Source organism: Streptomyces sp. NPDC058650, assembly GCF_042717315.1.
Classification (GTDB): Bacteria; Actinomycetota; Actinomycetes; order Streptomycetales; family Streptomycetaceae; genus Streptomyces.
On record NZ_JBHXRL010000006.1, the window covers coordinates 1 to 111,629 of the forward strand.

Consider the following 111,629-nt stretch of genomic DNA (forward strand, 5'->3'; position numbering starts at 1 on the left):
CCTCCGGGCTTCCCTTCGGTACTTCGTGTTCTTGCGTTTCCGACTCTATCAGATCTTTCCGATCCGATTTCCTCGGTGCTTTCCGGTCCCTTTTGCTTTCGCTCCGGGCCCTTCCGGCGTGTTCACTACTTTAGCTGATTTCCCTGGTGACTCATAATCGAGTCATTCGAAACAAATTTCGGGAATGCCGAAATGCGCCCCTGCTGGGGAATCATCGTGTGTAGTGGATGGCCGCTGCGGGGTGCTTGAACAAGCAGGTCCGTTTCCAGCGGCTCGGGCTACGTTAGGCGATCGGGCGGCCGGAGTCAAGGTTGCGCTTCCGGGGCGTGTGGGCGCGGTAGGGGCTCACCGTCGGGTCGTCGGTGAGCCAGAAGCGCCAGGGGTGGGGGGCGCCGTCGCCGCCCACGCCCGTGCGGGGGCCGCTGCTGAGGGCCTCCGGGGCGGGTGGCGTGCCGGTCAGCAGGGAGAGCGGGGCTTCGGGGCCGGCGCAGGTGTCCGTGCCGTTCAGGGAGAGGGCGACGTCCAGGGCCGTGGCCAGGCGGGCGGGGCCCTTGGCCAGCTCCGTGTCGTGGCGGGCCGAGCGGCGGCGGGCGCGGGCCTGCTCGGCGCCCGTCAGGATCTCGCCTGCGCGCAGGAGGACTCCGCTCGCCTCGCCCTCGGGGCCGCAGACCAGGTTGAGGCAGTGCCACATGCCGTAGGTGAAGTAGACGTACGCGTGTCCGGGCGGGCCGAACATGACGGCGTTGCGTGCGGTGCGGCCGCGGAAGGCGTGCGAGCCGGGGTCGATCGCGCCGGCGTACGCCTCCACCTCCGTGAGGCGTAGCTCGATCCTTCCTTCGGCCGAGTTCCGGACGAGGGTGCGGCCGAGCAGGTCGGGGGCGACCTCGAGGACGGGGCGGTCGAAGAAGGCCCGCGGGAGCGGCGTACGGGAGGGGGTGTCGCTCATGGCGGCCGAGCGTAGTGGCAGGCGGCGGGGAACCGGCTACGGTCGTCGCGCGTATGTAGAGGTCAGTACCGAGAAGGAGTGGAAGTCATGGGATTCAAGAAGCTGCTCGCGAGCCTGGGTGCCGGTGGGGCCACCGTGGAGACCGTGCTCTCCGAGGCGAACGTGGTTCCCGGCGGTGTCGTCCAGGGTGAGGTGCGGATCCAGGGCGGCAGTGTCGACCAGCAGATCGAGGCGCTCTCCGTCGGGCTGCAGGCGCGGGTCGAGGTCGAGGGTGGCGACCAGGAGCACAAGCAGGACGTCGAGTTCCTCAAGGTGCGTCTGGGTGGTGCCTTCGAGGTGAAGGCGGGGGCGGTGCACGTGGTGCCGTTCGGTCTCGAGGTGCCGTGGGAGACGCCGGTGACCTCGATCGCAGGTCAGCAGCTGCACGGCATGAACATCGGCGTGGTCACCGAGCTGGAGATCGCCCGGGCCGTGGACTCCGGCGACCTGGACCCGATCAACGTGCACCCGCTGCCGGCGCAGCAGGCGATCCTGGACGCCTTCATCGGTCTGGGCTTCCGCTTCAAGAGTGCGGACATGGAGCGTGGGCACATCCGGGGGACGCGGCAGAAGCTGCCCTTCTACCAGGAGATCGAGTTCTTCGCGCCGCAGCAGTACCGCGGGCTGAACCAGGTCGAGGTCAGCTTCGTCGCCGACGACCGTGAGATGGACGTCGTCCTGGAGATGGACAAGAAGCCGGGTCTGTTCGGCGAGGGCAGCGACTCGTTCCGTGCGTTCAAGGTGGGGCTGCACGACTTCCACACGACCGACTGGGCCGCCTACCTGAACCAGTGGCTCGCCGAGGTCGGCGGCCGCCGCAACTGGCTCTAGGGTCGGCCGAAAAAAGCCGGAAAAGCAACGACAGGCGATACGGAGGTTCCACGTGTCCGAGGGCAAGAGGGCGCCGCTCCCTCACGATTTCCATCCGCCGGTGGCGGCGTTCACGGTGGTGAGCGACGACGTCACGCCGGGCGGGGTCCTGAAGGACGCTCAGGTGTACGCGGCGGGGAACACCTCTCCGCACCTGCGCTGGACAGGCTTCCCGGCGGGGACGAAGAGCTTCGCCGTCACGTGCTTCGACCCGGACGCCCCGACGGGCAGCGGGTTCTGGCACTGGGTGCTGTTCGACATCCCGGTGTCGGTGACGGAGCTGCCCGTGGGTGCCGGGTCGGGGTCGTTCGAGGGGCTGCCGGCCGGCGCCGTGCACGTCCGGAACGACTACGGCGCGAAGGAGTTCGGCGGCGCCGCTCCCCCGGCCGGGGACCCCGCGCACCGGTACGTCTTCACCGTGTACGCCGTGGACAGCGAGAAGCTCGGGCCGGACGCCGGTGCCTCGCCGGCGGCCATCGGTTTCAACCTGCGCTTCCACACGCTGGGACGTGCCCAGTTGGTCGGTGAGTACGCGGCTCGCGCGGCGGTCTGATCGTTCGTTTGTTGTTTGCCCGCTTCTGGTCTTGGAGAGATCAGAAGCGGGCATCTTTCGTTACGCGGGAAATTGCGTTGTCCGACCCCGGCCGGCCCGGCCATCGTTGATCCAGGCCCCGCGCCCCGCTCCGGGGTGGGGCCGGCACACGGGAGGTGGGCACAATGCGGGACACACTGGTACTCAACGCAAGCTTCGAGCCGCTTTCGACGGTCACACTCAACCGTGCGGTGGTGCTTGTCCTGCAGGACAAGGCCGTCGTCGAGCAGGCCCATCCCGAGCTGCGGGTGCGTGGTGCCGCCGTCGATCTTCCGGTGCCGCGGGTGATCAGGCTCTGCCGGTACGTACGGGTGCCGTTCCGAAGACACGCCCCGTGGTCGAGGCGGGGGGTGTTGGTCAGGGACCAACACCGGTGCGCGTACTGCGGGAGGCGGGCGACGACCGTCGACCACGTCGTGCCGCGTGCCCAGGGGGGCGGGGACAGCTGGCTGAACACCGTCGCGTCCTGCGCCGAGGACAACCACCGCAAGGCCGACCGGACGCCGGAGCAGGCGGGGATGCCGCTGCTGCACGAGCCGTTCGTGCCGTCGCCCGCGGACGCGATGCTGCTCGCCATGCGGGCGGGTGAGCGGTCCGAGCTTCCGGAGTGGCTGGCGAACTCGGCCGCGTAGACCGTCTCGTACGGTGTGGGCCGTCTCGTACGGTGTGAGCCCGCCTTCCCCGATGTGGGAGGCGGGCTCTTCCGTGGACCGGGCTACTTCAGCGTCAGCTGGAGGATCGCGACGACGCCGACCGCGATGATCACTCCGCGCAGGACGGACGGCGACAGCTTGCGTCCGACCTTGGCGCCGATCTGGCCGCCGACGGTGGAGCCGACGGCGATGAGGAGAACGGCCGTCCAGTCGAACTCGGCGACGAAGAGGAAGAAGACGGCGGCGACGCCGTTGACGAGGGCACCGAGGACGTTCTTGACGGCGTTGATGCGCTGCAGGGTGTCGTGGAGCAGCAGGCCCATCAGGGAGAGGTAGAGCACTCCCTGGGCGGCGCCGAAGTATCCGCCGTACATGCTGGCCAGGCAGAGGCCGACGAGGAGGACGGGGCCGCCGTCGGGGTGGGCCACGGTGCCGGTCTGTTCGCGGCGTCGCCGCACGGCGGCGGCGATGCGGGGCTGGAGCAGGACCAGGACGAGCGCGATGCCGATGAGGACGGGGACGATCGCGTCGAAGGCCTCGGACGGCAGGGCGAGGAGCAGGATCGCGCCGATGAGGCCGCCGAGGAGGGCCACGCCGCCGAGGCGGAGGATACGGGCCTTCTGGCCCTTCAGTTCGTGGCGGTAGCCGATGACTCCGCTGATGGCACCGGGGACGAGGCCGAGGGTGTTGGAGACGTTCGCGGTGATCGGGGGGAGCCCGGTCGCGAGGAGGACCGGGAACGTGATGAGCGTTCCCGATCCCACGATGGTGTTGATGGTGCCGGCGCCGATACCGGCCGCGAAGATCGCCAGCGCTTCCCAGATGGACAACGCCATCTCCTTACATGGTCAGTGAGTCGCCTCCCCGCTCCGACGTCGTCGGGGTCGAGGGGCTCGCACCGATCATGCACGAGATTTAGGTGTACGTGTCAGTCAACCGGGGGTTCTTCTCGCCGGTCGGACCGGGCGCCGTCCTTGGTGTTGAATCCGGGGACGCCGCCGCCGACGTTGCCGAAGGCGCCGGAGAGGCCCTTGAGGGCGTCGCCGATCTCGCTGGGCACGATCCAGAGCTTGTTGGCGTCGCCCTCGGCGATCTTCGGGAGCATCTGGAGGTACTGGTACGAGAGGAGCTTCTGGTCCGGGTCGCCCGCGTGGATGGCCTCGAAGACCGTACGGACGGCCTGGGCCTCGCCCTCGGCGCGCAGGGCGGCAGCCCTGGACTCGCCCTCGGCACGGAGGATCGCGGACTGCTTCTCGCCCTCGGCGGTGAGGATCGCGGACTGGCGGGTGCCCTCCGCGGTGAGGATCGCGGCGCGCTTGTCGCGCTCGGCGCGCATCTGCTTCTCCATCGAGTCCTGGATGGAGGTCGGCGGCTCGATCGCCTTGAGCTCGACGCGGTTGACGCGGATGCCCCACTTGCCGGTGGCCTCGTCGAGGACGCCGCGCAGTGCCGCGTTGATGTCCTCGCGGGAGGTAAGGGTCCGCTCCAGGTCCATGCCGCCGATGACGTTGCGCAGGGTGGTGACGGTGAGCTGCTCGATCGCCTGGATGTAGCTGGCGACCTCGTAGGTCGCGGCCCGGGCGTCGGTCACCTGGTAGTAGATGACCGTGTCGATGTTGACGACGAGGTTGTCCAGGGTGATCACCGGCTGCGGCGGGAACGGGACGACCTGCTCGCGCAGGTCGATCCGGTTCCGGATCGAGTCGATGAACGGGACGACGATGTTCAGTCCGGCGTTGAGCGTGCGGGTGTAGCGGCCGAAGCGCTCCACGATCGCCGCGCTCGCCTGCGGGATGACCTGGATCGTCTTGACCAGGGCGATGAAGACGAGCACCACCAGAATGATCAGGACGATGATGACTGCTGACATCGTGTTCCCCGTGCCCTTCGATACCGGTTGAGTGCCGGATGGCTTTCGATGATCCAGATCGAGTTTCCCAGACGGCGGAACGTCATGGGCGAGGTTCGGTCATATGACGTGTGGTCACATGACCACGGCCGTCGCGCCGTCGATCTCCACGACGTCGACCTGGTCACCCGGTTCGAAGGTCTGCCCGCTGTCGAGCGCGCGGGCGGACCAGATCTCGCCCGCGAGCTTGATACGGCCGCCACCACTGTTGTCGACCCTTTCCAGGACGACGGCCTGACGCCCCTTCAGGGCGTCGACGCCGCTGGCCAGTCGGGGCCGGTCGTCGCGGTGACGGGCGGCGATCGGGCGGACCACCGCGATCAGTGCCACGGAGACGACGGCGAAGACGATCACCTGAGGGGTGATGCCGAAGCCGAGCGCGGCGGTCACCGCCCCCGCGACCGCGCCGACGGACAGCATGCCGAACTCCGGCATCGCGGTCAGGACCAGCGGAATGCCGAGCCCCACCGCGCCGATCAACCACCAGACCCACGCGTCGATGTCCACGTGGTCATGGTAGGGCGGTGGGGACCTTCCGGGACAGGGCGCGGGCGGCTGTGCGGGACGCCGGCGCTCCGGTCCGCTACTTCAACGGCAGGCCCTGGGCGGTCCAGCGGTCGCCGACGCGCTCGACGACGAGCGGCAGGCCGAAGCAGTGCGAGAGGTTGCGCGAGCTGAGCTCGGTCTCCACGGGGCCGGCGGCGAGGACCTTGCCCTGACGGATCATCAGGACGTGGGTGAACCCGGGGGCGATCTCCTCGACGTGGTGCGTGACCATGATCATGGAGGGGGCGTACGGGTCGCGGGCGAGGCGGCCGAGACGGCGGACGAGGTCCTCGCGGCCGCCGAGGTCGAGGCCGGCGGCGGGCTCGTCGAGGAGGAGGAGCTCGGGGTCGGTCATCATCGCGCGGGCGATCAGGGTGCGCTTGCGCTCGCCCTCGGAGAGGGTGCCGAACTTGCGGTCCAGGTAGTCGTTCATGCCGAGGCGGTCGAGGAAGGCCTTGGCGCGCTCCTCGTCGACCGGGTCGTAGTCCTCGTGCCAGGTGGCCGTCATGCCGTACGCGGCGGTGAGGACGGTCTGGAGGACGGTCTGGTCCTTGGGCAGCTTCTCCGCCATGGCGATGCCGGCCATGCCGACGCGGGGGCGGAGTTCGAAGACGTCGGTGCCGACGCCGCCGAGCCGCTCGCCGAGGATCGTGGCGGTGCCCTTGGTGGGGAAGAGGTAGCTGGAGGCGATGTTCAGGAGGGTGGTCTTGCCGGCGCCGTTGGGCCCGAGGATCACCCAGCGCTCGCCCTCCTTGACCGACCAGGAGACCTCGTCCACCAGAGCCCGTCCGCCGCGGACCACGGATACGTCCACCAGCTCCAGTACATCGCTCATGAGCGCGTTGTCTCCCCTTGCGGTCGAGTCGTGTCGTCGCCTTGCACCGATGGGCGCGGCGTCCAGGGGAAAACCTACGTTATCGACGGAGCGGGCCGGTCCCTAGGGCTTCCTTTGAGTCCTTAGTCTGGGGGGATGCTTTCGGAACCACGCTCAGGACGCCTGGCCGCCTGGGGCAATGCCCTGCTTGCCGGGGCGGTGTCGCCGGACGACGCGGCGCTGGCCATTGTCGGGGAGGACGCGGTGCACCGCGTGGAGGGGCTGCCGGGTGAGGCGGCGCCGGTGGGGCTGACGCTGGCGCTGGGCCGGCTGCGGCGGCTCGGGGTGACCGGGTGGCGGGTGGCGCTGCCGGCGCCGGGGCATCCGCTGGGGCTGAGCGGGCCGCCGGAGTTCAACGCGCGCGCCCTGGAATCGGAGGAGGCCGTGGTGGGCTTCGGCGCGCCGTACGGTCTCGTGCCGGAGGTCTCGGAGGCGGGGCCGGTGGGCGACGTGCATGTGGAGGTCGTCTGGCGCTGTCTCGCGGTGCGGGAGGCTCCGCCGGCGGACGTGCCGACGCTCGGTGAGGCGGAGCGGGAGCTCGCGGAGGCGCTGCGGGACGCGACGGCGGTGCTGACGCGGCTGGACGTGGCGGCCTCGGGCCCTGCGGCGGACGTGGCGCGCGCGGCGTACCGGGCGCGGGCGGAGGTGGGGCGCGAGGTGCTGGCCCCGGGGTACCCGCCGCGGGCGGTGCGCGTGCTCGAGCTGGCCCAGCGGATCGGCCTGCTTGTGGACCTGGCGTACGACCACGGGCACGGGGGCGCGGTGAGCGCTTCGGAAATGGCGGCGCGGGGGGAGGCGCTGCGGCCGGTGGAGCGGGTCGCCCGGCGGGCGCAGGTGGCCGCGTACAACGCGTACGTGGAGGAGCGGGAACGGGAGAAGGAACGCGAGCGGGGGGTCTGAACCCCGGTCCACACCTCGGCGGTCGGAGACCGCCGCAGCGGCCCGAAGCCCGGGAGGCCCGCCAGGGCCGAGCGGTGCGAGGGGTGCGTCGGAAAAGGGGCCGGCCCCCGGGGGGATCGTCCGGGGGCCGGTGGTTCTGGGGTGGCTCAGCCGTTGAGGGCGTGGTTGCCGAAGGCCGGGTTGAGCAGGCCGATCACGTTGACCGTGTTGCCGGAGACGTTCACGGGGACGTGGACCGGGACCTGCACCAGGTTGCCGGACGCGACGCCCGGCGAGTTGAGGGCCTTGCCGTCGGCCTCGGCGCCGTGGGCGGAGGCGGCACCCGCACCGGCGGCGATGATGCCACCGGCGATCATGGTGACGGCAGCGGCCTTCTTGAGGTTCTTCACTTGGTACATCCTCCTGGTCATCGCTGCGGCAGGTCCGCCGCAGCACGCCATGGAGAACGCCGCCGCCCCCGCCGGGTTGCGCCGAACGGGGGATATACACCCGACGGTATGAAGGACTGAACGGTCGTGCGCCCGGAGTGTCAGGGGGCGCACACGGAGCGCGGGTCAGTCGGTGAGGCCGTGTCTGACCGCCCAGAGCGCGGCTTGGGTGCGGTCCGCGAGGTCGAGTTTCATCAGGATGTTCGAGACGTGTGTCTTGACCGTCTTCTCGGAGAGGACGAGCGCGCGGGCGATCTCGCGATTGGACCGGCCGTCGGCGATCAGGCCGAGGACCTCGCGCTCGCGCTCCGTGAGGGTGGTGCCCCGTCCCGTACCGCTCGGGGAGTCCTCCTGGCTGAGGAGCGCTTCGGCGACCTCAGGCTGGAGCAGGACGTGGCCCGCGTGGACGGAGCGGATGGCGCCGGCCAGGGCGTCGGGGTCGATGTCCTTGTAGACGTATCCGGAGGCTCCGGCGCGGAGGGCGGGGACGACCGTGCGCTGCTCGGTGAAGCTGGTGACGATCAGGACCCTGGCCGGGTTGGCGAGCTCGCGGAGCCGCTTCAGCGCCTCGATGCCGTCGGTGCCGGGCATCTTCACGTCCATGAGGACGACGTCGGGGCGGAGCTCCTCGGCGCGGGCGACTCCTTCGGCGCCGTCGGAGGCCTCCCCCACCACCTCTATGTCGTCCTGCACCTCAAGGAAGGTGCGCAGGCCTCGGCGGACGACCTGGTGGTCGTCGACCAGCAGGACACGGATCGGCTTGTCAGCCACCGGGAACCTCCATCTCGATCGTGGTGCCCTCACCGGGGGCCGAGGTCACGGTGAGTCCGCCGCCGACGCCGCCCGCCCGGTCCCGCATGGAGACGAGACCGAGGTGGCGACCGGCGCTGCGGACCGTGCGGGGGTCGAAGCCCTTGCCGTCGTCGGCGACCGTGAGCCGCGCGCCCTGGCCGCTGCGGGCGAGGATGACGGTGACGAGCTCGGCCTCCGCGTGGCGCAGGGCGTTGTGCAGGGCTTCCTGGGCGACGCGGAGCACGGCCTCCTCCTGGGCCGCGGGCAGGGCGCGGATCCCCGGGCTCTCGAAGGTGACCCTGGCGGTGTGGGCTCGGTCCATGACCTGGATCTGGGTGCGCAGGGTGTGGACGAGGCCGTCCTCGTCGAGCGCCGCGGGGCGCAGCTCGACGACCGCCGCACGCAGCTCGTCGGCCGCCTCGGCCGCGAGGAGCGCGACCTGCTGGAGCTCGTCCTTGGCCCGGGCGGGGTCTCGGTCGACGAGGGCGGCCGCGGCCTGGGCCGTGAGCCGGAGCGAGAAGAGCTTCTGGCTGACGGCGTCGTGGAGCTCGTGGGCGAGGCGGGAGCGCTCCTCGGCGATGGTGAGCTCGCGGCTGCGCTCGTACAGCCGGGCGTTGGTGAGGGCGATGGCCGCGTGCTGGGCGAGGATGCCGAGCAGTTCCTCGTCCTCGGCGGTGAAGCCGCAGCCGGCCGTCTCCTTCGGGCAGCGCTTGTTCGCGAGGAAGAGCGCGCCGAGGATCTCGTCGCCGTCCCTGACGGGGAGGCCGAGGAAGTCGGACATCTCGGGGTGGGCGGCCGGCCAGCCCTCGAAGCGGGGGTCCTCGCGGACGTCGGCGAGGCGCTCGGGCTCGGCCTTGTGCAGCATCGCGGCGAGGATGCCGTGCTGCCGGGGCAGCGGGCCGATCTCCTTCCACTGCTCGTCGCTGACGCCGTCGACCACGAACTGGGCGAAGCCGCCGTGGTCGTCGGGGACGCCCAGGGCCGCGTACTCGGCGTCGAGGAGCTCGCGGGCGGAGGCCACGATCGTCTTGAGGACGTCGCGGACCTCCAGATGGCGGCTCATCGCGAGGAGGGCGGTGCTCACGGCGGAGAGGCCGGAGCTCGGTCGATGGCTCATGTGTTCACCGTACCGGCGGGGTGTGACCGTGCGTATCCGCCTGGGGACGGCGCGGGAGGGGGACTCGGGACCTAGGTCCAATGCCCTCGGCGGGCCGGACCCGGGGGCCGAGGCGGCGGGACGGGGCCCGGCGCGAGGGTGGTGCCCGTCGGCGTCGGCAGGTGGTGCCGGACGCCAGGGACACGCACAACGGATGCGGTACGGATACATAGGGGGACGGGTCATGGCTGTCGCGATCGTCACGGGGGCGTCGAAGGGGCTCGGCAGGGCGCTGGCGCACGCGCTGGCCGGGCGGGGCTGGGACCTCGTCCTGAACGCCCGGACGGCGGGGGCGCTGGAGGAGAGCGCGGCGGCGGTGCGCGCCGCGCACGGCACACGGGTGGTCGCGCTGCCCGGCGACGTCGGGGACGCGGCGCACCGGCGGGAGCTGGTGGCCGCGGCCCGGGGGCTCGGCGGGCTCGATCTGCTGGTGAACAACGCGGGCGTGCTGGGCGCCGCGCCGCTCCCCCGCCTTGAGGACCAGCCGCTGGACGGTCTGCGGGCCGCCCTGGAGACGAACGTGGTGGCGGTGCTCGGCCTCGTACAGGAGAGCCTCCCGCTGCTGCGGGCGAGCGCCGCGGGGACGGTGATCGCGCTCAGTTCGGAGGCCGCGGCGGTGCCGTACGCGACGTGGGGCGGGTACGGGGCGTCGAAGGCCGCGGTCGACCTGCTGGTGGCGGTGCTGGCCGTGGAGGAGCCGGAGCTGCGGGTGTGGGCGGTGGACCCGGGTGACATGGAGACGGATCTGTACGCGGCGGCGGTGCCGGAGGGGATCGGTACGCGGCCGGGTCCGGAGTCCGTGGTGCCGGGCTTCCTCCACCTGCTCGACCGGCGGCCGGCCAGCGGGCGGTACGTGGCGCCGGAGCTCGCGGGGGCGGTGGGGTGAGGGCCGGGAAGGGTGAGGGGCGCCTCTGGTACGAGTCCGGCGGCGCCCTTCTCCTCCTTCCGGAGGACCTGCCTCACCGTCTGCATTGCTGCCGCAACGCCTGGTGAGTTTGTTACGTGCCCGATGTGAGCCCGCGCATAGGACCCACATCACTTACGAAGACCCCTAGTGGACGCCAGGAGGCCAGATAGACGCGGAGGAACCTGGCCACAAGGGGCATTCCATGGCCTGTGCACAAGGCCCTGATCCACTACCCGGGATCGTACGTCACACCTTTGCCACACGATTTTGCTGCCGCTAAGAATTGCCCTCGTCGCCGCCGAGCAGGCGCAGCGCCGCCCCCGGCGAGCGACCCCCCAGCGATTCGAAGAGGTAGTCCTGATGTCTGCGAACACCCCCGGCCACAGTCGTGGTCTGAAGAAGACCCACAAGGCCACGATCGCCGGCGTCGCCGCTCTGGGCGCCGCAGCACTCACCCTCTCCCTCGTGCCGGGCAACGGTGGCTCCACCGAGACCGAGCCCCAGGCCCTCTCCGGTACGCAGCAGGTCGCCTGGTCGTACGACGCCGCCAGCCCGCAGGCGAAGGCGCTGGCCGCCAGCGTCACCGAGCAGCAGACCACCATCGGCCTGAAGGCCAAGCAGGAGGCCGACGCCAAGGCGGCGGCGAAGGCGAAGGCCGACGCGAAGGCCAAGGCCGACGCCAAGGCGAAGGCGGACGCGAAGGCGAAGGCGGACGCGAAGGCCAAGGCCGACGCCCGGGCCAAGGCCGCCGCGAAGGCGAACGCCGAGGCCAAGGCCAAGGCGGACGCGAAGAAGCGCGCCGCGGAGAAGGCGGCCGCGAGCCGTTCCGTCGCCCGTACGCCGGTCTTCGCGAACAACCTCGACGGCTGGATCCGCGAGGCGCTGTTCATCATGGACAAGCACGACATCCCGGGCAGCTACAACGGCCTGCACAAGAACATCATGCGCGAGTCCAGCGGCAACCCGCGGGCCATCAACAACTGGGACATCAACGCCATCAACGGCGTCCCGTCCAAGGGCCTGCTCCAGGTCATCTACCCGACCTTCAAGGCCTACCACATCCCCGGCACCAAGTTCGACCAGTACGACCCGGTCGCCAACCTCGTCGCCGCCGCCAACTACGCGGCCGACCGCTACGGCTCGATCGACAACGTCAACAGCGCCTACTGATCCTCCGGTCCTCGCTGTCCGCGGATCCTCCCGGCGTACGCCGAAGGGCGGCACCCCCTGTGCGGGGTGCCGCCCTTCGGCGTGTCGCCTGAGTCGTTACTTGCGCATGACCTCGGGCTCGTGGCGGCGCAGCAGCCGCGCCACGACGACGCAGCAGACGGCCGCCATGAGCAGCTGGACGCCGAGGTCGAAGCCCCACTGGCCGGCCGTGTGCTCCCACAGGGAGTCGGTGTCCGTGGGGTTCTTCGGGTCCCACGGCGGCATGAGGCGGGCCAGGTCGAGGGTGGTGCCGGCGCCGGCGATGCCCCAGCGGGAGGGCATCAGCCAGGCGAACTGCTCCAGGCCGGGCGAGCCGTACACCTGGAAGAGGATGCCGGTGAACACGACCTGGATGATCGCGAACATGACGAGGAGCGGCATGGTCTTCTCGGCGGTCTTCACGAGCGCGGAGATGACCAGGCCGAACATCATCGAGGTGAGGCCGAGGGCGATCACCTGGATGCACAGCTCGACGGCCGGGGGCATGAGGAGGCCCTCGGCGGGCAGAGCGCGGGTGGAGAAGCCGATGCCGCAGATGATGACGCCCTGGAAGGCCGTGATCAGGCCGAGGACGATCACCTTGGACATCAGGTACGCGGAGCGGGAGAGGCCGGTGGCGCGCTCCCGCTCGTAGATGACCCGCTCCTTGATCAGTTCGCGGACCGAGTTGGCCGCGCCGCTGAAGCACATGCCGACCATGAGGATCAGCATGATCGTTCCGGCGTCGCCGTTGAAGCGTGACGGCGCCGTCGGCGAGCCGAGGCCGAAGTCCGCCGGGATGACGACCGAGACCGCGCCGAGGACGGCGGGCAGGATCACCATCAGGCCCAGGAAGCCCTTGTCGGAGGCGATCACGGAGACGTAGCGGCGGATCAGCGTCCACAGCTGCGAGCCCCAGCCCTGCGGCTTCGGCTGGCGGGCCATCGCCTGCTGCGGCATCTGGACCGGCTGCGCGGCGACGGCGTCGATGTCCGCGGCGTACATCTGGTAGTGCTGCGAGCCCTTCCAGCGGCCCGCCCAGTCGTAGTCGCGGTAGTTCTCGAAGGCGGAGAAGACATCGGCCCAGGTGGAGTAGCCGAAGAAGTTCAGCGCCTCCTCCGGCGGGCCGAAGTACGCCACCGAGCCGCCGGGCGCCATGACGAGGAGCTTGTCGCACAGGCCCAGCTCGGCCACCGAGTGGGTGACGACGAGGACCGTGCGGCCGTCGTCGGCGAGGCCGCGCAGCAGCTGCATCACGTCGCGGTCCATGCCCGGGTCGAGGCCGGAGGTCGGCTCGTCCAGGAAGATCAGCGACGGCTTGGTGAGGAGCTCCAGGGCTACGGAGACGCGCTTGCGCTGGCCACCGGAGAGGGAGGTGACCTTCTTCTCCCGGTGGATGTCGAGCTTGAGCTCGCGCAGCACCTCGTCGATGCGGGCCTCGCGCTCGGCCGCGGCGGTGTCGCCGGGGAAGCGGAGCTTGGCCGCGTAGCGGAGCGCCTTCTGGACGGTCAGCTCCTTGTGCAGGATGTCGTCCTGCGGGACCAGACCGATGCGCTGGCGCAGCTCGGCGAACTGCTTGTAGAGGCTCCGGTTGTCGTAGAGGACGTCGCCCTCGTTGGCCGGGCGGTAGCCGGTCAGCGCCTTGAGCAGCGTGGACTTTCCGGAGCCGGACGGGCCGATGACACCGATCAGCGACTTCTCCGGGACGCCGAAGGAGACGTCGCGGAGGATCTGCTTGCCGCCGTCGACCGTCACCGTGAGGTGGCGGGCCGAGAAGGAGACGGAGCCGGTGTCGACGAACTCCTCGAGCTGGCCGCCGACGAGGCGGAACGTCGAGTGGCCGACGCCGACGATGTCCTGCGGGCCGAGGACGGCCGAGCCGCCCTTGGGGATCGGCTGGCCGTTGACGTACGTGCCGTTGTGCGAGCCGAGGTCGCGGATCTCGAAGCGGCCGTCGGGCGTCGCGTGGAAGTCGGCGTGGTGCCGCGAGACCTGCAGGTCGGAGACGACCAGCTCGTTCTCGAGGGCACGGCCGATGCGCATGACGTGGCCGAGGTTCAGCTGGTGGAACGTGGTGGGGCTGCGGTCGGCGTAGGCCGACGACGCCCCCGCGGCGGCGCCGGGGTGGCCGGGCCCCTGGTGACCGTGCGGGCCCTGCGGGCCGCCCTGCTGGTGCGGGACCTGCGGCTGCGCGGGCTGCGGGGCCTGCTCCTGCCAGCCCTGCTGCGGCCCGGCCTGGTGCTGCGGCGGGGCCTGGTGGGTCGCCCAGTCGGCCTGGGCGGCGGCCTGCGCCCCCGCGGCCTGGTGGGCGGCGGCGGGCTGGGCCGCCTGTGCCTGGGCCGGCGGCTGGTGCGCCTGGTGCGCGGGCTGGGCTCCGGCAGCGAGATTCAGCCGGGGGCCGTCGGTCGCGTTGCCCAGGTGGACGGCCGATCCGGGGCCGATCTCCATCTGGTGGATCCGCTGCCCCTGGACGAACGTGCCGTTCGTGGAGCCGTGGTCCTCGATGACCCAACTCCGACCGCCCCAGCTGACCGTGGCGTGTCGCCACGAGACCCTGGCATCGTCGATGACCAGGTCACCCTGCGGATCGCGGCCGAGGGTGTACGACCTGGACGCATCGAGCGTCCAGGTCCTTCCATTCAATTCCAGTACGAGTTCTGGCACTCCATGCCCCACTACTTGTCCCCCGATGTGCTCCCGTCGTCGGGAGTCTAGGGATGGCGAACATCGTGGGGAACTATTTCAGGCCCGGTCCCCACTCCGAAAGTCGGGCCGTGCTCGCGCCGTGGTCGGGTCGTGTGAAGAGCCGGCCGAGGCGAGCCCGCGACCACCCGGGTGTCCGCTGGGCGGGACGGGGGGTCAGGTGTCACGCGGTGCCCGATACGGTGGAACCACCATGAGCGCATCGCAGACCTCAGACGTTCCCACCCTTCTCGTCAAGATCTTCGGCAAGGACCGTCCCGGGATCACCGCCGGACTCTTCGACACCCTCGCCGCCTACTCCGTCGACGTCGTGGACATCGAGCAGGTCGTCTCCCGCGGCCGTCTCGTCCTGTGCGCGCTCGTCACCGAGCCGACCGTCGCCTCGCAGGGCGAGCTGCGGGCCACCGTCCACAGCTGGGCCGAGTCCCTGAAGCTCCAGGCCGAGATCATCTCCGGTACGGGTGACAACCGGCCCCGGGGCGAGGGGCGCTCGCACGTCACCGTGCTCGGCAACCCGCTCACCGCGGAGCGGACGGCGGCCATAGCGGCCAGGATCGCGGAGACGGGCGGCAACATCGACCGCATCTTCCGCCTCGCGAAGTATCCGGTGACGGCCGTGGAGTTCGCCGTCTCGGGCTGCGAGACCGAGCCGCTGCGGACCGCGCTCGCGACCGAGGCCCACACCATCGGGGTGGACGTGGCCGTGGTCTCCGCCGGGCTGCACCGGCGGGCCCAGCGGCTCGTCGTCATGGACGTCGACTCGACCCTGATCCAGGACGAGGTCATCGAGCTCTTCGCGGCGCACGCGGGGTGCGAGGACAAGGTCGCCGAGGTGACGGCGGCGGCGATGCGCGGTGAGCTGGACTTCGAGCAGTCCCTGCACGCCCGGGTGGAGCTGCTCGCCGGTCTCGACGCCTCGGTGGTCGACAAGGTCCGCGCCGAGGTACGGCTGACGCCGGGGGCCCGGACCCTGATCCGTACGCTCAAGCGGCTCGGCTACCAGGTGGGTGTCGTCTCCGGCGGGTTCACCCAGGTCACCGACGATCTGAAGGAGCGGCTCGGGCTCGACTTCGCCTCGGCCAACACCCTGGAGATCGTGGACGGCAAGCTCACCGGGCGGGTGACCGGCGAGATCGTGGACCGTGCGGGCAAGGCGCGGCTGCTGCGCCGGTTCGCCACGGAGGCGGGTGTGCCGCTGGCGCAGACCGTGGCCATCGGCGACGGGGCCAACGACCTGGACATGCTGAACGCGGCCGGGCTCGGGGTGGCGTTCAACGCCAAGCCGGTGGTGCGCCGGGCGGCGGACACGGCGGTGAACGTGCCGTTCCTGGACACCGTGCTCTATCTGCTGGGGATCACGCGCGAAGAGGTCGAGGCCGCCGACGGCGGCGAGGACCTGCTGCACTGAGCCATCGGTGCGCCCGTGCGGAGAGGGCCCGGTCGTCGTCGGACGGCCGGGCCCTTCCGCGTACGGACAGGGTGCCGGTCGTCAGTCGTGCGGCGTCCAGAAGTCCACGAGGCGTCCGGCGCCGTGCTCCAACGACTTCCAGGAGCCCTGGAAGCTGAGGACGGCGTAGGCGGAGGTCGGGAAGCCGCTGCGGTTCATGCGGGCCAGGAGGTCTCCGTCCGACTCGCCCGCGAGGGCGTCGGCCAGCGCGTGCATGCCGGGGTTGTGGCCGATGACGAGGAGGTCGTCGACTTCCTCCGAGGTCTCGTTGAGCAGGGCGATGAGCTCGCCGAGCGAGGCCTCGTACAGCCGGTCCTCGTAGACGGTCTTCGGGCGCTCCGGCAGTGCGTGCACGGCCAGCTTCCAGGTCTCCCGGGTTCTGACGGCGGTCGAACAGAGAGCCAGGTCGAAGCCGATGCCGGTCCCGGCGAGCCTGCGGCCCGCGACGGGGGCGTCCGCGCGGCCTCGCTCGGCGAGGGGCCTCTCGTGGTCGGACTCGTCGCTCCAGTCTGCCTTCGCATGCCGGAGCAGCACGATCCTGCGGGGTGTATCGACGCTCATGGTCAACAGCTTCGCACGGAACGGCTTTCGGCGACTCAGAGAGCGAGCGTTTGCTGGAGCCGTTCCAGGACCCGGCCGACCCCGGTGTCACCAGCGGTCGTCTGGGCCCCACCCGGCCCCGCTATGAGCATCAGCAGGACGCCGAAGGCGGCCACGGGAAGGGCGAGAGCCCACCAGGGCAGCCGGGTGTCGACGCCGGTCGGCAGGGGCCGGGTGCTGGTGTCCGTACGGGCCGACATGGCCGCCTCCGAGGGGTGGGAGAAGCGTTTCCCGTCGTCTCCGACGGATGTCTCCAACGTACGGACCCGCGGCCCGGCGGCCCATCAGGTGATCCACCCAGTTCACCCTGACACTCGCCCCCTAGGGGATGCGGGGGTTGTCCCCACCCCCGGGGGTCACGGTGAGGCGAGGGTGGCGATCACGGCGATGATCGCCCCGATGCCGAGCATCGCGCCGAGCACGATGAGCAGCTTCTTCTGGCCGTTCTGGGGATTGGGTTCGAGGACTGGCATGGGGCCAGTCTCGCATCTCAGCATTCGTCCTCGACCGTCCGGTCCCGCCCGGCGAGGGTTCCGACGATCATCTGCGGGACCATCAGGCCGCCCATGAGCGCGATGGGCAGTCCCCAGCCGCCGCTGTGCTGGTAGAGGACGCCGACGAGGAGGGGGCCGGGGATGGAGATGAGGTAGCCGACGCTCTGCGCGAAGGCGGAGAGGCGGACGACGCCTGCGCCGGTCCGCGAGCGCATCCCGATCATGGTGAGGGCGAGCGGGAAGGCGCAGTTGGAGACGCCCAGGAGCACCGCCCAGACCCAGGCTCCGGCGGCCGGGGCGAAGAAGAGGCCGGTGTAGCCGCCGAGCCCGCACAGGCCGAGCGCGACGACGATCGGCCCCTGGTTCTTCATCCGGGTCGCGAGGCGGGGGATGACGAAGGCGAGCGGGACGCCCATGACCATGGTGACGGCGAGGAGCACGCCCGCGGTGGAGGCGGGGACGCCGGCGTCGCGGAAGATCTGCGGCATCCAGCCCATGGTGATGTAGGCGCCGGTGGCCTGGAGGCCGAAGAAGCAGCCGAGGGCCCAGGCGGTGCGGCTGCGGGTGACGCGCGGGGCGGCCGTGGTGTCCGCCGGGGCGGTGGTCGCGGTCGCGTTCCCCGCACGGCGCGTGGGGCGGTCGCGGTCGCGGTCCCGCACGAGCGGGATCCAGGGCAGGACGGCGAGCGCGGCGACGGCGGCCCAGACGCCGAGGCCGACGCGCCAGTCGCCGCCGAGGGCCTCGGTCATCGGGACGGTCGCCGCCGCGGCGACGGAGGTGCCGAGGGCGAGCGCCATGGAGTACAGGCCGGTCATGGTGCCGACGCGGTCGGGGAAGTAGCGCTTGACGATCACGGGCATCAGGACGTTGCTGAGGGCGATGCCCATGAGGGCGAGGGCGCTGGCGGCGAGGAAGCCGGCCGTGCCGGAGGCGAAGGGGCGGACGGCGAGGCCCACGAAGATCGCCGCCATGCCCGCGCAGACGACGGCGGCGGGGCCGAAGCGGCGGGCCAGGCGCGGGGCGGTGATGCCGAAGACCGCGAAGCAGAGCGGGGGGACGGAGGTGAGGACGCCGGCGACGGTGCCGCTCATGTGGAGGCCTGCGCTGACCTCTTCGAGGAGCGCTCCGAGGCTGGTGATGGCCGGGCGCAGGTTCAGCGCGGCGATGACGAGGCCGACGGTGACGAGCCCGAGGGTCCAGCGGGACGCGGAGCCGCTCGGGGCCGCGGGCGCGGGCGCCGGTGCGGAAGAATTCCGCACGGTGGCGGTCGCCGTCGCCGTCGCGGTGGCGGTGGCGGTCGGTGCGGCGGGGTCGAGGGTCTTCGGCTCGTCAGGCATGAGGCCATCATAGAATCATGGGATGATTGGTTGTCCAATCTCGAACGGTTCGATCTCGAACGTCTCGTAGGAATGGGAAGGTGCTCCATGGCCCTCGGTCACCCGCGGCGCGCAGGACTCTCCGATCAGGTGATCGCCGAGCTGCGGAACCAGATCACCTCCGGCGAGTGGCCGGTGGGTTCACGCATCCCGACCGAGCCCGAGCTGGTCGAGCAGCTGGGCGTGGCCCGCAACACCGTGCGCGAGGCCGTCCGGGCGCTCGCGCACAACGGGCTGCTCGACATCCGCCAGGGCTCGGGGACGTACGTCGTCGCCACCAGCGAGCTGGCGGGCGTCATGCACCGGCGCTTCGCCGGCTCCGACCCGCGGCACGTCGCGGAGCTGCGCTCGACCCTGGAGTCCGCCGCCGCCCGCTTCGCGGCGGAGCGGCGCACGGAGCGGGACCTGAAGCAGCTCGACGCGCTGCTCGCACGGCGCGAGGAGGCGTGGGAGTCGGGTGACGCGGAGCGGTTCGTGACGGTCGACGCGGCCTTCCACCACGCGGTCGTCGCCGCCTCGGGCAACGACGTCCTCACGGAGCTCTACGCGGACCTGGGCGATCTCCTGCGGGACTGGCTGCGCGACGACGTGGGGCGGGAGCTGCGGCCGGAGAACCACATGGACCACGCGCGCCTGGTGGACGCGATCCGCGAGGGCGACGCCGAGCGGGCCGGGACGGAGGCGGCCGGCTACCCGTTCATGTGCCTCAAGAGCCCCGTACCGGAGAACGCTCAGGGCGCTCCGGCTCCGGTTCCGCCGGCTCGTGCGTGATCCAGGCGGACCGGACCTCCTTCCAGCAGCGGCCGGTGACCTGGGCGTAGTCCGCGGGGCCGACGTCGACGGGGGCGCTGTCGGTGTCGACGTCCCACCAGCGCTCGCACTCGACGTGGAGCCGGACGCGGTCGATGCCGGGGTACGGGTTCTGGCAGTAGGCGGTGACGCGGGAGCCCTGGACGACGGTGCGGCAGGACGCCCCGAATGTCTCCGGCTCCTCGGCCGCCGGGGCGGCGGCGGGGAGCTCCTCGGCGGGGGCGGGAGCGGCGCGCACCTCGGCGGCCACGGCTATCCCGGTGAGCAGAACGGCGACCGAGGCGAACGCGCCGAACCCGTTGCGTATCGCGAGCATGCCCGTACCTCCTCCCCGTCAGCAGCAGACCATCACGCTCTGCACCAGTCTGGGGTGATTCGCGCGACTTTTCGAGTCGGGGAACGAAGAGGGCCCGCGCGTCCGCCCCACCAGGGGAAACGCGCGGGCCCTCGGCCGTACGGCGAGCGCTTACGCGCCGATCGCGTGCAGACCGCCGTCGACGTGGACGATCTCGCCCGTCGTCTTCGGGAACCAGTCGGAGAGCAGCGCCACGATGGCGCGGCCCGCCGGCTCCGGGTCGGAGAGGTCCCACTCCAGCGGGGCGCGGCTGTCCCACACGGAGGCCAGCTCGCCGAAGCCCGGGATGGACTTGGCGGCCATCGAACCGAGCGGGCCGGCCGAGACCAGGTTGCAGCGGATGTTCTGCTTGCCCAGGTCACGGGCCATGTAGCGGCTGGTGGCCTCCAGGGCGGCCTTGGTCGGGCCCATCCAGTCGTACTGCGGCCAGGCGAACTTCGCGTCGAAGGTGAGGCCGACGACCGAGCCGCCCTCGCTCATCAGCGGCAGCAGCGCCATCGTCAGCGACTTCAGGGAGAAGGCGGAGACGTGCATGGCGGTGGCCACGGACTCGAACGGCGTGTTCAGGAAGTTGCCGCCGAGGGCGTCCTGGGGGGCGAAGCCGATCGAGTGGACGATGCCGTCGAGGCGGTCGCCCAGGTGCTCACGGACCTGGCCCTCCAGGCGGGCGAGGTGCTCGTCGTTCGAGACGTCGAGCTCCAGGACCTTGACCTTGTCGGGGTGGGGCAGCTTCTTGGCGATGCGCTCGGTCAGCGTCGGCCGGGGCCATGCGGTGAGGATGATCTCCGCACCCTGCTCCTGGGCCAGCTTCGCGGCGTGGAAGGCGATGGAGGACTCCATCAGCACACCCGTGATCAGGATGCGCTTGCCCTCGAGAATTCCGCTCATGTGATCAGTGACCCATGCCCAATCCGCCGTCAACCGGGATGACGGCTCCAGTGATGTACGAGGCGTCGTCGGAGGCGAGGAACTTCACCGCGGCGGCGATCTCCTCCGGCTGCGCGTAACGGCCCAGCGGCACCTGGGACACGATGCCCGCGCGCTGCTCGTCGGTGAGGACCGCGGTCATGTCGGTGTCGACGAAACCAGGGGCGACGACGTTGAACGTGATGTTGCGCGAGCCGAGCTCACGCGCGAGGGAGCGGGCGAACCCGACCAGGCCGGCCTTGGAGGCGGCGTAGTTGGCCTGGCCCGCGGAGCCCAGCAGACCGACGACCGACGAGATCAGGACGACGCGGCCCTTCTTGGCCCGCAGCATGCCGCGGTTGGCGCGCTTGACGACCCGGAAGGTGCCCGTCAGGTTGGTGTCGACGACGGACGTGAAGTCCTCCTCCGACATGCGCATGAGGAGCTGGTCCTTCGTCACGCCGGCGTTGGCCACGAGGACCTCGACCGGACCGTGCTTCTCCTCGATCTCCTTGTACGCCTGCTCCACCTGCTCGGTGTCGGTGATGTCGCACCTGACGGGCAGGCAGCCCAGTTCGATCAGGGCGGCCGGCGGCTCGCCGGAGCGGTACGTGATCGCGACCTTGTCGCCGGCCTCGGCGAACGCGCGGGCGATGGCGAGGCCGATGCCCCGGTTTCCTCCGGTGACGAGAACCGAGCGGCTCAACGGATCACCCTTTCGATAGCGGTCTGGTAGCCGAAAACCTATCGGTATCGCTCCCGACATGAGGAATCGACCTCCGACAGTGGCGTAGGGGCGTCACTGTCGGATCCCTACAGCTCGGGGCCGGTACGAGCCCGGACGGGAGAGCCCGGTGCGCGGCCCACGAGGGCCCTCGAATGGGCCTACCCGTCCGCCCTTCCCATGATTGACTTCCGGGACAGCTCAACCGCCTTCGTCCGATCACTGAGAGCGAGGCCGCTCGTGGTCCATCAGATCGACCCTTCGTTCGTCGCGCTGCCGCTCCGGGCGCTCGCCGACGCGGCGCTCGCCCGGGCGCGCGCGCTCGGCGCCGAGCACGCGGACTTCCGCCTGGAGCGGGTACGCAGCGCCTCGTGGCGGCTACGGGACGCCAAACCCTCCGGCTCCTCGGACACCACCGACCTCGGCTACGCGGTGCGGGTGGTGCACGGAGGGGCCTGGGGGTTCGCCTCCGGGGTCGACCTGACCATGGACGGGGCGGCGCGGGTCGCCTCGCAGGCCGTGGCCATGGCCAAGCTGTCGGCGAAGGTGATCGCCGCGGCCGGCTCCGAGGAGCGCGTGGAGCTGGCGGAGGAGCCGGTGCACGCCGAGCGCACCTGGGTCTCCTCGTACGAGATCGACCCCTTCTCCATCCCCGGCGAGGAGAAGAGCGCGCTGCTCGCCGACTGGAGCACGCGGCTGCTGCGGGCGGAGGGCGTGGCGCACGTGGACGCCTCGCTGCTCACCGTCCACGAGAACAAGTTCTACGCGGACACCGCGGGCACCGTCACGACCCAGCAGCGCGTCCGGCTGCATCCGCAGCTCACGGCGGTCGCCGTGGACGGGACGACCGGCGAGTTCGACTCGATGCGGACGATCGCGCCGCCGGTCGGGCGGGGCTGGGAGTACCTGACGGGCACCGGCTGGGACTGGGACAAGGAGCTGGACGAGATCCCGGGGCTCCTGGCCGAGAAGATGCGGGCGCCGAGCGTCGAGGCCGGGCGGTACGACCTGGTCGTGGACCCGTCGAACCTCTGGCTGACGATCCACGAGTCGATCGGGCACGCCACCGAGCTGGACCGGGCCCTCGGCTACGAGGCGGCCTATGCCGGCACCTCCTTCGCCACCTTCGACCAGCTCGGCAAGCTGGCGTACGGCTCGTCGATCATGAACGTGACGGGTGACAGGACCGCCGAGCACGGGCTCGCGACCATCGGGTACGACGACGAGGGCGTCGAGGGGCAGAGCTGGGACCTGGTGAAGGACGGCACGCTCGTCGGCTACCAGCTGGACCGGCGGATCGCGAAGCTCACGGGCCTCGGCCGCTCGAACGGCTGCGCGTTCGCGGACTCCCCCGCGCATGTGCCGGTGCAGCGGATGGCGAACGTCTCGCTCCAGCCGGACCCGGGCGGTCTGTCGACCGAGGACCTGATCGGGGGTGTGGAGCGCGGGATCTACGTGGTCGGCGACCGTTCGTGGTCGATCGACATGCAGCGCTACAACTTCCAGTTCACCGGGCAGCGTTTCTTCCGCATCGAGAACGGCCGGCTCGCCGGGCAGCTGCGGGACGTGGCGTACCAGGCGACGACGACCGACTTCTGGGGCTCGATGGAGCAGGTCGGCGGCCCGCAGACGTACGTCCTCGGCGGCGCGTTCAACTGCGGAAAGGCCCAGCCGGGCCAGGTCGCCGCGGTCTCCCACGGCTGCCCCTCCGCCCTCTTCCGGGGTGTCAACATCCTCAACACGACGCAGGAGGCCGGACGATGAGCGCGAGCCACGGAATCTGCCGGGGGTCCGGGGGTCGCACCCCGGGCAAGCACAGTCTCAACACGACGCAGGAGGCCGGTCGATGAGCCGCGTCAGCAAGCCGTACGAGATCGTCGAGCGGGCCCTTGAGCTGTCCCGTGCCGACGGGTGTGTCGTCATCGCCGACGAGGAGTCCTCCGCGAATCTGCGGTGGGCCGGGAACGCGCTGACCACCAACGGTGTCACGCGCGGACGCACCCTCACCGTCATCGCCACCGTCGACGGCGCCCAGGGCGCCGCCTCCGGTGTCGTCTCCCGGTCGGCCGTCACCGCCGACGACCTGGAGCCGCTGGTCCGGGCCGCGGAGGCCGCCGCGCGCGCCGCCGGGCCCGCCGAGGACGCCCAGCCGCTGGTCGAGGGCGTGCCCTCGTCCCCCGACTTCACGGACGCCCCGGCCGAGACCTCCTCCGCCGTCTTCGCCGACTTCGCCCCGGCGCTCGGCGAGGCCTTCGCCCGGGCCCGGGCCGGTGGCCGTGAGCTCTACGGCTTCGCCAACCACGAGCTGACCTCCACCTACCTGGGTACGTCGACGGGGCTGCGGCTCCGCCACGACCAGCCCAACGGGACCCTGGAGCTGAACGCCAAGTCCCCCGACCGTTCGCGCTCCGCCTGGGCCGGGCGCTCGACGCGGGACTTCAAGGACGTCGACCCGGCCGCGCTCGACGCGGAGCTGGCGACCCGCCTCGGCTGGGCGGAGCGGCGCATCGAGCTGCCCGCCGGGCGGTACGAGACGCTGCTGCCGCCGACGGCCGTGGCCGACCTGATGATCTACCAGCTGTGGTCGTCCACGGCCCGGGACGCGGTGGAGGGCCGTACGGTCTTCTCCAAGCCCGGCGGCGGCACCCGGCTCGGCGAGGCCCTCTCCCCGCTGCCGCTGACCCTGCGCAGCGACCCGAACGAGCCGGGCCTGGAGTCCGCGCCGTTCGTGATCGCGCACTCCTCCGGCGACGACTCCTCCGTCTTCGACAACGGTCTGCCGGTCGGGCCGATCGACTGGGTGAAGGCCGGGAGCCTGGCCCACCTGATCACCACCCGGCACACCGCGGGGCTTACTCGGTTGCCCGTGGCGCCCGTGGCGGGGAACCTGATCCTGGACGGCGGCGGCGAGCGCTCCCTGGAGGAGATGGTGGCCTCCACCGAGCGCGGTCTGCTGCTGACCTGCCTCTGGTACATCCGCGAGGTCGACCCGGCGACGCTGCTGCTGACCGGGCTGACCCGGGACGGCGTCTACCTCGTCGAGAACGGCGAGGTCGTCGGCGAGGTGAACAACTTCCGGTTCAACGAGTCGCCGGTGGACCTGCTGTCGCGGGCCTCGGAGGCGGGCCGGACGGAGAAGACGCTGCCGCGCGAGTGGAGCGACTGGTTCACCCGGGCCGCGATGCCCGCCCTGCGGGTGCCGGACTTCAACATGAGCTCGGTCAGCCAGGGGGTCTGACCCACCTAGACTGAGTCGTCGTACCACCAACAACCTGAGGAGACTGACGGTCGTGACGGACATCGTCGACGAGCTGAAGTGGCGTGGGCTCTTCGCCCAGTCCACTGATGAGGACGCACTGCGCAAGGCTCTCGCGGACGGTCCCGTCACGTTCTATTGCGGTTTCGACCCGACCGCGGCCAGTCTCCACGTCGGTCACCTGGTGCAGGTGCTCACCGTCCGCCGGCTCCAGCGGGCCGGGCACCGGCCGCTGGCGCTGGTCGGCGGGGCCACCGGCCAGATCGGTGACCCGCGGCCGACGGCCGAGCGCACCCTGAACGACCCCGAGACGGTCGCGAACTGGGTGAACCGGCTGCGCTCGCAGATCGAGCCCTTCCTCTCCTTCGAGGGGGAGAACGCGGCGGTCATGGTGAACAACCTGGACTGGACCGCCGGTCTCTCGGCGATCGAGTTCCTGCGGGACATCGGCAAGCACTTCCGGGTCAACAAGATGCTGACCAAGGACTCCGTCGCCCGGCGGCTGGAGTCCGAGCAGGGCATCAGCTACACGGAGTTCAGCTACCAGCTGCTCCAGGCCATGGACTTCCTGGAGCTGTACCGCCGCTACGGCTGCGTGCTCCAGCAGGGCGGCTCGGACCAGTGGGGCAACCTGGTGGCCGGTCTCGACCTGATCCACCGCCTGGAGCCGGGTGCGGACGTGCACGCGCTCGCGACGCCGCTGATGGTCAAGGCGGACGGCACCAAGTTCGGCAAGACCGAGGGCGGGGCCGTCTGGCTGGACCCGGAGATGACCACGCCGTACGCGTTCTACCAGTTCTGGCTGAACGTCGACGACCGGGACATCTCGACGTACATGCGGATCCTCTCCTTCATGTCCCGTGAGGAGCTGGAGGAGCTGGAGCAGCAGACCGCCGAGCGGCCGCAGGCGCGGGCCGCCCAGCGGGCGCTCGCCGAGGAGCTCACCACGCTCGTGCACGGCGCCGAGCAGTGCGCGGCCGTCATCAACGCCTCGAAGGCGCTGTTCGGGCAGGGCGACCTGGCCGAGCTGGACGGGGCGACGCTCGCCGCCGCGCTGTCCGAGCTGCCGCACGCGCGCGTCACCGAGCTCGGCCAGGTCGTGGACCTGTTCACCGAGGTCGGGCTCGCGCCGAGCAAGTCGGGCGCGCGCCGCACGGTGAAGGAGGGCGGGGCGTACGTGAACAACGTGAAGGTCACCGCCGAGGACGCCGAGGTGTCGGCGGAGGACCTGCTGCACGGCCGCTGGCTGGTGCTGCGGCGCGGCAAGAAGAACCTGGCGGCGATCGAGTTCGCCGGCGCGGAGGGCTGACCGGGTCTGTCCGGTGGACCACCGCCGGACAGACCCACAGGGCGCGCCCGCCCCGCACGCCGGGAGGCCCCGGTACGGCACGTCGTGTGCCGTACCGGGGCCTCCCGGATTTCACGGGTGCGTCACGCCCGTTGTCTGTTGCCCCTGATCGAGGCCCAGACCATGTCGCCCACGCCGACCACGACGACAGCGCCGATCAGCTGGAGCAGGTGGCGGGTCCAGTCGATGCCCTTGGTGTCCTCGACACCGATCCAGGTCGCGACCGCGTTGCCGAGCACGCTGCCGAGAATGCCGAACACGGTCGTCAGCCAGAGCGGGATCTGCTGCTTCCCCGGCAGGATCGCCTTCGCGATCAGACCGAGGACGAATCCCACGATGATCGCCCACAACCAACTCATCGTCGCCTCCTTTGCGCACGTGGGCCCAGTCTCGGCCCGTCCGCCGAACGACGCATGTCGGGCGGCGCCATCCGTGCCCCGGTCTCGTCGGCGCGGAAGGCCGGGCGTACGGTGGAGCGAGGTCCGGACCGGGGAAAGTCCGGCACGACCGGTGGGTGGTGGACGACGATGCCGAAGCGTGGCGGAAGCGAGGTCTTCCGGATCACGGGGGCCCGGCAAGGGCTCGCCGACGACGTCCGGGGGCGGCAGCGGCGGTACATCATCTCGATGACCGTCCGAACGCTCTCCGTGATCGCCGCGGCGGTGCTGTGGAACGTCGAACGGCACGTGGCGATCGTGGGGCTCGTCCTGGGGATCCTGCTCCCCTATATCGCCGTGGTCATCGCCAACGCGGGCCGGGAGTCGGCTCCGTCCCTTCCCTCCACCTTCGTACCGGCTCCGACACGCCCCGAGCTCGGCGCTGCGGAGGCGGCGGAGGGCACCGGAGCGGAGACTCCGTACGGCCGGAACTGATCACGGGCAGTGGCCAAAAACCTCAAGAAAAGCTCAGATCAATCATGAAGTTCCAGTGCACCGCACCGCATGTGCCGTGACATACTGCCTACGCGCTCCGCATCCCCCGTCGGAGCGACGGACCGATGCCGGGCAGCTCCCCCCGTGGCTGCCCGGCATCGCCTTTGCTGGACAATGATCAGGTGAGCGAAGAGAAGCCGATCTGTTCTGCCAAGGGCTGCCGCGCCGACGCCGTCTGGGTCCTCGCGTGGAACAACCCCAAGCTGCACACGCCCGAGCGGCGGAAGACCTGGCTCGCGTGCGACGAGCACCGCGAGCACCTCTCCCAGTTCCTGGGTGTACGGGGCTTCCTCAAGGACGTCGTCCCGCTGAGCGAGTGGGAGCCCGCCGAGAGCTGACGCCGACCGGGAGCCGATGCCCGCCGATGTCCGCCGAGGGCCGACGCCTCGCGGGCTCAGCCGCCGATCGCCGACATCGGGCGCTCGGGCTGGAGGAAGCTCGGGTCGTCGAGCCCCGAGCCGGCCTTCTTGCCCCACATGGCCTGCTTCCAGATCCGCGCGACCTCGTCGTCCGGGGCGTCCGAGCGGAGCGTGGCCCGCAGGTCCGTCTCCTCGGTCGCGAAGAGGCAGGTGCGCACCTGTCCGTCGGCGGTGAGCCGGGTGCGGTCGCAGGCCCGGCAGAACGGGCGGGTGACGGAGGCGATGACACCGACCGTGTGCGATCCGCCGTCGACGACCCAGCGCTCGGCGGGGGCGGAGCCACGCTCGTCGGCGCCCTCGGCGGTCAGGGTGAAGCGGGTGCGCAGGGACTCCAGGATGTCGCCTGCGGTGATCATGCCGTCGCGCTTCCAGCCGTGCTGGGCGTCGAGCGGCATCTGCTCGATGAAGCGGAGCTCGTACCCCTCCTCCATCGCCCAGGCGAGCAGGTCGGGTGCCTCGTCGTCGTTGAGCCCGGGCATCAGGACCGCGTTGACCTTCACCGGGGTGAGGCCGGCGTCCCGCGCGGCGGCCATGCCGTCGAGGACGTCGTGGTGGCGGTCGCGCCGGGTGAGGGTCTTGAAGACCTCGGGGCGCAGGGTGTCCAGGGAGACGTTGACCCGGTCCAGACCGGCGGCCTTGAGGGCGGTCGCGGTGCGCTTGAGCCCGATGCCGTTGGTGGTGAGGGACATGCGGGGGCGGGGTTCGAGCGCGGCGCAGCGCTCGACGATCCCGACGAGGCCGGGGCGGAGCAGCGGCTCGCCGCCGGTGAAGCGGACCTCGGTGACGCCGAGGTCGGTGACGGCGATGCGGATCAGCCGGACGATCTCGTCGTCGGTGAGGAGATCCGGCTTCGCGAGCCACTGGAGGCCCTCTTCCGGCATGCAGTACGTGCAGCGCAGGTTGCACCGGTCGGTGAGCGAGACGCGCAGGTCGGTGGCGACCCTGCCGTAGGTGTCGATGAGCACTGTGGGCCCCCTCCCCGTCTTGCGGATGCGTGTGGTTCGAGACTACGTGAGACCGCTGACAACGAGCAGGGCAGATTGTCACGGGACCTGCGCGGCCGCGTCGTAGAACCCTACGACGCGGCCGGTGGATTACTGCGGAACGTATACGGCCCGCTGCGCTCCGGTCAGTGCTTGATCGCGGCGGCCACCCCGACGCCGGTGAGCGACTTGACCTCCAGCTCCGCGTACTTGCCGGCGTCCGGCTCCTCCTTGGAGAGGAGCGAGCCGAGCCAGCCGAGGAGGAAGCCGAGGGGGATCGAGACGAGGCCGGGGTTCTCCAGCGGGAACCAGTGGAAGTCCACGCCCTTGAACATCGAGGCCGGTCCGCCGGAGACGACGGGCGAGAAGAGGACGAGGACCACGGAGGAGATCAGCCCGCCGTAGATCGACCAGAGCGCGCCCTGGGTGGTGAAGCGCTTCCAGAAGAGCGAGTAGAGGATCGTCGGCAGGTTGGCCGAGGCGGCGACGGCGAAGGCGAGGGCGACCAGACCGGCGACGTTGAGGTCGCGGGCGAGGGCGCCGAGCGCGATCGACACGATGCCGATGAGGACGGTCGACCAGCGGGCTGCCCGCATCTCCTCCTTCTCGGTGGCCTTGCCGCGCTTGATCACGTTCGCGTAGATGTCGTGCGCGAACGACGAGGACGAGGCGAGGGTCAGACCGGCGACCACGGCGAGGATGGTGGCGAAGGCGACGGCGGAGATGACGGCGAGCAGGATCGCGCCGCCGGTGGAGCCGGCACCGCCGCCGACCTCCAGAGCGGTGAGCGGGGCCGCCGTGTTGCCCGCCTTGTTGGACGCCTTGATGGTGTCGCCGCTGAGCAGGGCGGCGGCGCCGAAGCCGAGGACGATCGTCATCAGGTAGAAGGCGCCGATGATGCCGATGGCCCAGTTCACCGACTTACGGGCGGCCTTGGCGGTCGGCACGGTGTAGAAGCGGATCAGGATGTGCGGCAGGCCGGCGGTGCCGAGGACGAGGGCGATGCCGAGCGAGAGGAAGTCGAGCTTCGACAGGGCGCTGGTGCCGTACTTGAGGCCGGGCTCCAGGAACGCGTCGCCCTTGCCGCTGTTGGTGGCGGCGGCGCCGAGCAGCTGCGAGAGGTTGAAGTCGAACTTCAGCAGGATGAGGAAGGTGATGAGGAGCGTGCCCGCGATGAGCAGGACGGCCTTCACCATCTGCACCCAGGTGGTGCCCTTCATGCCGCCGATCGTCACGTACACGATCATCAGGAGGCCGACGAGGGCGACGATCGCGATCTTGCCGCCGTCGCTGGTGATGCCGAGCAGCAGCGAGACGAGGACGCCGGCGCCCGCCATCTGGGCGAGCAGGTAGAAGATCGAGACGACGATGGTCGAGGTGCCGGCGGCGGTCCTGACGGGCCGCTGGCGCATCCGGTAGGCGAGGACGTCGCCCATCGTGAAGCGGCCGGAGTTGCGCAGCGGTTCGGCGACCAGGAGGAGGGCGACGAGCCAGGCGACCAGGAAGCCGATCGAGTAGAGGAAGCCGTCGTAGCCGTAGAGGGCGATGGCGCCGCTGATGCCGAGGAACGACGCGGCGGACATGTAGTCGCCGGAGATCGCGAGGCCGTTCTGGAAGCCGGTGAACTGGCCGCCGCCGGCGTAGAAGTCGGCGGCGCTGCGGGTCTGGCGGCCGGCCCAGACGGTGATGACCAGGGTGGCGATGACGAAGGCCCCGAAGAGCGCGATGATCAGCGGCCGGTGCTCGCTGGTGGCGTTGCCCGCCGCGAGCAGGACGGTGGTTCTCATGCGTCGCCCTCCATACGGTTCCGGATGGCCTCGGCGCGGGGGTCGAGGCGGGTCGCGGCGTGCCGCGAGTAGAGCCAGGCGATGAGGAAGGTGGTCAGGAACTGACCGAGGCCCAGGACCAGCGCCATGTTGATGTTGCCGAAGAGCTTGGTGCCCATGAAGTCGCCCGCGTAGTTGGAGAGCAGCACGTAGAGCAGGTACCAGGCGATGAAGGCGAGGGTGAGGGGGAAGGCGAAGGAGCGGTAGGTACGGCGCAGTTCGCCGAACTCCGCGCCTTCCTGCACCTCGACGAACTGCTCCGTCGTGGGCGGCACGGGACCGCGGTCGGTCTCCGCTCCGTTTCTGGGCGGCGGCGGTGCTTCGGTAGCCACGGAATCTCCTCGTGACGCGGGGACGGACGGCATGGTCAAGGGGGCCTCACCAGGGGGCGGGAACGGGGGCGCCGGGCGGAGCCCCTCCCCTGTCCAACGGCACGGAGCCGGAAGCGAAGTGGTTCACGCGGGGAATTTATTCGCACAGATCTTCATGAAGTCTTCTCAACTCATTGAAGGACCGGGAAGATCAGCGATAGCTTCACTCGTCATGCACCTGTCCGCGCGCAAACCCGCGCGTGGGCAGTACATACGGATGATGTGGAGAACCCATGGCTCATCTGGGATCGAGGCGCGGCCGAGCTCTTGCTCTGCCGGTTGGTCTCGCGCTCACGGCCTCGCTCGGCTTCCTTCCCTCCGGCGCTGCCTCCGCCGCGGAACTGAGTGACGCCCCGGCCGCAGCCGTAGCGGCGACGAACGGGCCGAAGCTCTCGTACGTCGTCAACGTCGCGGGGGGCCGCTGGACCGCTGCCTCGGTGAAGAAGGCGATCGCCGCCGCGGGCGGCGAGGTGGTCATCTCGTACGACCAGATAGGCGTGATAGTCGTCCACTCGCAGAACCCCGAGTTCGCGAAGACGATTCGTCAGGCGCGTGGCGTGGTGTCGGCCGGTTCGACCCGGACCGCCCCTCTCTCCGTCCAGACCGACACCTCCGTCGACGAGGGCGCGCAGACGCTGACCGCGGCCGAGGCCAAGGCCGCCGCGGCCAACGCCACCGACGCTCAGGACCCGCTGGAGCCCCTGCAGTGGGACCTGCCCGCCATCAAGGCGGACAAGGCCCACCAGAAGACGCTGGGCAGCAAGCGCGTGACCGTCGCCGTCATCGACACGGGCGTCGACGACACGCACCCGGACCTGGCGCCGAACTTCGACGTCAAGGCCTCCGCCAACTGTGTGACCGGCAAGCCGGACACCACCGCCGGCTCGTGGCGCCCGAACCCGGGCGAGAGCGACCACGGCACGCACGTCGCCGGCACGATCGCCGCCGCCAAGAACGGCGTCGGCATCACCGGTGTCGCCCCGGGCGTCAAGGTCTCCGGCATCAAGGTGTCGACCCCGGACGGCTTCTTCTACACCGAGGCCGTGGTCTGCGGCTTCATGTGGGCGGCCGAGCAGGGTGTCGAGATCACGAACAACAGCTACTACACCGACCCGTGGATGTTCGCCTGCAAGAACGACGAGGACCAGAAGGCCCTCATCGAGGCGGTCACCCGTGCGACCCGCTACGCGGAGCGCAAGGGCACGGTCAACGTGGCGGCGGCCGGCAACTCGAAGTTCGACCTCGCGGCCGACTCGATCGTCGACAACAGCAGCCCGAACGACACCACGCCGGGCGATCGGGTCATCGACCCGAAGGAGTGCCTGGACTACCCGGCCATGCTGCCGGGCGTCGTCACGGTCTCCGCGACCGGAGCCAAGGACCTCAAGGCGTCCTACTCCAACTACGGTCTCGGCGTGATCGACATCGCCGCCCCCGGCGGTGACCGCACCGAGTACCAGACGCCGGACGCCCCGGCGGTCAACGGCCGCATCCTGTCGACCACGGTCAACGGCGGCTACAACTACAAGGCCGGCACGTCGATGGCCTCGCCGCACGCGGCGGGGGTCCTCGCGCTGATCAAGTCGACGCACCCCTACGCGTCCCCGGCGGCCCTCAAGGCGCTGCTGTACGCGCAGGCCGACGACCGCGCCTGCACCAACCCGTACGACATCGAGGGCGACGGCAAGATCGACGCCGTCTGCGAGGGTGGCAAGAACAAGAACGGCTTCTACGGAGCCGGTCTGATCGACGCGCTGGACGCCGTCCGCCGGTAGTCACCGCGTGTGCTTGACGGAGGGCCCTGGTGTGGTGTGCCACACCGGGGCCCTTTCGCGTGGCACTGAGTGCCATAGTGCGGCCATGGACATGGACAACACGGTGCGCACGGGTACGGAGTTGTTGTGGTCGGCCCTCGGCGGCGATCCCGCCCTGGTGGACCGCGTGGAGTACGGCGGGACGTCCGGGCTGCTGCCCGCGCGGCTGCCCGTGATGGATCTGGCCCGGGCCGCGGTCGCGGTCGCCGGGCTCGCGGCCGTCGAGCGGGCGGGGCTGCCCGGGTCCGTGCGGGTGGACGACGGGGCCGTCGCCACCGCCTTCGTGAGCGAGCGCCATCTGCGGATCGACGGGCGGGCGCCGGTGAGCTTCGCGCCGCTGTCGCGGTTCTGGCGGACGTCGGACGGCTGGGTCCGTACGCACGCCAACTACCCGCACCACCGTGCGGCGTTGCTCGCCGCGCTCGGCACCCCCGACTCCGTCGAGGCGGTCGCGGCGGCGATCGGCGAGCGGAGGTCCGTCGAGGTCGAGAGCGCGGTGTACGCGGCCGGGGGCCTGGCCGTCGCCCTGCGCACGCCCGGGGAGTGGGCGGAGCACGCGCAGGGCCGGGAGGTGGCGGCACGGCCGCCGCTGACCCGGGAGCGGCTCGACGACGCCCCGCCGCGGCGCCGCTCGGGTCCCCTGCGGGTGCTCGATCTGACCCGGGTGATCGCCGGTCCCGTCGCGACCCGGACGCTGGCGCTGCTCGGCGCGGACGTGCTGCGGATCGATCCGCCGGGCAACCCCGAACTGCCGGACCAGCACGCGGACACGGACGTCGGGAAGCGGTCCGCCGCCCTCGACCTGGACAGCCCGTCGGACCGCCGTACCTTCGACGAGCTGCTGGAAGCGGCCGACGTCCTGGTCACCGGCTACCGGCCGGGCGCGCTCGACCGCTTCGGCCTCGACCGGCCCGGCCTCGTGACCGCGCGGCTGTCGGCCTGGGGCGACTACGGCCCCTGGGGCGGGCGGCGCGGCTTCGACAGTCTGGTGCAGGTGGCGTCCGGGATCGCCGTGACCGAGGGCTCGGCGGAGGAGCCGGGGGCGCTCCCGGCGCAGGCCCTGGACCACGGCACGGGCTATCTGCTCGCGGCGGCGGTGCTGCGCTCGCTGACCGAGCAGGACCGGGACGGCGGCACCCGGCTCGTACGCCTGGCGCTCGCGCAGACGGGGCACTGGCTGACGCACGGGCTGCCGAGGTACGAGCCCGGGCGGTACGTCACCGAGGCGGACGGCCCGCTGGGCCGACTGCGGTACGCGCTGTCGCCGGTCTCGTACGAGGGCGGCCCGACGGGCTGGTCGCGCCCGCCGGGCGTGGCGGGGGCGGACGCTCCTGAGTGGCTGGGGGCCTGAGCGGCGGGACGGGCGCCCGGCAACGGGGTGTGCCCGCCCCTCCCCCAGAGGGGGACCCCCAACCCTGCGGGACGCATGCCCACGCGCTCCCAAGCCGGGGCTACGGCTTGACGAGGACCTTCAGGGCGGTGCGCTCGTCCATGGCCTTGTAGCCGCCGGGGACGCCGTCGAGGCCGACGGTCAGGTCGAAGACCGGGGACGGGTCGATGGTGCCGTCGAGGACGTCCGGGAGCAGTTCCGGGATGTACGCGCGGACGGGCGCGACGCCGCCGCGCAGCGCGATGTTCCGGTCGAACATGACGGAGAGGTCGAGGCCGGTGCCGCTGCCGTGCGGGACGCCGACGTAGCCGATGGAGCCGCCGTCGCGGGCGATGGCGACGGCGGTGCGCATGGACTGCTCGGTGCCGACGGCCTCGATGACGGCGTGGGCGCCCTGGCCGCCGGTGAGTTCGCGGACGGCGGCCTCGGCGGCCTCGCCACGCTCGGCGACGACGTCGGTGGCGCCGAAGGCGCGGGCGATGTCGGTACGGGCGGTGTGGCGGCCGAGGGCGATGATCCGCTCGGCGCCGAGGCGCTTGGCGGCGAGGACCCCGCAGAGGCCGACGGCGCCGTCGCCGACGACCGCGACGGTGGAGCCCCGCGTCACGCCCGCGCCGAGGGCGGCGTGGTGGCCGGTGCCCATGACGTCGGAGAGGGCGAGCAGCGCGGTCAGCAAGTGGTCGTCGGAGGCGGCGTCGGCGGGGAGCTTGACGAGGGTGCCGTCGGCGAAGGGGACGCGGACGGCCTCGCCCTGGCCGCCGTCGGAGCCGACCGAGCCCCAGAAGCCGCCGCGCGGGCAGGAGGTCTGGAGCCCCTCGGCGCAGTACTCGCAGGTGCCGTCGGACCAGACGAACGGGGCGACGACGAGGTCGCCGGCGGCGAAGCCGGTGACGTCGGAGCCCGCCGCCTCGACGATGCCGAGGAACTCGTGGCCGATGCGCTGGCCGGGCTGCCGGGCCGACTCGCCTCGGTAGGCCCACAGGTCGCTGCCGCAGATGCAGGCGCGCAGCACGCGTAGGACGACGTCGGTGGAGTCCTTGATCACCGGGTCGGGCACGTCCTCCACGCGCATGTCGAACGGGGCGTGGATGGTGGTGGCGCGCATGGGGGGCGGTCCTTGCTGTCAGACGGTTGTACGACGTTCACCGTACATCGCGGAGAGCACTCCCACGGTCAGCAGGTACTGCGCCGCGATGTAGGTCAGCATGACCCAGAAGTCGGGCGCGGGCAGCTGGGGCCACTCGGCGACGCCGGTGGCGATGAGGGTGTCGGACAGCAGGAACAGGGCGCCGCCGAGGCCTGCCGCGCGGCCGAGGGCGCTCGCGCGGTAGGCCATCGCGGTGAGGAGCAGCGAGTACCCGGCGACGGGGATCCGCAGGTCGGCGGGGAGGTCGGGCCAGAGGAGCGCGACGGTGCCGACGAGGGCGGCCGCGTATCCGGCGCCGAGGAGCGTCGACGTACGCCGTCGGCCGAAGAGGACCAGGTAGCAGACGTGTCCGGCCGCGAAGGAGCCCATGCCGACGAGGAAGGCCCAGTCGGCGTCGGAGAGCAGGAAGACGTCGCCGCCCCAGCCGAAGAGGAGCGCGGCGATCAGGAGCTTGGGGGCGCCTCTCGTGACGGCGTACGCGGCAAGCAGGGGCATCAGGAGCGGCTTGGCGAGCTGGTGGCCGAGCTCGGCGCCGGCGAGGAGCGAGCCCAGGTCGACGACGACGGCGAGTCCGAAGGCGGCGAGCAGCGCGCGGGAGACGGTCGAGGGCGGCGGGGCGGGCGAGTCGGCGCGGACGGCCGTCGGGTCGGCGCTCACGCGGCGGCCTCCGGCGCGGCACCGGCCTGCTGGGCCCGCTCCGGCGCGACACCGGCCTGCGGGGCCCGTTCCGGCGGGGGTCCCGGCTGCCAGCCCGGGCCGCGGAAGACCCGGCCGGCCCGCTCGCGCCAGTCGTTCGCGGACCGGAGGTCGCGGGCGATGGCGGCGTACTCGTGGGTGGCGACGCGCAGGGGGTTGTACGTCTCGATGTTCTTGGTGAGCCCGTAGACGGGCCGGTCCGTCTCGCCGACCCAGGAGCCGAACATCCGGTCCCAGACGATGAGGATGCCGCCGAAGTTCCGGTCCAGGTAGCCGCCCTGGGAGGCGTGGTGGACGCGGTGGTGCGAGGGCGTGTTGAGGACGTACTCGAAGGGCCGGGGCAGCTTGCCGACGCGCTCGGTGTGGATCCAGAACTGGTAGACGAGGTTGACCGAGTAGCAGAAGGCGACGGCCGCCGGGTGCACGCCGAGGGCGATCATCGGCAGGTAGAACGGCCAGGAGGTCACGCTGGTCCACGGCTGGCGCAGGGCGGTGGTGAGGTTGAACCTGCGGCTGCTGTGGTGGACGACGTGGCAGGCCCAGAGGATGCGGATGACGTGGTGTCCGCGGTGCTGCCAGTAGTAGAGGAAGTCCTGCGCGAGCAGCATCAGCGGGATCGTCCACCACAGGACGGGGACGCGGAGCGGGGTGAGCTCGTAGACGGCGGTGTAGATCGCGACCACGGGGATCTTCCACAGCGCGTCGAAGGCGAGGCTTCCCAGGCCCATGCCGATGCTGGTGGCGGCGTCCTTGGTCTCGTATCCGGCGGCGTCCTCGTCGGGGTGGATCCGGTGGCTGACCATCTCCAGGACGGTGAGCAGGACGAACGCCGGTATGGACCAGAGCACGACATCGGGCAGGTTCGGCATGCCGTCGACGGTAGGCGGGGTGGGCGGGGGCCCGCTAGACGTTGTTACCAACAAGTATGCGAGACGACGTGTCAGCAGGCTTTGGCACCTTCTGACAAGTGGACTCGGAAGCCCTACACGCCCGCCGCGCCGAGGAGCGAGCCCGCGCCGTAGGTGACCGCCATCGCGAGCGCGCCGCCGCCCATGTTGCGGAAGATCGCGCGCCCCGCGGGGGCGTTGCCGAGGCGGGCGCTCCACCAGCCCGTGCAGGCGAGGGCCGCGAGGACGGAGCCGACCGTGACCCAGAGGCGGGCCGAGGCCGGCGGCAGGACGATCGCGAGGAGCGGGAGCAGGGCGCCGACGGTGAAGGCGAGGAAGCTGGCGCCCGCCGCGTGCCAGGGGTTGGTGAGGTCGTCGGGGTCGATGCCCAGCTCCACGCGCGCGTGGGCGCGCAGGGCGTCGCGCTCGGTGAGCTGTTCGGCGGCCTCGCGGGCCACCTCGGCGGAGAGCCCTCGGGCGGCGAGGAGGCCGGTCAGTTCGGCGAGTTCCGCCTCGGGCTCCTCCCGCAGTTCGCGTCGCTCCTGGGCGAGCGCCGCCTTCTCCGAGTCGCGCTGGCTGGAGACGGAGACGTACTCCCCCGCAGCCATCGACATCGACCCGGCGAGCAGCCCCGAGAGGCCCGCGGTGAGCAGGGCCGCCCGGGACTCGGTGGCGCCCGCGACGCCCACGACGAGGCCCGCGGTGGAGACGACTCCGTCGTTGGCTCCGAGCACGGCGGCCCGGAGCCAGTTGAGACGGGAGCCGAGGCCACCGCCGTGGGCCTCGTCGTGGGCCTCGTCGCGGGCCTCGTCGTGGGCGGGAGGTTCGGGCACGGGTGCGGTCACGTCAGGAGGTTCGCACCCGGCCGGTCACCAGACGCGGACCGACCCGCCCGTGGCGAAGGCGGGGCTGGTGGCGCCCTCGGGGATCTTCTCCAGGGGCGTGGCGACCTCCGCGACCTCCGGGCCGTGGACGGCGGCGAGGGGGTCGAGGAGGGCGAGGTCGAAGCCGTAGACCCGGGCGGCGTTGCCCCCGACCATGGCGGCGACCTCCTCCCTCGGCACGCCCGCGTAGGCGATGCGGAGGCCTTCGCGGGAGTACGGCGCGGTGCCCTCGTCGTGCGGGTAGTCGCTGCCCCACATGATCTTGTCGAGGCCGATCCGCTCGCGCAGCGGCACCTCGTGCGGACGCATGAAGCTCGCGCCCACGAAGCAGTTGTCGCGCCAGACCTCGCTGGGACCCTTGCCCATCGACTCCGCGAGCCCCGCGCCGAACTTGGACTCGGCGGTGGAGGCCTTCGAGGCCGCCGCGACCAGGCGTCCGTGGTAGTAGTCCAGCATCTCCATGACCCCGGGGATCCAGCCGGAGCCCTGCTCCGTCAGGACGAGCCTGAGGGCCGGATGCCGGCGGAACGCACCGCCGAAGACGAGGTGCCACAAAGCCCGGTGGGAGAACCAGGTCGTCTCCACCATGAAGACGGCCCGGGCCGCCGGTTCGTCGCCCAGCGGTGGCGAGGCCGAGCCGCCGTGATGGTTGACCGGCACGTCCAGCTCCGCGCAGACGGCCCAGATCGGGTCGTACGCCTCCGAGTACAGCTCGGGCACGCCCGAGCCGGGCGGGGCGCCCGGCAGCAGGATCCCGCCGGTCAGCCCGGCCTCCTTGGAGCGGCGGATCTCGCGTACGGCCTCGTCGACGTCGTTGAGGAGGATCTGCGCCACGCCCGCCCTGCGTCCCGGCGCGTCGGCGCAGAAGTCGGCGAGCCAGCGGTTGTGCGCGCGCAGGCCCGCCCAGCGGAGCTCGTACTCCTCGCGGGTCGGCGCCGGGGCCATCAGCGAGGCGGACGGGAAGAACGGCGGGATGGTGTTCGGGAAGACGACCTCGGCGACGATCCCGTCCGCCTCCAGTTCCCGCAGCCGGCGCCGCGAGTTCCAATTGCGGTCGGCGGTGTCGGCGAGCAGGTCCTCGTACGGGTTGACGTAGCCGGCCGCCCAGGCGTCGAAGGCCTCGTGGTGCTTCCGCTCCAGGTACGGCCGGTAGTCGAGGAGGTCGGCGCCCGCGTGGCAGTCGGCGGAGATGACGGTGTACCTGTCCATCAGTTCACCCCCAGCACCGGGAAGTCGTGCTCCGTCAGCCAGTGGCGGCCGACCTCGCGGGAACGGGCCCAGGAGGCCTCCACCGCAGCCTGGTCGGCCGACTGTCCGAGGTCGGCGGGGGTGGGGCCGATCCGGCGGGCGATCGGCTCCAGGGCGGGGAGGTCGAAGCCGAAGACCTCCGCCGCCGCCAGACCGAGCATCCGCCGGGTCTCCTCCACCGGGATGTCGTGGAAGGTGTTCCGCAGCCACGCGCGCGTGGCGGGCCAGGTCCCCTCCGGGTGCGGGAAGTCCGAGCCCCACAGGATGTTGTCGACGCCGATCTCGTACCGCTGGGCGAGCTCGCGCCGCTTGGTGTTGGTCGCGCAGATGAAGACCTGCCGGTCCAGGTACTCGCTCGGCGGCCGCTTCAGCTCCGCGAACGGGGACAGCTTCTTGCCGCCGTGCGCGCCGAGGTAGAGCCGGTCCATGAACCAGAGCAGGTTGGGCAGCCACCAGCAGCCGGACTCGGCGACGCCGAACCGCAGGCCCGGGTGACGCTCGAAGACCCCGGACCAGAGCAGGAACCAGAGCGGCCTGGCCGGCCAGAAGGTGACCTCGGAGACGTAGATCCCGAGGTGGTCGCCGTACTCCTCGCGGGGCGCGGCGCCGGAGTGGGTGACGACCGGCATGCCGGTCTCGGCGGCGGCCGCCCACACCGGGTCGTAACGCCGGTCGTGGTAGGGGGCCTTGTCCACCCACATCGAGGGGATCATGAGCGCGCCGAGCCCGGACTCCTTGGCCCGGTGGATCTCTGCGACGACCTCGACCGGGTCGGCGGTGACGGGGAGCAGCGCGACCCCGCAGTGCCGCTCGGGATTCTGGCCGACGAACTCGGCCAACCAGCGGTTGTGCGCCTTCGCGCCCGCCATGCCGAGCTCCGGGTCCTGGTCACCGGAGAGGCCGAGGCCGACGCCGAAGGGAGCGGCGGTCTGGCTGTCGACGGCGTCCGCGTCGGGGAAGACGACCTCGGCGGCGACCCCGTCGCCGTCGAGCTCCTTGAGCCGCTGCGCGGCGTCCCAGCCGCCGCGCAGGCCCTCCTCGTTGTCGTGGAACCACTTGTCGGCGAAGGCCTCGTTGCGTACCCCGAGGCGGGTCATGGCCTCGCGGCGCGCGTCGCGCCCGGCGAGGAACTCGTCGAAGGCGCGGTGGAAGCGGGACTCCAGATAGGGCCGGTACTGCTCGGTGGGCAGCCCGGCGTGACAGTCGGAGGAGATGATCAGATACGGATCCTCGTACGTCGTCATGTCAGTGCGTCCTCAGTCTCGGTCGCTGTCCCGGTCGCTGTCCCGGTCGTCTTCGCGGTCGTCTTCGCGGTCGTCCTCGCGGTCGTCTCGGTCCCGGTCGAGGATGAAGCTCTCCAGGTACGACGGGTTGGCGCGGTCGAGCATCGACCGCGAGCGCGCCCGGATCTGGCCGTCGCTGTGCTCGCTCTCCGGCAGCATCCAGAACCGGTCGGCGCGGATGCCCTCGACGACCAGCTCGGCGACCTCCTCCACCGGGGTGAAGGCGATCTCCTGTCCGGCCTCCTTCATCGCGGCCTCCCACTGGTCGAGGCTGCGGTACGGGGTCCTGCGCGGGCGCTCCTTCGCGAACCGCTCGGGCCGGTTGCGGTGCGACTCCCACAGGCCGGTGCGGAGCATGTGCGGGCCGGGGAAGAGCACGGAGGCGCCCACGGCCGCGTGCTCGGCCCGGAGATGGGCGTAGAGCGACTCGGTCATGGTGACGACGGCCGCCTTGGTGACCGCGTACACGGAGGCGGTGGGCAACGGGGCGATGCCGCCGTCGGCGGAGGAGGTGTTGACGACGTGGCCGGGCTCGCCGCTCGCGATCATGCGCGGGACGAAGGCCTGGATGCCGTGGAAGACGCCCCAGACGTTGACGGAGAAGGCCCACTTCCAGTCGTTCGGCTCGTGCTCCCACATCCGGCCCTCGGCGCCGGACCCCACGCCCGCGTTGTTGCAGAGGACGTGGACGGCGCCGAAGGTGTCGTACGCCGCGTCCGCGAACGCCCGGACCTCGTCGGGGTCGGAGACGTCGACCGTCCGGGCGAGGATCTGCGCCCCGCCCTCCATCAGCTCGTCGGCGGCCTCCGCGAGCGCGCCCGGCTCGACGTCCCCGAGGACGACGGCCATGCCCTCGGCGGCGAAGCGGCGGGCCATGGCGCGCCCGATGCCGCTCGCCGCGCCGGTGACGACGGCGACCTGTCCCGCGCGCAGTTCCATCAGACACTTCCTTCCGGGGGTCCGTCGAGGATCTGGAGCGGGTCGTCGTACCGCTGGTGGATGTAGGGCAGCAGCGCCTGCGCGGAGACGCGTTCGGCGACCGTGCCCTTCTGGTCGGTGGTCTTCTCGCCGATCGTGATCTCGACGAGACGGCGTACGGGGAGGTCGGCCACCGGGTCGTACATGGACTCGCGCAGGATCACGTCACCGGTGATCCGCTCCAGCTTCCGCACCTTCTCGTTGCGGACGCAGTGGACGAGGACGGGGTCGCCGTCGAAACCGGTGCCGTCGACGGCGGGCAGGAACTTGAAGTAGAAGTCGATCTTCCGGGCGGGCTCCGGCAGCGGCAGCGGACCGGAGACGGCGCCGCGCACCTCGACGAAGGCGATGCCGTGCCGGGCGAGCGCCGCGCGGACGACGAGCCCTTCGCGGTCGACCGTGACCTCGCCCAGTTTCTTCGGTTCGCCGAAGACCTCACGCCCGCCGATCAGGGCGCGCTCGTGGGTCATCGGCATGACCAGCGGGTACCAGCCCTCCTGGTCGCCGTGGGCGGCGGCCACGGCCACGGAGCCGGCGCCGAGGGGATAGCCGGACAGGTCGACCCGGCTGATGTTGGCGCGGACGAGCGGGCGCGCGGTGGGTTTCAGCGGGGGCGGCAGGATCGCCGCGACGACGTCGGGGTCGGTCTCCCAGACGGCGACCACTCCGGTGGACCAGATGTCGGGGAGCTTGGCGCTCCGCTCGCGCGCCGCCGCCGCCTCGGCCTCGCCGCGCGCCCCGTACCGTACTCGTGCCATGACGTACCACCCTTCGGGATAGTCGGCTGGACAGTCGGCCTGTAACACAGTTACACCGTCGTCGATGAAGGGTAAAGACCCGTGCACGCAGAGGAGTTGGGGGAGACCGATGGCACGCTCGGCGCTGAGCCGCGACGAAGTCCTGGACACCGCGGCCGCTCTGGTGAGGGAGCACGGCCCGGGCGCCCTCACCATGCGCAGGCTCGCCGCCGAGCTGGGCACGGCGGTCACCTCGATCTACTGGCACGTCGGCAACCGCGAGTCGCTCCTCGACGCGCTCGTCACCCGCACGGTCACCGACCTCGGCACGATCCGCCCGCGCGGGACGACCCCCGCCGAGCGGATCGTCTCGGTCGCCCGCGCGCTGCGCCGCGCCCTGCGCGAGCGGCCGCACCTGGTGGCGATGGTCCACGAACGGGGCCTGACGGAACGGATGTTCCTGCCCGCCCAGCGCGCCCTGGTCCACGAGGCCCACGCGGCGGGGCTGCGCGGCGCGCACGCGGCGCGGGCCGTCCGCGCGCTGCAGTTCCAGGTCGTCGGCTACGTCCTGGTGGAGCGCAACCGTGAGCGGTCCCCCACCCAGTCCCCCGCCGAGGAGGAGCTGTGGCGCGAGGAGACCGCCGAGGCCGAGGCCGACCCCGATCTGACACGCGCCCTGGCCGCGCCGATCGACACCGAGGCCCTGTTCGTCGACTCCGTACGGGCCCTGGTGGAGGGTCTGCTCACCGGGGTCGGCGGGAGCGCCGCGGACACCGGGGACGGCACTGTCGGTCGCGGGCCGTATTCTCATTGACCATGCTCGACGACCGTACGACAGCAGCGACGTGGCCGGCCGCCTACCCACAGGGGTACGCGGTCGTCGACGTGGAGACCACCGGCCTCGCCCGCGACGACCGGATAGTGTCGGCTGCCGTCTACCGGCTGGACGCCCAGGGGAACGTCGAGGACCACTGGTACACGCTCGTCAACCCCGAGCGCGACCCCGGTCCCGTCTGGATCCACGGGCTGACCAGCGACGTCCTGGAGGGCGCGCCGCTCTTCCCGGAGATCGCGGCGGAGTTCGCGACCCGGCTCGACGGACGGGTCCTGGTCGCGCACAACGCGATGTTCGACTGGCAGATGATCGCCAGGGAGTACGCGCGCGCCGAGTCCGCCGCACCCGTGCGCCAGCGGCTGTGCACGATCGCGCTCGCCAAGGAGCTGTCGCTGCCGCTGCCCAACCACAAGCTGGAGTCGCTCGCCGCGCACTTCGGCGTCGTCCAGCAGCGCGCGCACAACGCGCTCGACGACGCGCGGGTCCTCGCCGAGGCGTTCCGGCCGAGCCTGCACGCGGCGGCCGAGCGGAACGTCCGGCTGCCGCTCCTGGAGTGCCGGCCGCTGACGGAGTGGGCCGGAGCGCCGGCCCAGCCCCGGATCGGGCACCAGGGCGGGTACGCGTCCTCGTCGTCCTCCGGCGCGTACCGCATGAACAGCTGGCGGCCCTCCCGGAAGCGCCCCGCCTGCCCGTACCCCAACCCCGGCCGGTACGAGGTCGACCGGCCGCTCAAGCAGGGCATGCGGGTGGCCTTCTCCGGTGACACCTCCGTCGACCGCGAGCTCCTGGAGGACCGCACGGTCGAAGCCGGGCTCCATGTCGCCACCAGCGTCTCCCGGCTGACGAGCCTGCTCGTCACGAACGACCCCGACGCGCACACCTCCAAGACGCTGAAGGCGAAGTCCTTCGGTACGCCGGTCGTCGACGAGGCGGCCTACACGCAGCTGCTGCGGGACGTGGCCCCGGCAGACGGGTGACGCGCGGGGCCGGGTGGGCGTGCCTCGCTGCGCCCACCCGCCGGGAGCTCCACCCTGTGGCGCATGGCACGTTGTGAGGTCTGCGGAAACGATTACGGCATGTCCTTCGAGGTTCATGCGCAGGGTGCGGTGCACGTCTTCGACTGCTTCTCGTGCGCCATCCACCGCATGGCGCCCATCTGCGAGCACTGCCGCGTCCAGATCATCGGACAGGGCGTCGAGAGCGAGGGCAGCTGGTACTGCGGCGCCCACTGCGCCCGCGCGGAGGGAAAGGTGGGAATCGTCGACAGGGTGTGACCCCGGGGCCGGCCCAGTCGTCGAGCCGACGCCCGGGCCTGGCACGTCCCCGCACGCGCGGGGGTGGTCCGCGGTGCACCCCGTGACCGTACGAACGGGTTCACGGCTCCCCGCTCCCGCGGGGGGCTCGGCCCCCTTCGGCACCCGCCGCAAGGGGGCCGTTCCGTTCGTTGTAACGTCGACGACGTGTACCGCTTCCTGTTGTCCCGGCAGTGGGTGATCCTCACCCTCATCGTCCTCGCCCTCATCCCCACGATGATCGAGCTGGGCTTCTGGCAGTTCCACCGGCACGAACGCCGCGTGGCCCAGAACGCCCTGATCGCGGACAACCTCAAGGCGAAGCCGGTCCCGGTCGAGGAGCTCACCTCCCCCGGCCACACCGTCCCGCGCGCCGACTACTGGCGGCAGGCCACCGCCACCGGCACCTTCGACACCGCCCATGAGGTGGTCGTCCGCCGTCGCACCAACGCCGACGACCGGCAGGGGGTGCTCGTCCTGACGCCGCTGGTCCTCCGGGACGGCAGCGTCGTCCTGGTCAATCGTGGCTGGGTGCCGGCCGCCGCCGACCAGCGCGCGTACCCGACGGTGCCGCCCGCCCCGAAGGGCGAGATCACCGTCACCGGCCGGCTCAAGGCGGACGAGACGACCGGCGCCAGCGGCATCAAGGACCTGAAGGGTCTGCCGGACCGCCAGGTGATGCTGATCAACAGCGAGCAGCAGGCCGCGCTCATCGGCCGCGAGGTCCTCGGCGGTTACCTCGAACAGATCGCGCCCGAGCCGGCCGGCGACACCCCCGAACTGATCCCCGAGCCCGACCACGACTCGATCGGCGCGCACATGGCGTACGCCGTGCAGTGGTGGCTCTTCACCGCCGGAGTGCCCGTCGGCTGGGTGATCCTCGTCCGCCGGGAGAAGCGCGACCAGGAGGCCGCCGCCCGCGCCGAAGCCGCCGGGAGCGGGGACGGCGACGGAAGCGGGGACGGAAGCGGCGACGGCGACGGGGACGGCGGACCTTCCGACGCCTCCGGGGCCCCTGCCGGGGACACCCACGCGATCCAGGCCACTCCGTCCCTCTGATTGACGGCCGCCGCTTGCGGGAACAGCCCAAAGCGTGACGCAACGTATCGACGACTACGCCCTCATCGGCGATCTCCAGACCGCCGCGCTCGTCGGCCGTGACGGGTCGATCGACTGGCTGTGTCTGCCCCGCTTCGACTCGGCCGCCTGTTTCGCCGCACTGCTCGGCGACGAGAACAACGGCCACTGGCGGATCGCGCCCAAGGGCGCCACGACCTGCACGACCCGCCGCTACGTCGAGGACTCGCTCGTCCTGGAGACCTTCTGGACGACCCGCACGGGCACCGTCAAGGTCGTCGACTTCATGCCCCAGCGGGACAGGGCCCCCGACGTCATGCGGATCGTGGAGGGGGTCAGCGGCACCGTCGAGATGAGCGCCGTCCTGCGACTGCGCTTCGACTACGGCTCGGTCGTGCCCTGGATGCGCCGATCCGACGGCCACCGGGTCGCGGTCGCCGGACCCGACGCCGTCTGGCTGCGCAGCGAGCCGCCCGTGAAGACCTGGGGCCAGCAGTTCGCCACCTGCTCCTCCTTCACCGTCGCCGCCGGCGAGAAGGTCGCCTTCGTCCTGACCTGGCACCCCTCCCACGAGCCGCGCCCCGACCTCGTCGACCCCTTCGAGGCCCTGGAGCAGTCCCTGGAGGACTGGCGGGAGTGGTCGGCCCGCTGCACCTACCGGGGTCCCCACCGGGAGGCGGTGCTGCGCTCGCTGATCACCCTGAAGGCGCTCACGTACGCCCCGACCGGCGGGATCGTCGCCGCCCCCACCACCTCCCTGCCGGAGGAGCTCGGCGGCGTACGGAACTGGGACTACCGCGCGTGCTGGCTGCGCGACTCCTCCCTCACCCTCGGCGCACTGCTCGCCGCCGGGTACGTCGAGGAAGCGGCCGCCTGGCGGGACTGGCTGCTGCGCTCGGTCGCGGGCGACCCGGCCGATCTCCAGATCATGTACGGCCCCGCCGGGGAGCGCCGACTGCCCGAGACGACCCTGCCGTGGCTGCGCGGCTACGCCGACTCGGCGCCGGTGCGGACCGGGAACGCGGCCGTGGAGCAGTTCCAGCTCGATGTGTACGGCGAGGTCATGGACTCGCTCTACCGCGCGCGCGAAGCGGGGATCCCGCCGAAGCGGCACGCCTGGAACCTCCAGCTCAGCCTGCTCGGCTTCCTGGAGTCGACCTGGCGGAACCCCGACGAGGGCCTGTGGGAAGTCCGCGGGCCGCGCCGCCACTTCACCCACTCGAAGGTGATGGCCTGGGTGGCCGCCGACCGGGCGGTGCGCACCCTGGAGGCGGACCCCTCGCTGCCGGGGGACCAGGCGCGTTGGCGGGCGCTGCGGGACGAGATCCACACCGAGGTGTGCGCGAAGGCGTACGACCCCGACCGGAACACCTTCACGCAGTCGTACGGCTCCCTGGAGCTGGACGCCGCCACCCTGCTCATCCCGCAGGTCGGCTTCCTGCCGCCGGACGACCCCCGGGTGGTCGGAACGGTGGACGCGGTGCAGGCGGAGCTGCTGCACGGCGGCTTCCTGCGCCGGTACAGCGTGGATTCGGGGGCGGTGGACGGGCTGCCGGGACGGGAGGGGACGTTCCTCGTCTGTTCGTTCTGGCTGGCGGACGCGCTGCGGCTGACCGGCAGGACCGAGGAGGCGCGCCGGCTCTTCGACCGGCTCGTCGCCCTCCGCAACGACGTGGGGCTCCTCGCGGAGGAGTACGACCCGGTGGCCCTGCGCCAGCTGGGGAACTTCCCGCAGGCCTTCAGCCACATCGGGCTGGTGGGCACCGCCCTCGCGCTGGCTCTGGAGGATCGGGACCCGGCAGGATAGGTCCATGGATCTTGGACTGAAGGACCGTGTGTACGTGGTGACCGGCGCGACGCGGGGGCTCGGCAGGGCCTCGGCCGAGGCGCTGCTCGCCGACGGCGCGAAGGTGCTGATCACCGGGCGCGAGGAGAAGACCGTCGCCGACGCCGTGGCCGAGCTGAGCGCCGGTACGGGTACGGGTGAGGGCGCGAGTGCCGGTGCGGGTGTGGGCGCGGGCCGGGTCGCCGGTGTCGCCTCCGACAACGCCGACCCGGGGACCCCCGCCCGGCTCATCGCCGAGGCGCGGGCACGCTTCGGCGGCTTCGACGGCATCCTGATCAGCGTCGGCGGCCCGGCGCCCGGCTTCGCCGCCGACAACACCGACGAGCAGTGGGCGGCGGCCTTCGACACCGTCTTCCTCGGGGCCGTACGGCTGGCCCGCGCGGCGGCGGAGACGCTCACCGAGGGCGGTGTGATCGGCTTCGTCCTGTCCGGTTCGGTCCACGAGCCGATCCCGGGCCTGACCATCTCGAACGGGCTGCGGCCGGGGCTCGCCGGCTTCGCCAAGTCCCTCGCCAACGACCTGGGCCCGCGCGGGGTCCGGGTCGTCGGGCTGCTCCCGAGCCGGATCGACACGGACCGGGTCCGCTCCCTCGACGCGCTCTCCGGCGACGCGGACGCGGCCCGCGCGGCGAACGAGGCCGCGATCCCGCTGCGCCGCTACGGCACCCCGGAGGAGTTCGGGCGCACGGCGGCCTTCCTGCTGTCGCCGGCCGCTTCGTACCTGACGGGGCTGATGCTCCCGGTGGACGGCGGGGCACGCGGCGGCTTCTGAGCCGTCGCGTCCTCGCTGGGCTCAGGTGACCCGGCGGGCGCGGTGCTTCACGGCCCGCAGCCGGGCCTCCGTCGGCAGCGCGGGCAGTCCCGTGGACGTACGGGCGTGCCCGAGGGCCTCGGTGCTGAGGGTGTTCAGGGTGTCTCCCGGGGAGGCGTACGGCTCCAGGAGGAGCGCGACGCGGGTCCGGGGGGCGGCGCGGCGGCCCGTGAGGTGGACCCGGGCCCGGGAGACGCCGTCCTGGGCGGCGGCGTCCGCCTCCAGGACGGCCTCCAGGGACCGGCCGCGCAGGATCGCCTCCTCGCCGTCGCCGGTGTCGACGAGGACCTCGCGGAGCCGGGCCCGCCGGAACTGGACGAGCAGCCACCACAGGGCGAGCAGGACGACGAGGCCGAGGCCCGCGATGACCACCGGCCACCACCAGCTCTCGTCGCGCCACCGCTGCCGGTCCGCGGCGGAGAGCAGGACGTCGGAGGGTCCTGACCAGGGCCACCAGGACGGTACGGACAGGTCGAGGCCGGCCGCGAGGACGCCGCCGCCGGCGAGGACGAGGAGCAGCCCGGCGAGACCGAGCAGGACGCGGTTGACGCGTCGGAGGACGACCGTCACCGGGTTCACCCCTTCCTGGGTGGTCTGGTCACCCGTACGGTCAGCGCGGGCGTGTGGGCCAGGCCGAGTTCGTCGACGCCGGTGGCGAGGGCGGTCTCCACGTCGGCGCGGACCTCGTCGAGCACCCGGAAGTGCGAGACGGCGCGGACGCCCACCTTGGCCCGGCCGACGCGGACCCGGACGGACTGGACCCCGGAGACCTCCATGGCGCGGTCGCGCAGGGCGAGGGCGGCGGCCTCACGGTCGAGCCCGGCCCGTACGTCGACGTGTTCGCGGCGCATGGGGAGGATGGCGCGCAGTCCGGGGGTGGCGGCCAGGATCAGCAGCCAGACGCCGAGCAGGACGGCGAGGGCGGCGACGATGAGGACCGTGGTGTCGTCGAGGGGCCTGCTCGCGAGCGCGTCGGCGAGCTCGCGCCGCCAGGCCATGGCGGACCGCTCGGCCCGGACGGCCGCCACGTCGTACAGCAACAGCCCGGCCCCGCCGAGCACGACGGCCGCGAGGACGGCGGCGGGGATGCGCCGAACCGCCCAGAAGCGTCGCACGCGCGGCCCTGCGGCACCGGGGAGAACCGGCACGGAGTCGGAAGACCCGGCGCCGTCGGAGGCCGAGGCCCCGTCGGAAGACCCGGGGCCGTCGGAGGCCGAAGCCCCGTCGCGAGGTCTGGCCTTGTCGAGGGACGCTGCCCCGTCGCGAGGTCCGGCCTTGTCGGGAGGTGTGGCGCCGGTGCCGGGGGTGGCGTCGGCGCGGGGGGTGTCCGGGTCCGGGGGCGGGTCCGGGGTGGTGGTCATGAGAGGCGGCCCCTCGGGGTGGTCTGGCGCGTGTGCGTGGAGTGGAGGCGTTCCACGTGGACGGCGACCTCGTGGACTTCCATGCCCACGAGGCCCTCCACGCGGCTGCGAACCCTGCCCCGGACGGCCCCGCACTGGCGGCCGATGTCGGACGGGTAGGCGAGTTCGAGGCTCACCGAGACCCGGGCGACGTCCCGGTGGACGACGACCGAGGCGTGCGGCGCCGAGCCGCCGTCGGGGACGGCGTCCAGCGCCTCCCGCGCGGCCTGGGAGGCGATCTTCGCGACGACCCTGTCGGCGATCGTGGTCGCCCCGCGGTCACGTACCGGGTCCGCTGCCACCCCGGGTCACCGCCGCCGGTCGCCGCGTTCGCGGCCCCGGAACAGGTCGCCTGCTTCGAGGTCGCCGTCGAGGAAGCGCCCGGCCACGAAGCCGATCGCGCCCAGGGCCGCGACCAGCAGAAACGCCCCGAAACCGCCGAAGTACCCGGCGAAGCCCAGGGCCATGCCGGCCACCAGGCCGACCACCGCCATGCTCATTCCTGTCCCCTTTCGAGGCGTGTTCGACGGACGGGCCGCCGACGGCTACTGGAGCTTCTGCTCCGGTTCGTCCTCCTCCTCGTCCGGGAGCTTCACATCGCTGACCGCGATGTTGACCTCGACGACCTCGAGGCCGGTCATCCGCTCCACGGCGGCGATGACGTTCTCCCGTACGTCGCCGGCGACATCGGCGATGGCGACGCCGTACTCGACGACGATCTCCAGGTCGAGCGCGGTCTGCACCTCGCCGACTTCGGCCTTTACCCCTCGGGTGACGTTCGCCTTGCCGCCGCCCCCGCCGGGGACGCGGTCGCGTACGGCGCCGAAGGTGCGGGAGAGGCCGCTGCCCATCGCGTGGACGCCGACCACATCGCGTGCGGCGAGGCCGGCGATCTTCTCCACGACGCCGTCGGCGATCGTGGTCCGGCCCCGGGAGGCCGGGTCGCCGCCACCGCGTTTGGTCACGGAGGTACGGCGCGGTTCGTCGGACGTGGTGTCACCGGAGTGCACGGAATCCGTCATCACATTTCGCCCCTTCTGGGATATTTCGGGGTTCTTCGCCCACACTAAGGGCGGCTGCCCGGTCTCGCCCCAGGGATGCGGCAGTCTGGGGTAATGACGACGGCTGAGAGTTGGACGGCGGCGGTACGGAACCGGCTCGCGCCAGGCAGGCTGCTGCCTCTCGGGGCGCCGGAGGACGGGGCCTGGATCACGGAGCGCGCGGCGCGGACGGTTCTCGACGGGGTCGCGGCGGCCGTACGCGGGGTCGCGCCCGGCGAGCTCCGTGTCGGGCCCGACACGGAAGCGGATACGGGGGCCGATGCGGGGCCCGATGTCGCAACCGATGAGGGCGCCGAAACCGGAACCAATGGGGGCGCCGAGCCGGCGCCGGAGGCCCTTCCGGTGCCGCCGGGCGCGCTGCCGCCGGGGCCGTTGCGGATCTCGGTGGGCTTCGCGGCGGTGGCCGGGCGGCCCCTGCCCGAGCTCTCCGCCGAGCTGCGTACGGCCCTGCTCTCGGCGGCCGAGGACGGGCTCGGGCTCGTGGTGGCCGCCGTGGACCTGCGGGTGACGGAACTGCTCGACGCCGCTCCGGAGAATTCCGGTCCGGCCACTCCCCCACCCGGGCGGCCCTCGCCCGCGACGGACGATCCCGCCGCGCTGGCGGCCCTGCGGGTCGAGGGTGTGGCGGGCGTGACGGACGCGCTGGGCCCGCCCGTCCACCGGGCCTCCGGCCGGGTGCGGGTCGAACTGGCGGTGACGGCGGGCCACCGCCCCCTGGACGTGGCCCGCGCCGTGCGGAACGCCGTGACCGCCGCCACCCAGGAGGCGACGGCGGTCACGGTGCTGGTCTCGGAGCTGCGGTAGGAACTCGCGGGGAGCGTCAGTCGCCGAGGCCCGCGAGGTCGCGCAGGCGGCGGGCCTGAGCGGCGCGCTCGGCGGTGCGCTGCTCGTCGTACGAGCGGCCGGCGGCCTGCTGAAGGAGCGCCTTGGTCTCGTTGACCGCGGCGCGCGGCGCCGCGAGCAGGGCGGCGCTCAGGTCCCGTACCGTCGCGTCGAGTTCTTCCGCGGGCACGGCGATGTTGGCGAGACCGATGCGCTCGGCCTCCTCCGCGTGGACGAAGCGGCCGGTGGCGCAGATCTCCAGCGCGCGGGCGTAGCCGACGAGCGAGACGAGCGGGTGCGTCCCGGTCAGGTCCGGGACGAGACCCAGGCTGGTCTCGCGCATGGCGAACTGCACGTCCTCGGCGACGACCCGCAGGTCGCAGGCGAGGGCGAGCTGGAAGCCCGCGCCGATGGCGTGCCCCTGGACGGCCGCGATCGACACGAGGTCGCTACGGCGCCACCAGGTGAACGCCTCCTGGTACTCGGCGATCTCCGCGTCGAGGTCCTCGTCGGAACCGCGCGCGAGATCGAGGAAGGACGGCTCTCCGTCGAAGCCCTCGGGCGTGAACGCCTGCCGGTCGAGCCCCGCGGAGAAGGACTTTCCCTCTCCGCGCAGGACCACGACCCGCACGCTGCCGGGCAACGACCGGCCGGCTTCTGTCAACGCCCGCCACAGAGCGGGAGACTGAGCGTTGCGCTTCGCCGGGTTGGTCAGGGTCACCGTGGCAACGGCGTCCTCGACGGTGAGCCGTACACCGTCCTTGTCGAATACGAGCTCAGAGTCGTCGAGCGAAGTCATGGGGCGCCTCCGGTTCCGGTGCAGCACTTGCGAGGATGCTAAGTGACTGCACAGTAACCATCTGGCCGACCGCGAGGCCGACCGGGTGGCCACCGAGAGACCCGGTGGCCGGTCGAGCCGCCCCGATGACTCAGACCGAGGCTGCCTTCTTGCCCCGGGTCGCTCCGCCGCGTCCGCGCAGCGTGACTCCGGACTCGCTCAGCATCCGGTGGACGAATCCGTAGGAGCGGCCGGTTTCCTCGGCCAGCGCCCGGATGCTCGCACCGGAGTCGTACTTCTTCTTCAGGTCTGCCGCGAGCTTGTCGCGCGCGGCGCCGGTCACCCGGCTGCCCTTCTTCAGAGTCTCGGCCACCCGTGCCTCCTCATGGGAAGTGCGCTCTGGACTTCTCATGATCACCCCTCCCCGCCGTCCTGGCCACCCATTCGACAAGGTCCGTGCCGCCGGGTTGCTGGAGGAGCACGCCCTCGCCACGACCGGAAGCACGAATTCCGCACAGGCGGAAAGCGGACTCCGCGCCGCCCGGGGCGGGAAGTGCCAGGTCAACGCCACAGGGGGAACACACGTACGGCGCGGGTCTGCCGGAAGGATTCGGCAGAGCACCGCGCCGGGATGTACGAGACGCCCTCACTCAGATGAAGGATCACCCATGAGCCGAATGATCCAGCCCTGAATGATCACTTCGGGCCCCGGGGCACGCCTGCGGGCGCGTCCGGGGCCGGAGGTCGGGTCAGGCCAGGGCCACGAGGTCCGCGTAGTCCGCGCCCCACAGGTCCTCGACACCGTCCGGGAGCAGGATGATCCGCTCGGGGTCGAGCGCCTCGACGGCGCCCTCGTCGTGCGTGACGAGGACGACGGCGCCCTTGTACGTCCGCAGGGCGCCGAGGATCTCCTCGCGGCTGGCCGGGTCGAGGTTGTTGGTCGGCTCGTCGAGCAGCAGCACGTTCGCCGAGGAGACGACCAGGGTCGCGAGCGCGAGACGGGTCTTCTCGCCGCCGGAGAGCACGCCGGCCGGCTTGTCGACGTCGTCGCCGGAGAAGAGGAACGAACCGAGGGTCTTGCGGACGGCGACGAGGTCGAGGTCGGGAGCGGCGGAGCGCATGTTCTCCAGGACGGTCCGCTCGGGGTCGAGCGTCTCGTGTTCCTGGGCGTAGTAGCCGAGCTTCAGACCGTGGCCGGGGGTGACCTGGCCCGTGTCGGGCGTCTCGACACCGCCGAGGAGCCGCAGCAGGGTCGTCTTGCCCGCGCCGTTGAGGCCGAGGATGACGACGCGGGAGCCCTTGTCGATGGCGAGGTCCACGTCGGTGAAGATCTCGAGCGAGCCGTAGGACTTGGAGAGCCCCTCGGCGGTCAGCGGCGTCCTGCCGCAGGGCGCCGGGTCCGGGAAGCGGAGCTTGGCGACCTTGTCGGAGGCGCGGACGGCCTCCAGGCCGGAGAGCAGGCGCTCGGCGCGCTTGGCCATGTTCTGCGCGGCGACGGTCTTGGTGGCCTTGGCGCGCATCTTGTCGGCCTGCGAGTTGAGGGACGCGGCCTTCTTCTCGGCGTTCTGACGCTCGCGCTTGCGGCGCTTCTCGTCGGCCTCGCGCTGCTGCTGGTAGAGCTTCCAGCCCATGTTGTAGACGTCGATCGTGGTGCGGTTGGCGTCCAGGTAGAAGACCTTGTTGACGACGGTCTCGACGAGGTCGACGTCGTGGGAGATGACGATGAAGCCACCGCGGTAGGACTTCAGGTAGTCGCGCAGCCAGACGATGGAGTCGGCGTCGAGGTGGTTGGTGGGCTCGTCGAGGAGGAGCGTGTCGGCGTCCGAGAAGAGGATCCGGGCGAGCTCGACGCGGCGGCGCTGACCACCGGAGAGGGTGTGCAGCGGCTGGCCCATGACCCGGTCGGGCAGACCGAGGGCGGCGGCGATGGTGGAGGCCTCGGCCTCGGCCGCGTAGCCGCCCTTGGTCAGGAACTCGGTCTCCTGGCGCTCGTACTGCCGCATGGCCTTGTCGCGGGTGCCGCCGGCACCGGTCGCGATGCGCTCCTCGTTCGCCCGCATCTTCTTGAGGAGCGTGTCGAGGCCGCGGGCGGAGAGGATGCGGTCACGGGCCAGGACGTCGAGGTCACCGGTGCGCGGATCCTGCGGGAGGTAGCCGACCTCACCGGAGCGGGCGATGGCGCCGGCGGCGGGCTGGCCCTCGCCCGCGAGGCACTTGGTGAGGGTCGTCTTGCCCGCTCCGTTGCGGCCGACGAGGCCGATGCGGTCACCCTTGGCGACGCGGAAGGAAGCGGACTCGAGGAGGACGCGGGCGCCGGCGCGCAGCTCGATGCCGGTGGCGGTGATCACGGACAGACTCCAGGGCGATGGGAAACGGCGGAAGGACGGATACTGACGGGCTTCGACGCCGCTAATGCACGGGGAGAGTGGCCATACGGCCAGTCTAACGGGCTCCTGCAACTGGTTTTCGGCCATGTGGGTGTCTTGTGGCGAGATCGGAGCTTTCTCACATTCCCTTGCATCTCCCTCATATCTCTCAAAAGGGGCGAGTGCTGAAAGATCGACCGATACTCGGCGCAGGGCGGCGGCCACTGCCGCGGCAGTGACGCGGAGGGTGGTGGACCGTGCAGTTCGACGACGACGCCGACCTGGACACCTCGGAGGTCAAGGACGTCCGGAGCAGTCGCGTCCCGGGCGGCAAGGCGACGGTCGGCGGCGGCATCATCGGCCTCATCGCGCTGGTCCTGGGCGTGCTCTTCGGGGTCGGCCCCGACCAGCTCGGGCTCACCGACAGCGGCGAAGAGCCGGTCGCGACCTCGTCCTCCGCGGCCCAGGTGAACCAGACCTGCAAGAAGGGCTCGGACGCGAACACCCGCGAGGACTGCCGGATCGTCGCCGTCGTCAACAGCCTCCAGGACTTCTGGCGGACCGAGTACGCGCGGCGGGGCGGGACCTACGGGAGCGCCGCCACGGTGATGTTCACCCAGCGGGTCGGGACCGCGTGCGGCTCGGCGACCTCGGCCGTCGGACCCTTCTACTGCCCCGGCGACCGCCAGGTCTATCTGGACCTGGGCTTCTTCGACGAGCTGCGGACGAAGTTCGGGTCGAGCGGCGGACCCTTCGCCCAGGCGTACGTGGTGGCGCACGAGTACGGCCACCACGTCCAGAACCTGATGGGAACCCTCGCCCGCGCCCAGGACGGGCGGACCGGCGCGAACTCCAACGCCGTCCGGGTCGAGCTCCAGGCGGACTGCTACGCCGGGGTGTGGGCGCGGCACGCGACGACCACGCCCGACGACAGGACGGGCCGGCCGCTGCTGACCCGGCTCACGGACGAGGACATCCGCGACGGTCTCGACGCGGCGGCCGCGGTGGGCGACGACCGGATCCAGGAGAGGTTCCAGGGCCGGGTGACCCCGGAGAACTGGACGCACGGCTCGGCGGCACAGCGGCAGCAGTGGTTCCACCAGGGGTACAGGACCGGCGACATGGCCCAGTGCAACACCTTCCGCTGAGTTGTCGGCGGGGGCTGAGAGACTGAGATCCAGGTCACATTCGGCTGAATCGAGAGGAAGTGATCGGGATGGCTGAGGCACCCCATATCTGTCCGACGCTGACGTACGAGGACGCGAAGGGCGCGATCAAGCTGCTCACGGAGGGCTTCGGCTTCACGGCGACCGCCGTGTACGAGGCGGAGGACGGGCTGATCGCGCACGCCGAGCTCGCCTACGGGAACGGCATGGTGATGCTCGGCAGCAAGGGCACGGGCAGCGAGTTCGACAAGCTGATGGCGGGTGGCGGCCCGGTGGGCGTCTTCGTGCACGTGGACGACGTGGACGAGCACCACGCGCGGGCCGTCGCCCACGGTGTCGAGATCGTGTTGCCGCCCACGGACCAGGAGTACGGCTCGCGGGACTACACGGCCCGGGACACCGAGGGCAACATCTGGAGCTTCGGGACGTACACGCCCGGCGCCGCGGAGTAGCGGGTCAGCGGCGCCGGTCGTCGTACGGTGCGCGTCAGGATCCGCCGGTGTGGACCTGGAAGGCGGCCCGGCGGACCGCCTTGGACAGGGCCGGGTCCGGGTGGGCCGCGGCCAGGGCGACCAGGACCTGGACGGTCCGGGGGTGGCCGACGGCCCTGACCTCGTCGAGCAGCGCCGGGACGGTCCCCTGGACGGCGGATTCGAGGTGGCGGACGAGCAGCTCGCTCTCGCCGTGGTCGGCGACGGCCGCCGCCGTGTCCACCCAGAGCCAGGTCGCCTCCTCGCGGGTGAGCACCTCCTGGGCGTCGTCGGGGTCGGCACCCTCGTACTCCGCCAGCCAGAGCAGCGCGTACGGACGCAGAGAGGGTTCGGCGACGGTGGCCCGGACCTCGGCCTCGGCGGGGGCTCCGACGACCCGGAGCGCCTCGAAGGCGAGGCCGCGCAGGAGGGCGTCCTCGCCCCTCGCGACGGCGAGCAGCTCGCCGACCGCGCTGGAGAGGGTGCGGGCCGCGAGCCAGGCGCGGTACTCGGCGCGGGCCGGTCCCGGGGTGAGCCGGGCGCAGCCGCGGAGCATGTCCTCGGCGGACTGCTCGATGTTGCCCGCGGGGCTCTGCGCGGCGACGCAGATCTGCTCCAGCTTGACCCAGACCGCCCAGTTCCCGAGCGGGGTCAGGGTGGCGTGCCGGGCGTCCGCACCGGGGTCGAGGGTGAGCGCGCCGACGGCCGCCAGGCCTTCCAGGGCCCAGTCGAGGAGGGCGGGGAGCCCGTCCGTGCCGCGAGGTGTCTCGGGGGGCTCGGGGGCGGTGTTCGCCACCGGCTCGGGGGCCTGGTCGGTCACCGGGACCTCGCAGCGCTCCTCGCGCAGCTCCTCGACGCGCTGGCCGAGCAGGTCCAGGAGAGCCGGGACGAGCACCGGGCCCTGGGAGAGCTGGAGCAGGGAGAGCACCTGCGGGACGGCCTCGACGACCTCGGCGACCGCGCTCGGCGCGACGCCCTCGGGGGCCGGGTGGACCAGGGACCAGGCGTCGAAGAGGGCGACCCAGCCGCGCAGGACGGCGGAGTCATCGCGGTCCCACGCGTGCAGCCGCCAGCCGGGGCGGGCGGTGTCGCCGTGGAGCTCGACGAGTCCCGCGAGCCGGGCCCGGTCCCAGCCGGCCCGGATCTGGCCGGGCGTCAGGTCCAGTGCGGCCGCGGCCCGTTCCTGGGCGGTGGCTTCGGCGCCCGCGCGGAGGGCGGATTCGGGACCGCGCTCGACGGCGGCCCAGCGGGCGATCCGTACGGCGTCGGCGAGGACGTGCCGGGCCTGGCGGGCGAGTTCCGCGCGGGGCGGAGTGCCCTCGGGCGGCCGCGGCGCCGGCCGGGTGCGCCGGGTCGTCACGGCCCGTCGGGCGGTGGCCAGCGCCCGCGGGCGGACGAGTCGGAGTCTGGAGTTGCGCGCCAATGGTTCATCGGGCTTTCGAGACGTCACGGGGGCAGTCTTCCCGCTGACGGCCCGAAAGCCCAATCGGAATCCGCGGCCCCGTCGGAACGGCCGTCGGAGCGGCCGTCGGAGCAGGGGGTGGGCGTCGTCAGAGCAGGGGGGTGAGGAAGCGGCGCAGGGCCTCCTCGTAGCGGACGGGGTCGGCGTTCCACATCGCCGCGTGCGGGGCGTGCCGGACCGTGTGCAGGGTGACCAGATCGGGGCGGCGGGCGGCGAGCTCGACGGACGGCTCCCAGGGGGCGAGCGTGTCGTCCGGGCCGTGCAGGAGGAGGACCGGGACGCGCAGGGCGCCCGGTTCCGAGGCGGCCTGGAGCCGGTCCCCGTGGGGCCCCGTCCGGCCCTGGGCGGCGCGGACGGCGAGCGGGAGCAGGGGTCCGGGGACGTGGTGGGCCGTGGCGAGGCTGCGGAGCGTGGCTTCCCAGTCCAGGACCGGGGAGTCGAGGACGATGCCCCTGATCCGGTCCCGTACGCCCGACTCGACGGCGGCGCGCAGGGCCATCGCGGCGCCGGTCCCCCAGCCGTGCAGGACGACCTTGTCGGCGCCGCGGCGGACGGCGTAGCGGATGGCGGCGTCGACGTCCCGCCACTCGGAGTCGCCGAGGTGGGCGAGACCGTCCGGGGAGGCGGGCGCCCCCTCGTCGCCTCGGTAGGAGGGGACGAGGACCGGGATCTTGCGGCGGTTGAAGAAGGGGACGAGGTTCAGGGGGTGCTCGCGGGTGGTGCCGAGGCCGTGCAGCGCGATCACCCACGTGGTGCGCGGGGCGGCCACGAGCCAGCCGGGCAGGGGGCCTAGCTCGCCGGGGATCTCGACGTCCTCGTGGGCGAGCCCGAGGGCGCCGATCGGCGTGCCGACGTGGAGCTGGGGGGTGAGGCGGACGCGGGCGCCGGGGCCGAGGACGCCGAGCTCGACCCGTTCCAGGCGGCGGACGACGGTGTCGGCGGTGTGCGGGACCCGGTCGAGGACGGGGCCGAGGACGGCGTGCAGGCCGGGGGCCTCGATCCCGTACGTGCCGGGGCGCAGCGAGGCGAGGCTGCGGGTGAGGGTGATCCGTTCGGGTCCCGTGGCGTGCACGGTGAGTCTGGGGTCTCCCGGGAGTGGTCGTCCGGACGGCACCCTGAGGGCGACGTCGCTGGCGTACCGGCCGGCCGCTACCGCGGCCGCACCGACACCGATCAGGGTGGTGACGGCCGCTGCCGTCGCTGTAGCCGGGCGCACGCTCCCAGTGTCGGCAGGTCGCGGGCGGCCTGCCACCGGGCGGACCCGGCCGGGGTGTCGTTCCCGTGCGGTCGGGCGCCCCCGGGGAGTGACATGGGTCTCCTCGGCGGGGTCCCCTGATCGGATGGTTCGGTCCAGGGGGCGGAACGGGGCGGCGGGGGGCGAACCGGGCCGTGTCGCCGGTGCCTTGGCGGAGCCCGGATTACCCGGGGTCGCAGGGCGACCGCATCGTGGACATCCCCTCCGGCGGAGGCCTAAGCGGAATCTCTTGACACCGGATGGGGACACCATGCCGCCCGCCCCAGTTCACCTTCCGTTCACTCAGGTTGCTTACGTTCGTCGAGCCACTGACGTCAAACGATTGCCTGGGTAAATGGAACACATCACGCTGCTGCTCGCCATTGTGGTCGTGACAGCTCTCGTGTTCGATTTCACGAACGGTTTCCACGACACCGCCAACGCGATGGCCACGACCATCTCGACCGGTGCACTGAAGCCCAAGACGGCGGTGGCCATGTCCGCCGTGCTGAACCTCGTCGGCGCGTTCCTGTCCGTGGAGGTCGCCAAGACGATCTCCGGCGGGATCATCAACGAAGAGGGCATTCGTACAGAAGTGATCTTCGCGGCGCTCGTGGGCGCCATCCTGTGGAACCTGTTGACCTGGCTCGTGGGCCTGCCGTCCAGCTCCTCCCACGCCCTCTTCGGCGGCCTCATCGGCGCCGCGGTCATGTCGGCCGGCTGGTCGGCCGTGAACGGCCCCACCATCGTCACCAAGGTCCTCATCCCCGCCGTCGCCGCGCCGCTCGTCGCCGGTCTCGCCGCGATGCTGGCCACCCGGCTGACGTACAAGATCGGCGCCAAGACCGACACGAGGCACACCGCCAAGGGCTACCGGGTCGGCCAGATCGCCTCCGCGGGTCTCGTCTCCCTCGCCCACGGCACCAACGACGCCCAGAAGACGATGGGCATCATCACCCTCGCCCTGGTCACCCAGGGCGTCGTCGCCCCCGGCTCCAACCCGCCCCTCTGGGTCATCGTCGCCGCCGGCGTCGCGATCGCGCTCGGCACCTACCTCGGCGGCTGGCGCATCATCCGCACCATGGGCAAGGGCCTCACCGACCTCCAGCCGCAGCAGGGCTTCGCCGCCCAGACCAGCGCCGCCACGGTCATCCTGGCCTCCTCGCACCTCGGCTTCTCCCTCTCCACCACCCAGTCCTGCTCGGGTGCCGTGATGGGCGCGGGCCTCGGCCGCAAGGGCGGCGTCGTCCGCTGGTCGACCGCGACCCGGATGTTCGTCGCCTGGGGTCTGACCCTGCCCGCCGCGGGCCTGATCGGTGCCGGTGCCGAGTTCCTCACCAAGCAGGGCCCCTGGGGCATCGCCGCCGTCGCGGTCCTGCTGGTCTCCGGCTCGGCCGTCATCTGGTCGCTGTCCCGCCGCAAGCCGGTCGACCACAACAACGTCACCGACGACGACCTCGACGGCACGTCCGAGCCCGCGGGTGTGGTGACCACCGCGATCGCGGCCGTCACCCCGCCGCCGGCCGGTTCCGTCGCCGCCGTCGCGGACGAGGACCTGAAGACCACCATCCCCTCGCCGGTTCCCACGGACCCGGCCGCTCCCCCGGCCCCCGCCGCAGCGGTGTAAGGAACCAACGACATGAAGATCGACTGGGCAGCTCTCGGCTCCGTCTTCGGAGTCAGCCTCGTGGCGACCGTCGCCCTCGTGGGCCTCTTCACCCTCGGCATCATCGGCCTCTCCAAGCAGGAGCAGGCCGCCGCCCAGGGCGGCTCGGCCACGATGGCCCGGACCGGCGCCTACGCCTGCTTCGGCCTGTGCCTGGCGGCCGTGGCCTACGGCATCTACCTGATCGTCGTCTGACGGTCCCCTTCTTCACCTCCGTACGGCGGCCGGGCGGTCCGCACCTTCGGGTGCGGGCCGCCCGGCCGCCGTGTTCGTGGTGCTCGCCGGGGTCCGTGTCTGTGGTGCTTCGCACAGTGACCTGTCGCAGGTCAAGGGTGAGTTGACGGGTGTTCGCGGGCCGTGGTGGACTGCCGAGGCCATTACGGCGGCAGCAGAGGAAGTCCGGTGCGAATCCGGCGCGGTCCCGCCACTGTGACCGGATCCGAAGGGTCCGGGAGTCAGGAACTCTCGCCGCCGGTCACGTCGATCCAGGGCGCGGACCCTGAGTGAGGACCTGCGCCATGCCCGGCCGCATCAGAGCCAGCAGCCTTTCCCCGGACGGATTCGCGTACGGCGCGGCCCTCGGGCTCGCCGTCGACCGGCTCGTCGGCGATCCCCGCCGCGGACATCCCGTCGCCGCCTTCGGCCGCGCTGCCGCCGCCGTCGAACAGCGCCTGCACCACGACCACCGCGGCTGGGGCGCCCTGCACACCGCCGTCTGCGCCGGCTCCACCGCCGCCCTCGGCGCACTCGCCGCCCGGGCCGTACGGGACCGGCCGGCCGCCGCCGTGGCGCTGACCGCCGCCTCCGTCTGGGCCGTCGTCGGCGGTACGACCCTGGGGCGGGAGGCCCGCGCGATCGGCGGGGCGCTCGCCGCCGGGGACCTGGAGGTCGCCCGGGAGCGGCTGCCGCACCTGTGCGGGCGCGACCCGCAGTCCCTGGACGGCCCCGCGATGGCCCGCGCGGTCGTCGAGTCCGTCGCCGAGAACACCTCCGACGCCGTGGTCGGCGCCCTCTTCTGGGGCGCCGTCGCGGGCGTGCCGGGCCTCGTCGCCTTCCGGGCCGTCAACACCCTCGACGCGATGGTCGGCCACAAGTCCCCGCGCCACCGCCGCTTCGGCTGGGCCTCGGCCCGGCTCGACGACGTGGCCGGCTGGCCCGGGGCCCGGCTGACGGCCGCCGCCGCGACGCTCGCCGGAGGCAATCCGCGCGGAGCCGTACGGGCCTGGCGGGCGGACGCGGCCAAGCACCCGAGCCCCAACGCGGGCCCCGTCGAGGCCTCCTTCGCGGGCTCCCTCGGCGTACGGCTCGGGGGGACCCTCGCGTACGGCGGGCGGGTCGAGCACCGGCCCGTGCTCAACGGGGAAGGGCGGCCCGTCGAGGTCGCCGACATCGACCGGGCGGTCCGGCTCTCGCGCCGGGTGACCGCACTGACCCTGGCCGCCTGTGTCGGCGGCCGCATGATCATCGGTGCCGTGAAGCGCGCGAAGCGGAGGAACGCATGAGGGGTGGGGGTCTGCTGGTCGCCGGGACCACGTCCGACGCCGGCAAGAGCGTCGTGACGGCCGGCATCTGCCGCTGGCTGGTCCGCAAGGGCGTGAAGGTGGCGCCGTTCAAGGGGCAGAACATGTCCCTCAACTCCTTCGTGACCCGCGAGGGCGCCGAGATCGGGCGGGCCCAGGCCATGCAGGCGCAGGCCGCCCGGGTCGAGCCGACCGCGCTCATGAACCCGGTCCTGCTCAAGCCGGGCAGCGACCGGTCCAGCCAGGTCGTCCTGATGGGCAAGCCGGTGGGCGAGCTCAGCGCACGCGGGTTCTTCGGGGCGTCCGGGCCCGCGGCGCAGCCGCAGTCAGGCGCAGTGGCCCCCGGGAAGGCACTGCACGGGGGGCGGCAGAAGGAACTCTTCGAGCCGGTGATGGCGTGCCTGGAGGAACTCCGGGGCATGTACGACGCCGTGATCTGCGAGGGGGCGGGCAGTCCGGCCGAGATCAACCTGCGGCGCACGGACATCGTGAACATGGGCATCGCGCGGGCCGCGCGGCTGCCCGTCGTCGTGGTCGGCGACATCGACCGGGGCGGGGTCTTCGCCCAGTTCTTCGGGACGACGGCGCTGCTGAGCCCCGAGGACCAGTCGCTCGTCGCCGGATACCTCGTGAACAAGTTCCGCGGTGACGTGACCCTCCTTGAGCCCGGCCTCGACATGCTGCACGGACTGACCGGGCGCCGGACCTTCGGCGTCCTGCCGTACGCGCACGGGCTCGGCATCGACGAGGAGGACGGGCTCCGGGTCTCGCTGCGGGGCACCGTGCGCGAGTCGGTCGTCGCGCCGCCGGTCGGCGCGGACGTGCTGCGGGTCGCCGTGTGCGCCGTGCCGCTCATGTCGAACTTCACCGACGTCGACGCGCTGGCCGCCGAGCCGGGCGTCGTCGTCCGGTTCGTGGACCGGCCGGAGGAACTCGTCGACGCGGACCTCGTCGTCGTGCCGGGGACCCGGGGGACGGTGAAGGCCCTCGCGTGGCTGCGGGAGCGGGGGTTGGCGGAGGAGCTCGTGAGGCGCGCGGCCGAGGGGCTGCCGGTGCTCGGGATCTGCGGCGGCTTCCAGGTGCTCGGTGAGCACATCGAGGACGAGGTCGAGTCGAAGGCGGGGGCCGTCGACGGGCTCGGGCTGCTGCCCGTACGGGTGCGGTTCGCGCGCGAGAAGACCCTCTCCCGACCGGTCGGGGAGGCGCTCGGGGAGCGGGTCGAGGGGTACGAGATCCACCACGGCGTCGCGTCGGTGGACGGTGGAGAACCGTTCCTGGACGGGTGCCGGGTCGGCGCCGTGTGGGGCACCCACTGGCACGGCTCGCTGGAGAGCGACGGGTTCCGGCGGGCGTTCCTGCGGGAGGTCGCGGCGGCGGCGGGGCGGCGGTTCGTGCCGGCCCCCGACACGTCGTTCGGCACGCTGCGGGAAGAGCAACTGGACCGACTCGGCGACCTGATCGAGGAGCACGCGGACACGGACGCGCTGCTGCGGCTGATCGAGGAGGGGGCCCCGGCGGGGCTGCCGTTCGTGCCGCCGGGTGCGCCGTGAGCGCGCGGCGGAGCCGCACGAGGACTGCGCCCGGCCTCCGGCCGGGCTGTTGTTCCCACCCGCACCACCCGGGCGGATCGACGAAGAAGGCGCGGGTGGTCCCTGTGGGTGGTCGCCCGCCGTCGGCGCCTGCCGGCGAACGACGCGGACTTGATGGAAGGAAGACTCGATGAGCACCCGGTATCCGTTCACCGCCGTCGTCGGCATGGACGATCTGCGGCTCGCGCTGCTGCTGAACGCGGTCAGTCCGGCGGTGGGCGGTGTGCTCGTCCGGGGTGAGAAGGGGACCGCCAAGTCCACGGCCGTCCGCGCGCTCGCCGATCTGCTGCCGGTGGTTCCCGTGGTGACCGGCTGTCGGTTCAGTTGCGATCCGGCGTCGCCCTATGCCGACTGCCCGGACGGGCCGCACATCGCCGCCTCCGGCACCGAACGCGCCGCGCGGATGGTCGAGTTGCCCGTCGGCGCCTCCGAGGACCGGCTCGTCGGCGCGCTCGACATCGAGAAGGCGCTCGCCGAGGGCGTGAAGGCCTTCGAGCCGGGGCTCCTCGCTGCGGCTCACCGGAGCATTCTGTACGTCGACGAGGTCAACCTTCTCCACGACCATCTCATCGACCTCTTGCTCGACGCCGCCGCCATGGGCGCCTCCCACGTCGAGCGCGAGGGCGTCTCCGTGCGCCACGCCGCCCGTTTCCTTCTCGTCGGGACCATGAACCCCGAAGAGGGCGAGCTGCGGCCGCAGTTGCTCGACCGGTTCGGACTGACCGTGGAGGTCGCCGCGTCCCGCGTGCCCGAGCAGCGGGTGGAGGTCGTCCGGCGGCGGCTCGCCTTCGAGGACGACCCGGCCGCGTTCGCCGCGCGCTGGGCCGGCGAGGAGGCCGATCTGCGCGCGCGGATCATCGCCGCCCGCGACCTGCTCCCGAAGGTGGTCCTCGGGGACGCCGCGCTGCTCCAGATCGCCGCGACCTGCGCCGCGTTCGAGGTCGACGGCATGCGCGCCGACATCGTCATGGCGCGGGCGGCGACCGCCCTCGCAGCCTGGGCCGGACGGACCGAGGTCACCTCCGAGGACGTGCGGCAGGCCGCGCTCCTGGCCCTCCCCCACCGGCGCCGCCGCAACCCCTTCGACGCGCCCGGACTCGACGAGGACAAGCTCGACGAGACCCTGGAGCAGTTCAAGGGCGAGGAGCCGCAGACCGACCCCGACGAGGACCCCGAGCCGGACGGTCCCGACGGTCCGGGTGACGGCGGTCCCGGCGGCGGTGGCATTCCGCCGCAGGGCGAAGGCCCGGCCCCCGAGACCGACAGCGCCCCCGAGGACACCCCCGCTCCCGCCGAGGCTCCCGCGCCCGCCCCGCAGGGCTCCGGCGCCGGTGAGCGCGCGGCCGTCCAGGCCGCCGAGCCCTTCCGTACGAAGATGCTGAGCGTGCCCGGTCTCGGCGAGGGCGCCGCCGGTCGCCGCTCCCGGGCCCGTACCGAACACGGCCGCACCACCGGGGCCACCCGGCCCCGGGGCGCGCTGACCAAGCTGCACCTCACGGCGACCGTGCAGGCCGCCGCCCCGCACCAGCGGGCGCGCGGGCGGACCGGTCCCGGGCTCGTCGTCCGGCGGGACGACCTGCGGCAGGCGACCCGCGAGGGGCGCGAGGGGAACCTCGTGCTCTTCGCCGTGGACGCCTCGGGCTCGATGGCGGCCCGGCAGCGGATGAGCGCCGTGAAGGGGGCGGTGCTCTCCCTGCTCCTCGACGCCTACCAGCGGCGCGACAAGGTCGGCCTGATCACCTTCCGGGGCCGTACCGCCGACCTCGCGCTGCCGCCGACCTCGTCCGTGGACGCGGCCGCCGCACGTCTGGAGAAGCTCCCGACCGGTGGCCGTACGCCGCTGTCGGCCGGGCTCCTCAAGGCCCATGACGTCCTGCGGATCGAGCGGCTGCGGGACCCCTCGCGCCGTCCGCTGCTCGTCGTCGTGACCGACGGGCGCGCGACCGGCGGCGGCGCCGACCCGGTGGCGCTGGCCGCCCGGGCGGCGCGGCTGCACGCCGCCGAGGGCACGGCGAGCGTGGTCGTGGACTGCGAGACCGGTCCGGTGCGGCTCGGGCTCGCCGGGAGCCTCGCACGCGAACTCGGCGGCACCGCCGTCACCTTGGACGAGCTGCGGGCCGACTCGATCGCCGGCCTCGTCAGGGACGTACAGGCAGAACAGACAACCAGGAGGGCCGCTTAATGCCGCAGGGACAGCCGACCGTCGTGCCCGACGACGGTCTCACCACCCGTCAGCGCCGCAACCGCGCACTCGTGATGGTGCACACGGGCGTCGGCAAGGGGAAGTCGACGGCCGCGTTCGGCATGGCGCTGCGCGCCTGGAACCAGGGCTGGCCGATCGGGGTGTTCCAGTTCGTCAAGTCCGCCAAGTGGAAGGTCGGCGAGGAGAACGCCCTCAAGGCGCTCGGCGAGACCGGCAAGGGCGGCACGGTCACCTGGAACAAGATGGGCGAGGGCTGGTCCTGGATCCAGCGCGAGGTCGCCGAGGGCGAGCAGTCGCACGAGGAGAAGGCCCGCGAGGGCTGGGAGCAGGTCAAGCGGGACCTCGCCGAGGAGCGGTACAAGTTCTACGTCCTCGACGAGTTCGCCTACCTGCTGCACTGGGGGTGGATCGACACCAAGGAGGTCGTCGAGGTCCTCCGCGACCGGCCCGGGCACCAGCACGTCGTCATCACCGGGCGCAACGCGCCGCAGGAGCTGGTCGACTTCGCCGATCTCGTCACCGACATGTCCAAGGTCAAGCACCCGATGGACGCCGGTCAGAAGGGCCAGCGGGGCATCGAGTGGTAGCACGTCTCGTCATCGCCGCGCCGTCGTCCGGTGCGGGCAAGACCACGGTCGCGACCGGCCTGATGGCCGCGTTCGCGGGCCGTGGGCTGGCCGTGTCCCCGCACAAGGTCGGGCCCGACTACATCGACCCGGGTTACCACGCGCTCGCGACCGGCCGCCCGGGGCGCAACCTCGACGCGTACATGTGCGGTACGGGGCTGATCGCGCCGCTCTTCGCGCACGGGGCGCGTGGCTGCGACCTGGCCGTGGTCGAGGGCGTCATGGGCCTGTACGACGGGGCCGCCGACCAGGGCGAGCTGGCGTCCACCGCGCAGGTGGCGAAGCTGCTCAAGGCGCCGGTGGTGCTCGTCGTGGACGCGTCGTCGCAGTCGCGGTCGGTGGCGGCGCTCGTGCACGGGTTCGCGTCGTGGGATCCGGAGGTGCGGATCGGCGGCGTGATCCTGAACAAGGTCGCGACGGATCGGCACGAGCATCTGCTGCGGGAGGCGCTGGGCGAGTCGGGGGTGCCGGTGCTCGGGGTGCTGCGGCGGGCTCCTGCCGTGGCGACGCCTTCGCGGCACCTGGGCTTGGTCCCTGTTGCCGAGCGGCAGGCTGCGGCGGTTTCCGCGGTGGCCGCGCAGGCCGAGCAGGTGCTCCAGGGATGCGACCTGGAGGCCCTTTTGGCGCTGGCCCGCAGCGCGCCCGAGCTGCACGCGGAGGCGTGGGATCCGGGGGTGGCGGGACGGCCGCACGCCGGTGGTCGCGTCGTGCCCACCCTCCCCCAGAGCTCCGCCGGGGAGGTACCCCCGGCCCCGGCGGAACGCATGCCCACCACGAGGTCGGCGGACCGCATGCCCACACCGGCGGCGGGAGGCGGGGCCACACCTCGGGTCGCCGTCGCTGGTGGGGCCGCGTTCACGTTCTCCTACGCCGAGCACGCCGAGCTGCTCACCGCTGCCGGGGCCGAGGTCGTGACCTTTGATCCGCTGCGGGACGAGGCGCTGCCCGAGGGCACGTCCGGGCTCGTCATAGGCGGCGGGTTTCCCGAGATGTACGGGGCCGAGCTGTCCGCCAACGAGCCGTTGCGGAAGGCCGTCGCCGAGCTCGCCGCGGCCGGGGCGCCGATCGCCGCCGAGTGCGCGGGGCTGCTGTACCTGGCGCGGTCCCTCGACGGCAGGCCCATGTGCGGGGTGCTCGACGCGGACGCGCGGATGTCGGAGCGGCTGACGCTCGGGTACCGCGACGCGGTCGCCGTGAGCGACAGCGTGCTCGCGCCGGCCGGGGCGCGGATGCGGGGGCACGAGTTCCACCGGACCGTGATCGAGCCGGGCGCCGGGGACCGGGCCGCCTGGGGACTGCGGCAGCCGGAGCGGCGCGTCGAGGGCTTCGTCCAGGGCGGGGTGCACGCCAGTTACGTGCACACGCACTGGGCGGGAGCGCCGGGGGCGGCGCTGCGGTTCGTGGAGCACTGCGGGTGAGTTCAGCCGCCGGAGACGCCCACCACGAGCCAGATGAAGCCCACGCCCGCGACCGTGCACAGCAGGGTCGAGCGGGCGGGGTGTTCGTGGTGGGCCTCGGGCAGGATCTCGGCGGCGGCGAGGTAGAGCAGGGCGCCGCCGAAGAAACCGAGATAGCTGCCGAGAAGTTCCTCCGGAAGGGTGAACAGCAGGGTGGAGGCGGCGCCGAGGATCGGGGCGACCGCGTCGGCGACGAGCATGCCGATGGCCTTGCGGCGGGCGTTCCCGTAGAGGCTCGTGATCGTGTACGTGTTGAAGCCGTCGGCGAAGTCGTGGGTGATGACGGCGAGCGCGACGGTGGCGCCCATGCCGCCGCCGACCTGGAAGGCCGCGCCGAGGGCGATGCCGTCCATGAGGCTGTGCAGGACCATCGCGGCGGCGGCGGTGAGACCGACCTGCGGGACCCTCTCGTCGGCGCCGACCCCGTGTGCCGCCTGGCGGACGGCGAGGAGACGCTCCACCACGTGGGCGAAGAGGAAGCCTCCGACGAAGAGCAGCAGGGCCTCCGGGACGCCGAAGACCTCCTCCCCCGCGGCCTCCAGAGCCTCCGGCAGGAGGTCGAGTCCGACGACGCCGAGCATGAGTCCGCCGGCGAGGCCGAGGACGAGGTGGCGGCGGTCGGTGACGCGTTGCGCGACCCAGCCGCCGAAGAGCGTCATGAGGAACGCGCCGAGCGCGACGACCACAGCCATGGGCCTTTGCTATCGGATGGGGCGGTCTGCGCGCACCTCGGCGTGGGGGCCCGGTCGGGGGTTCCGGTGGACGAAGTGCTCGCGCTGGCCGACGTGGTGCTGCGGGAGGCGGGGCTGACGCGGGCGGCCGTGCGGTCGCTCGCCACGCTGGACGCGCGGGCCGCCGAGCCGGGCGTCACGGGCGCGGCCGGGGAGCTGGGGGTTCCGGTGCGGGGGTTCTCGGCCGGGGAGCTGGCCGCCGTCTCCGTACCGCATCCGTCGGCGCTGCCGCTGGACGCGACGGGGACGCCGTCGGTGGCGGAGGCGGCGGCCCTGCTCACGGCGGGCGCGGGGGCCGACGGGTCCGGCGGGCCCACCGGGTCCCGTCGGGGCGTGCTGCTCGTACCGAAGCGGAAGTCGCGGCGCGTTACGTGTGCGATCGCCACGTGCGTACCGGTTTGTCCGGACGAACATGCGCCAGGCGTACGGTTGTTGCACCTGGCTCACGGGTACATCGCTGGCGAGCCTGGCTCACCCCCCACCATCCCCACCCCCCACACGACGGCGGCCATGGACACGCACACGCAATCCGACGCCCACGACCTGCGCCACCACGGTGACGCCGAGGTCCGGGACGAGAAGTTGATCGATCTCGCGGTCAACGTCCGGACGAACACCCCTCCGGACTGGCTGCGGAAGAGAATCGCCGATTCGCTGACCGGCCTCGCGGCCTATCCCGACGGCCGTGCCGCGCGGGCCGCGGTCGCCGTGCGGCACGATCTGCCGCCCGGCCGGGTGCTCCTCACGGCCGGCGCCGCGGAGGCCTTCGTGCTGCTCGCGCGGGCGCTGCCGGCGCGTCGGCCCGTGGTGGTGCACCCGCAGTTCACCGAGCCGGAGGCGGCGCTGCGCGACGCCGGGCACGAGGTGGGCCGGGTGTTGCTGCGCGAGGAGGACGGTTTCCGGCTGGATCCGGCGGCGGTGCCGGAGGACGCGGACCTGGTGGTGATCGGGAACCCCACGAACCCGACCTCCGTCCTGCATCCGGCCGACTCGATCGCCGCCCTGGCCCGGCCCGGGCGGACGCTGGTGGTCGACGAGGCGTTCATGGACGCGGTGCCGGGCGAGCGGGAGTCGCTGGCCGGGCGGACCGATGTGCCGGGGCTCGTGGTGCTGCGCAGCCTCACCAAGACCTGGGGGCTCGCGGGCCTGCGGATCGGGTACGTCCTCGCCGAGCCGGAGACGATCGCCCTGCTGGAGCGGGCGCAGCCGCTGTGGCCGGTGTCGACGCCGGCCCTGGTGGCGGCGGAGGCCTGTATGTCGCGGCTGGCGCTCGCGGAGGCCGAGCACGCGGCGCACCGGATCGGTGTGGAGCGGGCGCATCTGCTCGCCGGTCTCGCCGAGTTCGACGAGGTGCGGACGGTCGCCGGGGCGGAGGGCCCCTTCGTCCTGCTGCGGATCGACGGGGCGGACGCGATACGGGACCGGCTGCGCCTCCTCGGCTTCGCGGCCCGGCGGGGCGACACGTTCCCGGGGCTCGACCGGAACTGGCTGCGGCTCGCGGTCCGGGACCGGGCCACGACGAACCGTTTCCTCCAGGCCTTGGACCAGGCGCTCCTGCTGGGCGGCTGACCGCCCCCGTAAGGAAGCGCGCGAGGGGGTGCGGGGAGGGCGACGTGGTGCGGGGAGGGCGACGTCGTCACCGTCGCCCTCCCCGCACCTCCGTTTTCCTGCTTCCCCTACTCCTCCGGCACCCCCCGGCGCCTCCCCCTCGGGCCGTCAGCCGCGCGAGCGGGCACGCGAGCGGGTGACCGCGAGCGCGCCGCCGCCGGCCACCAGGAGGGCGAGCGCGCCCGCCGCGATGTACGTGGTGGAGGAGCTGCCACCGGTCTCGGCGAGGTTCTCGGTCGGGGTGGTGCCGCCGTTGTTGGTCTTCACGCCGCCGTCGGTGCCCGGCTCGACGGTGGGCTTCTGTGTGGGCTGCTCGGAGGGCCGCTCGCCGGGCTCCTGGGTGGGCTGCTCCGTCGGCCGCTCGGTGGGCTGCTTCGTGGGCTCCTTGGTGGGCTCCTCCGTCGGCGCCGGACCCTCGGGCGTCTCGCAGGTCGCCTCGGCGAGCGTCACGGTGCCGTTGACCTCGGCCACGCCCAGCTTCAGCGGGTCGACCTCCACCGTGAGTTCGAGGGCCGTCGCCGCCGCGGTGCGGGAGGTGGTGGAGGTACGGGAGAGGTCCAGGGTGACCTGACCGATGCCGGGCACGGTCACCTGGGTCCGGCCGCCGGTGGAGAGGGTGGTCTTCTTGCCGAAGACGGTCACGTGCCCGAGGACGTTGGACTCGGCGACGGGCTTCTTCCCCACCTCGCACAGCGCCTTGGAGGTGACCTTCTCGACCTCGATGAGGGAGAGCAGCGGAATGCCGGGGACGTGGACCTTCGCCTTGACCAGGTTCACGTGGCCTTCGGCCTTCGTCTTGTTCACGGTGGCCTCGGAGGTGGCGACCTCGGCGGCGAGGATGTCGATCGGCTTTCCGCCCTCGGCCCCCTGCACCTTCACGGTGAGCGCGGTCTCGCTCTCGGTCTCGGGCGCCTTGACCTCGTTGAGCGAGGCGCGCACCGGCACCTTCACCGTCTCGCCGAGGAGGGAGACGTCGAGGCCGGCCCGCAGGACGACGGCGGTGGCACGCCCTTCGCCGCCCGTGGCGTGCGCCGCCGGGGCCGCGAGGAGCACGGGGCCGACGGCCAGGGCGGCCACGGTCGCGGCGGCGGCGGTGCGGCGTACGGGCGCGCGGAAGGTGTTGCTGTTCAAGATGGTGGAACCCCCACAAGAGACATGGCGTCGCCGGCCGCTCACCACGGGGACGGTGGGTCGGCGCGGCCTCGGCGACTTGAGACACCGGAATCTTTACGCACGGAGAGTGAACCGACAGTCGCCTGACGTGAGTTCACTCCAAAGGGGGGTTTCCGTGTTCATTTTCGATTTTTCTCGACACAACCGTTCCCGCACGTCCCGCGTCTTTCGCACGAGCGGGCACGGGTGGGTGCGTGCAGGGGCGCGTGGGAGAAAGTGAAAACGACCCGCCACCGCCCGGGGTAACGGATCGTCAACGCGACGCCCCGGGCGCGGGATCAGCTCGCGCGCCAGTACCCGAGCGCGTGGACACGCTCCTTGGGAAGGGCGAGCTCCTTGCGGGCGTACGCGGCGAGCGTGCGGGTCGTCGCCGCGTCGCAGGCGATCCAGACGTACGAGGCGGCGTCCGCGAGCTCGGGCAGCTCGGCCTTCACGCGGGCGACGAGGTCGGCACCGCCGCCCTGGCGCGGGACCCGGCGCAGCTCGTGGTGCGCGGGGTCGAGCCGGACCGGCAGCTCGTCGTCGGAGGCGTGCTGCGTCTCGAACCAGACGGTGGCGGGGACGCCGGGGAGCGCGTCGAGCAGGGAGTTGACAGCGGGCAGGGAGGCCGGGTCGCCGACCACGAGCAGCCGCGCGGGGAGCGGGTCGGGCGCCTCGAAGCCGGTGCCCTGGAGCGTGGCCTCCACGGTGTCGCCGGGGGCGCAGGCGCGGGCCCAGCGGCTGGCGACGCCGTCGTGGAGGGCGAATTCGAGACTGAAGGTGCCCGCGGTCAGGTCGGGGTCGACCAGGGTGTACGCGCGCTGGTGCGGCTTGCCCGCGTCGTCGAACCAGAGGCGCACCCACATCGTCGGGTGGATGCCGGCCGCGGCGAGCAGGCCGCCGTCCGTGAAGCGCACCCTGCGGTAGTCCTCGGTGACCTGCTCGGCCCCCGTCACCGTGAACGTGAAGTCCTTGCCGCGAAACAGTTTGAGGACCGCCCCCTGCCAGCCATGCCCCACCGTGATCTCCTCCCCTGGACTCCTGTAAATTACTTAGGTCAGCCTAACCTAAGGTTCTGTAAAAGATACGGACGGGATCGGGGTTCTCCGTGAGCATCGAGGTCTACCGGGACGCCTGGGGCGTCCCTCATCTGCGCGCCACGGACCCGGAGGAACTCGCCTTCGCCCAGGGCCGGGTCACCGCCCGCGACCGCGCCTGGCAGCTGGAGGTCGAGCGGCACCGGGCCCAGGGCACCACCGCCGCCTTCCTCGGCGCCGCCGAGCTCGGCTGGGACACCTTCGCCCGGCAGGCGCGGCTCGCCGACACCGCCCGCCGCTGCTTCGCGCGCCTCGAAGCCTCCGACGCGCCGACGGCCGCCTGGGTCCGCGCGTACGTGGACGGCGTCAACGACGGCCTGGCGGACGGGGCCGGCCGCGCACCCGAGTTCGCGGAGACCGGCCTCGTACCCGGGCGGTGGGAGCCGTGGACCCCGCTCGCCGTCTGGCTCTCCACCCACATCCTCTTCGCGGGCTTCCCCACCAAGCTGTGGCGGGAGCAGGTCGCCACCCGGCTCGGCGAGGAGTGGACGGAGCTCTTCGCGACGGACGGCCCCGGCACCGCGGGCTCCAACGGCTGGGTGGTGTCCGGCGAGCGGACCGCGAGCGGCGCGGCGCTGGTGGCCGGCGACCCGCACCGGTTCATCGAGGCGCCGGGCGTCTACCAGCAGATCCGGCTCGCCTGCCCCGCGTACGACGTCGTGGGCATCGCCGTGCCCGGCGTCCCCGGGCTCGCCCACTTCGGCCACACCGGCTCGGTGGCCTGGGCGATCACCAACGCCATGGCCGACTACCAGGACCTGTACCGGGAGCGGCTCCGCCGGCTGCCGGGCGGCGACGTCGAGGCCTTCGGCCCCGAGGGGTGGCGCCCGGCGGCGGCGCACACGGAGACGATCGAGGTCGCGGGCGGCGAGCCCGTCGTGATCGAGGTGGTGGAGACGGACCGGGGACCCGTGATCATCGGGGCGGACGGCGAGCCCGGACACGACTCCTCGGAGTGGGAGGCCGTCGCCCTCCGGTACCCGCCCCGGGTCACCGGGGAGCTCGGCTTCGGGGCCCTGCCCGGGCTGCTGCGCGCCCGGACCGTCGCCGATGTGGACGCGGCCCTCGACGGCTGGGTCGAGCCCGTGAACGTCGTCCAGGCCGCCGACACCCGGGGCGGGCTGCTGCACCGGGTCGCCGGCCACGTACCCGTACGGGACCGGGCCAACTCCCTGCGTCTCGTACCCGCCTGGGATCCGGCGCACGACTGGGAGCCCGCGCCCGCGCCGCTGCCCCGCGCCGAGGTCCGCGGCCACGCCGTCATGGCCAACGCCCGGGGGCTCGCCGCGCCCCTCGGCGTCGAGTTCGCCCCGCCGCACCGGGCCGCCCGCATCGGCGAGCTCCTCGACGCCTCGTCGGAGTGGACCCCGGAGTCCACGACCGCCGTCCACACCGACACCGACAACCCCTCGGCGGCCCGCCTCCTCGCGGCGGTGCGGCGGGTGGCCGATGGCCTCACCCCCGCCGCCTCCGCCGTGCGCGAGCGGCTGCTCGGCTGGGACCGGCGGATGGCGGCGGAGAGCACCGACGCGGGCCTGTACGCGGCCGTGCGCGGCGCCGTGGTGCGGCGGCTCGCCGGGCACGAGGCCTTCGCGGCGCTGCGCGAACCCGCCCCGTACCCCGAGCTGTTCCGTCCCTGGCTGGCCCTCGGACCCCGGGTCGCCTACGCCCTGGAGACGCTGCTCACGGCCGGGCCCGTGCCGGCCGGGGACGTCGACCGGATCGTGCGCGAGGCCCTCGCGGAGGTCGGGGCCGCTGAGCCGCCCGCCGCGTGGGGCGTGACCCACCGCCTCGCGCCCTGGCAGGCGCTCCCCGACACCGACGACGCGCAGTGGCCGGGGCTCGCCGGGGACCACGACTGCGTCCTGTCCACGTCGAGCGTGCCCGGCTGGACCGACCGGAGCGCCCGCGCCTCCGCCGCCCGCTACGTCTGGGACCTCGCCGACCGCGAACGGAGTGGCTGGATCGTGCCGTTCGGGGCGTCCGGGGTGCCCGGCGACCCGCACCACCGCGACCAGCTCCCCCTGTGGCTGCGGGGCGAGCTCGCCCCCGTCACGACCGACTGGCAGTACCTCACCAAGGAGCAGGGATGACCACCGCCGTACACGTCCAGAGCGTCGAGGGCTTCGGCACCGTCACGATCCGGCCCATCGAGCCCGACCGCGACGCCCCACTCCTGCACGGCTGGGTCAACGAGGAGCGCGCCCGGTTCTGGGGCATGGGCGGGACCACCGTCGAGCAGGTCCGGGACATCTACGCGCACCTGGACTCGCTCACCACCCACCACGGCTTCCTGGTCGGCCTGGACGGGGAGCCCGTCGCACTGTTCCAGACGTACGATCCCGAGGCGGACCGGGTCAGCGAGTGCTACACGGTGGAGCCCGGCGACATCGGCGTCCACTTCCTGATCGCGCCGAGCGCGACCCCCCGGTCCGGCTTCACAGCCGGACTCATCAGCGCGCTCGTCGCCTTCTCGCTGAGGGACCGCACCCGGGTCGTCGTCGAGCCCGACGCCGCCAACGAGAAGGCGATCGCCCGGATGGTCCGGGCCGGCTTCGAGCTGGGCCCTGAGGTCGTCCTGCCCGAGGTGGACCTGCCGGAGGTCTTCATCCCGGAGAAGCGGGCCCGGCTCGCCTTCCTGACCCGCTGACCGGCCCGCCGACAGGCCCGCCGACAGGCCCGCAGACAGGCCCGCTGACAGGCCCGCCGACCGGCCCGCCGACCGGCCCGCCGACCGGCCCGCCGACCGGCCCGCTGACCGGCCCGCCGACCGGCCGGGCGGTCAGCCGACCACCCGGCCGTTGACGACGACCCGCCGCGGCGCCGCGAGGACGCGGACGTCCGCGCGCGGGTCCTCGCCGTAGACGACGAGGTCGGCGGGAGCGCCCTCCTCCAGGGAGGGGCGGCCGAGCCAGGCCCTGGCGCCCCAGGCCGTGGCCGAGAGCGCGTCGACCGGCGGGATGCCGGCGCGGGTCAGTTCCTCGACCTCCTCGGCGACGAGCCCGTGGGCGAGGGAGCCGCCCGCGTCGGTGCCGACGAAGACGGGGACGCCGGCGTCGAAGGCGGCGCGGACGGTGTCGTACCGCCGCTCGTACAGCCTGCGCATATGGGCCGACCAGCGCGGGAACTTCTCCTGGCCGCCGTCGGCGAGATGCGGGAACGTCGCGATGTTCACCAGGGTCGGGACGATGGCGACGCCACGCTCGGCGAAGAGCGGGATCGTGTCCTCGGTGAGGCCGGTGGCGTGCTCGACGCAGTCGATGCCCGCCTCGACGAGGTCGCGGAGGGAGTCCTCGGCGAAGCAGTGCGCCGTGACCCGGGCGCCGAGCCGGTGCGCCTCGGCGATGGCCGCCTCGACCTCGGGGCGCGGCCAGCAGGCGGTGAGGTCGCCCGCGTCGCGGTCGATCCAGTCGCCGACGAGCTTGACCCAGCCGTCGCCGCGCCGGGCCTCGCGGCCGACGTACGCGACGAGGTCGGCGGGCTCGATCTCGTGGGCGTAGTTACGGATGTAGCGGCGGGTACGGGCGATGTGCCGGCCCGCGCGGATGATCTTCGGGAGGTCCTCGCGCTCGTCGATCCAGCGGGTGTCGGAGGGCGAACCGGCGTCCCGGATCAGGAGCGTGCCCGCGTCCCGGTCGGTGAGGGCCTGCTTCTCGCTGGTGGCCTCGTCGACAGGGCCGTGCCGGTCGAGTCCGACGTGGCAGTGGGCGTCGACCAGGCCGGGCAGCGCCCAGCCCTCGACGGTCACCGCCTCGGCGGCGGGCCGGTCGTAGGTGATCCGCCCGTCGACGCACCAGAGTTCGTCCCGTACGTCCTCAGGGCCGACGAGCACCCGCCCCTTCACATGCAGCACCGCGTGATCGCTCATGTGTGCACTGTACGAGGGCGGGTGCCCGGGCCGGGACCCCCGCTCGAGGGGGTCACTCGTCGATCGCGCTCCCGTAGCGGGCGTCCAGGTAGGGCCCGCCGAAGGAGGCGACGCCGAAGCTCCACGACCCGGTCGCGCCGATCCCTCCCGTACGCGCGGGGAGGACCCAGACGTGCCCGTCCGCGGTGTTCTCGCCGGGGGCCGCCGCGAGCAGCGAGAAGCGGCCGTCGGCGTCGGGGTCGACGAGCCGGACCTGGCCGCCGAAGCGGTCGCCGCGCTCGACGCCGCCGGGGACGGAGGGCGAGTCCTGCGTCCAGGAGGCGGCGCCGGTGCCGGTCAGGCCGCGGGCGGTGCCTCGCAGGACCGTGACCATGCCCGCGTCGGCGACGGTGCCGATGTCCTCGCCGGGGGCGCCGATCGCGAGGTCGGCGCGGCCGTCGCGGTTGGTGTCGCCAAGGGAGAGGTCGGCGCCCCAGCCGTCGCCGCGCTCGGACGCGCCCGGCACCCCGGCGGAGTTCTGGGTCCACCACTGCGGCGGGGTGCCGACGCCGCTGGCTCCGGCGGGCCCGTTCCGGCCGCCCCGGTAAACGCCGACGAGGACGTCGTCGAAGCCGTCGCCGTCGAAGTCGTGGTTGCGGTCGTCGGCGCGAGTGGGAGGTTCCGGGCGGCTGCGGGGGTGCGCCGGACGGGGCCCGTGCCCGGTCCGTCGTCCTGTTGGACACCTGATGTCCCGTGACGGTTGGATCAGAACGAAGATCCCTTTTGTACAGGTGGGCCAAGGGGAGGGCGGGCCGTCCGTCGGTACCCTGATCGGGAGTTCCGCCCACGCAGCACCGCACCACACCGCACCGAGTCGAAGAGGCACCGACGTGACCGTGACACATCCGCTCCTGGACCTGGCCCCGCTGACCGCCGCGCAGTTCGCGTCGATCGAGCGGCGGGTGGCCGCGCTGCTCTCCACGGAGCAGGACGTGGTGATCACCCAGGGCGAGGCGCTGCTTCCTCTGGAGGGGTGCATCCGCAGCGGGGCGCGGGCCGGTTCGACCGCGCTGAACGTCGTCACCGGTCCGTACGGGCAGACCTTCGGCAACTGGCTGCGGGACTGCGGCGCGACCGTGGTCGACCTGGAGGTGCCCTTCCACACGGCGGTGACGGCCGCTCAGGTGGAGCGGGCGCTCGCCGAGCACCCGGAGATCGACTTCGTGTCGCTCGTGCACGCGGAGGCGGCGACCGGGAACACCAACCCGGTCGCGGAGATCGGCGAGGTCGTCCGGGCGCACGGCGCGCTGTTCTACCTGGACGCGGTGGCGTCGATCGGCGCGGAGCCGGTGCTGCCGGACGCGTGGGGCGTGGACATGTGCATCATCGGCGCGCAGAAGGCGATGGGCGGCCCGGCGGGCGTCTCGGCGGTCTCGGTGAGCGCGCGGGCCTGGGAGCGGTTCGCCGCGAACCCGGCCGCGCCCCGTCGCTCGTACCTCTCCCTCCTGGACTGGAAGGAGCGGTGGATCGACGGCGGCCGGAAGGCGCTGCTGCACGCTCCGGCGCAGCTGGAGATGCTCGCCCTTGAGGCCTGTGTGGAGCGGATCGAGTCGGAGGGGCTGGAGGCGCTGATGGCCCGGCACGCCTCGGCCGCGGCGGCGACCCGGGCGGGTGCGTCGGCGCTCGGCGGCGGCCTGGAGCCGTACGTGCGCGAGGCGAAGGACGCGGCCCCGGTCGCGACGACGCTGCGCGTGCCGGCCGGGGTGGACGCCTCGGAGCTGGTCGCGAAGGCCCTCTCCGCGGATCCGTCGCTGCCGCTGATCGCGGGCGGCGGGGCGCTGGCCAAGGAGATGATCCGGGTCAACCACTACGGGGTGGACGCGACTCCGGGGGCCGTGCAGTCCTCGCTCGCGGCGCTGGGCGCGGCACTCGGCGACACGGGCCGCCCGGTGGATCTGGAGGGCGCGCGGCGCGCGGTCACGGATGCCTGGAAGTAGGACGTACGGGCACGAGGGCGGGGTCCGGCGACCGGACCCCGCCCTTCGTCGTGCGTGGCACGGGCTACAGCGCGGGGTAGTCGGTGTAGCCGCGGTGGTCGCCGCCGAAGAAGGTCGCGTCGTCCGGGGTGTTGAACGGGCCGCCGGCCTTGAGCCGGGCGGGCAGGTCGGGGTTGGCGAGGAACAGCGCCCCGTACGCGACGAGGTCGGCGGTGCCGTCCTCGATCAGGGCCAGGGCGTCGGGCCCGGTCGGCCCCGACGCCCTGGCCGGGTTCAGGATGAAGGTTCCGGAGAACGCCTTGCGCAGGGCGAGGGTCAGCTCGCGGACCTCGGGCACGGGCTCCGTGACGTGGAGGTACGCGATGCCGATCGGGTCGATCGCCTCGACGAGGGCGGGGTAGACCTCGGCGGTGTCGGTCTCGGCGATGTCGTTGTAGGTGTTGGCCGGGGAGACGCGCAGGCCGGTGCGCTCGGGGCCGATCTCGGCGGCGACGGCCTTGACGACCTCGACGGCGAAGCGGATGCGGTTCTCGACCGGGCCGCCCCACTCGTCGGTGCGCAGGTTGGAGTTGGTGGAGAGGAACTGCTGGACCAGGTAGCCGTTGGCGCCGTGGATCTCGACGCCGTCGAAGCCGGCCTCCACCGCGTTGCGGGCGGCGGTGGCGAAGCCGGCGATCGTCTCCCGTACCTCGTCGGCGGTGAGTTCGCGCGGGGCGACGAAGTCGATGAGGCCGGAGCCGGCGAAGAGCTGACCGGCCGGGGCGACCGGGGAGGGGCCGACGGGGTGGCGGCCGTCGCCGAGGACCTGGGGGTGGCTGATCCGGCCGGCGTGCATCAGCTGGGCGAAGATCCGGCCGCCGCGCTCGTGGACGCCGTCGGTGACCTCGCGCCAGGCGGCGATCTGCTCGGCGCTGTGCAGGCCAGGGGTGTCGGGGTAGCCCTGACCGATGGCGGTCGGCTGGGCGCCCTCGGTGATGATGAGGCCGGCCGAGGCGCGCTGGGCGTAGTACTCGGCGACGAGCGCGGTGGGGGTACGACTCTCGCTCTCGGCCCGGCTCCGGGTCATGGGGGCCATGGCGATGCGGTTGGCGAGACGGGTGCCGGCGAGGTCGACGGGGTCGAAGGCAGTGGTCATGGCGGTTCCCTCACATCATTATGTGGTCGGCCAACTAATCGGGCCGTTGTCACTGTAACCCATTCATTGGCCGACCAAGGTAATCTTCTGGGAGAGCCGTCACGAGGAGCCCTGATGTCCGGAACCGACCCCGCCTGTACCGAGCCCCGCGCCGCGTCGCCCACCGGCGTGTGCGGCGAACCGCTGCCGGACGCCGCGCGCGGCGGGCCCGTCAGCCACACCCTGGCGCGGGTCGCCCGGATGCACCGGATCGCCATGGGGAGACGGCTGCGGGAGCTCGGCCTCTACCCGGGGCAGGAGCTGATGATGATGCGCCTGTGGGACTCCGGGCCGGTCCGCCAGTCGGAGCTGATCCAGTCCCTCGGGCTCGACCCGTCGACGGTGACGAAGATGCTCCAGCGCCTGGAGCAGTGCGGTTACGTCCGCCGCCGCCCGGACCCCGCCGACCGGCGCGCGGTCCTGGTGGAGGCGACGGACGAGGGCCTGGCGCTGCGCGCCGGGGTCGAGGGCGCCTGGAAGGGCCTGGAGGACCTGTCGCTCGGCGGGCTCGCCCCGGCCGACCGGGCGGAGCTGGCCCGCCTGCTCGGGCTCGTCGCGGACAACCTGTACGAGGAGGCGGGCGAGGAGGGCGACTGCCCGCCGCTGCCGAAGAGCTGCTGACGGCGGGGGCGGGGCGCCGGCGGGGGGCACCGCCGCGTCCTGTGGCGGGCCCCGTGGCGGGTCCCGCACCGGGCCCCCGCCGGACTCAGCCCGCCAGGACGTCCAGGACGCGGTCGACGTCCGCCACCGTGTTGTAGAGGTGGAACGAGGCCCGCAGGTTGCCCGCGCGGGCGGAGAGCAGCACGTCGGCGTCGCGCAGCGCGTCCGCCCGGTCGCCGAGGCCGGGGATCGCGACGACCGTCGAGTCGTCCATGACCGGCGCGTGGCCGAGCTCCACGAGTCCGGCGCGGAAGCGGGCCGCGAGCCCCTTGTCGTGGGCCTCGATACGGTCGATGCCGATCTCTTCGAGCAGCGCGAGCGAGCGGGCCGCCCCGTGGTACGAGAGGAAGGCCACGGGCTCGTCGAAGCGGCGCGCGGAGCGGGCCAGTTCGCGGACCGGGCCGTAGCTGTTCACCCACAGCTCCTCGCCCGTGACCCAGTTGGCGTGGATCGCGAGCAGCGAGTCCTGCGCCTCCTCGGTGACGGTGAGGAAGGACGCCCCGCGCGGGCAGAGCAGGTACTTGTAGCCACCGGTGACCGTGTAGTCCCACTCCCCCGCGTGCAGCGGCAGCCAGCCCGCCGACTGCGTGGCGTCCAGGAGCGTCCGGGCGCCGTGGGCGGCCGCCGCGGCCCGTACCGCCGCGAAGTCGGCCGTCCGGCCGTCCGCCGACTGCACGGCCGAGAAGGCGACGAGCGCCGTCTCGGGGCGGACGGACTCGGCGAGCCGCTCCAGGGGCACGAAGCGGGCCTTGAGGTCGCCGCGGATCGTGAACGGGGTGATGACGGAGGAGAAGTCGCCCTCGGGGAAGAGGATCTCGGAGCCCGCGGGCATCGACTGGGCGATCATCCCGCAGTGCACGGCGACGGAACTGCCGACGGAGACGCGCTCGTGCGGGACGTGGGCGAGCCGCGCGAAGGCCGCCCGGGCCTCGTCGACGATCGCGAAGCTGCCCGCGCCGTCGGAGCGGCCGTCGGCGGTCTCCTCGGCGAGGAGCGTGACGGCGTCGATCGTCCGGCGGGGCAGCAACCCGCAGGCGGAGGTGTTCAGATAGGTCTTCTTGGGCGCGAACTCGGCGCCGCCGAGCGACTGATGCAGGGAATCCATGCCCCCACCCTGGATTCCCCACGATCACCCGTCAATGGTGATTCGACCGTGGGGAATCTCCAAGACGCCCTTATCCGCGCAGGTCAGACCGGGTGCGCTGCACCGGTCAGGCCTGCGGGACCTCGCAGCCGTCCGGGCCGCAGGCATCAGTGCCGGCGTCGCCGCCGACCGGCTGGAGGGCACGGCCCTGCCAGGCCTGCTCCAGGGCCTGGGTGAAGACCTCGGCGGGCTGGCCGCCGGAGACGCCGTAGCGGCGGTCGAGGACGAAGAACGGCACGCTGTTGGCGCCGAGTTCGGCGGCCTCGCGCTCGTCCTCCCGTACCGCGTCGGCGTAGGCCGATTCGTCGGCGAGGACGGCCCGGACCTCGGCCTCGTCGAGACCGGCCTCCACGCCGAGCGTCGCCAGGGTCTCGGCGTCGAAGACGGAGCGCTCCTCGGCGAAGTTGGCGCGGTAGGCCAGGTCGAGCAGCTCGCTCTGCCGGCCGCGCGCCTTGGCGAGGTGGAGCAGCCGGTGGATGTCGAAGGTGTTGCCGTGGTCGCGGCCGTCGGTGCGGTAGCCGAGGCCCTCGGCGTGCGCGTTGTCGGCGACGTGCTGCTCCATGGCGCGGGCCTCGTCGACGGTCCGGCCGTACTTCTTCGCCAGCATCTCCAGGACCGGGCCGGTGTCGCCCTTGGCGCGGTGGGGGTCGAGCTCGAACGAGCGGTGCACGACCTCGACGTCGTCGCGGTGGGCGAAGGCGGCGAGGCCCTTCTCGAAGCGGGCCTTTCCGACATAGCACCAGGGGCAGGCGATGTCGGACCAAATCTCGACGCGCATGTGAGTTCTCTCCGAGGGATTGCGGTGCGGGCGTTCGTCGTCGGGAACGCCCCTGCCGGTCCTGTTCATTCCGTTTCCGGCGCGGGTGTGAGGCGGAGCACGAGGTGGTTGCCGGAGCGCGGAGAGACCGGATCGGGGGTCCAGCCGTGGGCCGCGTAGAAGGCCTGGGCGCGCTCGTTCTTCTCGAAGACCTCCAGGACGGCGGCGGTCACCCCGGCCGCCCGCCAGGCCTCGACGCAGGCCGCGTGGAGGGCGGCGCCGACGCCCCGGCGCCAGAGGGCGGGGGCCACGTGCAGCTGGCTGAGGAACATCACGCCGTCGCGCTCGCCGTAGGCGGCGATCCCGGCGACCTCCCCGTCGAGCTCGGCGCACAGCACGGCCCCGCGCTCGATCGCGCCCGCCCAGCCGGTCCGGGAGCGGGCGAGCTCGTCGGGGCCCGCGTAGGCGGACTCGGGGAGGTGGCCGCGGTAGTAGGTGGCCCGGGCTTCGGCGTGGAGCGCGGTGACGGCGTCGAGATCGGCGGCGGTCGCGTATCGGATCATGAACGTTCAGGACGCGGCGGCGCGCGCTCCGGTTCCGGGGAGCTCGGTCCGGGTGGCCAGGCGGCTGAAGGAGGCCCGGTACGCGCTCGGGGTGAGGCCGGTGCGCCGCAGCAGGTGCTGCCGGAGCGAGTCCGCCGTGCCGAGGCCGCTCGCGCGGGCCACCTGCTCCATGCCGAGGGAGGTGGCCTCCAGGAGTTCCTTGGCCCGCTCGACGCGCTGGTGGAGGAGCCATTGGAGCGGGCTGACCCCGGTCTCGGCGTGGAAGCGGCGCGAGAGGGTGCGGACGGAGGTCCCGGCGTGCCGGGCGAGGTCGGTGAGCGTGAGCGGTTCGTCGAGGCGCCCCATGGCCCACGCGCGCGTGTCGGCGAAGGAGATCCCGCGCTCGGGCGGCAGCGGGGTCTGGGTGAACTGGGTCTGCCCGCCGGGCCGTACGGGTGCGACGAGGGCGAGGCGGGCGACGGTGTTGGCGACGGCCGCGCCGTGGTCGGTGCGGATGACGTGGAGGCAGAGGTCGATGCCCGCCGCGTATCCGGAGGAGGTCAGGAGGGGGCCGTCCTGGACGAAGAGGACGTCGTCCTGGAGGTCGACGGCCGGGTGCCGCTCGGCGAGCAGCTCCCGGTACGCCCAGTACGTCGTCGCCGCCCGGCCGTCGAGCAGGCCGGCCTCGGCGAGCGCGAAGGCGCCGGTGCAGATGGAGGCGATCCGCTTGCCCGCGGCGGCGGCACGGCGCAGCGCGTCGAGGATGCGGGGGTCGGGGTCCGTGTACGAGCCGCTGCCCGCGAGGACCACGGTGTCGGCGGCGTCCACGGCGTCGAGGCCGTGCGGCACGAGCAGGTCGAGGCCCCCGGTGGTGGCGACGGGACCGGGGTCGGGGGCGCAGATGACCGTCTCGTACCCGGGCCGGCCGTCGATCTCGACCTTCCCGAAGAGCATCTCGGGAATGGCCAGGTTGAACAGGGAGACGGGCGGGGCGGCGATGACGGCGACGCGCTGGGCACGCGGGACGGCGCGCGTGATCGGCATGGCCAGAACCTCCGGGCATATGGCATTCGGGCCACTACTCTACGTCCGCGCCGGTCACGAAGGTGGGGACATGTCATCGACCGACCTCACCGAAGCCCCCGCCGCCCGTCCCGACGCCCCTGACGGAACGCCTCCCTCCCCCGGTCCGGCGCTGGCCACCGCGACGCTCGGTTTCGCCCTCATCACCCTCGACACGTCGGTGGTCAACGTCGCCCTGCCCGCGATCGGCGCCGACCTGGGCACGGACATGACCGGTCTCCAGTGGGTGGTCGACGCGTACACGCTGGTGTTCGCCGCGCTCCTGCTGTCCAGCGGGGCGCTCGCCGACCGGTTCGGGGCGGCCCGGGCGTACGGGGTCGGGGTCGTCGTCTTCACCCTCGCCTCGGCCGCCTGCGGTCTGGCCCCCGGCCTCCCCTCGCTGCTCGCCGCCCGGGCGGTGCAGGGCGCGGCGGCGGCCGTGATGCTGCCGGCCTCGCTCGCCCTGGTGCGCGAGGCGTACGGCGATCCGGGGCGGCGGGCGCGGGCGGTGTCGCTGTGGGCGGCGGGCGGGACGGTCGCGGTGGCGCTCGGCCCCGTCGTGGGCGGGGCCCTGACGACGGCCTGGAGCTGGCGCGGGATCTTCTTCGTCAACCTGCCGCTCGGGCTCCTCGCGCTCGCGCTGCTGACCCGGGTGGCGCGCTCGGAGCGGCGGCCCGCGCCGCTCGACCTGCCGGGGCAGCTGACGGCGACGGCGGCGGTCGGCGCGCTGACCTTCGCGGCCATCGAGGGCGGTACGGAGGGCCGGTGGGCGCTGGGGGTCGCGGGGGTCGCCCTGGCCGCCTTCCTGCTGATCGAGGCGCGGCGGCGCCATCCGATGGTGCCGCTGGGGCTCTTCCGGAACACGACGGTGGCGGTGGCGGTGACGGCGGGCGCGGCGAACAGCGTGGCCTTCTACGGGATGATCTTCGTCTTCAGTCTCTTCTTCCAGCAGGTGCTCGGCCTCTCGGCGCTGGGCGCGGGGCTGATGTTCCTGCCGATGACGGGACTGCTCGCCGGGGTGAACCTCCTGTCGGCGAAGGCCGCGGCCCGGTACGGGGCGAGGCTGCCGATCGTGGTGGGCCAGGCGGTCGCGGTGGCCGGCCTGCTCGGCCTGCTCACCGTGGACGCGGATTCCTCCCTGCCCGCGCAGGCCCTGCTGCTCGTGCCGCTGGCGCTGGGTGCGGGCTTCTCGCTGCCGCCGCTGATCGCCTCGATGATGGAGGCGGTGCCTGCGGAACGCGCGGGCACGGCGGCGGGCCTGCTCAACGCGATCCGCCAGACGGCGGGCGCGCTCGCGATCGCGGTCTTCGGCTCGCTGGCGGCCCACGACATGGCCGGCATGGAGACGGCGCTCCGGACGAGCCTGCTGATCAGCGCGGGTCTGCTGGCCCTGACGACCCTGGCCTCGCTGCGCCTGCCGGGCCGCCGGAGCCGCTGAGCGGGATCAGGCGCCCTTGCGGTACTGGCCCGGCGCCACCCCGTACTCCCGCTTGAAGGCCTTGGCGAAGGCGAACTCCGAGGAGTAGCCGGAGCGTTCGGCCACCGCGCGGAGCGGGAGGTCGTCCGTGCGCAGGAGGCGGCCCGCCGTCGTCATGCGCCACCACGTGAGGTACGCGAGCGGGGACCGGCCGACGAGGGCGGTGAAGCGGCGGGCGAAGGCCGCGCGGGAGAGGCCGCCGAGGGCGCCGAGTTCCTCGACCGTCCAGGCTCTGGCCGGATCGTCGTGGAGGGCCCGGAGGGCTCCGGCGACCACCGGGTCGCTCAGGGCGGCCGACCAGCCGACGGACCGGTCGCCGCACTCGGCGAGCCACCAGGTGCGCAGCAGGTAGAGGAGCAGGGTGTCGAGCAGCGCGGGCACGATCGCGTCGGATCCCGGCTGGGGTTCGGCGAGTTCGGCGCCGAGCAGGTCGACGGCGGCCCGCAGCCGGGGGTGGGCGCCGACCCGGGCGGGGAGGTGGACGTACGGGGGCAGCTCGGTGAGGAGCGGATGCGCGCGGGCCCGGCTGAGCTGGTAGGCGCCGCAGAGGAGCAGGGTCTCCTCGGCGCCGACGGGCCCCCGGTCGGGCACGGTGGGCCAGGAGCCGTCGGCGGCCGGCAGGGCGTCGACGAGCGGGGTGTCGGGCCGGTCCGCGAGGCCGTGGCCGGTGCCGTGGGCGAGCAGGACGACGTCACCGGGGCCGAGCCTGACGGGGGCGGCGTCGTCCGGGGGCAGGAGCCAGGCGGCACCCTGGAGGACGACGTGGAATCCGGCGCCCCTGCTCGGGGAGAAGCGGAAGCCCCAGGGCGCGAAGCGGACCGTGCGGGAGGAGTGGGGCCGCCCGGTGCGCATGGCGGCGATGGCATCGCTCAGTACGTCCATCCCGGCACCGTACTCCTCGTCGAGGGCGGCGAGACGATCGGATATGACCAGGAGTCAAAGAGATATGGATCGTCTTGCCGAGCCCCCCTACGGTCGAGGCATGACGACGACAACCGACAGGACGACCAAGGCGGTTCTCTTCCACGAGATCGGCGGCCCCGAGGTGCTGACGGTGGAGGAGGTGGCGCTGCCCGACCCCGGGCCCGGGGAGGTGCTCGTACGGGTCGAGGCGATCGGACTCAACCGCGCCGAGGTGCTGTTCCGCGCGGGCACCTACTACTACCCGGCGACGCTGCCCGGTTCGCGGCTCGGCTACGAGGCGGCCGGCGTGGTGGAGGCGGTCGGCGCGGGCGTCACCGCCTACGCCCCGGGCGATCCGGTGATGGCGGCGGCGAACTTCGACTTCGGGATCCACGGCGTGTACGCGGAGCGGGTGGTACTGCCGGAGGAGTACGTGGTGGCCCGGCCCGAGGGGGTGGACGCCGTGACGGGGGCGGCGGTCTGGCTGACGTACTTCACCGCGTACGGCGGGATGGTCCTGACCGGCGGGCTGCGCCCCGGCGACCACGTGGTGATCACGGGCGCGTCGAGCGGGGTGGGGACGGCCGCGATCCAGACGGCGCTGCGGGTCGGCGCGGTGCCGATCGCCACCACGCGCGGCGAGGCCAAGCGGAAGCGGCTCCTGGAGCTCGGGGCCGCGCACGTGATCACGACGGAGGCCAAGGACGCCGATGCCGTGGTGGAGGAGGTGCGGCGGATCACGGGTGGGGCCGGCGCGGACCTGGCGTTCGACGCGATCGGCGGGCCCGGTTTCGCCCGGCTCGGGGACGCGCTGCGGCCCGGCGGCACCGCCGTGCTGTACGGCTGGCTGGACCCGCGGCCGGCCGAGCTGTCGATGAACTGGCCGATCACCACGCACGGATACGCCAACGGCGCGCTCGCCGGGACCGAGGAGGGGCGGCGGCGCGCGGCCGGGTTCATCGGCTCGGGGCTGCGGGACGGCTCCCTGGCGCCGGTGATCGCCGAGACCTTCGAGGGTCTGGAGCGGATCACCGACGCCCATCGACTGATGGAGTCCGACACGCACACCGGGAAGATCGTGGTGCGCGTGCGGCACTGAAGGTCAACGCCTCGGCAGGTCCAGCGGGTTGCCGTCCCGGAGCTCCGGCGGGAGCAGGTGGTCCGGGGTCGACTGGTAGGTGACCGGGCGGAGCCAGCGCTCGATCGCGGTCGCGCCGACCGAGGTGCTGGTGGAGGTGGTGGCCGGGTAGGGGCCGCCGTGGTGCTGCGCGGCGGCGACGGCGACCCCGGTGGGCCAGCCGTTGACGAGGACGCGGCCCGCGAGCGGGGTGAGTTCGGCGAGGAGCGGAGCCGCGGCCTCGTCCTCCTCGGCGATGTGCAGGGTGGCGGTGAGGTTGCCCGGCAGCAGGCCGAGGACGGCGGTGACCTCCTCGCGGGAGGAGTAGCGGGCGACGACGGTGACGGGTCCGAAGCACTCCTCCAGGAGGAGGTGGTGGTCGCCGCCGGTGAGCCGGTCGGCGTCGACGGCGAGGACGCCGGCGCTGACCGTGTGCTCGCCGCCCGCGCCCGGGGTGACGGGGGTCCGTACCCCGTCGAGCGCGCCGCGCTCGGCGACCCCGGTGACGAAGGCGTCCCGCATGCGGTGGTCGAGCATCACGGCCGGTTCGGTCTCGCTGACCCCGGCGGTGAGCGCGGCGAGGAAGCGGTCGCCCGCGTCACCCCGGGGGGCCAGGACGAATCCGGGCTTGGTGCAGAACTGGCCCGCGCCCAGGGTCATGGAGCCGGCCAGGCCGGCCCCGATCTCCTCGGGGCGCTCCTCGGCGGCGGCCGGGGTGATCACGACCGGGTTGAGGGAGCCGAGTTCGCCGTGGAAGGGGATGGGTACGGGCCGGGCGGCGGCGGCGTCGAAGAGCGCCCGTCCGCCGCGTACCGAACCGGTGAAGCCCGCCGCCGCGACGAGCGGGTGGCGGACGAGCTCCACGCCCGCGTCGAAGCCGTGGACGAGGACGACGACGTCCTCGGGCAGGCCCTCCTTGGCCGCGGCCCGGCGCAGCAGGGCGGCGCAGAGCTCGGCGGTGGCCGGGTGGTCGGGGTGGGCCTTGACCACCACGGGGCAGCCGGCGGCGAGGGCGCTCGCGGTGTCGCCGCCGGGGACCGAGAAGGCGAGCGGGAAGTTGCTGGCCGCGTAGACGGCGACGACGCCGAGCGGGATCTTCCAGCGGCGCATGTCGGACCGGGGCGGGGTGGCGTCCGGGTCGGGGAGGTCGATCCGGATGTCGAGGAAGGACCCCTCCGTGACGACGTCGGCGAAGCCCCGCAACTGGGCGGTGGTCCGGGCGAGTTCGCCGGTGAGGCGGACCGGCCCGAGGGCGGTCTCGGCGTCGGCGGCCTCGATGACGTGCTCGCGCGCCTCGTCGAGGAGGTCGGCGGCCGTACGGAGGAAGGCGGCCCGCACCGCGCGGTCGGCGAGCGCGTCCCGGGCGCCGTGCGCGGCCCGGACGGCCCGGTCGACCTCCTCCGCTGTGGCCTCCACCGCAACCTGCTCGCGCGGCTTCCCCGTCCGGGGGTCCACACTCCACACTGGTTCTGCCGCCACAGCCACGCCCCTGTTCGCTATTCTGAACGCTGTTCCCGTAGATGAACGCGTCTGCGAGGGACTCTATTGACGGCCCGGCCGTCTCCACAAGGGGCCGCTCGGCCAGGAGGCCGGGGCGGGCCGGGGCGATCGCCGGGACGACCGGACAACGGAAAAAGGGGCGAGGGTCATGGCGACTGCCGACGCGGGTGGGGCACAGGTGAAGTCCGCGGTGCGGACCGTGGAGCTGCTGGAGTACTTCGCCGGGCGCCCCGGGATGCACTCGCTCGCCGCCGTCCAGGAGGCCGTCGGCTACCCCAAGTCCAGCCTGTACATGCTGCTGCGCACCCTGGTCGAGCTGGGCTGGGTGGAGACGGACGCCACCGGCACGCGGTACGGCATCGGGGTGCGGGCGCTGCTCGTCGGCACCTCGTACATCGACGGCGACGAGGTCGTCACCGCCGCCCGGCCGACGCTGGACCGGCTCTCCGACGACACCACCGAGACCATCCACCTCGCGCGGCTCGACGGCACCAACGTGGTCTACCTGGCGACGCGCCAGTCCCAGCACTACCTGCGGCCGTTCACCCGGGTCGGGCGCCGGCTGCCCGCGCACTCGACCTCGCTCGGCAAGGCGCTGCTCGCCACCCACACCGACGAGCAGGTGCGCAAGCTGCTCCCGGAGACCCTGCCGGCGCTGACCGAGCACACGATCACCGACCGCGAGGAGCTCATCGAGGAGCTGCACGTCATCCGCGAGCAGGGCTTCTCGGTGGACCGCGAGGAGAACACCCTCGGGCTGCGCTGCTTCGGGATCGCGATCCCCTACCGGACCCCGGCGCGGGACGCGATCAGCTGCTCGGTGCCGGTGGCGCGGCTCACCCCGGCCCACGAGCAGATGATCAAGGACGCGCTCTTCGACGCGCGGGACCGGCTGACGCTGGCGACCCGCCGCCTCTGATCGGCGATCAGCCGCGCTCGGCGAGGGCCTTCTGCCAGACCGGGCTGTCCACGTAGTGGTTGTCGTACTGCTCCGAGGACGCCTTGATCTCCTCGAAGCTCGCCTCGCCGCGCATGACCCGGCCGAGGAGGCGCAGGTAGTCGAAGCGGGCCATGCCGGGCGTGAAGGCGAAGAGGACGTCGGCCTCGGCGCCGGGCGCCGCCGCGAAGGCGTGCGGGGTGTGCGGCGGGACGAGGAGGAAGTCGCCCTGCTCCAGGACGGTCAGCTCCTCGCCGACGAGGACCTGGAGCGAGCCGCCGAGGACGAAGAACATCTCCGAGGCCTTGGTGTGGAAGTGCGCCGGGGCGCCGACCGCGCCCTTCGCGAACGAGGAGCGGTAGCTCGTGAGCTGCCCGCCGGTGGTGTCGGAGTCGGCGAGGAGCGTCATCACGCTGCTCGGGTCGGCGGTGGTCTCGGCGGTGGCGGCACGGGTCAGGAGCGGGGCGAAGGTCGCGTTCTCGTTCATGATCACTACTCTAGGGGCCATTGACCCGGGGGAAGGGGTCAATCGATCATCAGAATCATGGGTCAATTCCACCTCCCCCAGATGGGGCGAGGTGGGGCGGGGCGGAGGGCTTCTCCCCCGCGCGGCGGAGACGGTTCACCACACGGCAGGACGTGGCACCGGCACCCCGCGCGGGAGCGTGGAGCCATGACACCGACCGCACACCGGCTCGCCCCGGCGCCCTCCGCCGCGCACCACCCCTCCCTCCTCCGCCGGGTGCTGCGCGCCCTCGCGATCGCCGCCTGCCTCCCGTACATCTCGCTCAAGATCGTCTGGGTGGCGGGCGGCGAGATCGGCATCCCGGCCGGGAGCGTGCTCCTGGAGCAGCGGACGCTGCTCGCCGTCGCCAACTCGATCTCGGTCCTCGCCGACGCCGCCGTCGTCGTCCTCGCCCTGCTGCTCACCCAGGCGTGGGGCCTTCGGGTACGGGCTTGGCTGCTCGCCTTCCCGATGTGGGCGGCGACCGGGCTCCTCGCCCCGATCGTGGCCGGGTACCCGGCGCAGCTCGCGGTCGCCCTCCTCAGTGGTGACGAACGGGCCGCCGCCCCCAGCGAACCCTTCCTGGACGGGTGGGTCTTCGCCGTCGTCTACGGCGGCTTCATCCTCCAGGGCCTCACCCTCGGCACCCTCTTCGTCCTCTACGCGCGGGACCGCTGGGGCCACGTCCGGCGCGGCGGCCGGCTCGGCGAGCTGTCCGCCCGTACGTCCGGGCCCGGCGTGCGGGCCGCCGCCCTGGCCGGCGCGGTGGCCTCGCTCGTCCCCGCGACGGTCCAGCTGATCTGGCTCTCCGGCTCGGCCAGGGGGCTCTCCGCCCAGCGGGCCGCCGAACGGGACACCGACTTCTACGTCCTGAGCGCCATCCATCTCGCCTTCCTCGTCACCGCCGTCGTCTTCACCCTCCTCCTCGTCCTGCGGCGGCCCGCGCGCCTCGGGGTGCGGCCCGTCCTCGCCCTGGCCTGGGTCTCCACCGGCACGGCGGGCTGCTGGGGCGCGTACATGTCGCTGGTCGCGCTCATGCCGGAGACCGATCCCGCCAAGCAGGTCACGGGACTCGCACAGCTGTCCTACGCTGGCGAGATGATCACCGGGTTCCTGCTGGCCGCGTGCGTGGCCGTCTTCCTGCGGCGGCGGAGCGCCGAGGCGTGAGGCGGTGCGCGGTCGCCCTGTTCGGGCAGCGGGCCAGGCTGCGCTGGGTCCATCTGATCCTGGGCGGCGCCCTGTTCATGCCGTACTGGCTGGTCGGCACCATCGTCCTGGGGGCCTTCCTCGACTCCCCGGGGATGTTCGGGGGCAGTCTCGCCGTGCAGTTCGGGGCGTACGCGGTGGGGCTGCCGCTCGCCGCGGTCACCGCGCTCTTCCCGCCGGCCCGGCCGATGTCGGTGGCGGTGGCGCGGATGCTCTGCGGGGTGCCGGCGGACCGGCTGGCTGACGGCCCGGCCCGCGGCCGGGACGCGAAGGCCCGGACGGCCGGCTGGTTCACGCTGCACGTGGGCGCGGGGGCGCTGATCAGCGGGGCGTCCCTGGCCCTGCCGCCGTTCGCGGTGTCGGTGACGGCGCTGCCGTTCTCGCCGGCCCTGCGGGATTCGGAGATCGGCCGGTACTGGGGGCTCGACCAGGACTGGTGGGTCTGGGCGGCGCTCCCGGCCGGCCTGCTGATGCTGCTCGCGCTCGCCGCCGGCGCCGCCGCGACCGGAGCCCTGCTCGCCGGGCAGGCGCCCCGGCTGCTCGGGCCGAGCCCGGCGGACCGGCTCGCGGCGGCGGAGCGGCGCGCGGCGGAGGCGGAGTCGCGCAACCGGCTCGCCCGCGAGCTGCACGACTCGGTCGGCCACGCCCTGAGCGCGGTCACCCTCCAGGCGGGCGCGGCGCGCCGGGTCCTCGGCACGGGTGACGCGGCCGACCTGGAGTTCGTCCGGGAGGCGCTGACCGCGATCGAGGAGACCACCCGGCGCACGGTCGGGGAGCTGGACTGGGTCCTCGGTCTGCTGCGGCGCGGCGAGGAAGCCGGGGAGGGAGCGGGCCCGGGACCGGCGCTCGACGCCCTGGGGGCCCTCGTGCGCGGCGCCGGACCGCGCGTGGCGCTGACGGTGAGCGGGGACCTCGCCCCCGTACCGGAGGCGCTGTCGCGGGAGGCGTACCGGATCGTCCAGGAAGGGCTGACGAACGCGGCCCGGCACGCGGGTGGCACGCCCGTCACCGTACGGCTCGACGCCCGTACCGAAGAGTTGGAGATCACCATGGAGAACCCCCTGCCCGAGCGGCCCCCGGTCGCCCGACCGCACGGCGGGCTGGGCCTGCGGGGCGTCGGCGAGCGGGCCCGGCTGCTCGGCGGCACCGCCGAGGCGGGCCCGGTGGACGGCGTGTGGCGCCTCGCGGTGAGGATCCCCCGGTGAGCGCGACGGTGCGAGTGGTGCTCGCCGACGACGAGCGCATGGTGCGGACGGCCCTGCGGGTCATCCTGGACGCGGAGCCCGACCTGGAGGTCGTCGGCGAGGCCTCCACGGGCGCCGAGGCGGTGTCGGTGGTGCGGGCGACGCGCCCGGACGTCGTGCTGATGGACGTGCGGATGCCGGAGATCGACGGGATCCGGGCCACCGAGCAGATCCTCGGCGGGATGGCGGAGCCGCCCCGGATCGTGGTCGTGACCACCTTCGAGAACGACTCCTACGTGTACGACGCGCTGCGCGTCGGCGCGGCCGGATTCCTGCTGAAGCGGGCGGCGGCGGAGGACCTCGTGGGTGCGGTCCGGCTGGTCGCCCGGAGCGACTCGCTGCTCTACCCGGCGGCGGTACGGGGCCTGGCCGCCGAGCACGCCCGGCGCGCTCCGGCGCCGCCGCCCTGGGTGGCACGGCTCACCGAGCGGGAGGCGGAGGTGCTGCGGCAGGTGGCGACGGGCGCGACGAACGCCGAGATCGCCGAACGGATCGGCGTCGGCCCCGCGACGGTCAAGTCGCATGTGGCGGCGGTCCTGGCGAAGCTGGGCGCCCGGGACCGGACGCAGGCGGTGATCCTGGCGTACGAGTCGGGGTTCGTGCGGGCGGGGTGAGGACGAGCCGGTCGCCGGGCCCGCCGAGACGGGGGTTCGCCGAGGCGAAGGTTCACCGAGCCGGGGGTTCACCGAGGCGGGGGTTCACCGAGGCGAAGGTTCACCGAGATGAAGGTTCACTGAGAAACGGGCCACATCCGGAACGTCCCCCACCGGCCCGTTCGTCCCCCAAGTGCGATGAACAAGACGATCAGGAACACGTCGGTCTTCGTCCTGGTCCTGGTGCTCGCCCTCCTCGGGCGGGCCACCTGGGTGCAGGCGTACGAAGGCAAGGCGCTGGCGGACGACTCCAAGAACCGGCGGAAGACCATCGCGCAGTACGCGCAGCCGCTCGGCGACATCGTCGTGGCCGGTTCGCCGGTCACCGGCTCGAAGAAGACGGAAGGAGGCGATCTCGCGTACGAGCGCACCTACACGGACGGCGAGCTGTACGCGGCGGTCACCGGCTACAGCTCGCAGGCGTACGGCGCCACGCAGCTGGAGGGCATCTACGACGACGTCCTCGACGGCACCGCCGACCGGCTGAAGAACCCGGTGGACGCGGTGACGCGCAAGCAGCAGGAGCCCGGCACGGTCGTCACCACGATCGACCCGGACGTCCAGAAGGCCGCCTACGAGGCGCTCGGGAACAAGAAGGGCGCGGCCGTCGCGGTCGACCCCGCCACCGGCCGGATCCTGGGCCTGGTGTCCACCCCGTCGTACGACCCGTCGAGGATCGCCGGGACGACGGACGGCGACGCCTGGCAGGAGCTGATGAGCGACGAGGACAAGCCGCTGGTCAACCGCGCCCTGCGCCAGCCGCTGCCACCCGGTTCCACCTTCAAGCTGGTCGTCGCGGCGGCGGCCCTGGAGGACGGCCTGTACGGCTCGGTGGACACGGCGACGAAGAGTCCCGACCCGTACACGCTGCCGAATACCCGGACCGTGCTGAAGAACGAGAACGCCTCCGCGCCCTGCGAGAACGCCACGATCCGCACCGCGCTCCAGTACTCCTGCAACAACGTCTTCGCCAAGATGGCCGCCGACCTGGGACAGGACAAGGTGAAGGCGATGGCGGAGAAGTTCGGCTTCAACGGCTCCGAGCTCGACGTCCCGGTCCGCGCCTACGCGAGCGTGTACCCCTCCGGCATGGACTCCGCGCAGACGGCGCTCACCGGCATCGGCCAGTTCGACGTGACCGCCACCCCGCTCCAGATGGCCATGGTGTCGGCCGCGATCGCCAACGACGGTCTCCTGGCGGCCCCGCACATGGTGTCGGAGGTCGTCGACTCCGACGGCGACGCCCTGACCACGTTCGACGACGGGGACAGCACGCGGGTCGTCTCCTCCTCGACGGCGGAGCAGCTGCGGAGCGCGATGCGGACGGTCGTGGAGAAGGGCACCGGCACCAACGCGGCGGTCTCCGGGGCCGAGGTCGGCGGCAAGACGGGCACGGCCCAGCACGGCGAGAACAACAGCAAGACGCCGTACGCCTGGTTCACCTCCTACGCGAAGGACCCCTCGACCGGGAAGCAGGTCGCCGTCGCGGTGATGATCGAGGACTCGGGCGCGGCCCGCTCCGAGGTCAGCGGCAACGGCCTGGCGGCCCCGGTGGCGCAGAAGATGATGGCCGCGGCGCTGAAGTGACCCCGTGCGGGGGCCCGATTGGCTCTGGGCCCCCGCCACGCGATATGCAGGGGCACGCTCGTTTCCGAGCGCGCGTTCGCATCACCGACGTTTGCTCGCTGACCCTGCTTCACCTCGCGGAGGACCGCCGTGCGCCTGCCCCGTTCCCTGTCCGGCTGGACCATGGCGGTCTTCGGCGTGCTCGCCGCCGCGCTCGGCGTGGTGGGCCTGGTCGCCCCGGACGCCCTGCTCACGGTCATGGGCTTCGAGCCGGTGCCCGAGGGCGGACGCGCGGACGGCGACCACACCCTGGTCTTCCTCACGGCCTCCTCGATGGCCGCGCTCAACATGGGCGTCTACTACGTCCTCGCCGCGCTCGCCGACTGGAAGCCGTTCTTCCGCTGGACGGTCCCCTTCCGGCTCCTCACCTGCGCGGTCTTCACTCTCGCCGTCGTCACCGGCCGCGCCCCGGCCGGCTTCCTCGGCGTGGGCCTGTGGGAGGGGCTCGGGGCCCTGGTGACGGGGGCCGCGCTGCGGTACGAGAACCGCCCCGCTCACCGTCCGCTGACGTCGGAGAGCCCCGCCGGCCTGCCGGAATAGGGCAGGTGACCGATCCGTAAGGGCCTCCTCAGAGGCCAGGCTGCCGCCATGCGTTGGTATCTGACAGGCATCGTCGTGTCCGGATTCGGTACGACGGCCATGTGGCTGGTCTCCGGGATCTGGGTCAAGTCCCTGACCGGTTCGGACAGTCTGGCGGCACTCGCCGCCTTCGCCCTGTGGGCGCCCGTCCTCCTCGGCCCGCTGCTCGGCACGCTCGCCGACCGGGTGCGGCGGCGGCCCCTCCTCGTCGTCCTGAACGCGGCGATGGCGGTCCTGCTGCCCGTGCTCCTGTGGGTGGAGTCGGCGGACCGGGTGTGGCTGCTGTTCGCGGTGCTCGTGCTGTACGGGGCCCAGGGCGCCGTCCACGAGGCCGCCGAGCAGGCACTCGTCGCGACGACGCTCGACGAGGGGCGGCTCGGCACCTTCAACGGGCTCAGGATGACCGCGAACGAGTCGATGAAGCTCATCGCCCCGCTGGTGGCGGCGGGCCTCTTCGCCCGCTATGGAGGCGGCCCTGTCGCGCTCCTCGACGCGGCGAGCTTCGCGCTCGCGGCGGTGCTGTTCGCGCTGATGCCCGTACGGGAGGAGCGCCCCGTACGGTCCGCGGAGCGGCACTGGTGGCGGGAGACGGCCGAGGGCGTACGACTCCTTCGGGCCTCGCCCGTGCTGCGTCCGCTGGTGGCGACGGGCGGGTTCACGATGCTGCTCGCCGGGGTGAACGGGGCCGCGATCTACGCCGTGGTGGACAGCGGGCTCGGGCGCTCCCCCGCGTACGCCGGTGTGCTGTACGCGGTGCAGGGCGTGGGCTCGGTCCTCGCGGGCCTGCTCACGGGCCCCCTGCTGCGCAGGGTCCCGGAACGGGTGCTCGCCACCGCCGGTCTCGCGCTGTTCGCGGTGGCGGTGGGCGTACGGGCGCTGCCGTACGAGGCGACGGCCCTGGCGGCCAGTGCGGTGATCGGTCTGGGGATGCCGTGGGTCCTCGTCGCCACCATGACGGCGGTCCAGCGGGAGGCCCCCGCCGAGGCGGTGGGCCGGGTGGCGGCGACCGCGCACACCCTGGTCTTCGCCCCGAACGCACTGGCCATCGCGCTCGGCGCCGGTCTGGTCGCGGTGGTCGACGTCCGGGTCCTGCTGCCGGTCCTCGCGGTGGCGGGGACGGTCTGGGCCGCCGGGCTCGCGGTCCGGGGCGCGGGACCGGGCGAGGACGAGGACGAGAGCGAGAGCGAGAGCGAGGACGAGAGCGAGGACCAGAGCGAGGGCAAGGAGGACAAGGGCCGGGACCTGACGGACGGGCTCGCAGTGCGGGGCGGCCAGGGGACGGGGAGCATGGAGGGAGGCGTGTAGCGGCGGGAGGAGGGCAGTGTGACGGCCGGTTCCTTCCCGGAGACGGCGGGACGGGCGGGTGTGCCGTTCGACGGCAAGGGGCTCCTCGACGTCCTCGGGGTCGCGGCCATCGTCATCGACGCACGCGGCCGGATCGTGCTGTGGAGTCCGCAGGCGGAGGCCCTCTTCGGCTACCGCGCGGACGAGGCCCTCGGCCGCTACGTGGCCCGGCTGATCGTCGGCGCCGAGCACCGCGACGAGGCGATACGCCTCTTCGGCGAGGTGCTGCACGGCGGCACGACCTGGGCGGGCGTCTTCCCCGTACGGCACAAGGACGGCAGCACCCGCGACGTGGAGTTCCGCAACATGCGGCTGACCGACGACCTCGGTGGCCTGTACGCGCTGGGGATCGCCGCCGACCGCGCCGTCGTCGAGCGCGTCGAGACCGGCCTCGCCCTCTCCGACCGGCTCGTCTCCCAGTCGCCGATCGGACTCGCCGTCCTGGACACCGAGCTGCGGTACGTCCTCGTGAACCCGGCCCTGGAGCGGATCAACGGCGTCCGGGCCGCGCTGCACCTCGGGCGCCGGATCGCCGACATGCTGCCGGGGGTCGACGCGGCGGCGCTGGAGGAGGCGCTGCGCACGGTCCTCGCGACGGGCAGGCCCCTGCTCGACCACCAAACGACGGGGCGGACCCCGGCGGACCCCGACCACGAGCACACCTGGTCGGTGTCCTTCTACCGCCTGGACGGGACCGAGGGCCGGGTGCTGGGGGTCGCGGCCTCGGTGATCGACGTGACCGAGCGGCACGACGCGGACGCGGAGGCCGACCGGTCCCGGCGGCGGCTCGCGCTCGTCGCGGACGCCTCGGCGCGGGTCGGCACCACCCTGGAGGTGGACCGGACGGCCGCCGAACTCGCCGGGGTCGTGGTGCCGGCGCTCGCGGACATCGCGGCCGTCGACGTCCTCGACTCCGTCCTGGCGCTGCGCAGGCCCGGTGTTCCGGAGGCGGGCCCCGAGCTGTTCCGCGCGCTCGCGGTGAAGGCCTCGGGCCCGACGGAGGCCCTGCCTGCGGCGGACCCGCCCGGTGCGGTCGCGATGTACGGGGCGGACCGGCTCGTCACCCGCTGTGTGCACACCGGACTGCCGGTCCTGGTCGAACACGTCGGCCCCGGTGATCTGCCCCGGATCGCGCGGAGCCCCGAGGCGGCGGAGCAGCTCCGGCGGGCCGGGGTCCACTCGTACCTGGCGGTGCCGCTGATCGCGCGCGGGGAGGTCCTCGGCGCGCTCGACCTCAAGCGGGACCGCAATCCGCTGCCCTTCGACAGCGACGACGTGCTGCTCGCGACGGAGCTCGCGGCCCGGGCGGCGGTCAGCATCGACAATGCCCGCTGGTACCAGAGCGTGCGGAACTCGGCGGTGACGCTCCAGCGCAGTCTGCTGCCGGGCACGCCCCCGGAGCGGGCGGGTCTTGAGGTCGCCGCCCGCTACCAGCCGGCGCAGGCGTCGAGCGAGGTCGGCGGCGACTGGTACGACGTGATCGCGCTGCCCGACGACAAGACGGCGCTGGTCGTCGGGGACGTGATGGGCAGCGGGATCGACGCGGCGGCGACGATGGGGCGGCTGCGCGCGGCCACCAGCGCGTTCACGGACCTCGGCCTGTCGCCGGCGCAGGTGCTGCGGCACCTGGACCGGATCACGGCGGGCCTTGAGCACTACATCGCGACCTGCCTCTTCGCCGTGCACGATCCGCGCCGGGGCCGGTGCCGGATCGCGAACGCGGGCCATCTGCCACCCGTGCGGATCCCGGCGGACGGCCCGGCCGAGCTGGTGCGGCTCTCGACCGGGGTACCGCTGGGGGTGGGCGGCGGCACCTTCCGGACGGCCCGGGTCCCCTTCCGCCCGGGAGACGTGCTGGTGCTCTACACGGACGGGCTCGTCGAGACCCGCGACGAGGCGATCGACGACCGGCTCGCGGTGCTCGTGGGACTGCTCGACGGGGCGCGCGGGCCGCTGGAGGAGACCTGCGACCTGCTGCTCCGGGCGCTGCGACGGCCGGGCGCCCAGGACGACGTCGCGCTGCTCGTCGCGCGGAGCACGGGATGAACGCCCGGGCGGGCCGGGACGGCCGGGACGACAGGACGAGCCGGGACGACAGGACTGACCGGGACGACAGGACGGACCGGGACGACAGGACGGGCCGGGACGGCAAGACGGGCCGGGACGGCAAGACGGGGCTGCGGAGCGTCGCCGGCCAGGTCTTCGCCCTGGAGGCCCTGATCGCCCTCCTGGTGATCGTGGCGGCGGTCCTCATCACGTTCCAGCAGGCCCGGCAGGACACCGAGCGGGACGCCCGGATCCGGTCCCTCGCGGTCGCGGAGTCCCTCGCGCGCGCCCCGGGCATCGCCGACGCGCTGACCTCGCCCGATCCGACGGCGGAGCTCCAGAAGAGGGCGGAGGAGATCCGGCTGGCCACGAGGATCGACTTCGTCGCCGTCCTGAGCCCGGACGGGGTGCGGTACACGGACTCGGACCCCTCCCTGATCGGCCGCAAGGCGACCGGGGACCTCTCGCGCGCGGCGGTGGACGGCAACTCCTTCACCGAGGTCTTCCGGGGCGCGCCGAACGACGCGGTACGGGCCGTGGTCCCGGTGGTGGACGACCAGGGCCGGATCGTGGGCCTGGTCAGCAGCGGCATCGAGGTGGAGAGCATCACGCAGTCCGTGGAAGGCCGGCTGCTGGTGCTCGCGGCCGCGGGCACGGGCGCGCTGGTCCTCGCCGTGGGCGGGGCGGCGCTGGTGAGCCGGCGGCTGCGGCGGCAGACGCACGGACTCGGGCCCGCCGAGATGACCCGGATGAAGGAGCACCACGAGGCGGTCCTGCACGCCGTGCGCGAAGGCGTCCTGATCGTGGGCCCCGACCACCGGCTGCTGCTCGCCAACGACGAGGCGCGCCGGCTGCTCGGTCTGTCGGCGGACGCGGAGCGGCGGCACGTCTCGGAGCTCGGTCTCGATCCCCGTACGGTCGAACTCCTCGCGTCGGGGCGGGCGGCCACGGACGAGGTGCACCGCGCGGGCGACCGGTTGCTCGCGGTGAGCGTGCGCCCCACGCTCCCCGGAAACGCCGAGTCCGGCAGCGTGATGACGATGCGGGACACCACCGAGCTGGCCGCCGTGACCGGCCGGGCTGCGGTGGCCCGGGGCCGGCTCCAGCTGCTGTACGAGGCGGGGGTGCGGATCGGGACGACGCTGGAGGTCGTACGGACCGCGGAGGAGCTGGCGGAGGTGGCGGTGCCGCGGTTCGCGGACTTCGCGACGGTGGAGCTCCTCGAACCGGTGCTGCGCGGCGAGGAGCCGCCGGAGGACGCGGCCACGACGACGGAGATGCGGCGGACGGCGCTGAGCGGGCTGCGGCCGGACCAGCCGCTCCAGCCGGTCGGCGACACCATCCTCTTCGACGTGCCCAGCGCTCCCATGGCGACGGCCCTGGCGGCGGGCCACGCGGTGGCGCAGGCGGAGCTGGCCTCGGCGGAGGGCTGGCGGGCCCAGGACCCGGAGGGAGCGGCGCAGGCCCTCGCGTACGGGATGCACTCGCTGCTCACGGTGCCGCTGCTCGCCCGCGGGGTGGTGCTCGGGATGGCCAACTTCTGGCGCGCGGACACCCCGGAGCCGTTCGGGGAGGAGGACCTGTCGTTCGCGGAGGAGCTGGCGGCGCGGGCGGCGGTGGCGATCGACAACGCGCGCCGGTTCACGCGGGAGCACGCGATGGCGGTGACGCTCCAGCGGAGCCTGCTGCCGAGGGCGCTGCCGGAGCAGAGCGCGGTGGACGTGGCGTACCGCTACCTCCCGGCGAAGGCGGGGGTGGGCGGCGACTGGTTCGACGTGATCCCGCTGCCGGGGGCCCGGGTGGCGCTGGTGGTGGGGGACGTCGTGGGGCACGGGCTGCACGCGGCGGCCACGATGGGGCGGCTGCGGACGGCCGTGCACAACTTCTCGACGCTCGACGTGCCGCCGGACGAGCTCCTGGGCCATCTCGACGAGCTGACGGCCCGGATCGACCAGCGCGAGTGGGAGGGCCAGGACATCGGGGGGCGGCGGCGGGACGAGGGCATCACGGGTGCGACCTGCCTGTACGCGATCTACGACCCTGCGTCCGGGCGGTGCACGGTGGCGAGCGCGGGGCATCCCGGTCCGGCGCTCGTGGGCGCGGACGGGCAGGTCACGTTCCCGGAGCTGGCGCCGGGGCTGCCGCTCGGACTCGGACTGGGCGACGTGCCGTTCGAGACGGCGGAGCTGTGGCTGCCGGAGGGGAGCAAGCTGGTGCTCTTCACGGACGGGCTCCTGGAGGACCGGGGGCGGGATCTCGACACGGGTCTCGCGCTGCTGGGATCGACGCTCGCGCGCACGGACCGGAGCCCGGAGCAGACCTGCGCGGACGTCCTGGCGACGCTGCTGTCGCCCTCGCCGCGCGACGACATCGCGCTGCTCGTGGCGCGGACCCGGCTGCTCGACCGGGAGCGGATCGCGGAGTGGGAGGTGACGCGGGACCCGTCGGCGGTCTCGCCCGTGCGGAACGCGGCGGCGGCGAAGCTGTCGGAGTGGGGGCTCGACGGGCTCGCGTTCACGGCGGAGCTGATCCTCAGCGAGCTGATCACGAACGCGGTGCGGTACGGCGCCGATCCGGTCCGGGTGCGGCTGCTGCACGACCGCACGCTGATCTGCGAGGTCTCGGACGGCAGCAGCACGTCCCCGCACCTGCGGCACGCGACGACGACCGACGAGGGCGGGCGCGGGCTGTACCTGGTGGCGCAGTACGCGGAGCGCTGGGGCACGCGGTACGCCCGGCGCGGCAAGACGATCTGGGCCGAGCTGCGGGTGGTCGACGCGGACACGGAGCCGGTGGCGGCGGCCGTGGTGCCGGACCTGGACGCGCTGGAGGACCTGGCCTGGTGAGGGGTGGCGGGCCGGCCGTCGGCGGCGAGTGCCTCCCGCGGGTGGTCGTCGACCGGCCCGCCCGCGACCTGGTGGTCCGCGCGGGCCGGCTGATGGCCCCGCTCGACTCCCGCCCGCGCCGGCTCTCCGGCTCACCTCCGCCGCGTCGGACGGCGAACCGGTGTGCGGCGCTGTCGGCCCTTCCCGCACTGGTCGCGGGAATCGGCTACGCGCCGGCGGTGCGCCGGCTGCGCGCGGAACGCCCGGACTCGCTAGCCCAGCTTCAGCAGGGCCGTGCGGACCGCCTCCAGGTCCCCGTCCGAGGCGAGGCCCGCGTGGTAGAGCCGCAGTTCGGTCGCGCCCGCGTCGCGGGCCCGGCCGGCGTCGCGGGCCAGGCGGTCGGGGGCGCCGCCCATGCCGGTGACGACGGAGAGATTGGCGGCGACGACGCCGTCGGGGCCGGCGTGGGCCGCGAAGGCATCGATCTTCGCCGGGCGGGCGACCACGCCGTCCGCGAGCGCGAGGACGTGTGCCGGGTCCGTGCCGGCGTCGGCGCCGCAGCGGTACGGGTCCGGATCGGCGTGCAGCAGGACGCGGAAGCCGGGCGGGGCGGCGGCCCGTACGGCGGCCACGGCGGCCTCCTGGAAGGAGCGGGCGGTCCCGGCGCGCCAGGCCAGGACGGGGGCCTCCAGGTCGCCGAGCCCGCGCGCCGGTCCCGAGCCGGACCAGACGGGTGCGAGGGCGTGGCGGACGGCGGCGGCCAGTGCGTCGGGGTCGGCGCCGCCGTTCCCGTACCCCTCGCGGCAGGAGGGGCAGAAGCAGAGGGACATCAGGTACTGCTCGCGGTCGCCCAGCGGGACTCCGGAGGTCTTGTCATGGGCGTGCAGGTGGGCGAGGCCGTACCAGCCGCAGGACTCCAGCTCGGTGCCGGCCGCGCCGGGCCGGACGGCGGCCTCGGCCGCCAGGTCGACCAGCAGGGCGCGGACGTCGGGCCGGGCGATACAGGGGGCCCAGGGATAGCGGTCGCCGTACGCGTTGACGACGGAGGTCTCGGGGTGCTCGGCGCCGAGCCGGGAGTTGTGCGCGAGGACGACCCAGCTGTGGACCTCCAGGCCGGTGCCGGCGAGGGCCTCGGCGGCCCGGCCGTAAGAGTCGCCGGGGGCCCACTCCCCCGCCGGGTACGGGCGGAGCGCGCGGCCCGCCCAGCGGTCCGGGTCCGGCGGGTAGAGCACGGCGGCGTGCTCGGCGGTGACGATCCGGTGGGCCGGGTGGCGGGGGCTGAGCGCCCGGGTGGAGTGGTAGGCGGCGGCGAGCGTGACCTGGGCGATGCCCAGCTCGGCGAGGAGTGCGGGGGCGGCGGGGTCGCCGTCGACGTCCCAGGGGTAGAGGAAGGCTCCCGCCCGCAGGCCGCCCGGTCCTTCGGCGCTCACGCCCCGGCCTCCTTCAGGAGGGCCCGGCCGCGGTCGACGAGCCGCGCGAGTTCCGCGAGGTGTTCGGGTGCGGGCTCGCTCAGCGGCGGCCGCACCTCCCCGACGTCCAGACCTCCCATCCGTACCGCCGCCTTGACGAGCGAGACGGCGTATCCCCGGCCCTGGGCGCGGAGTTCGACGAGCGGCCGGTAGAAGCCGTCGACGAGCAGGTCCACGGTGGCGTCGTCGCCGGTGGCGAGGGCGCGGTGGAAGGCGAGGGCGAGGTCGGGGGCGAAGCAGAAGACGGCGGAGGAGTAGAGGGTGACGCCGATGCCCCGGTAGGCCGCGCCGGTGAGTTCGGCGGTCGGCAGGCCGTTGAAGTAGAGCAGGTCGAGGCCCTCGGAGCGGACGGCGCTGACGATGCGCTGCATGAGGTCGAGGTCGCCGAGGCCGTCCTTGAGGCCGATGACGCCGTCGGTGCGGGCGAGGGCGACGGCCGTGTCGGGGGTGAGGATCGCGTTGTCCCGCTGGTAGACGATCACGTCGAGCGAGGTGGCGGCGGCGAGTTCGGTGTAGTGGCGGAGCAGTCCGGCCTGGTCGGCGACGACGAGGTACGGGGGCATGGCGAGGAGTCCGTCGGCGCCGGCCTCCTCGGCGAGCCGCGCGTACTGGATCGCGAGCGCGGTGCCGTAGCCGGCTCCGGCCACGACGGGGACGCGGCCCGCGGTCTCCTCGACGGCCGCGGCGACGCAGACCCGGAACTCCTCCGGGGTGAGGGCGTGGAACTCGCCCGTGCCGCAGCAGGCGAACACGGCCGCCGCGCCCGCGTCGACACCGGCGCGGACGTGGGCCCGGAAGGCGTCGAGGTCGAGGGAGCCGTCCGGCCCGAAGGCGGTGACGGGGAAGAAGAGCAGGCCGTCGAGCCGGCCGGCGAGCGGGGCAGTGGTCACGGGCGCTCCCAGGGAAGTCCGTCGCGTACAGCCACCCCCGTACACAGTCGTGCACAGTTCTGACCGTCATCCATATTCTTGAACACCGACGCGCTGCACGCTAGAACAGGGCGGAAGGGCCGGTCAAGGAGAGAACACGCCCTATCGCCGAGTCTTGACGCTCCGTCGGACCGCTCCCTACCGTGTCCACGGTTGTGAACGGCACTCACCTGCATGGCACTCGACGGAGGAGAACCACTCCATGTCCGTACCCCGCACCGTCCTCCTCACCGGCGCCGCCGGCGGCGTCGGCACGCTGATGCGGGAGCTGCTGCCCCCGTACGGCTACGAGCTCCGCCTCCTGGACGTCGTCCCCGTGCAGGGGGCACCGGACGCGATCGTCGCCGACCTCGCGGACCGTACGGCGCTCCGCGAGGCGGTCCGGGGCGTCGACGCGGTCGTCCACCTGGCGGGGATCTCCCTGGAGGCCGACTTCGACCGGATCATGGCCGCCAACATCGCCGGGACGTACAACCTCTACGAGGCCGCCCGCGAGGAGGGCGTCCCGCGGGTCGTCCTCGCCTCCAGCAACCACGCCGTCGGCTTCACCCGCCGCCCGCGCGACGGCGAACCGGTCGTCCCGGTGGACACCCCGCACCGCCCCGACACCTTCTACGGCCTCTCCAAGTGCTTCGGCGAGGACCTGGCCCAGCTCTACTGGGACCTGCACGGCATCGAGACGGTGTCCGTGCGCATCGGCTCCTGCTTCCCCGAGCCCACCTCGGTGCGGATGCTCTCGATGTGGCTCAGCCCCGCGGACTGCGCCCGCCTCCTGCACGCCTCGCTGACCGCCGGATCGGTGGGACACACCGTGGCGTACGGCTCCTCCGCCAACACCCGCGCGTGGTGGGACCTCTCCACGGCCCGGGCGCTCGGCTTCGACCCGCAGGACGACTCGGAGGTCTACGCGGAGAAGCTGATCGCCGAGAAGGGAGTCCCCGAGGAAGGCAGCGCCGACGACCTCTACCTGGGCGGCCACTTCTGCGTGGACCCGCCGCGCTGGCCGCACTGACCGGAAAGGTCGGGCCAAGGGGCGGGCTTACGCAGGACCCGGCCGGACTTGATACGGGGGAGCCGGCCGGGGCCCGGGTCACGGGTGCGCGCTGGCACCGGACATGTCCACGGTATGCGCGGACGAAGATCATCGCGAGCCGCGGAACGCGGCCTCTGTCCGGATTGCGCGGCCCGCTCGTACGCCCGTCCGGACGCCCGCTCACGCGCACACCCGAAGACCCCTCACCCGGACGCCCGCAGCGTCCGGGACGGGGACTCGCCGTACTTCTCCCGGTAGCGCGCGGCGAACCTGCCCTGGTGGGCGAAGCCCCAGCGCCAGGCCACCTCGCTCACGGTCACCTCGTCCGGCGCGGCCGCCCGCAGCTCCTCGCGGACCCGGTCGAGGCGGACCTCCCGCACGTACGCCATCGGCGACATCCCCACGTACTCCCGGAAGGACTCCTGGAGACGGCGCACGCTCACCCGGGCCAGGGCCGCGAGTTCGGTGGTCGTGAACGGGTGCTCGGGGCGCTCCCGCACCGCGTCCATCGCGCGCTTGACCGGGGCAGGGCGGCGCGCCTCCCCCGGGTGGGCGAGCGCCTCGCGCCAGGGGTGCTCGGCAGCCAGGAGCAGCCCGTTGAGCAGCGCCTCCTGGAGCGGCCGCGCGACGAGCTCGTGGTGCGCGAGCCCCTCCCCCGCGAGCGCCTCGTAGGCGACCTGGCGGGCGAAGCGGACCCAGCTGAGGCCGGGGCCGCGCGAGATGTCCAGGCGGGGCGCGAAGGCGAGCGGGCCGCTCGCGCGGCGGCCGAGCAGCCGCTCCAGGCGGTCGTGCAGCTCGGCCGCCCCGATCTTCACGGAGAGGGTCCGGCAGTCCCCGCTCCAGCGGTCGAGGAAGGTGTCCCCCGCCGGGTCGAGGAGCAGCGCCTCGGTGGCCGTCGCGACGATCGGGGCGCGGCCGCCCTGGCGCATCTCCATCGTCCCGCTGAGCGGCGCGTTCAGGTGGTACGCGCCGAGCTCCCCGAAGCTCATCCGCACATCGGCCCCGCAGCTCAGGTCGCCGATGACCAGCGGCCCGAGCGCGACGGTGTCGAAGCGCGCCGCGAAGGGCCTCCGCCGGTCGACCACGTCCATGCGGTTCGCGTAGTAGCGCGCGTCGAGCTCCTCGCGCGCCTCGTCGACGTCCCCCGTGCGGAACGAACTCCCACCCACAGTCCCCATGGGCCGAAAGAATATTCATATGACGGATCTGACCGGGAACGGCAGGATGCCCGGCATGCCGAGACCCCAGGGATTCACGTACGAGCGCCGCCGCGACGGCTCCGTCGTCCTCACGCACCACGGCCGCGCCGCGGGCGTGCTGCGGGGCGGCCGGGCCGAGAAGTTCCTCGCGGAGGTGGAGTCGGGGGACGCCCAGCTGGTGATGGCCCGGTGGACGGGCGCGTACCGCTTCGGCAACGAACGGCAGGCCAGGAGCCATCCGCGTAACCAAGGTGGCCGAACCCGGCGAGGGTAAGGGAACGGCAAAGCCGTCCGGATCGTTACCCCTGGCATGACCGCTATGACCCCCGGCTCGAACATCCCTCTCACCGTCGCGCGCGTGGCGGTGGACGTCGCCGCCCCGGTGCGGCTCGACGTCTCGGGCCTGCTGCTCGGCGCCAACGGCAAGGTGCGCTCGGACGACGACTTCATCTTCTACAACCAGCCCGCCGGGCCCGGTGTGACGTACCGCTCCGGCGGCGGCACCGCGCCCGACGCGATCGTGGTGGACACGGGCGCGCTCCCGGCCGGCATCGAGAGGATCGTCGTCACGGCGAGCCCCGACGCCGCGGGCCAGACCTTCCAGGGCATCGAGCCCACGGCCACCCTGCGCAACGCGGACGACGGCAGCGTCCTCGCCACGTTCACGCCGCCGCAGCTCGCCAACGAGACCGCGCTGGTCGTCGTCGAGATCTACCAGCGAAACGGCGCGTGGAAGGCCCGCGCCGTGGGCCAGGGATACGCGAACGGGCTGGCCGGCATCGCGACGGACTTCGGCGTCTCCGTGGACGACGAGCCCGCCGCCGCGGCACCGGCCGCGACGCCCGTCGCCCCGGCCCCCGTCGCCCCGCCGGTCCCGCCCGCGCCGCCCGTCACCGCGGTGGACCCGCGGATCGCGGCCTCGGCGCCCCCGGCACCGGCCGCTCCCCCGGCCGCCGCCGCCCCCGTCTCCACCGGCAAGATCAACCTCGACAAGGGCCGGGTCAGTCTCCAGAAGAACCAGACGGTGTCCCTGGTCAAGGGCGGCAAGCCGCTGCTCTCCCAGGTCAAGATGGGCCTCGGCTGGGAGCCCGCCTACCGCGGCAAGGACATCGACCTGGACGCCTCCGTCATCGCGTACGGGCCGCAGCGCAACCACCTGGACAGCTGCTACTTCGGCAAGCTGTCGATCCTCAACGGCTCGATCAAGCACTCCGGCGACAACCTCACCGGCGAGGGCGCGGGCGACGACGAGGTGATCGTCGTCGACCTGGGCCGGCTGCCCGCCGACGCCACCGGCCTCGTCTTCACGGTCAACTCCTTCTCCGGCCAGAAGTTCACCGAGGTCGCGAAGGCCTACTGCCGGCTGATGGACGCCGCGACCGGCGAGGAACTGGTCCGCTTCGACCTCACCACCGCCGAGCCGCAGACCGGCGTGATGATGGCCAAGCTGATCAAGCAGTTCACCGGCGAGTGGGAGATGACGGCGATGGGCGAGTTCGTGAAGTCGCGGACGGTCCGGGGCATGGTGAAGCCGGCCGCCCAGTCGCTCTGAGCGGCAGGCTGAGCGGCAGGCTCCCCGCGCCCGCTAGGAGAACAGGGCGCTGTAGCCGTTGAGGGCGGGCTGGCCGCCGAGGTGGGCGTAGAGAACGGTCGAGTCCCGGCCGATCTCTCCCCGCTCCACCAGGTCGACCATGCCCGCCATCGACTTCCCCTCGTACACGGGGTCGGTGATCATGCCCTCGGTGCGGGCGGCGAGCCGCATCGCGTCGAGGGTGGCCTCGTCCGGGAGGCCGTACACCCCGGCGTGGTAGCGCTCGTCGAGCTCGACGTCGGCCGCCGTCACCGCGCGCTCGACGCCGATGAGCGCGGCGGTGTCGCGGGCGATCCGGGTGATCTGCTCGTGCGTCGGGCCGGGCTTCGCCGAGGCGTCGACGCCGATGATCCGGCGGGCCGGTCCGCCCTCCTCGGCGAGCGCGGCGAAGCCCGCGACCATCCCGGCCTGGGTGGAGCCGGTCACCGAGCAGACGACCACCGTGTCGAAGAAGACGCCGAGCTCGCGCTCCTGCTCGGCCACCTCGTAGGCCCAGTTCGCGAAGCCGAGACCGCCGAGCCGGTGGTCGGAGGCGCCCGCCGGGATCGCGTACGGCTTCCCGCCGCCCTCCTCGACCTCCCGCAGGGCCTGCTCCCAGCTCTCCTTGAAGCCGATGCCGAAGCCCGCCCGCACCAGGCGCACGTCCGCGCCGGCGAGGCGGCTGATCAGGATGTTGCCGACCTTGTCGTAGACGGGGTCCGGCCAGTCGACCCAGCTCTCCTGCACGAGGACGCAGCGCAGCCCGGCGCGGGCGGCGACGGCGGCGACCTGGCGGGTGTGGTTGGACTGGACCCCGCCGATGGAGACGAGGGTGTCGCAGCCCTGGGCGAGGGCGTCGGCGACCAGGTACTCCAGCTTGCGGGTCTTGTTCCCGCCGTACGCGACGCCCGAGTTGCAGTCCTCGCGCTTGGCCCAGAGCGTGGCGCCGCCGAGGTGGTGGGTGAGCCGTTCGAGCGGGTGGACCGGGGAGGGTCCGAAGAGCAGCGGGTAGCGTGCGAAGTCGGTGATCGGCAAAACGGCTCCCGGTGGGGTGAAGGCGGCCAGGGGGTGTCGAGCCCGGCCTGAGCGGCACGACACCCCCTATGGGGTGTCGTGGGGAACCTGGGGGGCCGGGATGCCCGTGACCTCGGCCACCTCGACGGCGTCGTCCGCGAGTTGTTCGAGCGCCGCCCAGATCTCGGTGGTGATCCGGACCGCCGCCTCCACGTCCCCGCTCGCGCACGCGTCGATCAGCCGGGCGTGCAGCTCGGCCGAGCCGCAGCTGCCGGAGTCGCCGAAGAGCCGCCGCTCGACGCGGCGGATCAGCGGGGTGTAGCGCGCGATGGTGGCGGCGGCCGCGTGGTTGCCGCTGGCGACGACGAGGACCTGGTGGAGCTCGTCGTCGGCGCGGAGCGCGGCCTCCACGTCGGAGTCGCGGACGGCCGCCGCGAAGCGCTCGTTGGCCTCGCGCATGGCCCGGACGCCCTCGGGGCCGAGCAGGGGTACGCCGGTGCGGGCGGCGAGTTCGTGCATCACGCGCACGACGGAGGCGGCGTCGCGGACGACCCGGCTGACCGGCCGGGTGACCCGGGTGTAGCTCTGCGGCTTGGTCTCGACGAGCCCCTCGTCGCAGAGCCGGACCAGCGCCTCGCGCACGGGTGCGCGCGAGAGCCCGAGGAGGTCGGCGAGGTCGGCGTCCTTCAGTGGGGCGCCGGGGGCGAGCTCGCCGCGCACGATGGCCTCGCGCAGTGCCTCGTACGCCCGGTCGCGCAGAAGGGTCCGGCCCACGGGCCGCAGTGCTTCCATGGACTGACATGTTAGATGTCAGTCCATGGAGCTGACCAGGGGTCAGAGGGGCAGCACTGGGAGGGCCGGAAGGGCAGCCCGCGGACCGGAAGCGCAGCCCACGGGCCGGAAGCGCAGCCCACGGGCCGGAAGCGCAGCCCACGGGCCGGAAGGCCGGCCGGGAAGGCCGGCCGGTGGTTCAGCGGCGGGGCTGACGGCGCCAGGGGCCGGTGATCGCGACCAGGATGCCAGGGCTCTGGATGTTGGCGAACAGCGTGTCGCCGTCGGGCGAGAAGCAGACTCCCGTGAACTCGCCGTCGTTGAGGTCGTTGCGGGCGATCGGGTACGTCCGTCCGGAGTCGGTCGCGCCGAAGAGGTGCTGCACGCCCCGGCCGTCCTCGGCGATGACGATCCCGCCGTACGGGGAGACGGTGATGTTGTCGGGGCCGTCGTAGGCGCCGTCCTCGCCGGGCGCCGGGTTCACGCCGAGCAGCACCTTGAGGGTGAGGGTGCGGCGCCTGGGGTCGTAGAACCAGACCTGGCCGTCGTGCGAGGGGCCGGGGCTCCACTCCTCGCGCGCGAAGGAGGAGACGACGTAGGCGCCGCCGTCGGCCCACCACATGCCCTCCAGCTTGCATCCCCGGGTGACCTGGCCGGGGCCGAACTGCTTGCGGACGGGGACGGTGCGGGCGTCGCGGTCGGGGACGTCGACCCAGTCCACGCCGTAGACGGTGCCGATCCGGGTGGCCTGGGAGAGGTCCTCGACGAAACGGCCCCCGGAGTCCGTGCACTTGAAGGCCTGGAGCACACCGGCGTCGTCGGCGAGCGTACGGAGCTTTCCGCGCCCGTGCTCGAATCCCTCCGGCGGCACCCAGCGGAAGAGCAGGCCGAAGGGCAGGGCGGCGTCCTCGGTGAGGTAGGCGTGGCCCCGCTTGGGGTCGATGACGACGGCCTCGTGGTCGTAGCGGCCGAAGGCCTTGATCGGCTTCGGATCGAGGTTGGCCCGCCGGTCGCGCGGGTCGACCTCGAAGATGTAGCCGTGGTCCTTGGTCATGCCGTTGACGCCCGCGAGGTCGGAGTTCTCCTCGCCCGTCAGCCAGGTGCCCCAGGAGGTGCTGCCGCCCGCGCAGTTGGTGGAGGTGCCGGCGAGTCCGACCCACTCGGCGACGGTGCCGTCGCGGTGCACCTCGACGACGGTGCAGCCGCCGGGCGCGGTCGGGTCGTAGACGAGTCCCTCGGTGAGCGGGACCGGGTGGGGCCAGTTCGAGCGGGGGCCGTAGAGCTCGTGGTTGTTGACCAGATACGTGGTGCCGCGCGGGCCGGCGAAGGCCGCCGTGCCGTCGTGGTTGGACGGCGTGAACTCGCCGCTCTCCAGGCGGGTGACGCCGCTGTGCGTCACGACGCGGTACGAGAACCCGGCGGGCAGGGCGAGGATTCCCTCGGGGTCGGCGACGAGCGGCCCGTATCCGAGCGCGTGCCCGTGCCCCTGGCCCTCACCCCGGCCGTGCCCCGCTCCGTACGCCTCCGGCTCGTCGGAGGCGAGCGCCTCGGGCGCGGTGGCGAGAGCGCCGACGACGCCGGTGAGGGCGAGCCCCGCACCGGCGACGGCGGACTGCTTGGTGAACTCCCTGCGGTTGACAGGCATGGTGTGAGGGTCTCCCTGTGACGACTGGATCTCGCGGCCACCCTCCCGTGCCCCCACGAACACGAGTCAAACACCGCGGGAACGTCCCAGGGGCATCACACGATCGGAAATCAGCCAGGGGAGATCATCCGGGCCACGGCTCAGGATCCCGACCGCGAGCGGGCCTTGAAGGCCGACTTACGGGCCTCCTTCGCGGCCGTCTTGTCCCGGTGCAGCCGGCCCATCGCCTCCAGGACCTCCGCCGTCGCCGGGTGCTCCACCCGCCACGCCGCCTCGAAGAAGCCGCTGTGCCGGCCCGTGAGCCCCTCGATCAGCTCCTGGAGCTCCTCCAGGTCGCCGTCCGCGTCGAGCTGCGCCGCGATCGTGTCGATCGCCAGCCAGAAGATCATCGACTCCGAGGGCGCGGGGACGTCCGCGGCGCCCCGCTCCGCGAGCCAGACCCGGGCCAGACCGCCGAGTTCCGCGTCGTCCAGGACCTCCCGGACCGCGGGCTCGGCCTCCGCGCCCACCAGGGAGAGCGCCTGCTGGCAGTGGAGGCGGCGGAGCGGCGAGCCCGCGTCCACGCCCCGGGCCGCGTGCAGGAGCTCCCGCGCCGCGGTCACGACGTCGCGGCCGGAGAGCCACGCGGCGGTCTCGGCGCGCGCGGCGGCCTCCGGGTAGGAGGCGATCCCGCCGAGGAGCGCGTCGGCGCCCTTGTCGGCGAGGTCGCCGACGGCGGGCGCGTCCACACCGGCGTCGAGCATCCGGGCCCGGACACCGTAGAGCCCGAGCGGGGTGAGCCGGACCATGCCGTACCGCGAGACGTCCTCGTCGTCGAGGGGCGCTGCGAGCTCATCGTCCGCCTCGGCCATCAGGGCCTCGTCGACGGGCTGGTACTCGACGAGCCCGATCGCCTCCAGGAGGCGGAACTGCTCGTCGAGCCGCATCATCGCGTCCGAGACCTGCTCCAGGACGTCGTCGGTGGGTTCGCCCATGTCGTCGGGGACGACCATCGAGGCGGCGAGCGCGGGCAGCGGCACGGGCCCGTCGCCGGGTCCGCCCTCGCTGACGGTCAGCAGGTAGAGGTTGCCGAGCACGCCCTCCAGGAACTCGCCCTCCATCTCGGGGTCCCAGTCCAGCGACTCGAGGTCGATCTCGCCGTCCTCGCCGACGATCGTGTCCAGGTCGTCGA

At 73.0% G+C, this 111,629-nt stretch carries 108 protein-coding genes and 1 riboswitch (1 of these 109 running past the window's edge); of the genes, 50 read left to right on the forward strand and 58 right to left on the reverse strand.

Annotated features, from left to right (window positions below; translation table 11 throughout):
• Window positions 1-283 precede the first annotated feature (283 nt).
• Window positions 284-946 (reverse strand): DNA-3-methyladenine glycosylase, encoded by a 663-nt coding sequence (locus ACFWWU_RS12220; RefSeq protein ID WP_384142911.1) that lies wholly within the window; start codon window positions 944-946, stop codon window positions 284-286.
• An 87-nt stretch (window positions 947-1,033) separates the two neighbouring features.
• Here ACFWWU_RS12220 and ACFWWU_RS12225 point away from each other — a divergent pair, with 87 nt between their 5' ends.
• The 3 genes from ACFWWU_RS12225 to ACFWWU_RS12235 all read left to right on the forward strand — a co-directional run bounded on the left by ACFWWU_RS12225 (window position 1,034) and on the right by ACFWWU_RS12235 (window position 3,079).
• Window positions 1,034-1,816 carry a sporulation protein gene (locus tag ACFWWU_RS12225; RefSeq protein WP_384142914.1) on the forward strand — a complete coding sequence of 261 codons (783 nt, stop codon included), beginning with the start codon at window positions 1,034-1,036 and terminating at the stop codon, window positions 1,814-1,816.
• A 52-nt stretch (window positions 1,817-1,868) separates the two neighbouring features.
• Window positions 1,869-2,408 carry a YbhB/YbcL family Raf kinase inhibitor-like protein gene (locus tag ACFWWU_RS12230; RefSeq protein ID WP_384142917.1) on the forward strand — a complete coding sequence of 180 codons (540 nt, stop codon included), beginning with the start codon at window positions 1,869-1,871 and terminating at the stop codon, window positions 2,406-2,408.
• A gap of 164 nt (window positions 2,409-2,572) precedes the next feature.
• Window positions 2,573-3,079, forward strand: a complete 507-nt coding sequence (locus tag ACFWWU_RS12235) for an HNH endonuclease (protein ID WP_024756197.1) — start codon at window positions 2,573-2,575, stop codon at window positions 3,077-3,079.
• Between the two features lie 83 nt (window positions 3,080-3,162).
• On the opposite strand, the gene ACFWWU_RS12240 is transcribed toward ACFWWU_RS12235, so the two are convergent.
• The 4 genes from ACFWWU_RS12240 to ACFWWU_RS12255 form a co-directional block, all read right to left on the reverse strand.
• The gene (locus ACFWWU_RS12240; protein ID WP_384142921.1) at window positions 3,163-3,936 is read right to left on the reverse strand and encodes a sulfite exporter TauE/SafE family protein; all 774 of its coding nucleotides are present in this window, start codon (window positions 3,934-3,936) and stop codon (window positions 3,163-3,165) included.
• Between the two features lie 92 nt (window positions 3,937-4,028).
• Window positions 4,029-4,970 carry an SPFH domain-containing protein gene (locus ACFWWU_RS12245; protein WP_384142924.1) on the reverse strand — a complete coding sequence of 314 codons (942 nt, stop codon included), beginning with the start codon at window positions 4,968-4,970 and terminating at the stop codon, window positions 4,029-4,031.
• 114 nt (window positions 4,971-5,084) lie between these two features.
• Window positions 5,085-5,516 (reverse strand): NfeD family protein, encoded by a 432-nt coding sequence (locus tag ACFWWU_RS12250; protein ID WP_384142927.1) that lies wholly within the window; start codon window positions 5,514-5,516, stop codon window positions 5,085-5,087.
• Between the two features lie 76 nt (window positions 5,517-5,592).
• On the reverse strand, window positions 5,593-6,390 hold the full coding sequence (locus ACFWWU_RS12255) for an ABC transporter ATP-binding protein (protein WP_384142930.1): 798 nt from the start codon (window positions 6,388-6,390) through the stop codon (window positions 5,593-5,595).
• A 135-nt stretch (window positions 6,391-6,525) separates the two neighbouring features.
• Between ACFWWU_RS12255 and ACFWWU_RS12260 the strand changes: the two genes are divergently transcribed.
• Window positions 6,526-7,329, forward strand: coding sequence for a hypothetical protein (locus ACFWWU_RS12260; protein ID WP_384142933.1), 804 nt, complete (start codon window positions 6,526-6,528; stop codon window positions 7,327-7,329).
• A 146-nt stretch (window positions 7,330-7,475) separates the two neighbouring features.
• On the opposite strand, the gene ACFWWU_RS12265 is transcribed toward ACFWWU_RS12260, so the two are convergent.
• The 3 genes from ACFWWU_RS12265 to ACFWWU_RS12275 form a co-directional block, all read right to left on the reverse strand.
• Window positions 7,476-7,718, reverse strand: coding sequence for a chaplin (locus ACFWWU_RS12265; RefSeq protein WP_024756203.1), 243 nt, complete (start codon window positions 7,716-7,718; stop codon window positions 7,476-7,478).
• Window positions 7,719-7,883: 165 nt separating this feature from the next.
• Window positions 7,884-8,528, reverse strand: coding sequence for a response regulator (locus tag ACFWWU_RS12270; protein WP_384142938.1), 645 nt, complete (start codon window positions 8,526-8,528; stop codon window positions 7,884-7,886).
• The gene (locus ACFWWU_RS12275; protein ID WP_384142941.1) at window positions 8,521-9,666 is read right to left on the reverse strand and encodes a GAF domain-containing sensor histidine kinase; all 1,146 of its coding nucleotides are present in this window, start codon (window positions 9,664-9,666) and stop codon (window positions 8,521-8,523) included. Before ACFWWU_RS12275 ends, ACFWWU_RS12270 begins: the two co-directional genes overlap by 8 nt.
• 223 nt (window positions 9,667-9,889) lie before the next feature.
• Between ACFWWU_RS12275 and ACFWWU_RS12280 the strand changes: the two genes are divergently transcribed.
• Entirely contained in the window at window positions 9,890-10,591 is a 702-nt protein-coding gene (locus tag ACFWWU_RS12280) for an SDR family NAD(P)-dependent oxidoreductase (RefSeq protein WP_384142944.1), read from the forward strand.
• Between the two features lie 381 nt (window positions 10,592-10,972).
• Entirely contained in the window at window positions 10,973-11,782 is an 810-nt protein-coding gene (locus ACFWWU_RS12285) for a transglycosylase SLT domain-containing protein (protein WP_384142946.1), read from the forward strand.
• 96 nt (window positions 11,783-11,878) lie between these two features.
• Here ACFWWU_RS12285 and ACFWWU_RS12290 read toward each other — a convergent pair whose 3' ends face one another.
• Window positions 11,879-14,476 carry an FHA domain-containing protein gene (locus ACFWWU_RS12290; RefSeq protein WP_384142949.1) on the reverse strand — a complete coding sequence of 866 codons (2,598 nt, stop codon included), beginning with the start codon at window positions 14,474-14,476 and terminating at the stop codon, window positions 11,879-11,881.
• A gap of 220 nt (window positions 14,477-14,696) precedes the next feature.
• On the opposite strand from ACFWWU_RS12290, the gene serB reads away from it, so the two are divergent.
• Window positions 14,697-15,911 (forward strand): phosphoserine phosphatase SerB, encoded by a 1,215-nt coding sequence (gene serB, locus ACFWWU_RS12295; RefSeq protein WP_384142952.1) that lies wholly within the window; start codon window positions 14,697-14,699, stop codon window positions 15,909-15,911.
• 81 nt (window positions 15,912-15,992) lie between these two features.
• On the opposite strand, the gene ACFWWU_RS12300 is transcribed toward serB, so the two are convergent.
• The 4 genes from ACFWWU_RS12300 to ACFWWU_RS12315 all read right to left on the reverse strand — a co-directional run bounded on the left by ACFWWU_RS12300 (window position 15,993) and on the right by ACFWWU_RS12315 (window position 18,381).
• Window positions 15,993-16,511: a SixA phosphatase family protein gene (locus tag ACFWWU_RS12300; RefSeq protein ID WP_384142955.1), complete on the reverse strand. Its 519-nt coding sequence runs from the start codon at window positions 16,509-16,511 to the stop codon at window positions 15,993-15,995.
• Window positions 16,512-16,546: 35 nt separating this feature from the next.
• A complete protein-coding gene (locus tag ACFWWU_RS12305; RefSeq protein WP_384142958.1) occupies window positions 16,547-16,750 on the reverse strand; it encodes a hypothetical protein in 204 nt (67 codons plus the stop codon).
• Window positions 16,751-16,906: 156 nt separating this feature from the next.
• Window positions 16,907-17,023: an SGM_5486 family transporter-associated protein gene (locus ACFWWU_RS12310; protein ID WP_384142961.1), complete on the reverse strand. Its 117-nt coding sequence runs from the start codon at window positions 17,021-17,023 to the stop codon at window positions 16,907-16,909.
• A gap of 17 nt (window positions 17,024-17,040) precedes the next feature.
• Window positions 17,041-18,381, reverse strand: a complete 1,341-nt coding sequence (locus ACFWWU_RS12315) for a CynX/NimT family MFS transporter (protein ID WP_384142964.1) — start codon at window positions 18,379-18,381, stop codon at window positions 17,041-17,043.
• 87 nt (window positions 18,382-18,468) lie between these two features.
• On the opposite strand from ACFWWU_RS12315, the gene ACFWWU_RS12320 reads away from it, so the two are divergent.
• Window positions 18,469-19,191, forward strand: a complete 723-nt coding sequence (locus ACFWWU_RS12320) for a FadR/GntR family transcriptional regulator (RefSeq protein WP_384142967.1) — start codon at window positions 18,469-18,471, stop codon at window positions 19,189-19,191.
• On the opposite strand, the gene ACFWWU_RS12325 is transcribed toward ACFWWU_RS12320, so the two are convergent.
• The 3 genes from ACFWWU_RS12325 to fabG form a co-directional block, all read right to left on the reverse strand.
• Window positions 19,127-19,546 (reverse strand): hypothetical protein, encoded by a 420-nt coding sequence (locus ACFWWU_RS12325; protein WP_384142970.1) that lies wholly within the window; start codon window positions 19,544-19,546, stop codon window positions 19,127-19,129. The two genes, ACFWWU_RS12320 and ACFWWU_RS12325, sit on opposite strands and share 65 nt — an antisense overlap.
• Window positions 19,547-19,696: 150 nt before the next feature.
• Entirely contained in the window at window positions 19,697-20,473 is a 777-nt protein-coding gene (fabI, locus tag ACFWWU_RS12330; RefSeq protein ID WP_384142973.1) for an enoyl-ACP reductase FabI, read from the reverse strand.
• A gap of 4 nt (window positions 20,474-20,477) precedes the next feature.
• Complete coding sequence (fabG, locus tag ACFWWU_RS12335) at window positions 20,478-21,197, reverse strand: 3-oxoacyl-[acyl-carrier-protein] reductase (RefSeq protein WP_384142976.1); 720 nt, start codon at window positions 21,195-21,197, stop codon at window positions 20,478-20,480.
• Between the two features lie 258 nt (window positions 21,198-21,455).
• Here fabG and ACFWWU_RS12340 point away from each other — a divergent pair, with 258 nt between their 5' ends.
• The 3 genes from ACFWWU_RS12340 (at window position 21,456) to tyrS (ending at window position 25,780) form a co-directional block, all read left to right on the forward strand.
• The gene (locus ACFWWU_RS12340; RefSeq protein WP_384142979.1) at window positions 21,456-22,979 is read left to right on the forward strand and encodes a TldD/PmbA family protein; all 1,524 of its coding nucleotides are present in this window, start codon (window positions 21,456-21,458) and stop codon (window positions 22,977-22,979) included.
• A gap of 82 nt (window positions 22,980-23,061) precedes the next feature.
• A complete protein-coding gene (locus ACFWWU_RS12345) occupies window positions 23,062-24,453 on the forward strand; it encodes a metallopeptidase TldD-related protein (protein WP_384142983.1) in 1,392 nt (463 codons plus the stop codon).
• 52 nt (window positions 24,454-24,505) lie between these two features.
• Window positions 24,506-25,780, forward strand: coding sequence for a tyrosine--tRNA ligase (gene tyrS, locus ACFWWU_RS12350; protein WP_384142986.1), 1,275 nt, complete (start codon window positions 24,506-24,508; stop codon window positions 25,778-25,780).
• A gap of 122 nt (window positions 25,781-25,902) precedes the next feature.
• On the opposite strand, the gene ACFWWU_RS12355 is transcribed toward tyrS, so the two are convergent.
• On the reverse strand, window positions 25,903-26,178 hold the full coding sequence (locus ACFWWU_RS12355; RefSeq protein ID WP_384142989.1) for a GlsB/YeaQ/YmgE family stress response membrane protein: 276 nt from the start codon (window positions 26,176-26,178) through the stop codon (window positions 25,903-25,905).
• Between the two features lie 168 nt (window positions 26,179-26,346).
• Between ACFWWU_RS12355 and ACFWWU_RS12360 the strand changes: the two genes are divergently transcribed.
• Window positions 26,347-26,691 carry a DUF3099 domain-containing protein gene (locus ACFWWU_RS12360; RefSeq protein ID WP_384142992.1) on the forward strand — a complete coding sequence of 115 codons (345 nt, stop codon included), beginning with the start codon at window positions 26,347-26,349 and terminating at the stop codon, window positions 26,689-26,691.
• A gap of 182 nt (window positions 26,692-26,873) precedes the next feature.
• A complete protein-coding gene (locus ACFWWU_RS12365; protein WP_384142995.1) occupies window positions 26,874-27,089 on the forward strand; it encodes a hypothetical protein in 216 nt (71 codons plus the stop codon).
• Window positions 27,090-27,145: 56 nt separating this feature from the next.
• On the opposite strand, the gene moaA is transcribed toward ACFWWU_RS12365, so the two are convergent.
• The 3 genes from moaA to ACFWWU_RS12380 all read right to left on the reverse strand — a co-directional run bounded on the left by moaA (window position 27,146) and on the right by ACFWWU_RS12380 (window position 30,311).
• On the reverse strand, window positions 27,146-28,135 hold the full coding sequence (moaA, locus tag ACFWWU_RS12370; protein ID WP_384142998.1) for a GTP 3',8-cyclase MoaA: 990 nt from the start codon (window positions 28,133-28,135) through the stop codon (window positions 27,146-27,148).
• Window positions 28,136-28,299: 164 nt separating this feature from the next.
• Window positions 28,300-29,940 (reverse strand): cation acetate symporter, encoded by a 1,641-nt coding sequence (locus ACFWWU_RS12375; RefSeq protein ID WP_384143002.1) that lies wholly within the window; start codon window positions 29,938-29,940, stop codon window positions 28,300-28,302.
• Window positions 29,937-30,311: a DUF485 domain-containing protein gene (locus ACFWWU_RS12380; protein WP_384143005.1), complete on the reverse strand. Its 375-nt coding sequence runs from the start codon at window positions 30,309-30,311 to the stop codon at window positions 29,937-29,939. The genes ACFWWU_RS12375 and ACFWWU_RS12380 overlap by 4 nt, the downstream gene beginning before the upstream one ends.
• Before the next feature lie 272 nt (window positions 30,312-30,583).
• Here ACFWWU_RS12380 and ACFWWU_RS12385 point away from each other — a divergent pair, with 272 nt between their 5' ends.
• Both ACFWWU_RS12385 and ACFWWU_RS12390 read left to right on the forward strand, forming a co-directional pair.
• Window positions 30,584-32,125, forward strand: a complete 1,542-nt coding sequence (locus ACFWWU_RS12385) for a S8 family serine peptidase (RefSeq protein ID WP_384143007.1) — start codon at window positions 30,584-30,586, stop codon at window positions 32,123-32,125.
• A 91-nt stretch (window positions 32,126-32,216) separates the two neighbouring features.
• Complete coding sequence (locus ACFWWU_RS12390) at window positions 32,217-33,515, forward strand: CoA transferase (protein ID WP_384143912.1); 1,299 nt, start codon at window positions 32,217-32,219, stop codon at window positions 33,513-33,515.
• Window positions 33,516-33,615: 100 nt separating this feature from the next.
• On the opposite strand, the gene ACFWWU_RS12395 is transcribed toward ACFWWU_RS12390, so the two are convergent.
• From ACFWWU_RS12395 to ACFWWU_RS12430, 8 genes are all read right to left on the reverse strand, one after another.
• Window positions 33,616-34,659: a zinc-dependent alcohol dehydrogenase family protein gene (locus ACFWWU_RS12395; protein ID WP_384143009.1), complete on the reverse strand. Its 1,044-nt coding sequence runs from the start codon at window positions 34,657-34,659 to the stop codon at window positions 33,616-33,618.
• Window positions 34,660-34,677: 18 nt separating this feature from the next.
• The gene (locus ACFWWU_RS12400) at window positions 34,678-35,358 is read right to left on the reverse strand and encodes a lysoplasmalogenase (protein WP_384143012.1); all 681 of its coding nucleotides are present in this window, start codon (window positions 35,356-35,358) and stop codon (window positions 34,678-34,680) included.
• Entirely contained in the window at window positions 35,355-36,266 is a 912-nt protein-coding gene (locus tag ACFWWU_RS12405) for a sterol desaturase family protein (protein WP_384143015.1), read from the reverse strand. Before ACFWWU_RS12405 ends, ACFWWU_RS12400 begins: the two co-directional genes overlap by 4 nt.
• Window positions 36,267-36,379: 113 nt before the next feature.
• Window positions 36,380-37,129 carry a VIT family protein gene (locus ACFWWU_RS12410; protein WP_384143018.1) on the reverse strand — a complete coding sequence of 250 codons (750 nt, stop codon included), beginning with the start codon at window positions 37,127-37,129 and terminating at the stop codon, window positions 36,380-36,382.
• A gap of 24 nt (window positions 37,130-37,153) precedes the next feature.
• Window positions 37,154-38,377, reverse strand: coding sequence for an amidohydrolase family protein (locus tag ACFWWU_RS12415; RefSeq protein WP_384143020.1), 1,224 nt, complete (start codon window positions 38,375-38,377; stop codon window positions 37,154-37,156).
• Entirely contained in the window at window positions 38,377-39,660 is a 1,284-nt protein-coding gene (locus tag ACFWWU_RS12420) for an amidohydrolase family protein (protein WP_384143023.1), read from the reverse strand. Before ACFWWU_RS12420 ends, ACFWWU_RS12415 begins: the two co-directional genes overlap by 1 nt.
• Window positions 39,661-39,672: 12 nt before the next feature.
• Window positions 39,673-40,638, reverse strand: a complete 966-nt coding sequence (locus ACFWWU_RS12425) for an SDR family NAD(P)-dependent oxidoreductase (protein WP_384143026.1) — start codon at window positions 40,636-40,638, stop codon at window positions 39,673-39,675.
• Window positions 40,638-41,435 carry an acetoacetate decarboxylase family protein gene (locus ACFWWU_RS12430; protein ID WP_384143029.1) on the reverse strand — a complete coding sequence of 266 codons (798 nt, stop codon included), beginning with the start codon at window positions 41,433-41,435 and terminating at the stop codon, window positions 40,638-40,640. Before ACFWWU_RS12430 ends, ACFWWU_RS12425 begins: the two co-directional genes overlap by 1 nt.
• Before the next feature lie 109 nt (window positions 41,436-41,544).
• Here ACFWWU_RS12430 and ACFWWU_RS12435 point away from each other — a divergent pair, with 109 nt between their 5' ends.
• The 6 genes from ACFWWU_RS12435 to ACFWWU_RS12460 all read left to right on the forward strand — a co-directional run bounded on the left by ACFWWU_RS12435 (window position 41,545) and on the right by ACFWWU_RS12460 (window position 47,236).
• Window positions 41,545-42,228 (forward strand): TetR/AcrR family transcriptional regulator, encoded by a 684-nt coding sequence (locus tag ACFWWU_RS12435; protein WP_384143032.1) that lies wholly within the window; start codon window positions 41,545-41,547, stop codon window positions 42,226-42,228.
• Window positions 42,225-43,226, forward strand: coding sequence for a DEDDh family exonuclease (locus ACFWWU_RS12440; RefSeq protein WP_384143034.1), 1,002 nt, complete (start codon window positions 42,225-42,227; stop codon window positions 43,224-43,226). Before ACFWWU_RS12435 ends, ACFWWU_RS12440 begins: the two co-directional genes overlap by 4 nt.
• Before the next feature lie 63 nt (window positions 43,227-43,289).
• Entirely contained in the window at window positions 43,290-43,523 is a 234-nt protein-coding gene (locus tag ACFWWU_RS12445) for a hypothetical protein (RefSeq protein ID WP_189505659.1), read from the forward strand.
• 186 nt (window positions 43,524-43,709) lie between these two features.
• Window positions 43,710-44,600: an SURF1 family protein gene (locus ACFWWU_RS12450; protein WP_384143037.1), complete on the forward strand. Its 891-nt coding sequence runs from the start codon at window positions 43,710-43,712 to the stop codon at window positions 44,598-44,600.
• A gap of 34 nt (window positions 44,601-44,634) precedes the next feature.
• Window positions 44,635-46,425, forward strand: a complete 1,791-nt coding sequence (locus tag ACFWWU_RS12455; protein WP_384143040.1) for a glycoside hydrolase family 15 protein — start codon at window positions 44,635-44,637, stop codon at window positions 46,423-46,425.
• Window positions 46,426-46,429: 4 nt separating this feature from the next.
• The gene (locus tag ACFWWU_RS12460) at window positions 46,430-47,236 is read left to right on the forward strand and encodes an SDR family oxidoreductase (protein WP_384143043.1); all 807 of its coding nucleotides are present in this window, start codon (window positions 46,430-46,432) and stop codon (window positions 47,234-47,236) included.
• A 21-nt stretch (window positions 47,237-47,257) separates the two neighbouring features.
• On the opposite strand, the gene amaP is transcribed toward ACFWWU_RS12460, so the two are convergent.
• From amaP to ACFWWU_RS12485, 5 genes are read right to left on the reverse strand one after another with little or no spacing between them, the layout of a single operon-like run.
• Window positions 47,258-47,845 (reverse strand): alkaline shock response membrane anchor protein AmaP, encoded by a 588-nt coding sequence (gene amaP / locus ACFWWU_RS12465; RefSeq protein WP_384143046.1) that lies wholly within the window; start codon window positions 47,843-47,845, stop codon window positions 47,258-47,260.
• A 5-nt stretch (window positions 47,846-47,850) separates the two neighbouring features.
• Window positions 47,851-48,636: a DUF6286 domain-containing protein gene (locus ACFWWU_RS12470; protein ID WP_384143048.1), complete on the reverse strand. Its 786-nt coding sequence runs from the start codon at window positions 48,634-48,636 to the stop codon at window positions 47,851-47,853.
• Window positions 48,633-48,977 carry an Asp23/Gls24 family envelope stress response protein gene (locus ACFWWU_RS12475; RefSeq protein ID WP_384143051.1) on the reverse strand — a complete coding sequence of 115 codons (345 nt, stop codon included), beginning with the start codon at window positions 48,975-48,977 and terminating at the stop codon, window positions 48,633-48,635. The genes ACFWWU_RS12470 and ACFWWU_RS12475 overlap by 4 nt, the downstream gene beginning before the upstream one ends.
• Before the next feature lie 6 nt (window positions 48,978-48,983).
• Complete coding sequence (locus ACFWWU_RS12480; protein WP_116161682.1) at window positions 48,984-49,175, reverse strand: hypothetical protein; 192 nt, start codon at window positions 49,173-49,175, stop codon at window positions 48,984-48,986.
• A gap of 45 nt (window positions 49,176-49,220) precedes the next feature.
• Entirely contained in the window at window positions 49,221-49,697 is a 477-nt protein-coding gene (locus ACFWWU_RS12485; protein ID WP_384143056.1) for an Asp23/Gls24 family envelope stress response protein, read from the reverse strand.
• 93 nt (window positions 49,698-49,790) lie between these two features.
• Between ACFWWU_RS12485 and ACFWWU_RS12490 the strand changes: the two genes are divergently transcribed.
• A complete protein-coding gene (locus ACFWWU_RS12490) occupies window positions 49,791-50,540 on the forward strand; it encodes a hypothetical protein (RefSeq protein WP_384143058.1) in 750 nt (249 codons plus the stop codon).
• 16 nt (window positions 50,541-50,556) lie between these two features.
• Here the strand turns inward: ACFWWU_RS12490 and ACFWWU_RS12495 are convergent, their stop codons facing one another.
• The 3 genes from ACFWWU_RS12495 to ACFWWU_RS12505 form a co-directional block, all read right to left on the reverse strand.
• Entirely contained in the window at window positions 50,557-51,357 is an 801-nt protein-coding gene (locus ACFWWU_RS12495; protein ID WP_384143061.1) for an enoyl-CoA hydratase/isomerase family protein, read from the reverse strand.
• A 130-nt stretch (window positions 51,358-51,487) separates the two neighbouring features.
• Complete coding sequence (locus ACFWWU_RS12500; protein WP_024756249.1) at window positions 51,488-51,709, reverse strand: helix-turn-helix domain-containing protein; 222 nt, start codon at window positions 51,707-51,709, stop codon at window positions 51,488-51,490.
• A 376-nt stretch (window positions 51,710-52,085) separates the two neighbouring features.
• Window positions 52,086-53,684, reverse strand: a complete 1,599-nt coding sequence (locus tag ACFWWU_RS12505) for an ABC-F family ATP-binding cassette domain-containing protein (RefSeq protein WP_384143065.1) — start codon at window positions 53,682-53,684, stop codon at window positions 52,086-52,088.
• Between the two features lie 275 nt (window positions 53,685-53,959).
• Here ACFWWU_RS12505 and ACFWWU_RS12510 point away from each other — a divergent pair, with 275 nt between their 5' ends.
• Together ACFWWU_RS12510 and ACFWWU_RS12515 are read left to right on the forward strand one after the other, a co-directional pair.
• Window positions 53,960-54,850, forward strand: a complete 891-nt coding sequence (locus ACFWWU_RS12510) for a neutral zinc metallopeptidase (protein ID WP_384143068.1) — start codon at window positions 53,960-53,962, stop codon at window positions 54,848-54,850.
• A gap of 68 nt (window positions 54,851-54,918) precedes the next feature.
• Complete coding sequence (locus tag ACFWWU_RS12515; protein ID WP_384143071.1) at window positions 54,919-55,320, forward strand: VOC family protein; 402 nt, start codon at window positions 54,919-54,921, stop codon at window positions 55,318-55,320.
• 34 nt (window positions 55,321-55,354) lie between these two features.
• Here ACFWWU_RS12515 and ACFWWU_RS12520 read toward each other — a convergent pair whose 3' ends face one another.
• Complete coding sequence (locus ACFWWU_RS12520; protein WP_384143074.1) at window positions 55,355-56,788, reverse strand: hypothetical protein; 1,434 nt, start codon at window positions 56,786-56,788, stop codon at window positions 55,355-55,357.
• Between the two features lie 100 nt (window positions 56,789-56,888).
• Window positions 56,889-58,016: an alpha/beta hydrolase gene (locus ACFWWU_RS12525; protein ID WP_384143077.1), complete on the reverse strand. Its 1,128-nt coding sequence runs from the start codon at window positions 58,014-58,016 to the stop codon at window positions 56,889-56,891.
• A 373-nt stretch (window positions 58,017-58,389) separates the two neighbouring features.
• On the opposite strand from ACFWWU_RS12525, the gene ACFWWU_RS12530 reads away from it, so the two are divergent.
• The 7 genes from ACFWWU_RS12530 to ACFWWU_RS12560 all read left to right on the forward strand — a co-directional run bounded on the left by ACFWWU_RS12530 (window position 58,390) and on the right by ACFWWU_RS12560 (window position 67,056).
• Window positions 58,390-59,661, forward strand: coding sequence for an anion permease (locus ACFWWU_RS12530; RefSeq protein WP_384143080.1), 1,272 nt, complete (start codon window positions 58,390-58,392; stop codon window positions 59,659-59,661).
• Window positions 59,662-59,673: 12 nt separating this feature from the next.
• Window positions 59,674-59,895 carry a hypothetical protein gene (locus tag ACFWWU_RS12535; RefSeq protein ID WP_384143083.1) on the forward strand — a complete coding sequence of 74 codons (222 nt, stop codon included), beginning with the start codon at window positions 59,674-59,676 and terminating at the stop codon, window positions 59,893-59,895.
• A 157-nt stretch (window positions 59,896-60,052) separates the two neighbouring features.
• Window positions 60,053-60,185, forward strand: a riboswitch (cobalamin riboswitch).
• 33 nt (window positions 60,186-60,218) lie between these two features.
• Complete coding sequence (locus tag ACFWWU_RS12540) at window positions 60,219-61,202, forward strand: cobalamin biosynthesis protein (RefSeq protein ID WP_384143086.1); 984 nt, start codon at window positions 60,219-60,221, stop codon at window positions 61,200-61,202.
• Complete coding sequence (locus tag ACFWWU_RS12545; RefSeq protein ID WP_384143089.1) at window positions 61,199-62,770, forward strand: cobyric acid synthase; 1,572 nt, start codon at window positions 61,199-61,201, stop codon at window positions 62,768-62,770. Before ACFWWU_RS12540 ends, ACFWWU_RS12545 begins: the two co-directional genes overlap by 4 nt.
• Window positions 62,771-62,939: 169 nt before the next feature.
• Complete coding sequence (locus ACFWWU_RS12550; protein ID WP_384143092.1) at window positions 62,940-64,991, forward strand: putative cobaltochelatase; 2,052 nt, start codon at window positions 62,940-62,942, stop codon at window positions 64,989-64,991.
• Window positions 64,991-65,599, forward strand: coding sequence for a cob(I)yrinic acid a,c-diamide adenosyltransferase (gene cobO, locus ACFWWU_RS12555; protein ID WP_329624182.1), 609 nt, complete (start codon window positions 64,991-64,993; stop codon window positions 65,597-65,599). Before ACFWWU_RS12550 ends, cobO begins: the two co-directional genes overlap by 1 nt.
• The gene (locus ACFWWU_RS12560) at window positions 65,593-67,056 is read left to right on the forward strand and encodes a cobyrinate a,c-diamide synthase (protein WP_384143096.1); all 1,464 of its coding nucleotides are present in this window, start codon (window positions 65,593-65,595) and stop codon (window positions 67,054-67,056) included. Before cobO ends, ACFWWU_RS12560 begins: the two co-directional genes overlap by 7 nt.
• A 2-nt stretch (window positions 67,057-67,058) precedes the next feature.
• Here ACFWWU_RS12560 and ACFWWU_RS12565 read toward each other — a convergent pair whose 3' ends face one another.
• Window positions 67,059-67,787: a ZIP family metal transporter gene (locus tag ACFWWU_RS12565; protein WP_384143099.1), complete on the reverse strand. Its 729-nt coding sequence runs from the start codon at window positions 67,785-67,787 to the stop codon at window positions 67,059-67,061.
• 66 nt (window positions 67,788-67,853) lie between these two features.
• Between ACFWWU_RS12565 and cobC the strand changes: the two genes are divergently transcribed.
• Window positions 67,854-69,395 (forward strand): Rv2231c family pyridoxal phosphate-dependent protein CobC, encoded by a 1,542-nt coding sequence (gene cobC, locus ACFWWU_RS12570; protein ID WP_384143102.1) that lies wholly within the window; start codon window positions 67,854-67,856, stop codon window positions 69,393-69,395.
• A 147-nt stretch (window positions 69,396-69,542) separates the two neighbouring features.
• On the opposite strand, the gene ACFWWU_RS12575 is transcribed toward cobC, so the two are convergent.
• Complete coding sequence (locus ACFWWU_RS12575; protein WP_384143105.1) at window positions 69,543-70,565, reverse strand: SCO1860 family LAETG-anchored protein; 1,023 nt, start codon at window positions 70,563-70,565, stop codon at window positions 69,543-69,545.
• A gap of 320 nt (window positions 70,566-70,885) precedes the next feature.
• Complete coding sequence (locus tag ACFWWU_RS12580; RefSeq protein WP_384143108.1) at window positions 70,886-71,605, reverse strand: siderophore-interacting protein; 720 nt, start codon at window positions 71,603-71,605, stop codon at window positions 70,886-70,888.
• A gap of 89 nt (window positions 71,606-71,694) precedes the next feature.
• On the opposite strand from ACFWWU_RS12580, the gene ACFWWU_RS12585 reads away from it, so the two are divergent.
• Both ACFWWU_RS12585 and ACFWWU_RS12590 read left to right on the forward strand, forming a co-directional pair.
• The gene (locus tag ACFWWU_RS12585; RefSeq protein ID WP_384143111.1) at window positions 71,695-73,776 is read left to right on the forward strand and encodes a penicillin acylase family protein; all 2,082 of its coding nucleotides are present in this window, start codon (window positions 71,695-71,697) and stop codon (window positions 73,774-73,776) included.
• Complete coding sequence (locus ACFWWU_RS12590; protein WP_384143114.1) at window positions 73,773-74,333, forward strand: GNAT family N-acetyltransferase; 561 nt, start codon at window positions 73,773-73,775, stop codon at window positions 74,331-74,333. Before ACFWWU_RS12585 ends, ACFWWU_RS12590 begins: the two co-directional genes overlap by 4 nt.
• A gap of 132 nt (window positions 74,334-74,465) precedes the next feature.
• Here ACFWWU_RS12590 and ACFWWU_RS12595 read toward each other — a convergent pair whose 3' ends face one another.
• Both ACFWWU_RS12595 and ACFWWU_RS12600 read right to left on the reverse strand, forming a co-directional pair.
• The gene (locus tag ACFWWU_RS12595) at window positions 74,466-75,551 is read right to left on the reverse strand and encodes an amidohydrolase family protein (RefSeq protein WP_384143117.1); all 1,086 of its coding nucleotides are present in this window, start codon (window positions 75,549-75,551) and stop codon (window positions 74,466-74,468) included.
• Between the two features lie 52 nt (window positions 75,552-75,603).
• Window positions 75,604-76,056: an FG-GAP repeat protein gene (locus tag ACFWWU_RS12600; RefSeq protein WP_384143120.1), complete on the reverse strand. Its 453-nt coding sequence runs from the start codon at window positions 76,054-76,056 to the stop codon at window positions 75,604-75,606.
• Between the two features lie 370 nt (window positions 76,057-76,426).
• Here ACFWWU_RS12600 and ACFWWU_RS12605 point away from each other — a divergent pair, with 370 nt between their 5' ends.
• Window positions 76,427-77,527, forward strand: a complete 1,101-nt coding sequence (locus ACFWWU_RS12605) for a pyridoxal-phosphate-dependent aminotransferase family protein (protein WP_384143915.1) — start codon at window positions 76,427-76,429, stop codon at window positions 77,525-77,527.
• Window positions 77,528-77,591: 64 nt separating this feature from the next.
• Here the strand turns inward: ACFWWU_RS12605 and ACFWWU_RS12610 are convergent, their stop codons facing one another.
• A complete protein-coding gene (locus ACFWWU_RS12610) occupies window positions 77,592-78,662 on the reverse strand; it encodes an alkene reductase (protein WP_384143123.1) in 1,071 nt (356 codons plus the stop codon).
• Between the two features lie 114 nt (window positions 78,663-78,776).
• Here ACFWWU_RS12610 and ACFWWU_RS12615 point away from each other — a divergent pair, with 114 nt between their 5' ends.
• Entirely contained in the window at window positions 78,777-79,322 is a 546-nt protein-coding gene (locus ACFWWU_RS12615) for a MarR family winged helix-turn-helix transcriptional regulator (RefSeq protein ID WP_384143126.1), read from the forward strand.
• Between the two features lie 85 nt (window positions 79,323-79,407).
• Here the strand turns inward: ACFWWU_RS12615 and ACFWWU_RS12620 are convergent, their stop codons facing one another.
• The 4 genes from ACFWWU_RS12620 to ACFWWU_RS12635 all read right to left on the reverse strand — a co-directional run bounded on the left by ACFWWU_RS12620 (window position 79,408) and on the right by ACFWWU_RS12635 (window position 82,848).
• Window positions 79,408-80,466, reverse strand: a complete 1,059-nt coding sequence (locus ACFWWU_RS12620; protein WP_384143128.1) for an aminotransferase class V-fold PLP-dependent enzyme — start codon at window positions 80,464-80,466, stop codon at window positions 79,408-79,410.
• Between the two features lie 106 nt (window positions 80,467-80,572).
• Window positions 80,573-81,283, reverse strand: a complete 711-nt coding sequence (locus ACFWWU_RS12625) for a DsbA family oxidoreductase (protein ID WP_384143131.1) — start codon at window positions 81,281-81,283, stop codon at window positions 80,573-80,575.
• A 65-nt stretch (window positions 81,284-81,348) separates the two neighbouring features.
• Window positions 81,349-81,825 carry a GNAT family N-acetyltransferase gene (locus ACFWWU_RS12630; RefSeq protein ID WP_384143134.1) on the reverse strand — a complete coding sequence of 159 codons (477 nt, stop codon included), beginning with the start codon at window positions 81,823-81,825 and terminating at the stop codon, window positions 81,349-81,351.
• Window positions 81,826-81,831: 6 nt separating this feature from the next.
• Window positions 81,832-82,848, reverse strand: a complete 1,017-nt coding sequence (locus ACFWWU_RS12635) for a GlxA family transcriptional regulator (RefSeq protein ID WP_384143137.1) — start codon at window positions 82,846-82,848, stop codon at window positions 81,832-81,834.
• Window positions 82,849-82,918: 70 nt separating this feature from the next.
• Between ACFWWU_RS12635 and ACFWWU_RS12640 the strand changes: the two genes are divergently transcribed.
• Complete coding sequence (locus ACFWWU_RS12640) at window positions 82,919-84,304, forward strand: MFS transporter (protein WP_384143140.1); 1,386 nt, start codon at window positions 82,919-82,921, stop codon at window positions 84,302-84,304.
• A gap of 6 nt (window positions 84,305-84,310) precedes the next feature.
• On the opposite strand, the gene ACFWWU_RS12645 is transcribed toward ACFWWU_RS12640, so the two are convergent.
• Window positions 84,311-85,225 (reverse strand): AraC family transcriptional regulator, encoded by a 915-nt coding sequence (locus ACFWWU_RS12645; protein WP_384143143.1) that lies wholly within the window; start codon window positions 85,223-85,225, stop codon window positions 84,311-84,313.
• 100 nt (window positions 85,226-85,325) lie between these two features.
• Between ACFWWU_RS12645 and ACFWWU_RS12650 the strand changes: the two genes are divergently transcribed.
• Window positions 85,326-86,345 (forward strand): zinc-dependent alcohol dehydrogenase family protein, encoded by a 1,020-nt coding sequence (locus ACFWWU_RS12650; RefSeq protein WP_384143146.1) that lies wholly within the window; start codon window positions 85,326-85,328, stop codon window positions 86,343-86,345.
• Between the two features lie 3 nt (window positions 86,346-86,348).
• On the opposite strand, the gene ACFWWU_RS12655 is transcribed toward ACFWWU_RS12650, so the two are convergent.
• Window positions 86,349-87,842, reverse strand: a complete 1,494-nt coding sequence (locus tag ACFWWU_RS12655) for an aldehyde dehydrogenase (NADP(+)) (protein ID WP_384143149.1) — start codon at window positions 87,840-87,842, stop codon at window positions 86,349-86,351.
• Between the two features lie 169 nt (window positions 87,843-88,011).
• Here ACFWWU_RS12655 and ACFWWU_RS12660 point away from each other — a divergent pair, with 169 nt between their 5' ends.
• On the forward strand, window positions 88,012-88,782 hold the full coding sequence (locus ACFWWU_RS12660) for an IclR family transcriptional regulator (RefSeq protein ID WP_384143152.1): 771 nt from the start codon (window positions 88,012-88,014) through the stop codon (window positions 88,780-88,782).
• A 7-nt stretch (window positions 88,783-88,789) separates the two neighbouring features.
• Here ACFWWU_RS12660 and ACFWWU_RS12665 read toward each other — a convergent pair whose 3' ends face one another.
• On the reverse strand, window positions 88,790-89,287 hold the full coding sequence (locus ACFWWU_RS12665) for a cupin domain-containing protein (RefSeq protein ID WP_267042929.1): 498 nt from the start codon (window positions 89,285-89,287) through the stop codon (window positions 88,790-88,792).
• 186 nt (window positions 89,288-89,473) lie between these two features.
• On the opposite strand from ACFWWU_RS12665, the gene ACFWWU_RS12670 reads away from it, so the two are divergent.
• From ACFWWU_RS12670 to ACFWWU_RS12705, 8 genes are all read left to right on the forward strand, one after another.
• Window positions 89,474-90,472, forward strand: coding sequence for a hypothetical protein (locus tag ACFWWU_RS12670; RefSeq protein ID WP_384143155.1), 999 nt, complete (start codon window positions 89,474-89,476; stop codon window positions 90,470-90,472).
• Window positions 90,469-91,716 carry a sensor histidine kinase gene (locus tag ACFWWU_RS12675; RefSeq protein ID WP_384143158.1) on the forward strand — a complete coding sequence of 416 codons (1,248 nt, stop codon included), beginning with the start codon at window positions 90,469-90,471 and terminating at the stop codon, window positions 91,714-91,716. The genes ACFWWU_RS12670 and ACFWWU_RS12675 overlap by 4 nt, the downstream gene beginning before the upstream one ends.
• 8 nt (window positions 91,717-91,724) lie before the next feature.
• Window positions 91,725-92,369 (forward strand): response regulator, encoded by a 645-nt coding sequence (locus ACFWWU_RS12680; protein WP_384143918.1) that lies wholly within the window; start codon window positions 91,725-91,727, stop codon window positions 92,367-92,369.
• 177 nt (window positions 92,370-92,546) lie between these two features.
• Window positions 92,547-93,995 carry a peptidoglycan D,D-transpeptidase FtsI family protein gene (locus ACFWWU_RS12685; protein WP_384143160.1) on the forward strand — a complete coding sequence of 483 codons (1,449 nt, stop codon included), beginning with the start codon at window positions 92,547-92,549 and terminating at the stop codon, window positions 93,993-93,995.
• A gap of 162 nt (window positions 93,996-94,157) precedes the next feature.
• A complete protein-coding gene (locus ACFWWU_RS12690; protein ID WP_384143921.1) occupies window positions 94,158-94,574 on the forward strand; it encodes a hypothetical protein in 417 nt (138 codons plus the stop codon).
• Window positions 94,575-94,622: 48 nt separating this feature from the next.
• Complete coding sequence (locus ACFWWU_RS12695; protein WP_384143163.1) at window positions 94,623-95,918, forward strand: MFS transporter; 1,296 nt, start codon at window positions 94,623-94,625, stop codon at window positions 95,916-95,918.
• Between the two features lie 18 nt (window positions 95,919-95,936).
• The gene (locus ACFWWU_RS12700) at window positions 95,937-98,003 is read left to right on the forward strand and encodes a SpoIIE family protein phosphatase (protein ID WP_384143166.1); all 2,067 of its coding nucleotides are present in this window, start codon (window positions 95,937-95,939) and stop codon (window positions 98,001-98,003) included.
• Entirely contained in the window at window positions 98,000-100,849 is a 2,850-nt protein-coding gene (locus ACFWWU_RS12705) for a SpoIIE family protein phosphatase (RefSeq protein WP_384143168.1), read from the forward strand. The genes ACFWWU_RS12700 and ACFWWU_RS12705 overlap by 4 nt, the downstream gene beginning before the upstream one ends.
• A gap of 251 nt (window positions 100,850-101,100) precedes the next feature.
• Here ACFWWU_RS12705 and ACFWWU_RS12710 read toward each other — a convergent pair whose 3' ends face one another.
• A complete protein-coding gene (locus ACFWWU_RS12710; protein WP_384143924.1) occupies window positions 101,101-102,234 on the reverse strand; it encodes a hypothetical protein in 1,134 nt (377 codons plus the stop codon).
• 20 nt (window positions 102,235-102,254) lie between these two features.
• Window positions 102,255-103,187 (reverse strand): 5-dehydro-4-deoxyglucarate dehydratase, encoded by a 933-nt coding sequence (locus ACFWWU_RS12715; RefSeq protein ID WP_384143171.1) that lies wholly within the window; start codon window positions 103,185-103,187, stop codon window positions 102,255-102,257.
• 241 nt (window positions 103,188-103,428) lie between these two features.
• Between ACFWWU_RS12715 and ACFWWU_RS12720 the strand changes: the two genes are divergently transcribed.
• The gene (locus tag ACFWWU_RS12720; protein ID WP_384143174.1) at window positions 103,429-104,238 is read left to right on the forward strand and encodes an NAD-dependent epimerase/dehydratase family protein; all 810 of its coding nucleotides are present in this window, start codon (window positions 103,429-103,431) and stop codon (window positions 104,236-104,238) included.
• A 224-nt stretch (window positions 104,239-104,462) separates the two neighbouring features.
• Here ACFWWU_RS12720 and ACFWWU_RS12725 read toward each other — a convergent pair whose 3' ends face one another.
• Window positions 104,463-105,437: an AraC family transcriptional regulator gene (locus ACFWWU_RS12725; protein ID WP_384143177.1), complete on the reverse strand. Its 975-nt coding sequence runs from the start codon at window positions 105,435-105,437 to the stop codon at window positions 104,463-104,465.
• A gap of 55 nt (window positions 105,438-105,492) precedes the next feature.
• Here ACFWWU_RS12725 and ACFWWU_RS12730 point away from each other — a divergent pair, with 55 nt between their 5' ends.
• Window positions 105,493-105,732, forward strand: coding sequence for a hypothetical protein (locus ACFWWU_RS12730; protein ID WP_384143180.1), 240 nt, complete (start codon window positions 105,493-105,495; stop codon window positions 105,730-105,732).
• Window positions 105,733-105,768: 36 nt separating this feature from the next.
• A complete protein-coding gene (locus ACFWWU_RS12735; protein WP_384143183.1) occupies window positions 105,769-107,010 on the forward strand; it encodes a TerD family protein in 1,242 nt (413 codons plus the stop codon).
• Between the two features lie 33 nt (window positions 107,011-107,043).
• Here ACFWWU_RS12735 and ACFWWU_RS12740 read toward each other — a convergent pair whose 3' ends face one another.
• The 4 genes from ACFWWU_RS12740 to ACFWWU_RS12755 form a co-directional block, all read right to left on the reverse strand.
• A complete protein-coding gene (locus ACFWWU_RS12740; protein WP_384143186.1) occupies window positions 107,044-108,063 on the reverse strand; it encodes a 1-aminocyclopropane-1-carboxylate deaminase in 1,020 nt (339 codons plus the stop codon).
• Window positions 108,064-108,129: 66 nt separating this feature from the next.
• Complete coding sequence (locus tag ACFWWU_RS12745) at window positions 108,130-108,834, reverse strand: GntR family transcriptional regulator (RefSeq protein ID WP_384143189.1); 705 nt, start codon at window positions 108,832-108,834, stop codon at window positions 108,130-108,132.
• A gap of 178 nt (window positions 108,835-109,012) precedes the next feature.
• Window positions 109,013-110,458 (reverse strand): alkaline phosphatase PhoX, encoded by a 1,446-nt coding sequence (locus ACFWWU_RS12750; protein WP_384143192.1) that lies wholly within the window; start codon window positions 110,456-110,458, stop codon window positions 109,013-109,015.
• 140 nt (window positions 110,459-110,598) lie between these two features.
• Window positions 110,599-111,629, reverse strand: the 3' portion of a protein-coding gene (locus ACFWWU_RS12755; protein WP_384143195.1) for a hypothetical protein. Its footprint extends 472 nt past the window's final position; only the last 1,031 of its 1,503 coding nucleotides appear in the window; the start codon falls outside the window, past its right edge — the gene reads right to left on this strand; it ends in the stop codon at window positions 110,599-110,601.

Coding starts and splice junctions, on each gene's coding strand:
- ACFWWU_RS12220 (WP_384142911.1), bottom strand. CDS start 946: ATGAGCGACACCCCCTCCCGTACGCCGCTCCCGCGGGCCTTCTTCGAC.
- ACFWWU_RS12225 (WP_384142914.1), top strand. CDS start 1,034: ATGGGATTCAAGAAGCTGCTCGCGAGCCTGGGTGCCGGTGGGGCCACC.
- ACFWWU_RS12235 (WP_024756197.1), top strand. CDS start 2,573: ATGCGGGACACACTGGTACTCAACGCAAGCTTCGAGCCGCTTTCGACG.
- ACFWWU_RS12240 (WP_384142921.1), bottom strand. CDS start 3,936: ATGGCGTTGTCCATCTGGGAAGCGCTGGCGATCTTCGCGGCCGGTATC.
- ACFWWU_RS12245 (WP_384142924.1), bottom strand. CDS start 4,970: ATGTCAGCAGTCATCATCGTCCTGATCATTCTGGTGGTGCTCGTCTTC.
- ACFWWU_RS12255 (WP_384142930.1), bottom strand. CDS start 6,390: ATGAGCGATGTACTGGAGCTGGTGGACGTATCCGTGGTCCGCGGCGGA.
- ACFWWU_RS12260 (WP_384142933.1), top strand. CDS start 6,526: ATGCTTTCGGAACCACGCTCAGGACGCCTGGCCGCCTGGGGCAATGCC.
- ACFWWU_RS12275 (WP_384142941.1), bottom strand. CDS start 9,666: ATGAGCCATCGACCGAGCTCCGGCCTCTCCGCCGTGAGCACCGCCCTC.
- ACFWWU_RS12280 (WP_384142944.1), top strand. CDS start 9,890: ATGGCTGTCGCGATCGTCACGGGGGCGTCGAAGGGGCTCGGCAGGGCG.
- ACFWWU_RS12285 (WP_384142946.1), top strand. CDS start 10,973: ATGTCTGCGAACACCCCCGGCCACAGTCGTGGTCTGAAGAAGACCCAC.
- serB (WP_384142952.1), top strand. CDS start 14,697: ATGAGCGCATCGCAGACCTCAGACGTTCCCACCCTTCTCGTCAAGATC.
- ACFWWU_RS12300 (WP_384142955.1), bottom strand. CDS start 16,511: ATGAGCGTCGATACACCCCGCAGGATCGTGCTGCTCCGGCATGCGAAG.
- ACFWWU_RS12305 (WP_384142958.1), bottom strand. CDS start 16,750: ATGTCGGCCCGTACGGACACCAGCACCCGGCCCCTGCCGACCGGCGTC.
- ACFWWU_RS12310 (WP_384142961.1), bottom strand. CDS start 17,023: ATGCCAGTCCTCGAACCCAATCCCCAGAACGGCCAGAAGAAGCTGCTC.
- ACFWWU_RS12315 (WP_384142964.1), bottom strand. CDS start 18,381: ATGCCTGACGAGCCGAAGACCCTCGACCCCGCCGCACCGACCGCCACC.
- ACFWWU_RS12320 (WP_384142967.1), top strand. CDS start 18,469: ATGGCCCTCGGTCACCCGCGGCGCGCAGGACTCTCCGATCAGGTGATC.
- ACFWWU_RS12325 (WP_384142970.1), bottom strand. CDS start 19,546: ATGCTCGCGATACGCAACGGGTTCGGCGCGTTCGCCTCGGTCGCCGTT.
- fabI (WP_384142973.1), bottom strand. CDS start 20,473: ATGAGCGGAATTCTCGAGGGCAAGCGCATCCTGATCACGGGTGTGCTG.
- ACFWWU_RS12345 (WP_384142983.1), top strand. CDS start 23,062: ATGAGCCGCGTCAGCAAGCCGTACGAGATCGTCGAGCGGGCCCTTGAG.
- ACFWWU_RS12355 (WP_384142989.1), bottom strand. CDS start 26,178: ATGAGTTGGTTGTGGGCGATCATCGTGGGATTCGTCCTCGGTCTGATC.
- ACFWWU_RS12360 (WP_384142992.1), top strand. CDS start 26,347: ATGCCGAAGCGTGGCGGAAGCGAGGTCTTCCGGATCACGGGGGCCCGG.
- ACFWWU_RS12375 (WP_384143002.1), bottom strand. CDS start 29,940: ATGAGAACCACCGTCCTGCTCGCGGCGGGCAACGCCACCAGCGAGCAC.
- ACFWWU_RS12385 (WP_384143007.1), top strand. CDS start 30,584: ATGGCTCATCTGGGATCGAGGCGCGGCCGAGCTCTTGCTCTGCCGGTT.
- ACFWWU_RS12390 (WP_384143912.1), top strand. CDS start 32,217: ATGGACAACACGGTGCGCACGGGTACGGAGTTGTTGTGGTCGGCCCTC.
- ACFWWU_RS12395 (WP_384143009.1), bottom strand. CDS start 34,659: ATGCGCGCCACCACCATCCACGCCCCGTTCGACATGCGCGTGGAGGAC.
- ACFWWU_RS12405 (WP_384143015.1), bottom strand. CDS start 36,266: ATGCCGAACCTGCCCGATGTCGTGCTCTGGTCCATACCGGCGTTCGTC.
- ACFWWU_RS12415 (WP_384143020.1), bottom strand. CDS start 38,377: ATGGACAGGTACACCGTCATCTCCGCCGACTGCCACGCGGGCGCCGAC.
- ACFWWU_RS12420 (WP_384143023.1), bottom strand. CDS start 39,660: ATGACGACGTACGAGGATCCGTATCTGATCATCTCCTCCGACTGTCAC.
- ACFWWU_RS12425 (WP_384143026.1), bottom strand. CDS start 40,638: ATGGAACTGCGCGCGGGACAGGTCGCCGTCGTCACCGGCGCGGCGAGC.
- ACFWWU_RS12430 (WP_384143029.1), bottom strand. CDS start 41,435: ATGGCACGAGTACGGTACGGGGCGCGCGGCGAGGCCGAGGCGGCGGCG.
- ACFWWU_RS12435 (WP_384143032.1), top strand. CDS start 41,545: ATGGCACGCTCGGCGCTGAGCCGCGACGAAGTCCTGGACACCGCGGCC.
- ACFWWU_RS12445 (WP_189505659.1), top strand. CDS start 43,290: ATGGCACGTTGTGAGGTCTGCGGAAACGATTACGGCATGTCCTTCGAG.
- ACFWWU_RS12460 (WP_384143043.1), top strand. CDS start 46,430: ATGGATCTTGGACTGAAGGACCGTGTGTACGTGGTGACCGGCGCGACG.
- ACFWWU_RS12470 (WP_384143048.1), bottom strand. CDS start 48,636: ATGACCACCACCCCGGACCCGCCCCCGGACCCGGACACCCCCCGCGCC.
- ACFWWU_RS12480 (WP_116161682.1), bottom strand. CDS start 49,175: ATGAGCATGGCGGTGGTCGGCCTGGTGGCCGGCATGGCCCTGGGCTTC.
- ACFWWU_RS12485 (WP_384143056.1), bottom strand. CDS start 49,697: ATGACGGATTCCGTGCACTCCGGTGACACCACGTCCGACGAACCGCGC.
- ACFWWU_RS12490 (WP_384143058.1), top strand. CDS start 49,791: ATGACGACGGCTGAGAGTTGGACGGCGGCGGTACGGAACCGGCTCGCG.
- ACFWWU_RS12495 (WP_384143061.1), bottom strand. CDS start 51,357: ATGACTTCGCTCGACGACTCTGAGCTCGTATTCGACAAGGACGGTGTA.
- ACFWWU_RS12515 (WP_384143071.1), top strand. CDS start 54,919: ATGGCTGAGGCACCCCATATCTGTCCGACGCTGACGTACGAGGACGCG.
- ACFWWU_RS12530 (WP_384143080.1), top strand. CDS start 58,390: ATGGAACACATCACGCTGCTGCTCGCCATTGTGGTCGTGACAGCTCTC.
- ACFWWU_RS12535 (WP_384143083.1), top strand. CDS start 59,674: ATGAAGATCGACTGGGCAGCTCTCGGCTCCGTCTTCGGAGTCAGCCTC.
- ACFWWU_RS12540 (WP_384143086.1), top strand. CDS start 60,219: ATGCCCGGCCGCATCAGAGCCAGCAGCCTTTCCCCGGACGGATTCGCG.
- ACFWWU_RS12545 (WP_384143089.1), top strand. CDS start 61,199: ATGAGGGGTGGGGGTCTGCTGGTCGCCGGGACCACGTCCGACGCCGGC.
- ACFWWU_RS12550 (WP_384143092.1), top strand. CDS start 62,940: ATGAGCACCCGGTATCCGTTCACCGCCGTCGTCGGCATGGACGATCTG.
- cobO (WP_329624182.1), top strand. CDS start 64,991: ATGCCGCAGGGACAGCCGACCGTCGTGCCCGACGACGGTCTCACCACC.
- ACFWWU_RS12565 (WP_384143099.1), bottom strand. CDS start 67,787: ATGGCTGTGGTCGTCGCGCTCGGCGCGTTCCTCATGACGCTCTTCGGC.
- ACFWWU_RS12590 (WP_384143114.1), top strand. CDS start 73,773: ATGACCACCGCCGTACACGTCCAGAGCGTCGAGGGCTTCGGCACCGTC.
- ACFWWU_RS12595 (WP_384143117.1), bottom strand. CDS start 75,551: ATGAGCGATCACGCGGTGCTGCATGTGAAGGGGCGGGTGCTCGTCGGC.
- ACFWWU_RS12610 (WP_384143123.1), bottom strand. CDS start 78,662: ATGACCACTGCCTTCGACCCCGTCGACCTCGCCGGCACCCGTCTCGCC.
- ACFWWU_RS12615 (WP_384143126.1), top strand. CDS start 78,777: ATGTCCGGAACCGACCCCGCCTGTACCGAGCCCCGCGCCGCGTCGCCC.
- ACFWWU_RS12620 (WP_384143128.1), bottom strand. CDS start 80,466: ATGGATTCCCTGCATCAGTCGCTCGGCGGCGCCGAGTTCGCGCCCAAG.
- ACFWWU_RS12625 (WP_384143131.1), bottom strand. CDS start 81,283: ATGCGCGTCGAGATTTGGTCCGACATCGCCTGCCCCTGGTGCTATGTC.
- ACFWWU_RS12630 (WP_384143134.1), bottom strand. CDS start 81,825: ATGATCCGATACGCGACCGCCGCCGATCTCGACGCCGTCACCGCGCTC.
- ACFWWU_RS12635 (WP_384143137.1), bottom strand. CDS start 82,848: ATGCCGATCACGCGCGCCGTCCCGCGTGCCCAGCGCGTCGCCGTCATC.
- ACFWWU_RS12640 (WP_384143140.1), top strand. CDS start 82,919: ATGTCATCGACCGACCTCACCGAAGCCCCCGCCGCCCGTCCCGACGCC.
- ACFWWU_RS12645 (WP_384143143.1), bottom strand. CDS start 85,225: ATGGACGTACTGAGCGATGCCATCGCCGCCATGCGCACCGGGCGGCCC.
- ACFWWU_RS12650 (WP_384143146.1), top strand. CDS start 85,326: ATGACGACGACAACCGACAGGACGACCAAGGCGGTTCTCTTCCACGAG.
- ACFWWU_RS12660 (WP_384143152.1), top strand. CDS start 88,012: ATGGCGACTGCCGACGCGGGTGGGGCACAGGTGAAGTCCGCGGTGCGG.
- ACFWWU_RS12665 (WP_267042929.1), bottom strand. CDS start 89,287: ATGAACGAGAACGCGACCTTCGCCCCGCTCCTGACCCGTGCCGCCACC.
- ACFWWU_RS12670 (WP_384143155.1), top strand. CDS start 89,474: ATGACACCGACCGCACACCGGCTCGCCCCGGCGCCCTCCGCCGCGCAC.
- ACFWWU_RS12685 (WP_384143160.1), top strand. CDS start 92,547: ATGAACAAGACGATCAGGAACACGTCGGTCTTCGTCCTGGTCCTGGTG.
- ACFWWU_RS12690 (WP_384143921.1), top strand. CDS start 94,158: ATGGCGGTCTTCGGCGTGCTCGCCGCCGCGCTCGGCGTGGTGGGCCTG.
- ACFWWU_RS12695 (WP_384143163.1), top strand. CDS start 94,623: ATGCGTTGGTATCTGACAGGCATCGTCGTGTCCGGATTCGGTACGACG.
- ACFWWU_RS12705 (WP_384143168.1), top strand. CDS start 98,000: ATGAACGCCCGGGCGGGCCGGGACGGCCGGGACGACAGGACGAGCCGG.
- ACFWWU_RS12720 (WP_384143174.1), top strand. CDS start 103,429: ATGTCCGTACCCCGCACCGTCCTCCTCACCGGCGCCGCCGGCGGCGTC.
- ACFWWU_RS12725 (WP_384143177.1), bottom strand. CDS start 105,437: ATGGGGACTGTGGGTGGGAGTTCGTTCCGCACGGGGGACGTCGACGAG.
- ACFWWU_RS12730 (WP_384143180.1), top strand. CDS start 105,493: ATGCCGAGACCCCAGGGATTCACGTACGAGCGCCGCCGCGACGGCTCC.
- ACFWWU_RS12735 (WP_384143183.1), top strand. CDS start 105,769: ATGACCGCTATGACCCCCGGCTCGAACATCCCTCTCACCGTCGCGCGC.
- ACFWWU_RS12745 (WP_384143189.1), bottom strand. CDS start 108,834: ATGGAAGCACTGCGGCCCGTGGGCCGGACCCTTCTGCGCGACCGGGCG.
- ACFWWU_RS12750 (WP_384143192.1), bottom strand. CDS start 110,458: ATGCCTGTCAACCGCAGGGAGTTCACCAAGCAGTCCGCCGTCGCCGGT.